General features: G+C 42.8%; 110 protein-coding genes, 3 tRNA genes and 1 other RNA gene (1 of these 114 running past the window's edge). 71 read left to right on the top strand and 43 right to left on the bottom strand.

Translation table 11 applies throughout. From position 1 onward, the window contains the following. Window positions 1-1,847, bottom strand: partial view of a PAS domain S-box protein gene (locus tag QW087_03980; GenBank protein MEM2943879.1) — the 5' portion only. The gene continues 1,237 nt to the left of window position 1, outside the view; only the first 1,847 of its 3,084 coding nucleotides appear in the window; the start codon lies at window positions 1,845-1,847; its stop codon lies off the left edge, out of view. 1,447 nt (window positions 1,848-3,294) lie between these two features. Next, window positions 3,295-4,893 (bottom strand): FAD-binding protein, encoded by a 1,599-nt coding sequence (locus QW087_03975; protein ID MEM2943878.1) that lies wholly within the window; start codon window positions 4,891-4,893, stop codon window positions 3,295-3,297. Window positions 4,894-5,090: 197 nt separating this feature from the next. On the opposite strand from QW087_03975, the gene QW087_03970 reads away from it, so the two are divergent. After that, window positions 5,091-5,768: a metal-dependent hydrolase gene (locus QW087_03970; protein MEM2943877.1), complete on the top strand. Its 678-nt coding sequence runs from the start codon at window positions 5,091-5,093 to the stop codon at window positions 5,766-5,768. Window positions 5,769-5,779: 11 nt separating this feature from the next. Here the strand turns inward: QW087_03970 and QW087_03965 are convergent, their stop codons facing one another. Both QW087_03965 and QW087_03960 read right to left on the bottom strand, forming a co-directional pair. Further along, on the bottom strand, window positions 5,780-7,417 hold the full coding sequence (locus QW087_03965; GenBank protein ID MEM2943876.1) for a hydrogenase iron-sulfur subunit: 1,638 nt from the start codon (window positions 7,415-7,417) through the stop codon (window positions 5,780-5,782). Next, on the bottom strand, window positions 7,414-9,162 hold the full coding sequence (locus tag QW087_03960; GenBank protein ID MEM2943875.1) for an FAD-dependent oxidoreductase: 1,749 nt from the start codon (window positions 9,160-9,162) through the stop codon (window positions 7,414-7,416). Before QW087_03960 ends, QW087_03965 begins: the two co-directional genes overlap by 4 nt. Before the next feature lie 171 nt (window positions 9,163-9,333). On the opposite strand from QW087_03960, the gene QW087_03955 reads away from it, so the two are divergent. Then, complete coding sequence (locus tag QW087_03955) at window positions 9,334-9,954, top strand: hypothetical protein (protein ID MEM2943874.1); 621 nt, start codon at window positions 9,334-9,336, stop codon at window positions 9,952-9,954. A gap of 98 nt (window positions 9,955-10,052) precedes the next feature. Then, a complete protein-coding gene (locus QW087_03950; protein MEM2943873.1) occupies window positions 10,053-11,177 on the top strand; it encodes a GTP-binding protein in 1,125 nt (374 codons plus the stop codon). A 126-nt stretch (window positions 11,178-11,303) separates the two neighbouring features. On the opposite strand, the gene QW087_03945 is transcribed toward QW087_03950, so the two are convergent. Then, window positions 11,304-11,720, bottom strand: a complete 417-nt coding sequence (locus QW087_03945) for a DUF134 domain-containing protein (GenBank protein ID MEM2943872.1) — start codon at window positions 11,718-11,720, stop codon at window positions 11,304-11,306. Window positions 11,721-11,923: 203 nt separating this feature from the next. Between QW087_03945 and QW087_03940 the strand changes: the two genes are divergently transcribed. Next, window positions 11,924-12,211 carry a hypothetical protein gene (locus tag QW087_03940; GenBank protein MEM2943871.1) on the top strand — a complete coding sequence of 96 codons (288 nt, stop codon included), beginning with the start codon at window positions 11,924-11,926 and terminating at the stop codon, window positions 12,209-12,211. 93 nt (window positions 12,212-12,304) lie between these two features. Then, window positions 12,305-12,481, top strand: coding sequence for a hypothetical protein (locus tag QW087_03935; GenBank protein MEM2943870.1), 177 nt, complete (start codon window positions 12,305-12,307; stop codon window positions 12,479-12,481). Between the two features lie 74 nt (window positions 12,482-12,555). Here QW087_03935 and QW087_03930 read toward each other — a convergent pair whose 3' ends face one another. Continuing rightward, complete coding sequence (locus tag QW087_03930; protein ID MEM2943869.1) at window positions 12,556-12,903, bottom strand: cupin domain-containing protein; 348 nt, start codon at window positions 12,901-12,903, stop codon at window positions 12,556-12,558. Between the two features lie 858 nt (window positions 12,904-13,761). Here QW087_03930 and QW087_03925 point away from each other — a divergent pair. The 8 genes from QW087_03925 to QW087_03890 all read left to right on the top strand — a co-directional run bounded on the left by QW087_03925 (window position 13,762) and on the right by QW087_03890 (window position 22,624). Next, window positions 13,762-16,068 carry a CARDB domain-containing protein gene (locus tag QW087_03925; protein ID MEM2943868.1) on the top strand — a complete coding sequence of 769 codons (2,307 nt, stop codon included), beginning with the start codon at window positions 13,762-13,764 and terminating at the stop codon, window positions 16,066-16,068. A 163-nt stretch (window positions 16,069-16,231) separates the two neighbouring features. Continuing rightward, window positions 16,232-16,918 carry a PRC-barrel domain-containing protein gene (locus QW087_03920; GenBank protein MEM2943867.1) on the top strand — a complete coding sequence of 229 codons (687 nt, stop codon included), beginning with the start codon at window positions 16,232-16,234 and terminating at the stop codon, window positions 16,916-16,918. Between the two features lie 54 nt (window positions 16,919-16,972). Continuing rightward, window positions 16,973-17,905: an ABC transporter ATP-binding protein gene (locus QW087_03915; GenBank protein ID MEM2943866.1), complete on the top strand. Its 933-nt coding sequence runs from the start codon at window positions 16,973-16,975 to the stop codon at window positions 17,903-17,905. Further along, window positions 17,902-18,930, top strand: a complete 1,029-nt coding sequence (locus QW087_03910) for an ABC transporter permease subunit (protein MEM2943865.1) — start codon at window positions 17,902-17,904, stop codon at window positions 18,928-18,930. Before QW087_03915 ends, QW087_03910 begins: the two co-directional genes overlap by 4 nt. 278 nt (window positions 18,931-19,208) lie before the next feature. After that, window positions 19,209-20,921 (top strand): aldehyde ferredoxin oxidoreductase C-terminal domain-containing protein, encoded by a 1,713-nt coding sequence (locus QW087_03905; protein ID MEM2943864.1) that lies wholly within the window; start codon window positions 19,209-19,211, stop codon window positions 20,919-20,921. After that, window positions 20,918-21,256 (top strand): ubiquitin-like small modifier protein 1, encoded by a 339-nt coding sequence (locus QW087_03900; protein MEM2943863.1) that lies wholly within the window; start codon window positions 20,918-20,920, stop codon window positions 21,254-21,256. The genes QW087_03905 and QW087_03900 overlap by 4 nt, the downstream gene beginning before the upstream one ends. Before the next feature lie 20 nt (window positions 21,257-21,276). Continuing rightward, complete coding sequence (locus QW087_03895; protein ID MEM2943862.1) at window positions 21,277-21,555, top strand: hypothetical protein; 279 nt, start codon at window positions 21,277-21,279, stop codon at window positions 21,553-21,555. 316 nt (window positions 21,556-21,871) lie between these two features. Beyond that, window positions 21,872-22,624 carry a ThiF family adenylyltransferase gene (locus QW087_03890; protein ID MEM2943861.1) on the top strand — a complete coding sequence of 251 codons (753 nt, stop codon included), beginning with the start codon at window positions 21,872-21,874 and terminating at the stop codon, window positions 22,622-22,624. Between the two features lie 27 nt (window positions 22,625-22,651). Here QW087_03890 and QW087_03885 read toward each other — a convergent pair whose 3' ends face one another. Next, window positions 22,652-23,371: a hypothetical protein gene (locus tag QW087_03885; GenBank protein MEM2943860.1), complete on the bottom strand. Its 720-nt coding sequence runs from the start codon at window positions 23,369-23,371 to the stop codon at window positions 22,652-22,654. Between the two features lie 306 nt (window positions 23,372-23,677). On the opposite strand from QW087_03885, the gene QW087_03880 reads away from it, so the two are divergent. Then, window positions 23,678-24,367 (top strand): ATPase domain-containing protein, encoded by a 690-nt coding sequence (locus QW087_03880; GenBank protein MEM2943859.1) that lies wholly within the window; start codon window positions 23,678-23,680, stop codon window positions 24,365-24,367. Between the two features lie 78 nt (window positions 24,368-24,445). Here QW087_03880 and QW087_03875 read toward each other — a convergent pair whose 3' ends face one another. Both QW087_03875 and QW087_03870 read right to left on the bottom strand, forming a co-directional pair. Then, entirely contained in the window at window positions 24,446-25,030 is a 585-nt protein-coding gene (locus QW087_03875; GenBank protein ID MEM2943858.1) for a hypothetical protein, read from the bottom strand. Beyond that, on the bottom strand, window positions 25,027-25,833 hold the full coding sequence (locus tag QW087_03870) for a hypothetical protein (protein MEM2943857.1): 807 nt from the start codon (window positions 25,831-25,833) through the stop codon (window positions 25,027-25,029). Before QW087_03870 ends, QW087_03875 begins: the two co-directional genes overlap by 4 nt. Window positions 25,834-26,228: 395 nt before the next feature. Here QW087_03870 and QW087_03865 point away from each other — a divergent pair, with 395 nt between their 5' ends. Then, window positions 26,229-26,606 carry a zinc ribbon domain-containing protein gene (locus QW087_03865; GenBank protein ID MEM2943856.1) on the top strand — a complete coding sequence of 126 codons (378 nt, stop codon included), beginning with the start codon at window positions 26,229-26,231 and terminating at the stop codon, window positions 26,604-26,606. 43 nt (window positions 26,607-26,649) lie between these two features. After that, window positions 26,650-27,150: an RNA-binding protein gene (locus QW087_03860; protein MEM2943855.1), complete on the top strand. Its 501-nt coding sequence runs from the start codon at window positions 26,650-26,652 to the stop codon at window positions 27,148-27,150. A 188-nt stretch (window positions 27,151-27,338) separates the two neighbouring features. Here the strand turns inward: QW087_03860 and QW087_03855 are convergent, their stop codons facing one another. After that, window positions 27,339-27,503, bottom strand: a complete 165-nt coding sequence (locus tag QW087_03855) for a hypothetical protein (GenBank protein ID MEM2943854.1) — start codon at window positions 27,501-27,503, stop codon at window positions 27,339-27,341. 66 nt (window positions 27,504-27,569) lie between these two features. Between QW087_03855 and sepF the strand changes: the two genes are divergently transcribed. Then, window positions 27,570-27,950, top strand: coding sequence for a cell division protein SepF (sepF, locus tag QW087_03850; GenBank protein ID MEM2943853.1), 381 nt, complete (start codon window positions 27,570-27,572; stop codon window positions 27,948-27,950). A 147-nt stretch (window positions 27,951-28,097) separates the two neighbouring features. Next, window positions 28,098-29,411 carry an HD domain-containing protein gene (locus tag QW087_03845; protein ID MEM2943852.1) on the top strand — a complete coding sequence of 438 codons (1,314 nt, stop codon included), beginning with the start codon at window positions 28,098-28,100 and terminating at the stop codon, window positions 29,409-29,411. A 34-nt stretch (window positions 29,412-29,445) separates the two neighbouring features. Here QW087_03845 and QW087_03840 read toward each other — a convergent pair whose 3' ends face one another. After that, window positions 29,446-29,967, bottom strand: a complete 522-nt coding sequence (locus tag QW087_03840) for an archaemetzincin family Zn-dependent metalloprotease (protein MEM2943851.1) — start codon at window positions 29,965-29,967, stop codon at window positions 29,446-29,448. Window positions 29,968-30,051: 84 nt separating this feature from the next. Continuing rightward, window positions 30,052-31,506: an RtcB family protein gene (locus tag QW087_03835; GenBank protein MEM2943850.1), complete on the bottom strand. Its 1,455-nt coding sequence runs from the start codon at window positions 31,504-31,506 to the stop codon at window positions 30,052-30,054. Between the two features lie 314 nt (window positions 31,507-31,820). On the opposite strand from QW087_03835, the gene QW087_03830 reads away from it, so the two are divergent. Beyond that, entirely contained in the window at window positions 31,821-33,044 is a 1,224-nt protein-coding gene (locus QW087_03830) for a DUF835 domain-containing protein (GenBank protein MEM2943849.1), read from the top strand. On the opposite strand, the gene QW087_03825 is transcribed toward QW087_03830, so the two are convergent. Next, window positions 33,023-33,098: transfer RNA gene (locus QW087_03825), tRNA-His, on the bottom strand. The two genes, QW087_03830 and QW087_03825, sit on opposite strands and share 22 nt — an antisense overlap. A gap of 365 nt (window positions 33,099-33,463) precedes the next feature. On the opposite strand from QW087_03825, the gene argF reads away from it, so the two are divergent. Further along, entirely contained in the window at window positions 33,464-34,378 is a 915-nt protein-coding gene (argF, locus tag QW087_03820) for an ornithine carbamoyltransferase (GenBank protein MEM2943848.1), read from the top strand. On the opposite strand, the gene QW087_03815 is transcribed toward argF, so the two are convergent. Together QW087_03815 and QW087_03810 are read right to left on the bottom strand one after the other, a co-directional pair. Beyond that, window positions 34,368-35,819, bottom strand: coding sequence for a DHH family phosphoesterase (locus QW087_03815; GenBank protein MEM2943847.1), 1,452 nt, complete (start codon window positions 35,817-35,819; stop codon window positions 34,368-34,370). The two genes, argF and QW087_03815, sit on opposite strands and share 11 nt — an antisense overlap. Next, on the bottom strand, window positions 35,797-36,606 hold the full coding sequence (locus tag QW087_03810; GenBank protein ID MEM2943846.1) for a ribonuclease H-like domain-containing protein: 810 nt from the start codon (window positions 36,604-36,606) through the stop codon (window positions 35,797-35,799). Before QW087_03810 ends, QW087_03815 begins: the two co-directional genes overlap by 23 nt. 173 nt (window positions 36,607-36,779) lie before the next feature. On the opposite strand from QW087_03810, the gene QW087_03805 reads away from it, so the two are divergent. The 7 genes from QW087_03805 (at window position 36,780) to QW087_03775 (ending at window position 45,916) form a co-directional block, all read left to right on the top strand. After that, window positions 36,780-37,505 carry a metallophosphoesterase gene (locus tag QW087_03805; protein ID MEM2943845.1) on the top strand — a complete coding sequence of 242 codons (726 nt, stop codon included), beginning with the start codon at window positions 36,780-36,782 and terminating at the stop codon, window positions 37,503-37,505. Window positions 37,506-37,898: 393 nt separating this feature from the next. Further along, the gene (gene amrS, locus QW087_03800; GenBank protein ID MEM2943844.1) at window positions 37,899-38,969 is read left to right on the top strand and encodes an AmmeMemoRadiSam system radical SAM enzyme; all 1,071 of its coding nucleotides are present in this window, start codon (window positions 37,899-37,901) and stop codon (window positions 38,967-38,969) included. 117 nt (window positions 38,970-39,086) lie between these two features. After that, window positions 39,087-39,731, top strand: coding sequence for a corrinoid protein (locus tag QW087_03795; GenBank protein ID MEM2943843.1), 645 nt, complete (start codon window positions 39,087-39,089; stop codon window positions 39,729-39,731). Between the two features lie 104 nt (window positions 39,732-39,835). Then, entirely contained in the window at window positions 39,836-41,806 is a 1,971-nt protein-coding gene (locus QW087_03790; protein MEM2943842.1) for a hydantoinase/oxoprolinase family protein, read from the top strand. 142 nt (window positions 41,807-41,948) lie between these two features. Beyond that, complete coding sequence (locus tag QW087_03785) at window positions 41,949-42,956, top strand: MtaA/CmuA family methyltransferase (protein ID MEM2943841.1); 1,008 nt, start codon at window positions 41,949-41,951, stop codon at window positions 42,954-42,956. A gap of 450 nt (window positions 42,957-43,406) precedes the next feature. Further along, complete coding sequence (locus QW087_03780) at window positions 43,407-45,068, top strand: methylamine methyltransferase corrinoid protein reductive activase (protein MEM2943840.1); 1,662 nt, start codon at window positions 43,407-43,409, stop codon at window positions 45,066-45,068. Then, the gene (locus QW087_03775; protein MEM2943839.1) at window positions 45,059-45,916 is read left to right on the top strand and encodes an MBL fold metallo-hydrolase; all 858 of its coding nucleotides are present in this window, start codon (window positions 45,059-45,061) and stop codon (window positions 45,914-45,916) included. The genes QW087_03780 and QW087_03775 overlap by 10 nt, the downstream gene beginning before the upstream one ends. A gap of 75 nt (window positions 45,917-45,991) precedes the next feature. On the opposite strand, the gene QW087_03770 is transcribed toward QW087_03775, so the two are convergent. Together QW087_03770 and QW087_03765 are read right to left on the bottom strand one after the other, a co-directional pair. Continuing rightward, complete coding sequence (locus tag QW087_03770; GenBank protein MEM2943838.1) at window positions 45,992-46,882, bottom strand: hypothetical protein; 891 nt, start codon at window positions 46,880-46,882, stop codon at window positions 45,992-45,994. 1 nt (window position 46,883) lies between these two features. Continuing rightward, on the bottom strand, window positions 46,884-47,666 hold the full coding sequence (locus QW087_03765; GenBank protein ID MEM2943837.1) for a tetrahydromethanopterin S-methyltransferase subunit A: 783 nt from the start codon (window positions 47,664-47,666) through the stop codon (window positions 46,884-46,886). A 292-nt stretch (window positions 47,667-47,958) separates the two neighbouring features. Here QW087_03765 and QW087_03760 point away from each other — a divergent pair, with 292 nt between their 5' ends. From QW087_03760 to QW087_03720, 9 genes are all read left to right on the top strand, one after another. Then, complete coding sequence (locus tag QW087_03760; protein ID MEM2943836.1) at window positions 47,959-48,663, top strand: DUF169 domain-containing protein; 705 nt, start codon at window positions 47,959-47,961, stop codon at window positions 48,661-48,663. A gap of 401 nt (window positions 48,664-49,064) precedes the next feature. Continuing rightward, a complete protein-coding gene (locus QW087_03755) occupies window positions 49,065-49,538 on the top strand; it encodes an Lrp/AsnC family transcriptional regulator (protein MEM2943835.1) in 474 nt (157 codons plus the stop codon). A 300-nt stretch (window positions 49,539-49,838) separates the two neighbouring features. Next, on the top strand, window positions 49,839-51,056 hold the full coding sequence (locus QW087_03750) for a YcaO-related McrA-glycine thioamidation protein (protein ID MEM2943834.1): 1,218 nt from the start codon (window positions 49,839-49,841) through the stop codon (window positions 51,054-51,056). Further along, window positions 51,053-51,700 (top strand): TfuA-related McrA-glycine thioamidation protein, encoded by a 648-nt coding sequence (locus QW087_03745; GenBank protein MEM2943833.1) that lies wholly within the window; start codon window positions 51,053-51,055, stop codon window positions 51,698-51,700. The genes QW087_03750 and QW087_03745 overlap by 4 nt, the downstream gene beginning before the upstream one ends. Before the next feature lie 205 nt (window positions 51,701-51,905). After that, window positions 51,906-53,234 (top strand): coenzyme-B sulfoethylthiotransferase subunit beta, encoded by a 1,329-nt coding sequence (gene mcrB, locus QW087_03740; protein MEM2943832.1) that lies wholly within the window; start codon window positions 51,906-51,908, stop codon window positions 53,232-53,234. 2 nt (window positions 53,235-53,236) lie between these two features. Further along, window positions 53,237-53,659, top strand: a complete 423-nt coding sequence (gene mcrD, locus QW087_03735; GenBank protein MEM2943831.1) for a methyl-coenzyme M reductase operon protein D — start codon at window positions 53,237-53,239, stop codon at window positions 53,657-53,659. 5 nt (window positions 53,660-53,664) lie between these two features. Further along, window positions 53,665-54,438 (top strand): coenzyme-B sulfoethylthiotransferase subunit gamma, encoded by a 774-nt coding sequence (gene mcrG / locus QW087_03730; protein MEM2943830.1) that lies wholly within the window; start codon window positions 53,665-53,667, stop codon window positions 54,436-54,438. 3 nt (window positions 54,439-54,441) lie between these two features. Beyond that, window positions 54,442-56,100 carry a coenzyme-B sulfoethylthiotransferase subunit alpha gene (gene mcrA / locus QW087_03725; protein MEM2943829.1) on the top strand — a complete coding sequence of 553 codons (1,659 nt, stop codon included), beginning with the start codon at window positions 54,442-54,444 and terminating at the stop codon, window positions 56,098-56,100. A 4-nt stretch (window positions 56,101-56,104) separates the two neighbouring features. Next, entirely contained in the window at window positions 56,105-56,380 is a 276-nt protein-coding gene (locus tag QW087_03720; protein MEM2943828.1) for a DUF2098 family protein, read from the top strand. A gap of 106 nt (window positions 56,381-56,486) precedes the next feature. Here the strand turns inward: QW087_03720 and QW087_03715 are convergent, their stop codons facing one another. Then, window positions 56,487-57,062: a hypothetical protein gene (locus QW087_03715; GenBank protein ID MEM2943827.1), complete on the bottom strand. Its 576-nt coding sequence runs from the start codon at window positions 57,060-57,062 to the stop codon at window positions 56,487-56,489. 51 nt (window positions 57,063-57,113) lie between these two features. On the opposite strand from QW087_03715, the gene QW087_03710 reads away from it, so the two are divergent. Next, window positions 57,114-57,416 (top strand): carboxymuconolactone decarboxylase family protein, encoded by a 303-nt coding sequence (locus tag QW087_03710; protein ID MEM2943826.1) that lies wholly within the window; start codon window positions 57,114-57,116, stop codon window positions 57,414-57,416. 2 nt (window positions 57,417-57,418) lie between these two features. Here QW087_03710 and QW087_03705 read toward each other — a convergent pair whose 3' ends face one another. After that, window positions 57,419-57,757 (bottom strand): hypothetical protein, encoded by a 339-nt coding sequence (locus tag QW087_03705; protein ID MEM2943825.1) that lies wholly within the window; start codon window positions 57,755-57,757, stop codon window positions 57,419-57,421. A 135-nt stretch (window positions 57,758-57,892) separates the two neighbouring features. After that, window positions 57,893-58,852 (bottom strand): DUF2111 domain-containing protein, encoded by a 960-nt coding sequence (locus tag QW087_03700; protein MEM2943824.1) that lies wholly within the window; start codon window positions 58,850-58,852, stop codon window positions 57,893-57,895. Window positions 58,853-58,984: 132 nt separating this feature from the next. Between QW087_03700 and atwA the strand changes: the two genes are divergently transcribed. After that, on the top strand, window positions 58,985-60,610 hold the full coding sequence (gene atwA / locus QW087_03695; protein ID MEM2943823.1) for a methyl coenzyme M reductase system, component A2: 1,626 nt from the start codon (window positions 58,985-58,987) through the stop codon (window positions 60,608-60,610). Then, window positions 60,607-61,284 (top strand): methyl-coenzyme M reductase I operon protein C, encoded by a 678-nt coding sequence (mcrC, locus tag QW087_03690; GenBank protein MEM2943822.1) that lies wholly within the window; start codon window positions 60,607-60,609, stop codon window positions 61,282-61,284. Before atwA ends, mcrC begins: the two co-directional genes overlap by 4 nt. Here the strand turns inward: mcrC and QW087_03685 are convergent. Next, a complete protein-coding gene (locus QW087_03685) occupies window positions 61,276-61,872 on the bottom strand; it encodes a hypothetical protein (protein ID MEM2943821.1) in 597 nt (198 codons plus the stop codon). The genes mcrC and QW087_03685 overlap by 9 nt on opposite strands. Window positions 61,873-62,014: 142 nt before the next feature. On the opposite strand from QW087_03685, the gene QW087_03680 reads away from it, so the two are divergent. From QW087_03680 to QW087_03620, 13 genes are all read left to right on the top strand, one after another. Continuing rightward, window positions 62,015-63,595 carry a methanogenesis marker 3 protein gene (locus QW087_03680; GenBank protein ID MEM2943820.1) on the top strand — a complete coding sequence of 527 codons (1,581 nt, stop codon included), beginning with the start codon at window positions 62,015-62,017 and terminating at the stop codon, window positions 63,593-63,595. Continuing rightward, window positions 63,592-64,020, top strand: a complete 429-nt coding sequence (locus QW087_03675) for a methanogenesis marker 6 protein (GenBank protein ID MEM2943819.1) — start codon at window positions 63,592-63,594, stop codon at window positions 64,018-64,020. The genes QW087_03680 and QW087_03675 overlap by 4 nt, the downstream gene beginning before the upstream one ends. Next, window positions 64,017-64,451, top strand: a complete 435-nt coding sequence (locus QW087_03670) for a methanogenesis marker 5 protein (protein ID MEM2943818.1) — start codon at window positions 64,017-64,019, stop codon at window positions 64,449-64,451. Before QW087_03675 ends, QW087_03670 begins: the two co-directional genes overlap by 4 nt. After that, window positions 64,448-65,674 carry a methanogenesis marker 15 protein gene (locus QW087_03665; protein MEM2943817.1) on the top strand — a complete coding sequence of 409 codons (1,227 nt, stop codon included), beginning with the start codon at window positions 64,448-64,450 and terminating at the stop codon, window positions 65,672-65,674. Before QW087_03670 ends, QW087_03665 begins: the two co-directional genes overlap by 4 nt. 3 nt (window positions 65,675-65,677) lie before the next feature. Next, entirely contained in the window at window positions 65,678-66,256 is a 579-nt protein-coding gene (locus QW087_03660; GenBank protein ID MEM2943816.1) for a methanogenesis marker 17 protein, read from the top strand. Then, window positions 66,234-67,202 (top strand): methyl-coenzyme M reductase family protein, encoded by a 969-nt coding sequence (locus tag QW087_03655; protein ID MEM2943815.1) that lies wholly within the window; start codon window positions 66,234-66,236, stop codon window positions 67,200-67,202. Before QW087_03660 ends, QW087_03655 begins: the two co-directional genes overlap by 23 nt. A 60-nt stretch (window positions 67,203-67,262) precedes the next feature. After that, a complete protein-coding gene (locus QW087_03650; protein MEM2943814.1) occupies window positions 67,263-67,631 on the top strand; it encodes a metalloregulator ArsR/SmtB family transcription factor in 369 nt (122 codons plus the stop codon). Window positions 67,632-67,665: 34 nt separating this feature from the next. Further along, window positions 67,666-68,124, top strand: a complete 459-nt coding sequence (locus QW087_03645; GenBank protein ID MEM2943813.1) for a GIY-YIG nuclease family protein — start codon at window positions 67,666-67,668, stop codon at window positions 68,122-68,124. 82 nt (window positions 68,125-68,206) lie between these two features. Further along, window positions 68,207-68,434, top strand: a complete 228-nt coding sequence (locus QW087_03640) for a hypothetical protein (protein MEM2943812.1) — start codon at window positions 68,207-68,209, stop codon at window positions 68,432-68,434. A gap of 155 nt (window positions 68,435-68,589) precedes the next feature. Beyond that, window positions 68,590-69,498, top strand: coding sequence for a GTP 3',8-cyclase MoaA (moaA, locus tag QW087_03635; protein MEM2943811.1), 909 nt, complete (start codon window positions 68,590-68,592; stop codon window positions 69,496-69,498). A gap of 4 nt (window positions 69,499-69,502) precedes the next feature. Further along, entirely contained in the window at window positions 69,503-70,240 is a 738-nt protein-coding gene (mobB, locus tag QW087_03630; GenBank protein MEM2943810.1) for a molybdopterin-guanine dinucleotide biosynthesis protein B, read from the top strand. A gap of 362 nt (window positions 70,241-70,602) precedes the next feature. After that, window positions 70,603-70,827, top strand: coding sequence for a hypothetical protein (locus QW087_03625; protein ID MEM2943809.1), 225 nt, complete (start codon window positions 70,603-70,605; stop codon window positions 70,825-70,827). A 209-nt stretch (window positions 70,828-71,036) separates the two neighbouring features. After that, window positions 71,037-72,608: an FAD-binding oxidoreductase gene (locus QW087_03620; GenBank protein ID MEM2943808.1), complete on the top strand. Its 1,572-nt coding sequence runs from the start codon at window positions 71,037-71,039 to the stop codon at window positions 72,606-72,608. 10 nt (window positions 72,609-72,618) lie between these two features. On the opposite strand, the gene QW087_03615 is transcribed toward QW087_03620, so the two are convergent. The 6 genes from QW087_03615 to QW087_03590 all read right to left on the bottom strand — a co-directional run bounded on the left by QW087_03615 (window position 72,619) and on the right by QW087_03590 (window position 77,945). Then, complete coding sequence (locus QW087_03615; protein MEM2943807.1) at window positions 72,619-72,762, bottom strand: YHS domain-containing protein; 144 nt, start codon at window positions 72,760-72,762, stop codon at window positions 72,619-72,621. A gap of 8 nt (window positions 72,763-72,770) precedes the next feature. Further along, window positions 72,771-75,275, bottom strand: coding sequence for a heavy metal translocating P-type ATPase (locus QW087_03610; protein MEM2943806.1), 2,505 nt, complete (start codon window positions 75,273-75,275; stop codon window positions 72,771-72,773). A gap of 55 nt (window positions 75,276-75,330) precedes the next feature. Further along, window positions 75,331-75,729 (bottom strand): RidA family protein, encoded by a 399-nt coding sequence (locus QW087_03605; protein ID MEM2943805.1) that lies wholly within the window; start codon window positions 75,727-75,729, stop codon window positions 75,331-75,333. Window positions 75,730-75,750: 21 nt separating this feature from the next. Further along, window positions 75,751-76,461: an HAD family hydrolase gene (locus QW087_03600; GenBank protein ID MEM2943804.1), complete on the bottom strand. Its 711-nt coding sequence runs from the start codon at window positions 76,459-76,461 to the stop codon at window positions 75,751-75,753. 142 nt (window positions 76,462-76,603) lie between these two features. Then, the gene (locus QW087_03595) at window positions 76,604-76,840 is read right to left on the bottom strand and encodes an Lrp/AsnC ligand binding domain-containing protein (protein ID MEM2943803.1); all 237 of its coding nucleotides are present in this window, start codon (window positions 76,838-76,840) and stop codon (window positions 76,604-76,606) included. An 85-nt stretch (window positions 76,841-76,925) separates the two neighbouring features. Further along, window positions 76,926-77,945, bottom strand: coding sequence for an NAD-dependent epimerase/dehydratase family protein (locus tag QW087_03590; protein MEM2943802.1), 1,020 nt, complete (start codon window positions 77,943-77,945; stop codon window positions 76,926-76,928). A 190-nt stretch (window positions 77,946-78,135) separates the two neighbouring features. Here QW087_03590 and QW087_03585 point away from each other — a divergent pair, with 190 nt between their 5' ends. Further along, on the top strand, window positions 78,136-78,429 hold the full coding sequence (locus QW087_03585) for a hypothetical protein (protein ID MEM2943801.1): 294 nt from the start codon (window positions 78,136-78,138) through the stop codon (window positions 78,427-78,429). A gap of 82 nt (window positions 78,430-78,511) precedes the next feature. Here QW087_03585 and QW087_03580 read toward each other — a convergent pair whose 3' ends face one another. Continuing rightward, window positions 78,512-81,259 carry a tetratricopeptide repeat protein gene (locus QW087_03580; GenBank protein MEM2943800.1) on the bottom strand — a complete coding sequence of 916 codons (2,748 nt, stop codon included), beginning with the start codon at window positions 81,257-81,259 and terminating at the stop codon, window positions 78,512-78,514. Between the two features lie 134 nt (window positions 81,260-81,393). On the opposite strand from QW087_03580, the gene QW087_03575 reads away from it, so the two are divergent. Further along, window positions 81,394-81,978 carry a DUF835 domain-containing protein gene (locus QW087_03575; GenBank protein ID MEM2943799.1) on the top strand — a complete coding sequence of 195 codons (585 nt, stop codon included), beginning with the start codon at window positions 81,394-81,396 and terminating at the stop codon, window positions 81,976-81,978. A 966-nt stretch (window positions 81,979-82,944) separates the two neighbouring features. Here the strand turns inward: QW087_03575 and QW087_03570 are convergent. Continuing rightward, on the bottom strand, window positions 82,945-84,264 hold the full coding sequence (locus QW087_03570) for a TrpB-like pyridoxal phosphate-dependent enzyme (protein ID MEM2943798.1): 1,320 nt from the start codon (window positions 84,262-84,264) through the stop codon (window positions 82,945-82,947). 389 nt (window positions 84,265-84,653) lie between these two features. Then, a complete protein-coding gene (locus tag QW087_03565; GenBank protein MEM2943797.1) occupies window positions 84,654-86,459 on the bottom strand; it encodes an adenosylcobalamin-dependent ribonucleoside-diphosphate reductase in 1,806 nt (601 codons plus the stop codon). Window positions 86,460-86,841: 382 nt separating this feature from the next. Here QW087_03565 and QW087_03560 point away from each other — a divergent pair, with 382 nt between their 5' ends. Then, the gene (locus QW087_03560) at window positions 86,842-88,020 is read left to right on the top strand and encodes a UxaA family hydrolase (GenBank protein ID MEM2943796.1); all 1,179 of its coding nucleotides are present in this window, start codon (window positions 86,842-86,844) and stop codon (window positions 88,018-88,020) included. Window positions 88,021-88,635: 615 nt separating this feature from the next. Here the strand turns inward: QW087_03560 and QW087_03555 are convergent. From QW087_03555 to QW087_03530, 6 genes are all read right to left on the bottom strand, one after another. Continuing rightward, complete coding sequence (locus QW087_03555; protein MEM2943795.1) at window positions 88,636-89,682, bottom strand: hypothetical protein; 1,047 nt, start codon at window positions 89,680-89,682, stop codon at window positions 88,636-88,638. Between the two features lie 58 nt (window positions 89,683-89,740). Continuing rightward, window positions 89,741-90,211 carry a DUF835 domain-containing protein gene (locus tag QW087_03550; protein ID MEM2943794.1) on the bottom strand — a complete coding sequence of 157 codons (471 nt, stop codon included), beginning with the start codon at window positions 90,209-90,211 and terminating at the stop codon, window positions 89,741-89,743. A gap of 367 nt (window positions 90,212-90,578) precedes the next feature. Continuing rightward, window positions 90,579-90,908: a cupin domain-containing protein gene (locus tag QW087_03545; GenBank protein MEM2943793.1), complete on the bottom strand. Its 330-nt coding sequence runs from the start codon at window positions 90,906-90,908 to the stop codon at window positions 90,579-90,581. Window positions 90,909-90,987: 79 nt separating this feature from the next. Further along, window positions 90,988-91,281, bottom strand: an RNA gene (gene rnpB, locus QW087_03540) — RNase P RNA component. A gap of 299 nt (window positions 91,282-91,580) precedes the next feature. Continuing rightward, window positions 91,581-92,681, bottom strand: a complete 1,101-nt coding sequence (locus QW087_03535) for a hypothetical protein (GenBank protein MEM2943792.1) — start codon at window positions 92,679-92,681, stop codon at window positions 91,581-91,583. Continuing rightward, complete coding sequence (locus QW087_03530; GenBank protein ID MEM2943791.1) at window positions 92,678-93,802, bottom strand: hypothetical protein; 1,125 nt, start codon at window positions 93,800-93,802, stop codon at window positions 92,678-92,680. The genes QW087_03535 and QW087_03530 overlap by 4 nt, the downstream gene beginning before the upstream one ends. Window positions 93,803-93,983: 181 nt before the next feature. Between QW087_03530 and QW087_03525 the strand changes: the two genes are divergently transcribed. After that, window positions 93,984-94,071: transfer RNA gene (locus QW087_03525), tRNA-Leu, on the top strand. Between the two features lie 132 nt (window positions 94,072-94,203). Beyond that, window positions 94,204-94,659: a (2Fe-2S)-binding protein gene (locus tag QW087_03520; GenBank protein MEM2943790.1), complete on the top strand. Its 456-nt coding sequence runs from the start codon at window positions 94,204-94,206 to the stop codon at window positions 94,657-94,659. Window positions 94,660-94,741: 82 nt separating this feature from the next. Here the strand turns inward: QW087_03520 and QW087_03515 are convergent, their stop codons facing one another. Beyond that, a complete protein-coding gene (locus QW087_03515; GenBank protein ID MEM2943789.1) occupies window positions 94,742-95,824 on the bottom strand; it encodes a DUF2117 domain-containing protein in 1,083 nt (360 codons plus the stop codon). 799 nt (window positions 95,825-96,623) lie between these two features. On the opposite strand from QW087_03515, the gene QW087_03510 reads away from it, so the two are divergent. Continuing rightward, complete coding sequence (locus tag QW087_03510; GenBank protein MEM2943788.1) at window positions 96,624-97,154, top strand: hypothetical protein; 531 nt, start codon at window positions 96,624-96,626, stop codon at window positions 97,152-97,154. Here the strand turns inward: QW087_03510 and QW087_03505 are convergent. Beyond that, the gene (locus QW087_03505; protein MEM2943787.1) at window positions 97,151-98,158 is read right to left on the bottom strand and encodes an isocitrate/isopropylmalate dehydrogenase family protein; all 1,008 of its coding nucleotides are present in this window, start codon (window positions 98,156-98,158) and stop codon (window positions 97,151-97,153) included. The two genes, QW087_03510 and QW087_03505, sit on opposite strands and share 4 nt — an antisense overlap. Window positions 98,159-98,160: 2 nt before the next feature. Beyond that, on the bottom strand, window positions 98,161-99,099 hold the full coding sequence (locus QW087_03500; GenBank protein ID MEM2943786.1) for a deoxyhypusine synthase: 939 nt from the start codon (window positions 99,097-99,099) through the stop codon (window positions 98,161-98,163). Between the two features lie 194 nt (window positions 99,100-99,293). Between QW087_03500 and QW087_03495 the strand changes: the two genes are divergently transcribed. Further along, entirely contained in the window at window positions 99,294-100,172 is an 879-nt protein-coding gene (locus QW087_03495) for a cation diffusion facilitator family transporter (GenBank protein MEM2943785.1), read from the top strand. Between the two features lie 150 nt (window positions 100,173-100,322). After that, complete coding sequence (locus QW087_03490) at window positions 100,323-101,498, top strand: MFS transporter (protein MEM2943784.1); 1,176 nt, start codon at window positions 100,323-100,325, stop codon at window positions 101,496-101,498. On the opposite strand, the gene QW087_03485 is transcribed toward QW087_03490, so the two are convergent. Both QW087_03485 and QW087_03480 read right to left on the bottom strand, forming a co-directional pair. Continuing rightward, entirely contained in the window at window positions 101,470-102,042 is a 573-nt protein-coding gene (locus tag QW087_03485) for a thymidylate kinase (GenBank protein ID MEM2943783.1), read from the bottom strand. The genes QW087_03490 and QW087_03485 overlap by 29 nt on opposite strands. A 3-nt stretch (window positions 102,043-102,045) precedes the next feature. Next, window positions 102,046-102,750 carry an SEC59/DGK1/VTE5 family protein gene (locus QW087_03480; protein MEM2943782.1) on the bottom strand — a complete coding sequence of 235 codons (705 nt, stop codon included), beginning with the start codon at window positions 102,748-102,750 and terminating at the stop codon, window positions 102,046-102,048. 267 nt (window positions 102,751-103,017) lie between these two features. Here QW087_03480 and QW087_03475 point away from each other — a divergent pair, with 267 nt between their 5' ends. The 8 genes from QW087_03475 to QW087_03440 all read left to right on the top strand — a co-directional run bounded on the left by QW087_03475 (window position 103,018) and on the right by QW087_03440 (window position 108,704). Further along, window positions 103,018-103,710 (top strand): hypothetical protein, encoded by a 693-nt coding sequence (locus QW087_03475; GenBank protein MEM2943781.1) that lies wholly within the window; start codon window positions 103,018-103,020, stop codon window positions 103,708-103,710. Beyond that, the gene (locus tag QW087_03470) at window positions 103,707-104,417 is read left to right on the top strand and encodes an ATPase domain-containing protein (GenBank protein ID MEM2943780.1); all 711 of its coding nucleotides are present in this window, start codon (window positions 103,707-103,709) and stop codon (window positions 104,415-104,417) included. Before QW087_03475 ends, QW087_03470 begins: the two co-directional genes overlap by 4 nt. A 257-nt stretch (window positions 104,418-104,674) precedes the next feature. Further along, window positions 104,675-106,798, top strand: coding sequence for a sodium-translocating pyrophosphatase (locus QW087_03465; GenBank protein ID MEM2943779.1), 2,124 nt, complete (start codon window positions 104,675-104,677; stop codon window positions 106,796-106,798). A gap of 138 nt (window positions 106,799-106,936) precedes the next feature. After that, window positions 106,937-107,500: a DNA-directed RNA polymerase gene (locus QW087_03460; GenBank protein ID MEM2943778.1), complete on the top strand. Its 564-nt coding sequence runs from the start codon at window positions 106,937-106,939 to the stop codon at window positions 107,498-107,500. Beyond that, window positions 107,497-107,682 (top strand): transcription elongation factor subunit Spt4, encoded by a 186-nt coding sequence (gene spt4, locus QW087_03455; protein MEM2943777.1) that lies wholly within the window; start codon window positions 107,497-107,499, stop codon window positions 107,680-107,682. Before QW087_03460 ends, spt4 begins: the two co-directional genes overlap by 4 nt. A 40-nt stretch (window positions 107,683-107,722) precedes the next feature. Next, a complete protein-coding gene (locus QW087_03450) occupies window positions 107,723-108,205 on the top strand; it encodes a GTP-dependent dephospho-CoA kinase family protein (protein MEM2943776.1) in 483 nt (160 codons plus the stop codon). After that, a complete protein-coding gene (rps24e, locus tag QW087_03445) occupies window positions 108,202-108,540 on the top strand; it encodes a 30S ribosomal protein S24e (protein MEM2943775.1) in 339 nt (112 codons plus the stop codon). The genes QW087_03450 and rps24e overlap by 4 nt, the downstream gene beginning before the upstream one ends. Window positions 108,541-108,551: 11 nt before the next feature. Continuing rightward, window positions 108,552-108,704 carry a 30S ribosomal protein S27ae gene (locus QW087_03440; GenBank protein ID MEM2943774.1) on the top strand — a complete coding sequence of 51 codons (153 nt, stop codon included), beginning with the start codon at window positions 108,552-108,554 and terminating at the stop codon, window positions 108,702-108,704. Window positions 108,705-108,825: 121 nt separating this feature from the next. Here QW087_03440 and QW087_03435 read toward each other — a convergent pair whose 3' ends face one another. Continuing rightward, window positions 108,826-110,481, bottom strand: coding sequence for a hypothetical protein (locus QW087_03435; GenBank protein MEM2943773.1), 1,656 nt, complete (start codon window positions 110,479-110,481; stop codon window positions 108,826-108,828). Between the two features lie 145 nt (window positions 110,482-110,626). On the opposite strand from QW087_03435, the gene QW087_03430 reads away from it, so the two are divergent. The 3 genes from QW087_03430 to QW087_03420 all read left to right on the top strand — a co-directional run bounded on the left by QW087_03430 (window position 110,627) and on the right by QW087_03420 (window position 112,776). Continuing rightward, a tRNA-Arg gene (locus QW087_03430) sits at window positions 110,627-110,741 on the top strand. Window positions 110,742-110,812: 71 nt separating this feature from the next. Continuing rightward, entirely contained in the window at window positions 110,813-111,982 is a 1,170-nt protein-coding gene (locus QW087_03425; GenBank protein MEM2943772.1) for an aconitase X catalytic domain-containing protein, read from the top strand. Then, window positions 111,979-112,776 (top strand): DUF126 domain-containing protein, encoded by a 798-nt coding sequence (locus QW087_03420; protein ID MEM2943771.1) that lies wholly within the window; start codon window positions 111,979-111,981, stop codon window positions 112,774-112,776. Before QW087_03425 ends, QW087_03420 begins: the two co-directional genes overlap by 4 nt. Window positions 112,777-112,780: 4 nt before the next feature. Here QW087_03420 and QW087_03415 read toward each other — a convergent pair. Continuing rightward, on the bottom strand, window positions 112,781-115,343 hold a 2,563-nt coding region (locus tag QW087_03415; GenBank protein ID MEM2943770.1), incomplete at its 5' end, for a class I tRNA ligase family protein.

Genomic DNA, 115,343 nt, shown 5'->3' with positions numbered 1-115,343 from the left:
AGTTGATATGTTTTCATTTTTCCCTCAATTTCCTCGCGGGAATAACCTGTGAGTCTCGTGAATTCGCCATTTACAAGCGATACTGTCATATCCTCCTCAATGATGAGCATAGCTGTACCCGATGTTTCGAATAGCATGCGATATTTCCATTCAGATTCCTCAAGGAGTTCTCTCATTCTCACTTTTTCGGTGATGTCTCTAATAATTACGTATGTGGCCAGACCAGCCTCGTTTTCTGCCACGGCGGCATTGAGCTCGGCCCAAATGAGGTTTCCGTCTTTTTTCTTCAACTTTACTTCATATATCGACGGTACGTTTTCACCAGCAACCCTCTTCCTGTAGTATTCCAAAGTTCTCATCTTGTCTTCATCGGCGATAAACTCCGAAAAATGCTTCCCTATGACATCTTTTTCTTGATAACCTCCCATCGAAAGTAGCCGGTTATTTGCGTACTTTACAATGCCTTCCTGAAGTATCGCGAAACCATCGTTTGCTCTTTCAAAGAAATGGCGATATCTCCGCTCGCTTCGCATGAGAGTCTCTTCCACAGCCTTTTTGGCTTCTTCGAGCTTGAATCTATACAGTGCGAATCCAAGATCACCTGCAAGATCGGAAATGAATTCGATTTCTTCGTCGAGATACGCATGGTTTCGCATGTGGATTGATATGGATCCAAATACTTCTCCATCATGCTCTATTTTTTTGGAAAGACATACAAAGTCATTCCGAGGCGAATATGGGCAACCTATGCACCGTGGATCGCCGTCATTTACAATGACAAGATCGCATGCCGCTAGCGCTTCGCGTACGCAAGCTGGCTCCTGCTCGTATATTGCCTCGGTAGGCAATTCCGCATGTTTGTCGCCTGCCAAACAGGAGGAATAAAGACTTCTTCCTTTGGTCCCTTTGAGAATACTGATAATAACACTTTCAAAGAGGCACGTTTTCACAAGGTCATTACACACGGTGCTCAGAAGCGCGTTCTCTTCCTTTTCCCTTGCAATCAGCTGGTTGATCCTTCTCATTGCAAAAAACATTGTATTGAGCTTTTCAAGTCTAGAGACTAATCCAGCCTCCTCGGTAACATCCCTAATGACGCCTATGACCTTAACAGGTTCACCTATTTCGTTCATTATTGTTGCTGTCCGATGCTGAACGATTCTTTCTTCGCCTTTCAAAACAACTCTGTATCTGATTTCACACTCTTCGCTGCTCAGTGCAGATTCAGAGAGCCGCCTGATGACAAGTCCCCTGTCTTCTGGATGGACGTGCTTTACAAGTGTTTCATACTTTCCGTCAAATAGTCCCTCGTCTATCCCAAGGAGCCTCAATAGGTTGTCTGATACACTCAACTCGTCCTTTGAGACATCATAAACAAAATTGCCAATCCTACCCAATCGCTGCGCCTCGGCGAGCATTCTCTCGCTCACTTCAAGCGCTTCCATTGCTCTGCTCTTCTCCACGAGCGTCTTGATCATCCTGGAGAGCTCGGCAAATTGTGATCGAGGATCTCCGCCTTTCTGGAGGTATCCGTTGGCGCCGCAGTTTATAGCCTCAATAACAACTTCCTCTCTTCCTCTGCCGGTGAATATGATAAATGGTATTTTAGCACTGAAGGAACGAATCTTTCTGAGGAGTTCTAGCCCGTTCATCTCAGGCATGATATAATCCGAAATTACGACATCAAAATCATCCTTCTCAATCATCTGGAGGGCCTGGACTGGAGAAGTTTCGCAAATAACCTCAATTTTCCCCTCGCTTTCGAGTAATACCTTCATGATCTCTAGCAGTTCTTCCTCGTCATCCACGCAAAGCGCCTTGATCTTTTCACGCACCTTTCTTTTCATCGCTATTTTCTCACCTACCAATTCCACATCCCTCTTTCATCAGAATTCATCAACGAATCTGATGGTGAAGAATTGTGATCCAGGTCCAGCTTTTGAGATATCTGCGATTAGAAGTAGCTAATGTTGTCCGTATTTAAATAATATCTTTACGGCCCACTCAAATGAAAAATCCTAAGTTGGGACCGGCGAACGTATGCCCGTTGGATGGCGGATTTCCATGCTATATAGTGCTGCGTACTAACGGAAGAGGCATGCGAGTCGTTATTATCTCAATAAAAATAGGAAAGTTATCTTGGTTGAATCAAATGTAATTCAGTCTCCTTCCTAGTAATAGCTAGCATAAGTGGCCGACTTCGTATTCAATTTTGGCAAACGAATTCACTGATCGAGTGTTCTTCAACTCATATCGTAGATATACTGAGAAAACAATTTGCATACAATGATCCAGCCTTGATGGAAGCTTCACTTGCCGACTTCACATCTGAGGCTCTTGATAATTGGTGCAGTGGAGGTTTCATCAGATGGACATAGGAATTCAGATCTTTCATGACTAGATATTTATTTATCTATATGAATAGAAATATTTCAAAGGACAAATCATTGAGAATATCGGGCAGGTAATAGAATTTGATTTGATTGCATCAACATTGATTCGATATTCTCTCTTCCGTTTTAAACAATTAATCCTCTTTGGAGTGATCTTGAGACAACCGTCTCTATGGGTGTTCATTGCGATTCCGCCTGCTATCTGATGCTACTTCCCTACACCTCTCTGGCCTCGAGATTTCGCGTGACATATCGCTCTTTCGATAAATCCTTTCTTGTCGTGACTCGTCGCCATCCGTAGAGGTACCAAGAATGAGGCAAAGCAATGAATCAAACCTCCGATCTTCTACGCTTTCACAATTGTAAGATTGACACTATCTCGAGTTTTTCAAGTGATTCCTCGAAAAATACGGCGGACCGTATGAACGCAAAGCTTCATCGGCACGGAACCTCGACTGTTGGGAATGATTGATAACAAGTAATGGTGAACTTCATTTCCGTATTACTCTTGGCGAAATGCCAAAAAGAGGAATTTTCGATTTTTTCTCTCGCGAACAAGAAATGAGTCTCACACAATTCGCAAGAAAGCACTACCAGCTGAGGATAAGTATTAAGGTGGTCAAAAATACCAGCGATAGTGGCATGGGGTTTCGACAGATATTTTGATGATGCGCTTGCTTGATTTTGTTAGGAAAGAGAAGCATGTATGTATTGTCTCAGAGAAGATCCTTGCCCACAGCAGCTGTGCGACAGGGTAAATCGCCTCATTGGCATCGGCGAAAATCAACGAAGTTTCTGCCTCAGTAGATCCACCAAGGAACGCAACATATCACCAAGCATCCCGGATGATACCCTTTGTTGAGGTGATATTGTTTATGCCTCACGATCTATGGCTCTGTCTTTACTTCGGCTTTCCAATTCCAGGCACGAAGGAATATGCTGGGTTTTGATCGACCATTGTTACCTTGATGTGCCCAAGCCACCGATCATCTTCTACTGGGAAATCTTTTCTAAAATGCGATCCTCTGCTTTCCTGCCGGAGAAGTGCAGCATGTGCGATCATTTCCATCAAGAGGGCCATCGATTTTGTTTCAACGAATTGAATTTTGTTCTTTTTCCCTCCCTTTGCTTCATTTAATTCCCGGACGATTTCGCTGGCTTTTGCTGCACATTCATTAAGCGAATCTCTTGACCTGAGTATCCCAAGAGATTTTGAACACATTCTTCTGATGACCTCTCTCATTTCATACAATCGGTCAGTTGCTATCTCATGTCCCTTCTCGTATCGCTCCTCAGTTGAAGCGTATGCGTCCTCGACTCGACTTTTTTCAATCCCATCTGTCCCGTATCGCACTGCTGACGAGCCAGCAATTCTTCCGAAAATGAGTGCGTCGGCGAGGGCGTTCCCTCCCTTTCTGTTCGCTCCGTGTACGCCTCCGACAAATTCTCCAGCAGCGTAAAGACCCGCTACCCCTGTCCAACAATGCTCATCGATGATTACACCACCCATTGAGTGATGTGCAGTGCAGGTAATTCTAATCATTTGCTCGCCGCGATCTGGAAATCGATACTTGCAAAGCTGAAACATTGAATTCATCGTTGTCATGTCCGTATCATCCCATTTCTTGACTGCTGAGAGATCAAGATAGCATTTGCGCATCTTTTCCTCTTCAAACGCGATCGCTTGGCACACCTTGTCTCTGTAGACTATGACTGCTTTTGTTAGGTCGGTTTCCTCAGGCACCCTTTTCTTGAGAATGTCTTCCCCCTTGTCGTTGACGATCTTCGCATCTGAAGGATACGGCGGGAAAAGGATGAAAGGTGGAAGACCTTTGTGAATCATCGATATGGGGAAAAATTGGACAAATTCAAGATCTCTCAAAGAAGCGCCAGATTCCATGGCCATGACCATGCACTCGCCCGTTGTGGCAAAAGGGTTGTCGTTGTTCTCAAACATTGCGCAAAACCCACCAGCCGCAAGTACCGTCGATCTCGAGGCGATGGGAAATGAAGCATTATTACGATCAATGGCCTTAACGCCAATGCACTTCTCTCCATCTTTGATGAGCGATTCCACAGCGCAATGTTCGAAAAAAGTGACGCCTAATCCATCCAGGGTATCAATAAGTTTTGAAGTGAGTTCGATCATTGGAAATGTAAGCCTTTCGCGGACTAAATGCATGCCTGATGGTTTAGGCTCAAATTTGATGCCTAGGCCGTCGAGATACTGCGGAATTTCCCTGCTTTGTGATACGAGAATTCTCACGAGTTTTTCATCATTAATCCACCGGCCAATTTCCATGGTAGCTTTGAAGAGTTCTTCTTCTTTCACTTGTGCTGTCACGTGGGAAAAGATGCCGGCGGACATTGAAGTGGCAGACGCCTTTCCTGCGCAGCCTTTTGTAACAACGCAAACGCTTGCATTGCGTTTCGCCGCCTCGTGGGCGGCGCAAAGTCCTGCCAGACCGCCTCCGACCACGCATACGTCGAATTCTTCCATCACAATTCCTCCTCTTTATGATAGTGCTTCATCTTTGTTATTATATTATCGTCTTGGCGAAATTCAGTGAAATAAGGTAGGTGCATTGGCTAGATACCTGCGATATCTCAATCCGATTCTTTTTTTGATCTGGACGCGCATCAATGCAAAGAATTAAAATATGATTTCAGTGATAATTTAGCAAGGGGATTTTCGTGGTGAGCATCAATTATCTTGGCCATTCGGCCTTTATCATTGAGGGTTTCAGAGGTAACATTCTCATCGATCCCTTTATTAAAGGAAATCCGATGGCTGTGGCTCCGAAGGATTTGAAGGTCGACTTGATTTTAGTTACGCATGCACATGGCGACCATTTGGGAGATGCGATTGAGATCTCAAAAAGAACTGGCGCACCAATTCATTCAACATACGAAATTGCAAATTATGCACTGCAAAAAGGGGCAAGGGCGATTGACGGACACATTGGCTGTGTCCTCAAACTGCCTTTCACAACAGTGAAAACGTTCCAGGCCATTCATGGTTCTTCGATCGAAGGTGCAGTTTCTCTCGGCATAGCTTGTTCCTTTGCTATAGCTGCAGATGACAGAGTCGTTTATCACGCTGGGGATACCGCTTTATTTGGTGATATGAAGCTCATCGGTGAAGAATTCAGAATCGATGTAGCGCTCCTCCCTATCGGAGGACACTATACAATGGGCATAGATGATGCGGTAAGAGCCGCTTCACTGCTCAATGCCGATACGGTCATTCCTATGCATTACAACACGTTCGACGCAATAAGAACAGACCCTGAAGAATTTAAGAAGAAGCTTGTAGAAAAGACGAAGGCGAAGTGCGTCATACTTCGTCCTGGTGAGAGGTATAGCATTCCTTGAATTGTATCGTCCTAGTCTCCTTCATTCTCATGTTTGCTTGACTGAGCACTTTCCCATAATCCCAAACGCTTTGCCACGTAGGTAACATAGTCTTCCATTGGTATATCAATAAGCGCCCTGTCTATGTCCACTTCTTTTGATACAGCACAATCAAGATGAATCCTGCATTTCGGGCACATTGTAAGGAGTCGATGTGCACCGGTTCGCTTCGCCTCGGCGATTCTATCAAGTTGCATCTGCTTAGCCGCCTTACCACACGTAATCCATGCAGAAACACCACAGCACTGCGCCTTGTCTTTCGTATTTGCCATTTCTTTTACAGCGACACCCACTTCCTTCAAAATGTCTCGCGGTTCTTCATATACGCCCAAGTGCCTTCCAAGACGGCAGGGATCGTGATAAGTGACCGTATCTTCCTCTGTTCCCGCAGCTTTCAATTCTATTTTCCCCTGATCGAGAAGATCGGCAAGATATTCTGTAATGTGCATCATTTCAAAATCGAGATCGCCAAGGATGTCCTGGTAGTCTATGTTGAATGTCCTGTAACACTCGGGACATGCAAACACGACCTTCTTTGCCCCGCTTTTCTTAATCATTTCAACGTTCCTTTCCATGAGTTTCTCGAAATGCTCATTATCTCCTGCCCAATTAAGGTCATGCCCACAGCATACCTCTTCATTGCTCACGACCGGTGTAACGCCCGCATAATTGAGGATTTTGATCGCTGAGATTGCCGTGCTCGTCAGATTCAGATTTCTATCATAGAAAACGGCGTCGAGATGCGGTGCGCATCCAACAAAGTAGAGCACTTCGCCCTTATCCGCGATCTTGACATCTCCAGGAACCCAATCAAGCCGATTCTGTTCCTTTGTATGGGCCATAACACGCATCATGCTCTGCAGAAGACCTCCTTGTGAACATTCTGGTTCGTTACCCAGCAGAATCGCTTCTGATCGCATTCCCTGGATAAATCCTGAATAGTCTACTTTGTAGGGACACATGGAGTTGCACATCTCGCATGTGATGCACGACCAGATGTCTCGATCTTTGCTCAGGCTGTCCGAGACGCCTTCAAGCGCTCTCAGAACAATGACACGCGGTGCAAAATCGGGATCGAAACGAGCAACGGGGCACACTGATGTGCACTTTCCGCACTCAACGCAGTCATGAGCACCTGTGTCTGCAATGAGATCATCGACAGCTTTCTTGTCAAATGTCATAATCTCCTTCTTTTCGGTTTTTGGTATCGGACTGGGACCTATTTTCTTCAAATCAGCGTACATATTATTGACGAGGTTGAGGAACTTTGCTTTCTCGGAAGCCGAGAGCCATTCATATCTAAGTCTATCTTCACCTAGACCCGTGTATTTCAGTAATTTCTTCACAGCCTCTATGCGCTTGAGTGCATGCTTGTTACCATCTGTGTAATGGCAATTGTCAATTCTGCATCCAACAACGGCGACACCATCAGCCCCACATTCGAAAGCCTTCATCATAAAAGAAGGCTCGATGCGACCTGTGCACATCACCCTAATGATCTTCACGCTGGCAGGATAGCTGATTCTGTTAACGCCTGTAAGTGTAGCAGCTGGGTAGCCACACCAATTGCATGCAAAGACGAGAATCGTTGGCTCAAAGTTTTCAGTCATTCTCTTACCTCCTGGACAAGCGCACAGATAATGGATTCAATAGAATCGTGTTCGTAATAATTGACGCTCATTGCCTTGTTACAGCACGCTGCGGCGCACGCTCCACACCCCTCGCAAAGGAATTCGTCAACGACGGCAACTTTCTTACCTTCTTTTGGAACGAGAGAGATAGCTTTGAATACACAAACCTCAGCGCAGCGACCACAACCGCGACACCGTTCCTCGTTGACCTGGGCTGTGATTCTTTCAACGTTGATCTTGCCTGAGTTTAGTAGCTCCACGATTTCTTGCGCAATTGTTTTTGCATCGTCAATCGAGTATCTTATCCCCTTTGGACCCTGCGCGCAGCCTGCAATATATATGCCACGCCGGATTTGTGGGGGCATCATTGGATTGACGTCCTTCATAAATTTGTCAACATCCGTCTGAATGTGGAGCATCTTGCTCAGCTTCTCGGTACCCTCGCTCGGTTCCTGACCCACAGCTAGTACAACCAAGTCGCTTTCAATATTAAGTAGCGCTCCGGTGTCGGTATCCTCAGCGCGGACGATGAGCTTATCGTTTTCTGGGACAATTTCGGCAACTTTTCCTCTGACGAATCTTATGCCCATCTCTCTAGCCTCAGCACAGAATTCTTCGAACCCTCGATATGGACCTCTAAGATCGATATAATGGATGTATACATCGGTCCCTGGGTGAAGTTTTTTCACTTCCTTTGCGATGCCGATGGTGTATGTACAGCAGACGAGTGAACAGTGGGGGTTGCCCTTTGCTGCGTCTCTCGAGCCAACACAAAGCACAAAGTTTACGACTTTTGGTATCGTACCATCAGATGGCCTCTTAAGCCCTGTAATATCGGCTTGTTTCATGATGTCAATAAATTCCATTGATGTGAGAATGTCCTTACTTTTTCCATAGGAATACGATGGAATCCGCACCGGATCAAAAGTCTTTGACCCAGTTGCCACGACGATTACGCCCACATCAAGTTCTCGCTCTCTGCCGTTTTGGAGCAACTTTACATGTCTATTCCCAAATCCTCCTGTGATTTCTACTATTTGCGTGTTGAGCATGATTTCAATGAAAGGATTCCGCTCAACATCCTCGATCTTTGGAGTGAAAATACATTCTTTACAGTACTGCATGCAACAGATACCGCAGTTATGTGTGGGGAATGTTGTTGCGAGTTTGAAAGCCCTTCCACCCAGTTCCTTTTCCCTTTCAACGAGGTAGACTTGGTGTCCAGCCTTTGCAATTTCGAGCGCAGCGGCCATTCCAGCCACTCCACCGCCAATGACGAGCACCGCATCTTTTATGGGAATTATGATATCTTCTAGAGGCCTCAACCGTCTTACGCGTTCAAGACCACCAAGCATCAATGACTTCGCCTTTTTCGTCGCTTCATGTTTATTAGGATGAACCCAAGCACACTGCTCTCTGAGATTCACCATTTCAAAAAGATATCTATTCATTCCTGCGGTAGCCAGGGCATTTCTTATGGTCTCTCCTTGAATATTCGGTATTGCGCCACCGATGAGAATCCGATCGAATTTCTTTTCTAAATATCTGCTTATGAGATAATCGATGCCTTCCTTTGATGCCAATTCATCAAATATGCCGACGTCAATAACATCGTCAAATTGTTTTAGGAATGCCGCAACCTCTTCAAGATCGATCCGATCGCTAATCTCGCCCTTTTCCCTACATAAATATGCACCGATTTTTGCTTGATTCTTCCTTTCCATATTGATCAGCCCAGATCTCCTTTCTATTGTAATGAGGGTGATTGCGTAACGATGGCAGAAGACATTACACTTGTAATATTATTTTATAATTTTTGTGAAACCAACCGCTCCTTTGAAAATTCGAAAATATTTGAGATAAAACTTTAATAATAAACATACATTTGATAATCAATGGAGAGGGCTTGTGTTATTGAAGTTATGTATATAGACCCCGATGCATATGTGAACGTCGTCAATCACAATCTCAGAAAAGAGATCGTCAAAGCTTTGTACAGGAAAACTTTACATTCGCCAATCTCAAAAAAAGAACTCGCTGATGCAATAGGAATCGACTATCACCAACTTGTATATCAACTTAACAATCAACTCAATGAATTCTGGAAGGTTGCTCACGAAAGGAAAGTTAGAGGCACGCGAATAGAGTTTATTGAGCCATTATCCAAGAATGCAATCTTCATAACATTGGGAAAGGAAAACACGATTCATCTGATAGATCCTCTTGCTGGTCTTTTTGGATCATTGAAGAAAGTTGGCGTTCGATGTGATTCCTGCAGCGAAGAGGAAGTTGGCAATTGTCTCGAGCATTTAAAAAAAGCATCTCTTACTTTCCAAATTACTCAACCCGAAAAAAGCGTTCTGGCAACGAATCAACGACTCCCCCCGCTTAAACCCTTAGATTATGCAATAATCCGTTCGTTGCGAGGTATTTCAAAAGGAGAAAAAAGTGTCATAACAATTCCCTGCGAAAGGTGCTCATTTATCAAAAGAATAGTAAAGATCAATGGGGTTTGAAATCTGATCGCTATTTCAGAAAATGAGCATTCAGAGCAGAAGCTCCAATATCTTACTTTATGGTAATTTATTTAGCGCATCGATCGATTGCACCGAATGTGAATAAAGGCTTTGAGAAGCAAGGAAATGCACCTGTCAGAATCGCAATTATCAGTGGATTCTTGGGTGCGGGCAAGTCTAGCATGGCGTTTGCCGTCGCGTCATATTTGAGAAAAGAGAAAAATGCCATCGTAGGGATCATTACAAACGACCAGGGAAATGCACTTGTCGACACAGAATTTATGCGTAGCGGCGGCTTTGACGTCGAGGAAGTACGAGGCGGTTGTTTTTGTGTGAGGTTTGATGAATTTGTCAATAATGCTTATCGTTTCGTATCGTCAAGGAAACCAGATCTCATAATTGCAGAGTCGATAGGCACAGCAACTAACCTTTTGTCCGCTGTAATCTCCCCGATGAGGGAATTTTATGCCAACGACTTTTCTCTTTCTCCATTGATCACCGTAGTCGATGCATATTCTTTATCGAAATGTTTAAAGGAGGGCGTAGAACCCTTTCACGTTGCAAATACGATACCCGTCCATCAGATCAGAGAAGCTGAAGTCATCGTTTTGTCGAAATGCGATCTTGTTGATGAAGCAGATCTGGGTAGAATCATCGAATACGTCAAAAATTTTAACCAGGAGGCTGTGGTAATTCCCTATTCTTTCATTTCAAAGAGAAGCGTTGATGTAATCGCAGACTTGATGATTTCAAATGTCCTCAGCACAAAAAAGCCATTCCCGGTTGATCAGAGGATCTTCGCAAGAGAAAAGGCCATCCTAGGATGGTGTAATTACTATGCAACTATCCGATCGGATATGTCGACAGATGCTCGAGCGTTTCTCGTCGAAGTAATGAAAGAAATCTCGAAGGATTTTGACGATACTTCAGTCGCTCATCTAAAGGCGATGCTCATATCGAGTGAAAGCGCACTGAAACTCAGTGTGGTCGGCGATACGCTTCGAATCGATGATATTCGAGGAGGTCGTACTTTTGTTGGTGAGGGAAGAATTGTGATTAATGCGAGAATATGTTCCTCGCCTGAAAAAATGAAGCAAACAATTAGCAACGCAATGAGAAAAGTCGCAGAATCAGCGAAAATTAAATTAGTAAATGAAGGAGAACTAGCTTTCACACCAAAGCCTGAACTCATGTTTCCTCACATCAAGAAAGGATCAAATTAGCTCGATCTCTAGCGCTTAACAAAAAGTGTGAAGCACATTTAAAAATGGTAGAATTATCATTCTTTAAAAATCAGACTATATACTAGCTCAGAAATCGCTCGGCAGATGAAGCCCTTGATTGCTCCATCAGGAATAATCCTTCTTTTGCTCTCTTGTCTTTGTATCAGACCCAGAGAAATCAGCCGGTCTTAGAAGAAAGTTTCCACCTTCGATATGAATTGTGGCCCCCTCAATCAGTGCCTTTGCGAGTTTATACCGTGCGGAGTGTAGGTCCAGCCATAGTGATTTTCTTGAGATTCCCATCATCATCGCGGCGGTCTCCTGATCAAAGCCCCGATAGTCAACGAGGCGGATCGCTTCAAGTTCTTCGAAGCTCATTCTAACGACGCTTATGTGGGGCCTGTCAATTGGCCCAAATGTCCTGAAGATTGGGATTTCTGAGATCCATCGAGGTCCTCGTCTTCTCCCTCGTCGAGGCGGAAACATTTGATCTGTCTGGTTATTCCTTATAATGTATATTACGCTTCCTTTTGAACTTATCATGGTCGTGCATTCATAAGATTTTTTTCGTGGCACTTGGCAATATATTCCTTTCCTATTCTTTTGAGTGCATCGTTATTTATGCGCATAAGTGCAAATTAATTATATATTATATCTCCATATTCCTTAATTGTAGAATTTGATATCGGATTCCGTTTTAAGTGGATCCCTATCCAGAAGTGAAAAACGTTCAGGAGGTGATAAAAATGCCTAGAGGATTTGGAAGAGGTTACCTGTGGATGTATTGGGTGACTGGTCTGCCTGAATGGATGAGAGCAAGGCATTGCCCTCCGTATCCTGCGGATTTACTTTATCCGATCGCGCCCCCAATGTGGCCAGTGAGACCATACAGCTCTCAAGAGCTATCAAGAGAAGAGGAAGCCCGAATGCTAGAAGAAGAACTCCAATACTTAGAAGCTGAAAGGGACGAAATTGAACGAGACATCGCTGCTTTGAAGAAAGAAATCGAAAATATGAAAAAAGGAGCTGATTAGGAAGGCCTGGTGGCGACGGAACAGGCCCGCTTGGTCTTGGTGCAATGACTGGACGAAGGGCAGGATATTGCGCTGGATTTCAAGTTGCAGGCTATGCAAACCCATTCACATTGCCGTTTTGTTACTGCAGAGGACTCTGGCCGTATAGATTCTGGGGAATCGGCCGCGGAACCCCACCTGGCTTCATCTGGAGAGGGCTGGATCGGTTGCGGAGGCGAGGCTGGTGGTATTGAGTACCTGAGATTAGGCAGGAGATCAGCACAGGCTTGATCCGGAAAGGCTTATATCCATAGGCCTTCCAAAATGTTCATGGATTTTCATTTTTTCATCGAATCTAAATATTATTAGTCGGTGTATGGAATCATGCATATAAACTCGAGTGGCTCGAATCCTACATTTCGAAATTGATGCATAGCATTTGGAGGAATGAGAATAACTCCCCCTGGACCTATAGTTGCGGTTTCGCCATCGCAATACACCTGGCATTTACCTTTTAGCACGAAAACTTCGTGTTCGTATGGATGTTTATGCATCGGGGAACTGCCAGATGGCTCAACTTCGAATTGTCTCATAGCGAAATTGGAAACACCATCAGACTTTGTAATAAGCCATCGAACCTTCGCGCCCCTCGCACCCTCGTCTTTAACTTGTTCCTGTTTTACCTCCGAATAAAGAATGCATTTCAGTGGCATTGAAGAAACTAGTATATTCTCAAGATATTTCAAATTGCCCTTGCAGTCTACGGATCAATCTTTCTTACCAGAAAGTCTTGCTATCATGGCAAGTTCATGCGAGAAACGGATCCTCGACTAACGGATGCAATCATACTCTTTTTATTAACAACCTTATTTAGAGGAGTCATTACCCAATTCTAGCTACATGGAACACGATTCCGTGATGAATCGCCCAATCAAGAGAAGTCAATAGCGTACTATCATTAAGATTCTTGACATCCTCGACCACAAGTTCCCAGGGTTATCTCGAGAAGATTCCATATGTGTATTCTATTTTAGTCATGCCAACGATCATCGCTTTGGTCGCCTCAACTGTCGGCCGAGCTATGTAAAATTCTACCAAGTAACTTCAACTTTTTATTCTAAACAAATGCACTCGAAGAATTCGACTTTCGTGTCATGTTTTTTCAAGATATCGATGACCCAGCCCCCACATATCTGCACGGAAAAAGTGTTTCGATAATGTTATAGTGTTTCTTTATTTACTATGTACATTTTCATCGAAAATATGGAACAAGGACATTTGGTAGAACAAATCAAAAAACCAATTCTTTCATACGATGAAGCTTTTGCCTCTTCCATTTCGAGTAAATATCAAGAAGATTGGGAAATACCTAAGAGGGATTGATAGTTTCTTGAAAATGAAGAATTAGCAATATCATAAGTGCAGGAAATTTCGTATCCAGTAAGAATTTTCAATAATTCTCTATCCTGCGTCTAAAAGATTTTTATCATAAGTCAGGCATCAAGAATTTATTTTTATCCAACACAAAATCATTTTAACTTAACGGGCGCATTCACTCGATGGAGAAAATGATGAAGCGGAAGGTAGCCACATGTGGTATGATATTTGTGCTCCTTTTCTCATCCATTTCATTTGCAATTGTTCTCAATAAGAGCTTGGCATTCTCTTTTTCGACAAATATCCCCGTTGACAGTGGCGAATCTCATGGAACTCAAGGTTTTCCAAGAATCGCTGTTGACTCTGGCGGTAACATATCAGTTGTTTGGGCTGAGGGCGCCATTCAACCAACAGCGATTTTCTATGCAAAATCGGAAGATTCAGGCTCGAGCTTCCTCGAAAAGATCAGGGTAGATGATGTCAACGATTATATGGGCATAAGATCATCCCCATCAATCGCCATCAATGACAATGGATCGATTTTCGTTGTGTGGGAAGATTCCAGGGAAGATGGGATTTCATCCATTTTCTTCTCAAGATCCGATGATGGTGGCAAAAGTTTTTCTGCAAACGTGCGGATAAGCTCCGTTGACGTTGCGGCGTATGAACCAGACATTGCCATTTCAAATGGCACGATAGTCGTTGTATGGTCGCAAAATGTGACAATCGATTCTCACAATGTTACAAGAATCTATTGTACAAGATCTTTTGATTGGGGTTCATCATTTGAAGTGCCACACCAGATTGATAGTTACAACATTGCAACTTGCATTCAAAATTCGCCGAGAATCGCAGCATTGGGAGATCATCTCATCGTTGTATGGGAAGACAGCAGGTCAGATCCGTATTTTGATATCTACGGCGCCGTTTCCAATAATTCAGGAGAAAATTTTTCGAAAGCATTGCGCATTAGCGACGGACCGTCCAATAAGCGCCAAACATCGCCGGATGTTTGCTTCGCGAATGACGGAAATATTGCAGTCGTTTGGGAAGATTATAGAAGTGGAACTCCGGAAATCAGAATAGCAACATCATCGAATGGCGTAGCTGCTTTTTCTTTTTCCAGTGTCGTGAGTGACGGAGGTTACTGCGTGGATCCATCGGTAGACGCCGGTAAAAATGGAATTGTGGCCGTAGTCTACAAATTGCAAACTCTTGAAGAATACGAAATTAGACTTGCAATTTCTCGAAATGATGGAACTACCTTTTCGCCGAGCATTAGGGTCGATGATGCAACATCACCAAGCAAGAGACAGAATCCAGATATCGCCGTGGGAACAGACGGCTGGCCGCTGGTAGTGTTTGAAGATAGAAGGACTTCTCCTCAATGCATTATGTTTGCGCGAATGTTAAATATGCCACCATCTTGTACGATTCTTCAACCTCTGACTGGTTCGGTACTTCAAGGAACCATTCATATTTCTGGACTTGCAAGCGATTCCGATGGTAATGATACCCTCGTATCCGTGCAAGTTCGCCTCACGCGCCTTGAATCGGGAGAGGCGACACAATGGATCAATGCTACCGGATTGACCGAATGGAGTGTCCAAATCAACACGACAGAGTTCTTTAACGGTGATTACCTTATTGAGGCTAGGGCTTACGATGGTGATGCATATTCTGAATATGCATTCGCGAGTGTGACGATCGATAATCCAATCGAGCTCTTTCCAGATCTAGTAATCACATCTTCAAACATTACTTTTTCACCAGCACAACTCGAAGAAGGAGATTTGGTAAGAATTCTCGTCAATGTTACTAATATCGGCAATGCAAATGCTTCAGACGTGGAAATTAAGGCGATGCGTGGCGCATTTCAGATCGGAACGCTTAAAAAAGCGAATTTCATCCCGATAAATTCAACTATCCAGATTGATTTTCAGTGGCAAGCGCTGCAAGGGTTGCACACGATTATCATTTCTGTAGATCCAGATGACAAGATTAAAGAGTTAAACGAATCAAATAACATTGCATCCACTCAAATCTTAGTTCCTCCATCTACTTATTTCATGCCTGATTTGGTCATAGAGGATGCGAACATCTCATTCTCATCAAGCGATATTAAGGATGGCGATGAAATTGTGATCACTGCCTCGATAAGAAATTTAGGCACAGAGGATGCAATGAATGTGATGGTTACGTTTGCCATCGATGGCACGCCCTTGCCAACTCAGAAAATTATTCCGTATTTGCCAATCAACGGCACTGCCACAGCAAAGGTCACGTGGATTGCAATTAAAGGGAGTCACACCGTGACGGTGATCATCGACCCCTCTAATCAAATTCCCGAGCTGAATGAATCAAACAACATGGCATTGGCTACCATTAATGTGAGTTCTGTCGAGGATTTTCCATTATGGATACTTGTCATTCCTCTTGTTCTCGTTTTCGTTGGGATCGCAATGGTCATATATGTTATGAAATGGAGGCGACCTGAATAAGAATAAAGGTTTGGAATTTTTTTGGGAAATCACAGCATCTAGGGCTGGCAGTAGATGAAGATACAAAAATTAACATTATTATTATCAATTAATTATATATTATTTAACGCTGTATTGAGAAAATTGTTTAACCTATGAAGTGCGTAATAGATATGGGATATTCATGTTGAAAATGGAGGACATAATTGGCCTTGAGATCGTAACTTCGGACGCGAGAATTGTGGGAACTGTCGAGGGCGTTGCCCTCGATATCGAGAATTGGTACATTCCGGCGTTAAGAATTTCCGTAAAAAAAGGTTTAGAAGATGCGGTTGGCGTAAAAAAACCATTGTTCTCATCGGCTAAGATTCTATTGAAGACCGACAAAGTTGAATCAGTGTCGGATACGATAACGCTATCTGTACCCATAAATGGGATTAAGGATGCATTATTGGATGAAGAAATGACCGTTACAACTGCAGCAGACATCGTTGGGAAGAGAGTCATCTGCAGGAAGGCAAGGCAAATCGGCTTTGCAAACAATATTATCTTCTCCCCAGAAAGGAAATGGTCAATCCCCTTCGTCGAGGTAAAGCTTGACAAGGAAGCAATTGATTATTTGAAAGTCAAGAAATCATTGCTATCAACTCCCCTCATTAAGATTCAAACCAGCGACATCAAAACGATTGGAGATATGATCATACTGAAAATCGATGCCGAAGAGCTTAAGGACTATCTCGAGATGAAGCCGCGTAAAGCTGAAGCAGCTGCATCAAAAGACACTTCTGCTGAAGGGTTATCAAAGTCGCGAGAAGACTCAGGTGCGGGACTGAAACAAGGAGAGTCACCGGATTACAAGCCAAGGCTTTAATTCATAAACAACGTTTGACTCCTGCCTAACTTTAAAAAAATTATCCTGGAAACGGTGAAGTATCTGATCGAGACGCTTAATCTTACAAGGAACTTTGGAAACATAATCGCTGTTGAGGATCTTAATCTGACAATCCGCGATGGAGAGGTCTTCGGTTTCATCGGTCCAAATGGGGCTGGAAAAACAACAACGATCAGGATGCTCTGTTGTCTCATAGCCCCCACCTCTGGTACAGCTTTTCTCAATGGCCTTGATATAACAGATCCCGATGATGCACTCAAGATAAGAGGAATGATTGGTCTCCTTCCTGAAAGTCCAGGACTTTACGAATCTTTGAGCGCATATCGAAATCTAGATTTCTTCGCTCATTTGTATGGCGTTCCGAAGAGCGATAGAGAGAAAAAAATTAGGGAGCTGCTGATGAAGCTAGACGTATGGGATCGACGAGATGATCCCGTTGCTAAGTTTTCGAAGGGAATGAAGCAGAAGATCGCGATAGCAAGGGCGCTTGTTCATGAACCAGATTTTCTTTTCCTTGATGAACCTACCTCGGGACTCGACCCGCTCGCTGCGGTTACGGTTCGAAATTACCTCGTCGAATTGAAGAAGGAAGGTCGTACAATCTTCATCAATACACACAACTTGGACGATGCAGAAAAAATATGCGATCGAGTCGGTATAATTCAGCGGAAGCTGCTTGCGACAGGTTCTGCAGAGGACTTGGCGAGTAGGCTTTGGGGTAAGACAACGCGAATCCAGTTGAAAACAATCACCCCCCAGCTCATTGAAGCAGTGAAGAGACTCCGCAGTGTGCGATCTGTCCGCTGGGACGATAAAACCCTGATGATCGATGTCGAGAACCCAGAAGAAGACAACCCCATTATTGTTCGCTCACTCATTGAGGCCGGAGGAGAGATTGAATTTGTTGAGGAGATGAGGCGGGGGCTCGAGGATATTTATTTGAAGCTGATTGGGGGATCGAGATGAGGCTAGAAAAGATCCTGACTGTTGCAAGAAAAGATCTTGCTGAGTTTAGAACAAATAAGTACATCTTGTTCAGCCTCATAGCGATGCCTCTTGTCATGGCTGTGGTCATGCCAGTTGTCTATCTAGTTCCCGTAACGATGTTCGCTGGACCTAACGAACAAGAGCCTCTCAATTTGAAATTCAATATTTCTATAACTGTCATCGGTGGCAATATATCTGAGCTATCGTTGAAAGATCTCCGACTGGTCGGCGCAAACCTCACGAATTCTGTGCTCATTTCATGCGTATTGGAGGAATGTAATATATCGGGTTCGGTGATACGCGATTCATGGATTATCAATTCGACTACAAGTGAGTCGCTAGTGTTTCACTCCAATCTTAAGAATACCCTCAGAATAAATTCAGTACTCGATCGGTGTGTGGTTATCGGAGAAGTGAGCGAAGCTGAATCTTTTCTTAGGGTTTTCATTGATTCTTTGCTCATGTTCTTCATCTTGATTCCCTCAGTGATCCCGACAGTGATCGCTTCTTACAGTTTTGTTGGAGAGAAAATCAATAAGAGTTTAGAACCCCTGTTGGCAACGCCTACAACCGATACTGAACTGCTTGCCGGCAAGTGTGTTTCAATATTCATTCCGACTATGGTAGTGACTTGGATAAGCCTCGTACCATTCATTGTTCTCGTTGATACTATCGTATTCCCAGTAATTGGTTACTATCCATTGCCTAATCTTGTGTGGATTATCGGGGTATTTGTACTTGCGCCACTTTTCTGCATACTCAGCATCCTCGTAAACATGTTGATATCCTCTAAGGTTAGTGATGTAAGGGCATCGCAGCAAATAGGCGGGCTCGTGGTGCTGCCCGTGGTCGCTTTTTTCATTATAGCGATAACTGGTCTCGTAACGCTTGATCTTCTTTTCATGCTCTCCTTTGTTTTGCTTACAGCCGTAATCGATGCTGTCGTCTTTTATATCAGCCTCAAAGTCTTTCGTCGGGAAGAGATTCTAGTGAGCTGGAAATAAAATCGATTGCGTATAATATGTAAAACATTTTCTTGGGTCACATCTTCCATGCATTCCCCTTTAATTATTTTGAGAAAGAGATGGCAAGTGTGCTATTCTTCAGTGCAGCTAAAGAACGAAGATCAATTGTTTCAAGATAGCACGTCGAAATGTTGATTAGAGCATATCCATAACATCTGATAACTGATATGAAAATTCAACATTTTTCGAAATTTATTTAAGTCGGAATGTGATATTAAAATTTTAGGGGGTGATTAATTACGTCAAAAATTCTGAGAGTGGACATGACCGAGCTCAAAGCCAAGTACGAGGACGTGCCAGAGAAGTGGAAGAATCTTGGCGGTCGTGGTCTTACGTCAACAATTGTTGCTGATGAAGTACCTCCAACTTGCCATCCACTTGGACCCAACAACAAAGTCGTCCTGGCGCCAGGTATCGTAACGGGAACAAGCGCGCCGACTTCGGGTAGAATATCTGTGGGAGGTAAATCGCCATTGACAGGCGGGATAAAAGAAGCGAACGCAGGTACTAATTTTGCCCAGAAAATTGCTAAGCTAGGAATAAAAGCAATTATTGTACAAGGGCAGCGAAAAGGCTCATTTTATGGTGTCAAGATCACAAAGGACAAAGTCGAATTTTTCGATGCGAAGCCGTGGGTTGGAAAAGGTCTCTATGAGGTTTATCCACAGCTGAGGGAAATATTCGGAAAGAACATCGCTATTTGTTCTACGGGTATTGCTGGAGAAATCGGCGGTGCTGGTGCTGGGGTATGCTTCAACGACGTTGACGGTTTGCCCAGCAGATACGCGGGGAGAGGCGGTCTGGGAGCAGTAATGGGAACGCGCGGACTGAAATTCATAATCGCGGATGATGAGGGCGCTCCGGGCGTCGAGATTAAGGACAAGGAGCGGTTCAAAGAGGGAACAAGGAAGCTCACTGCAGCGTTGCAGAAACACGACATAACGAAACCTGGAGGAACTTTGAACAGTTATGGAACAGACGCGCTTATTAACGTCATCAATGAAGCAGGAGCCCTTCCGCACAGGAACTTTTCTGCCGGTTACGATGAGCTGGCGCCTCTTGTATCTGGTGAGAAGAAGGCAGAAATTATCAAGAAGAGAGGCGGCGAAAGACCGCATGTCTGCAGCCCTGGGTGTATTATTCAGTGTTCGGAGGTCTGGGTAAAAGAAGGGGGTAAGGATCCGGTTGGAGTTTTGGAATACGAATCAGTGTGGGCTCTGGGACCAAACTGCGGTATTTATAACTTGGATGATGTTGGAGAGCTAAACCGTGCCTGCAATGATCTTGGTCTGGATACGATAGAGATGGGAGGCACGATCGGTGTTGCGATGGAAGGAGGGATCATTAAATTCGGCGATGGAAAGGGTGCGCTGTGCCTGCTTGAGGAAGTTCGTCGAAAATCGCCTTTGGGTCGCATCATTGCAAATGGGACGGAATTCACCGGTAAGGCATTTGGTGTGACGAGGATCCCAACCGTAAAAGGACAGAGCATTCCAGCGTATGATCCAAGACCCATCAAAGGCATTGGAGTTACGTACGCAACAACGCCGATGGGAGCAGATCATACAGCAGGTTATGCGATTGCACCAGAGATTCTTGGAGTTGGCGGAAAAGTCGATCCACTTGACAAAAAGAAGGCGGATTTATCAAGGGCCCTACAGCAGAGCACCGCATTTATCGATAGCTCTGGATATTGCTTGTTCACTGCATTTGCAATCATGGACATACCTGAAGGCTTTGAAGGTATGGTCGAGTCCTGCAATGGTGTTCTCGGCACCAATTGGAGTGTAGATGATGCAGTGAAGCTCGGTGCAAAGATTCTTGAGGTTGAGAGGAAGTTCAATAAGGCAGCTGGATTCACAAAAGCACAGGACAGGCTTCCGGAGTTCATGACATTAGAGCCCTTGCCACCGAAGAATGTTGTATACGACGTGCCTAACGATGAGCTCGATCGAGTATTTCCAGAATGAATAGAAGGGAATTAGGCGAAACCCTTTTCTCTTTCCTTTCTCTTATTTTTATTGCCATGGCCGTTCGAGTGAAGCTATTTGCCACGCTTCAGGATCTCGCAAAAACAAGCGAGTTGTATTTGGAAGCGTCTAATGTGATGTCTGTTTTAGAACAACTGGTGTCGAAATTCGAGAACTTACGAGATGAGATTTTTGATGATTTTGACAAAAAAAAGGTCAAGATGAGGGTAAAGGTTATGGTAAACGGGTACAATATCGAACATCTCAAAGGATTCGAAACTCCATTGTCAGATGGGGACAGAGTTGCCGTTTTCCCTGTGCTTGCTGGAGGATAAAGAGGAATCTGGTGATATTGATGGCAATTAAAGTTAAGCTGTATGGAAAATTGAAAAAGTATGCATCTATCGTAGATTTCAGTGGGCAGGTTGGAATTGTTGAATTAGACGGTTCTGCAATCAAGAGTATCTCGGATATATTAAAGAAATTAGGTATCAATCTCGAAGAAACAAGTCATTTATTCTTAAACAATGATTACTCTGCACCGGAGCGCGAAGTCAGAGACGGCGATATCGTCGCAATATTTCCACGTGATATGGCACTGCTGTATAGGTGGTATTTCAGCAAGCGCGCATAGGTCTCGTACAGATATTAAACAAAAAACCAGCCCGGTTCAGGTATACGATGCTAAAGAATAACAGGCAACGCCCCAAATTCATCAAAATTCTCTATCGGCGTACCGGGAGAAACACAATGTTAATTCAAATTATTTCAGCATTGGTGCAATAGAAATCCTTAATTGAAAAATCGTCCATTAGATCAATACCGCGTCTAAATAAAATTGATGCGGATTGCGATATGTAGGTGTGGTTGCATCTCTACAATGAATTGGAGGCGATGAATTTCGCTGATAAAATTGTGTTGTATGGGAATCAATTAAAGGGGCCAATGGAATGAATGATAGCAGGTTTTCAAATCGGGAACTTGAGAGATATTCAAGGCAAATAATGATCGAGGGGTTTGGAGAAGACGGGCAGAGAAAATTAGCAGAAGCTACTATTGGAATCATGGGTCAAGGTGGGCTTGGATCTCCAGTTTCTACATATCTTGCCGCGGCGGGCGTTGGGAGACTGATTCTCGTCGACTATCAAATTCCAGATATTTCCAATCTGAATAGGCAGGTTCTTCACTGGGAGGAAGATGTAGAAAAGAGAACACCAAAAGTGCAATCTGCTGCCTGGAAATTAACTAGGTTAAATTCTAGCATTGAGGTCATACCAAAGATGGTTAAGGTTACTGATGAAAATATTGATAGTGTATTTGAAGGGGCGGATTTAATAATAGACTGCCTCGATGATTTTACCCCCCGTTACATGCTTAATGATTATTGCATCAGGAAGAAAATGCCATTGATTCATGGTGCTGTCGAAGGGTTTCATGGCCAAATTACCACCATAATTCCCGGAGAAACACCGTGTCTCAGGTGTTTATTTCCCAAACCCCCTCCGAAGAAAGGGATTTTTCCGATTATTGGAGTCACGGCTGGCATTTTTGGAATTCTTGAAGCTGCTGAGGCCATCAAATTGATAACCCACTTGGGAGAGCCGCTAAAATCCAAGTTGCTAATCGGCGATCTCTTGTACCAATACTGGGAAGCTATTGAAGTTTGTCGCACTGATAAGTGCCCTGTTTGTAGCCATCTGTAACCAATATTGTCAAACGGCTTACTATTGCTAAACAAAGTACATCCTTGTGTTGTATCTGAGAGCGGTCTTTCCTGCGGCTTCAAGTCTATCCAACACACCTGCATATCTTCTTACGGCCATCTTACCTTCTGCAACTAATTTCTCTCTCAGAATGGAAATTTCGTCAAGTAGCCTAATGATTTCTTCCTTCCCTAGCTTTCGCCCCTCCTTCGCATATTTTGGAACATCAGCGATTATGGAGCAGTTGTACTTTCTTGCGATATCTGGTAATGCGCTGTTGTCTGGACCGAATGTTCCAATGCACCCTCGTCCACTGTCCCACGACAAGGGACATTTTGAGCAAGTCTCATTTAGTTCATCGAATCCCAACATATCCCATTCGGTTATTTTGTTGTCAGGGGATGCCTGAGCAAGCACACTCTCTCTCATATTCTCTGGAATTTTAGCAACCTCAATCCAGCCAGTATACCTTTTGACAACTGATTGGTGCAGTCTCGAGGAATCATCAGCATTTCGTATCTTTGACAGGTAAATCTCTCCCGTTTCTTCCGCAATTCTATTCCTCTTAGCGAAAGCATTCCAATCGTTGCCGAATATGCGCTTTGCCGTCTCGACATCAACAACCTCATCGTAATCTGCGTAGTTTTCGAACCCTTTAATTGATGGCAGGTAGACTTTTATGATGGTGTTTTTCATTTTCCTACATAAAGCCTCATTGCTGTCGAGTTCGCTAATCGCAATGCTCATACCCATACTTTCAGCCTCTCCTCTTCTATCGACTTCCGGCCCGCAAGCGCAATTGATGTATTTATCGCTTCCCTGTCTTATTTATTCCTGTAAGACCATTCTTTCTCATGATTTAGTCATAATGCAAAAGTGATTTGAACGGCGAAGCGTGCATCAGAAATATTTCTTTTTTTTGTCACTATGAGAGAGATTTTATCATTTCCAAAATGAACTTCGTTTTCTTCAAAAAAACATCAATAAATACAGGCAAGTATCTATCTGGGAAATAAGCATGAGGTACAATGCTGGTAATTAAACGGGATTTTCATGGTGATTGAAAGGATATCGACTGGGATCGAAGGACTGGATCGATTAATCGTTGGTTTTCCCAAAGGAAAAAGTATCTTGATTACTGGAAAACCAGGTGATGGGAAGACAGTAATGGCCCTGCATTTTATTAAGGAGCGTTGCGAGAAAAAGGAAAAAACGGCATATATAGGCATTGAAGAGATTAAGGAAAATATATTCGAACAAGCGACAGCCTTTGGGTGGAACTTAGAGAAGTATGAATCTGCAGGCTATCTTAGATTTTACTCAGTGCTCCAGGAGAGATCTGCCGAATCCAATCATTCATTTGAATGTTTAATAGACAGCGGATTCGTCGGATTGCTGAATTTTCTAGAATCTGATGTCAAGAATGTTATCATCGATAATCTAGGTCTGCTTGCCCCTGATATGGAACGCTCGCAATTTCTGCGGCAAATCAATTATTTGATTTACTCTCTCGAAAAGCGGCGTTGCACCGCATTGATTATTCTTGACGAATCAACGACTCAAAACTTTGGGGAATGCGTTTTCCATCCTTTTTATGGTATCATTCGATTGTTCAGGAGAGACAATCCTTATACAGACTCAAGAGAAAGAGCCATTGAAATAGTAAAGATGAGAGGAGTCCGGACGCCTATCGATTACATTTTATTCGATATAACAAACCAAGGAATCAAGATGCCTCAGTAAAACTGTTCACCCTTAAATGCGCCTTTTCAAACAATCCTTAGCGCCTTTTTATAGCTAAGCGGTATCCAGTTGTCTAGATCATTTGTTTGTTGTTTCGCTCGACTCAGATGGCCTTTCGTTCGTTGATGTTTCTTCAACTTCATCACACACATGCTTCGTCTCGTTTAGTTCACTAGATTTAGATTTTTCTTCTGATTTCATCTCTTCTTTTCTCTGTACGTGGTCCAAAAATTCCTTTCTAAATGAGACAAATTCTGCAACATAGAGTGCCCCACCGAGTGCTGCTATAACGATTAAGACAACAACAAACATGGAGAAGTCAAACGTGATTTCCACTTCCTCTGCATGAATGTTAATAATTCCTCCCTGCAATACAAACCAGATCCACGCACATACGAGGGCAGCAGTCATCATTCCGAAAATGAGTCTCGATATTGATCCCTTCGGATAAAAGCCCTTCAAGAAACTCATTATGATTATTGGAATTCCAATAGTTAATATCGCACTTCTCGTCACCGCAAAATAGTCACCGAGGATCTCTTCTCCAAATTTCGAAATGACAGATATTATGATAATCGGCACAATCAAGAAGTTCAATGCGCTGATGATCGCCGACAATGCACCTTTCCATAATACTCCGTGTTTAAATGAGAACTCGCTCAAGGCTGACCCCCTTGCCATTGGTACTGAAATGATTTCTTGTCGCTAATACCTTTGAATTCAACCTCAAATGATATAGTAAGCAAATCTGACGAGGTCAATAAATACTGCGCAGCTTCGCCGACTATCAATACCTCCATTGATTGTTCATTATGCACTGAAAAAACGATTGCCGTCTCTTTTTCTGCTATTTCAGAGGTGCTGTTGAATATTGCACAGCGTAAAATCAAGCTCTGTCCTTCCAGCATCGGCGATCCGTATATATAATATGGAATGAAGAATGTCATCGCCTCCGCGCTGGAGTCATAACTATGAGTGATCCCCTCGGTGTGGATCCCGTAATCGTTAATCATCGGTTCGAAATCGATCGTCTCGTTTAGTGCTAAATTAAATCTGAAAAATCTCATCGTGTAGTAACTGTTGACTTCGATCAGCATATTGAACTGGCCACCTTCAAATACGAGACTTCTAAGGTGCGAAGGGCTAAAATCATTAAGATTCATTTCCAATTCGACATTAATTCTCTTGTCCTCTCCTGCTTCGACAGTTACTGGCTCTGAACTATCTTCAGCAACGGTTTCCCCCTGGAGATCGGTTACTACATAATGAAACAAGAGGTCTTCGATGCTGAAGTATCCCCCGTTGCTGATTTCAATGGGAAGGGACATCTTCAGAATATCCCCCTCGAGCTTAACTCCCCCCTCCTCGTCTTGAGGTGTGTCTACTCTCAATCCCCCCATTGCCAGCGGCAAAATGCTCAATATAACTAGCGCTGCAATAAAGAGGCTAAGAGTAATTCGGACCAATCGTACGAAAAAAATTCCCCATCGCATGCAAAGGTATAGCTGAATTCCTGTATAAAAGGCCAACGTATTATTGCGAAGTTTGCCGCTGTCGGCATCTACGTTGGGATTTCTGGAACTCAAAGCTTAACTGCTAATTGGAAAAATCTTGACACATCACTTATTCCATTCTCGATCATTCCTAAGATCTTCTTCGGGAGGGAATTAACCAGAACTGGCCAGTCTAATCATTTAAATTCATCATGCTAAGTATTATCATTCTTGGTAAATGCATCCTTAAATTCTTATAAAGGGGCACACAATTAGTAGATACTTAGAAACTCTGAAACCTCCATTCCTGATATGTTTGGCTCAGGAGCAATCTTCAATATCATGGGATTTGCTGAGGGTGTGTAGCTATGAAAGACAAGTCGGATCAAATAGAATGTCCAATCTGTAGCAGGCAGATCGCTGCAGACGCGAGAACGTGTCCTTACTGCGGGGCTGAGTTCGAAAGTCATGATCTGGTGGAATTGGAGCAGGTTGCAGAAGAACTTGTACGGGAAGGATCTGTGGTTGCTATGGATCAACAGACCTTTTCTTCGACGGAACAGGTATCGCCTCTTTCTGTCGAGGCCCCATCGGGCTCCCATGTAGGAGTATCGGGTACAAAGATTGAAAACAGAAGACCACAGTTCTCCAATGCGAATCAAGGTGGATCGGTTCAGAGTTCAGAAGAACAAACTAGAAAGGAAAGAAAAGGCATTTTTGGAAGATTCAAATTTAGAAAAAATTGACGTATTAAAAGGATTTTTATGGCCGTGCCTTATTTTAGACTCAATGTCCGATCTTAGAGTTAGAAAGCGTCACAGACTTAGAAGGAAAGAAATTGATGCAATAGCAAATGAAATTTCCTCGAAGCTTGGTGTAGAGGTTTTCAATGCAAGTGACACGGTCGATAGAGCTGAGAGTAGCGATTTTGATTTAATCTTCGTGAACAATGAAATTGTAGCAGTAGTATATGAGGGCAAGCCTTTTCTCACTATGAAGGGTTTGTTGAAATATAGACCCCAGCGAATGTTTGTTACGGTTGATATGGGAGCAGTACCCTATATTTCCAATGGTGCGGATGTCATGTGTCCTGGTATCGTTGAGATCGACGAAATCATCAGGGAAGGCGATTTAGTTTGGATCAGAGATGTAAGAAACAGGGTGCCAATTGCAATTGGAAAGGCTTTGATATCAGCAGAAGATATCAAGAAAAGTAAAAGCGGAAAGGCGGTAAAAACACTGCATTGGGTTGGAGATAAGCTGTGGAAATTTAGCGAAGAATTGGGCTGATCAGTCATATGGATTTTTCACATCGAATATGCTTTAACATTTTTTAATCTTGAATGTTAATTTCCTAGAGATGGGAAATGCAAAAATCATTCTGCGATCTGATTCAAGAAATTTCGGATTTTCTTGATCTGGAACATAGCAAGTCATGCACCTGAAATAGAAATTTTCTGAAGGTAACACAGATTTTATTAGATGTGTTTATTTGCAGATTCAACAGCGTACCTGAACCAGAAGTGCCTGAGCACATCAGGATACTGTGGACTAGACACATCGATTATGCACAAAATAAGTTGATGGATTAATGTAACATCGCTAATTGCTTTCAGAACAACGATTTTTCTTTCAAGAAACATCCAATGCAATGGGTGCCTTTCAGAAAAGATTAATAATGCCTCGGGCCATTACATTGAGGGGATGCGATGCCATTGATTAGAAAGCCGTTCGGAAAACCTAAGGAGGAAGTCGAAACCGTTGAGAGCGATCAGTATATAGATCTTGGGGAGCTGAGTTTTGACGAGGGAAGCCCTCTTTCAGGTAAAGGAATGATTAAGGTTGCTGAGATTTACAGGTACGAGGATTTGAGAACGATTACACAACCTGTCTACAACGGAAACATACTCATCATTGATTATTCTGCCATTGCAAACGACTCTCTTACCCTTAAGCGAATCACAAGTGAGCTCAAATCCGTTGCTCGTGACACGAATGGCGATGTTGCCGCTATCGGTAGGAATTTCCTTGTAGTGGCCCCAAATGGAATAAAAATTGATAGGCAAAAGATCAAAGGCGGTTTTACTTAGACTTTTGTCCCTATCCATGTCCCGTTTCTCTCTATTTCTATTTCTGCTCTTATCTAGGAATACTAATGTAACCTCATTGCGTTCTATTTTTTTGAATTTCTCATCAATTCAATAACAATAAATATTCACAACGCTTTTGACGTTTAGGTGCCAGATTACAAGATTGTTCACGATAGTGTTCACGGTAGCGTGAGACTCAATGGGATATTTCTCAAACTTCTTGAGCGCCCGGAAATGCAGCGTCTGCACGGTATTCATCAATTGGGGTTAGCGCATCTTGTTTTTCCTGGTGCAAACCATACGAGACTCGAGCACTCACTAGGAACCTATTTCATAGCAGAGAAAATGGCAAATGCTTTGCAGTTATCTGAAGAGGAAAAACTCTGCGTAATGGCAGCTGCACTCCTGCACGACATAGGTCATCCTCCCTATTCTCATACGCTTGAGGCAGTATTGAACGATCGCCTTGGTCTCACCCATGTAGAACTCACAAAATCTATTATATTGGGAGAAAAAATGTCTGTGAATCGCCGAACAATGAAATTTCTTGGCGTATCTGGTACGATACGCGATCTTCTGGAGGAAGCAGACATATCGCCAAATGATGTGGCAGAACTGGTTTCATCATCTTCTCCTAATTTTTCGTTACAAAGTCGTCTTGAGGTGGAGGGAGGACAGGGCTTCTTTGGTGGAAGAAATTACTTACGGCAAATGATACACGGTCCGATTGATGTGGATCAAATGGACTATCTGTTGAGGGACGCCCATTATACCGGTGTAGCTCACGGGACGATAGACCTTGACAGACTTCTCCAAACTGTTGCAATCTTTCATGGAGATCTTGTCGTTGATAAGAGCGGTCTGGTTGCCGCCGAAGGACTTCTCGTGGCCAGGGCGTTAATGTACACTTCAGTATATTTCCACAAGACCGTTCGAATTGCTGAAATGATGCTCTGCAAGGCTGCTGAATCAGCGCCTAAAGACGTCTTTAATGATATCCAAATGGAAACTGATTGTACGTTTGCATCAAAGCTATTGAGATCTGGGGGAGAAGCGAGGTGTATAATGACGGCACTACAATACCGCCACCTTTACAAGAAAGCATTTTCGATAAACATCGCCGATCTCGATGAGAACACTCTTTCATGTCTTTTAGAACTTACAAACTATTACAAAAGAAAAGAGGCTGAAGCGAAAATTGCTAAACGCGCCAAAATCAAGGAATCTGATGTAATCGTGGACGTCCCTGAGAAGGAACTATTAATCTCCGAACCGCGCATCGGCAAAACCGACGTTCCAATACTCGATGGGAATAAAGTAAAGAGCCTTGCAAGGCACAGTCCCCTGGCAAAGGCGCTGCAGAATAGAAGCGTTCACTCATGGGCTGTAATGGTGTCGGCACCTGAAAAATATAAGGATATTGTCGGTGACGTTGCAAAAAAGGTTATCCTCGCTCAGTAATTTTCATCATCAAACTTCATGTCCAGAAGGAAGGCTAATGGAAAGACTTGATGGCAAATTTCCTTGGATCTATTGCAATGAAACAACGTTCGCAAAACCAGGCCTCCTTCGCATCAGTGTCAAAAATCGAATTGGAGAAAAACATAACACACTTTCTGTTGCTACAATGACGAAGACCTAGTACATGTCCGATCTCATGGATCGCCTCTTTTTCAATTCTGTTGTAGAAAATCTTTGTGTCGTGATGTAAAAGCCTTGCAGTTGAAATTAAACAGCATCTCCCTCCGACTTCCGCCCGTCCGAAGACAAAATTGAGCCCTTCAGCATACAAGTCAACGTGTGTAATCCCAAGAAGGATGTTGCCAGGAAGATTCTTCAAGATTTTCAGAAGATGCCAACTGTCATATTGATTTCTGCAAGGGTTATATGCTGCTTGAGGGACTGGCATTTTCGATGAGATTTGGGGAACCCCAAACTTCGATTCAAGGCGACCTGCAAGGTCTTTGATAATCTCATCATCTAGATCTCCAATTGGGATTATCAATAATTCGATCAAATCCTCGGCTCACCTCGATGGAATTTTGTAGCCCCTTAGATGTATATTTGGACGACCTCCCAGCTGGATTGTAATTTTTTTATATCAGCCTTTCATAACACCGATTGGCCAAAGGCGGGCCACTTTCTTTGACAACCCCGCACCTTCTACGATAGATACAACATGATCAACGTCTTTGTAGGCGCCTGGAGCCTCTTCTATGATCCCATCCCTTGTGCTGGACTTAATATATATTCCCCTGCGTTCAAGCTCCGCGCACACCTCATTTGCTCTGTATCGCCGAATAGCAGCTTCTCTTGACATCAGTCGGCCTGCTCCATGACACGTTGATCCGAAGGCCTCTTTCATAGTTCTATCCGTACCAACCAATACGTATCCGCCAGAACCCATATCTCCAGGGATAATGACGGGCTGCCCGATATCTCTATATTTGGCGGGTACTTCGTTCATACCTTTAGGAAATGCTCTGGTTGCCCCTTTGCGATGGACGCATACCTTCACTTTCTTTCCATTCACGATGTGTTCCTCAATTTTCGCTATATTATGTGCCACATCGTAAACGCAGTGCATATCCATATCCTCTGCACTGCGCTTGAAGACTTCCTCAAACGATTGCCGGACCCAGTGGAGTATCATTTGTCTGTTTGCCCACGCATAGTTAGCGCCACAAGCCATGGCCTTGAAGTAATTTTCACCTTCTTTTGAAGTCAACGGCGCACATGCAAGCTGACGATCGGGAAGTTCAAGTTTTCTATCTCTCGTAGACTTCTCCATAACAGCGAGGTAATCAGTTGCTATTTGGTGTCCACACCCTCGCGATCCGCAATGAATAGTGACTGCGATCTGGCCCTCGCTAACAAGTCCAAAGGCTTTAGCCGCTTCGTGATCATAAATCTTCTCCACGACGTCAACCTCTAAAAAATGATTTCCTGAGCCCAATGATCCTACTTGAGGGATGCCCCTATCCTTAGCTTTCTTGCTTACCGCATCGGCATCTGCTACCTTCATTCTCCCCTCTTCTTCCGTAACTTTAAGATCCTCTTCCCAGCCGTAGCCCTTTTTAACGGCCCATTCTGCCCCTAACTCAAGAATGTCGTCTATTTGATTTGCGGCAACGCTTGTGACACCTTCTGAACCAACGCCAGCTGGAACGTTTCTGAATAAAACGGATATGAGCTCTTTGATCTTGGGTTTAATATCCTGAACCGCAAGGTTAGTTCGCACGAGGCGGACTCCGCAGTTGATGTCGAAACCTATGCCACCAGGAGAAATTATGCCATTTTCAGCATCAAATGCGGCGACACCTCCTATCGGAAAACCGTATCCCCAATGAATATCAGGCATAGCAAGAGCCTTTCCAACAATGCCAGGCAAACATGCCACATTCGCCGCCTGCTCCGGGGCGTTATCAGCTCTCACAGTATCCAGCATCTTGCTGTCAATGTATAGGATACTGCTGGTTCTCATGCATTTCTTATAGTTCTGAGGGATTTCGTAGCGAAAATCGTCGATTCTATTGAGCGGGCCGTTCCATACCATGGGCGTGCACCTCCGGCATTTATACACCAATTTCTTTATTAATTCTTTGAATGAAATCTGAGGGGAACGTAGGAGTTATCATTTTTCAACATTTACTTCTTTGTTTTCATCGCAGGTCGAATTGTTCGATCTATTTATCCGTCCTGAGCAACTCTTTATTTCACTCATTCAATCTCGTCCAAATAAATTCTAAGTGTCTCATTATTTGGATATTTTTTGCTTACTGACTCGATCTTTTCATCAAAATATTTTTGAAATGATCAACCGTCCGCAAAGAAAAGCATTTTAGTACGATCGATAATCAATGCAATTTAATGCTAGAAGGCCAACACATCTACTCCCTCATTTCGCCCATCACGGGCTCATTTGCGTTTATGATTGGTGTGTATGTCATGACAAAAAATCCCTTTCTTCCAGCCTCAAGGTTCTTTGCTTTTTTGATGTCCCTTTTTCTCGTAGCTGGATTTCTCGATTTCCTATTTATGAACGTGGAAGATGAGGCAACAGCTAAGATCCTTGCAAGGCTCGTCATTTTCATTCTCGTCATCATCTACGGCGGCTTCCTATACATCTCCTCGTTTCTCATATCTGGATCTAGATGGCGGAGAATTTTCTATCCTTCGTACCGATTTATCATACCTCTATTGATATTTGCATCAATCCCAGCGATGCTTGTCTCGGAACTTTTAATGACGGACATGGGTTGGAGTATTCCCGATTCACCTGCTGAGTATTCGCTCATCATTATCCTCGCTGGATATGCAAGTGCAGCTCTTATTATACTTGCGGATGTATACAAACATTCAAAAGATAGCAAGTTGAGAACCCAGGTAATACTATTAGCGACTGGCATAGCATCTCCGCTATTGTGGGCTTTGTGCCTCGCCGTCATGGAGTTGTTCGATTCAGACTTACCTTCTATTTTATCCCCTGGTTTTCTAATTGCATCACTCTTTTTCATGATTTGTGTGGTTAGACAAAAACTATTTGTTATTTCTCCTGAAAGAGAAAGGGGTGCGCTGATTCAAATTGCCAATGAACCCGCTCAATCAATTTACGAAAAACTCAGCCCCCCTGTTTGTCTGGTTATCGAGAGCAAGAATTCTAGTATCGCCTACGGCGCCTTTATTGATCAAATTTCGAAAGGAAGGAAAGGTATTCTGGTGACCAGATACCATCCTGAACTCATTTCACAGAAATACGGGATTCACAATACGCCCATTATCTGGTTGGCAGCACAACCAGGTGCCGATCGAATCGATCCCAGCAATCTTTCAGTCTTACAGCATACAATTGTCGAGTTTTTAAGAAAGGGTGAGAACGCCGTTGTAATGATCGACGGAGTGGAGTATCTTGTATCAAACAATACGCCAGAAAAGGTTCTGAGAGTTCTTTTGTCTATCAAGGACGAAGTAATCACTGCAAAGTCTATATTGATCATTCCAATTGACCCCGAAACCATCGAAACGCGCTATCTTTCGATTCTGGAAAAGGAATTCGAGTGCACAAGATTATATGGGGCCGGGACCGAGATTTGAACTCGGGTCTAGGGATCCACAGTCCCACAGGATACCAGGCTACCCCATCCCGGCCATGCGGCGGATGTGAAGATTTGTTTCATAATAAATGTTTTTCTTTGTCGGAATAACAAGAAAATTTTTATGAATTCTTTGGTACTCAATGTTGCAAACCGATGGCTAAATCTTCACCAGGATAGAAAGCAAAAACTATTAGACTTTCTGAAAATAGATAGTCTGGTATAGATAAAAACAGTTATTTATTTGACTTTTATATTAAATTCAACCGTTTAGTTGGTTCGCTTCGTCCAGTTGAGTAAGGTCATTTCATATTCTTCTCATGTGTATTCGCAGTTCATACAAATCCGACAATGAAGGCATTCTGTAGCTCGCTGCTATTCGCAACAATTAAATGCATTGTTTAGGTTCATCATCAGATAATGATGAAGCGAGACTTACTTTCTGTCAAGGACTTGCTATCAGATATGAATGAAGTTCTGACTCTAGCCCAAAATCTTAAAGAGGGAAAGATCAGAAAAGACGGCATGCTCAAGGGGAAAACGCTCGCCATGATATTTGAAAAGCCTAGCACCCGAACAAGAGTTTCCTTTGAGGTTGGGATGGCTCAGCTTGGCGGACATGCGCTTTATTTGAGCCCGAAAGACCTTCAACTAGGACGGGGGGAAACAATTGCTGATACGGCAAGGGTCCTCAGTAAATACGTGAATGCCATAATGTACCGTGCTTTCAGTCATGACGCCCTGCTCGAACTAGCCAAACACGCGAGCGTCCCAGTTATCAACGGGCTTGACGACGTTGAACACCCATGCCAAATTGTCGCCGATCTTCTTACCATACTAGAAAAGAAGGGGGGTTTCAAGGGAATCAAAATGGCGTATGTTGGAGATGGCAATAACGTGTGCAATTCTCTGCTACTTGGTGCCGCGATCGTTGGACTCAATTTTGTAGTTGCGTGTCCATCTGGCTATGAGCCAAATAAAGACATCGCTGCCGAAGCAAGATCGATTGCCCATCGAAATGGGTGTGAATCGTTGATTGTAAGAGATCCTGTCGATGCAGTCAGAGGTGCCGATGTCATTTACACAGACGTTTGGACCTCAATGGGACAGGAAGAAGAAGCAAAAGTGCGCGAGAGTGCATTCATTCCCTACCAAGTAAATTCACGGCTTGTTTCGAATGCAAAAGAGGACTGTATAATCATGCACTGCCTGCCCGCTCATAGAGGGCAGGAAATTACGGATGAAGTGATTGAGGGCAAGAACAGCGTTGTTTTCGATCAAGCCGAAAATAGATTACATGCGCAGCAAGCTATCTTGCTGAAGCTCATTCAGTAGCTCTTGATGAAAGTTGGAATTCGATGATTTTATCAATTTCTTCGATGAACTCGATTTCTTTCCCTGCGTCGATTGTAGCACCAGCGGCAATATTATGTCCTCCACCGATGCCGCCGACCTTCTTCGATGCGAGTTTCACAGCCTCGGCAAGATCGAGCCCTTTCTTAACCATATCTCTGGTGCCCCTTGCAGAGACCTTGATTTTGTTGTTTTCGGATTGAGCAAAGGCAACGATCGGCAAATCAGAGGGGATTTCGCCCGACCCAAGAACCATTCCAGCTACGATGCCGACAATGCTGTCAAGAATTTCATCCTTTCCATGAAAGTATTGCACATTGCGTCCCCTTACTACCCCTAGTCCCTTCACCAGGCAAATCGCGTCGGCTAGATTTCCTCTGTGATTTTGGAGCAATCTCAAACCAGCTTCGAGGGCCTCTTCTCTATCTCCCTTGCAGATCTTCATTCCGATTTCGCCTTCCCCATATCTCCCGCAGGCATTGAGAAGAGTGGCAAATTCTTTTGCATCGTGGAGTGCCGTTCTTGGTTTTTCCTTTTTGAGAATGAATACTTCCCCAATGAGGCGCCTGACAGCCCAATGGCCACTTCCTGAGTCAATGAGATGATGACAAAGCGCAGAGGCAACTCTCCTTTTTTCTTCGAATGGCAGGTCAACCCAATGACGCCATTCAGACCCTTCAATCAATTGAATATCGAGTTGAGAAAGAAATTTGTTACATGCATCAGCGTTATTTGTTAATTGAGGTAGAATCGGATCCGTGGAATATTGGAGCATTTTGCTCACCGGTCTAGTTTCTCTTCCGAATGCACGTAAGTCTCTAATCGTCTCCATTTTGGAATATTTCTCAGCATCTTCTAGTATCTCTCTGTTCATACCCTGCAGTCTGCACTCCGTTGAATCCTGTAAATCTCCAATCGCCCCCACAATAGCTAAAGATGCAAGATCCATGTTTTTTTCTGTCATCTCTTTTGCGACCATATATGCGGTCCCAGCTCCACTCAATTCCGTGGACCCATCGATTCCAAAGAGGTGAGGGTTAAGATGCGTTTGAAGGAAGCTCATCAAGTTTACTTGGCCTTCATGCCGCCTTTTCAATGAGTTTTGTTCTGGAATGTGATGGTCGGTAACGCAGACGCAAGGATGCTTTATTTGGGAACGCACTCCGCTGCCCAGATCAACAAGCCATACGACATCTGCCGGATCTCCATTTATGCGGGCGATTTCGATCTCGTCCAGCCTTTTGACAAACCTGACTATATGCTCAATACCAGCGCGCTCCAAGGCCATCGAGGCGATAGAGGCGCCGCATATACCGTCAGCATCTATATGCGTAACTATGGAAACTCTAGAAGATCCTTGAAGAATTTCGGCAATATCTTTTGCAGCATTCCTAAAACCCTCAAGATTTTGTACCCGATGCAATCCTCCGATCCCCCATCTTCTGTGATTCGGTGATAATGTTGAGTAATTCCCTTTTAAGCTGTTCGTACAGATATGTTGCCAAGGTGATCAGGCTTTGCGTATCTTCCCTATTGTAGCTAACGAGAAGTTTCAATGCATTCTTATTTCCTTTTTTCTCCCAGAGTTTCCAGAGATAAGAAGCATGTTCGCTTGTGAGATACTCTAGATTTCTTTCCCTCTTGATTCCGACCGCCTGCTCCACCTTTTTCAATCCTCCTGTGATCCCGATTCGACGGCAAGCATAATGCAGATCAAAATGAGGAATGCGTGATGCTATAAATGGAAACTCTTTTTCTAAGAGTGGAATATCGCAGGAGCTGCCATTGAATGTAACGAGAATCGTGCTGTCTTTAAGAATCTCACGCACTATGTTCCTAGTAAGGTTGATCCCCCTGATTAGAGAATGGGTTTGCCCGTTCCTGTGGATTCCTATCAAAGTAATTTTCTTAGACGGGCCCTCGCCGTCTATCTCAATATCCAAATAAGTAGCTCTATCTCGGAATCGAGAATAAATTCTCCATTGTTCAGATGAAGGAAGCATTGCTTTGAAGTATGAAGAGTTTCCTGCGTCAATAAAACGGAAAGCTAAAGAGAGTATCTTGTCGCATTTTTCTTTTCGAATCTTGCTGAAGCCGCTCACTTTACTGGAATTTATGAAATCTTCCCAAGTTGTAATTCCCATTCTCCAGAGTTTCATCTCAGTAGCATAGCTTATTCGGGGCAGGATTATGAATGAATTCTCGATCATCGATGATTGGCAAATGTTAAAGACTCTCTGTATCATTTGTGTAGGGGTTAGTGAAAGTGCACTGCTTGGATCATCATAAAGCACACATGCTGGTGGTCGTCATTTACTTTTTTTTGTCGATCATGGTCAAAGATAAAAAATAGGAGAAAAATAAGATAATTGCGAGGCGAAAAATGGAAATTTTCGAAGTTTTTCCTGGAATCCAAATCACGAACGATCTTTGTATCCTCGTCAAATCTCATATGATTTTGGCGCTTGCCGATCTGCACATAGGAATTGAGTCTGCAATGGAACAGAATGGCTTTTTTGTACCGAGAATGCAAATGAAGACGATGAAAAATTCGCTTCAGAGGATTATTGATAAATACTCTCCTGAACAGATTATTGTAGTTGGCGATTTGAAACACGAATTCAGTCGTAATCTTGAGCAGGAATGGGACGAAGTTCGTCTTGTACTCTCATTCCTCAAAGACAGATCAAGAGTTATTCTCATTCGTGGAAATCATGATAATTATCTCAAAACGATCGCATCTAAATTGAAAATAGATATGGTAAATAAACTTGAGATAGGTGGTATTACTTTTTCCCATGGTCATCTATATGCTGAGCAAAGACCACTAATCATAGGTCACGAACATCCATCAGTAAAACTCCTTGACAGGGTGGGAGCAGCAATTAAGTTACCATGCTTTGTCCATCTAAAAGATGAAAGGATTTTAGTAATGCCAGCGTTTAGCCCGCTTGCTACTGGTGTTGATATAGTGAGAGCTGATCCGAGCGAGTGCCTCTCTCCCATTCTCCAAAAGGCAAATCTTTCGAGTGCAGAAATCTACGCATGTAGCGATGTCGGATTGCTGAAACTTGGGACTGTTGAAACGATACGATCTTTAACTGTTTGATTTTCTGCATATTTTCGTATTGAAAATTGAATTGCAGTATTCGATCAGACAAAGGTTGAAGCAGATCTAGGAATGCGGGTTTCGATTCCAAAAAATCGTAATTGCTAGGTTTCATACTGGAATATATGTGGTTTCCTCATCTGCACTTTAACTTAGATTTTTCATTGTTTGATGGTCACCCAGTACGATCAAAAATCTTTACCCGTGCGGATGATCAGGACTGAATGGAGAACTATTTAGGTGCCCACTTCCATTACATTAATTGAGGGGTAGAATGGCAATGCGCGAATGCATTGTCTGTGGGTTTCCACTTCAAAAAAATCAAATGAAATGTCCTGTCTGTGGTGCTTCTCAGAATGAAGAGGACGATTACTAAGAAAGGAATGGAAATAGATGAAGATGAAATTGGCGAGATATTGGGTCGCCGTGGGCGAGGATGAAGTTAGATGTCTGCTTTGCCCTCATCGCTGTCTAATAAAGCAAGGACAAAAAGGATTTTGTCATGCTAGGATGAATCTAGGGGGATCGCTTTATTCGCTTACGTACGGTAACATCTGCGTAAGTAACATTGACTCTATTGAAAAGAAACCTGTTTATCATTATAAACCAGGTTCAAAACTCTTGTCCCTGGGTACTTTCGGATGCAATATGGACTGCAAGAATTGCCAGAATTACTTTTTAGCAAGATCCTCTGGTGAGGATCTTGAATATAGAAATTCAGATCCAGATGATGTTGTCATAGAGGCCCTGGAAAAGGATGTTGATGGGATTGCGTGGACATTTAATGAACCGATCGTCTGGTGCGAGTTCTTGCTCGATGTTGCTCTTGGAGCAAGAAATGCTGGTCTTTTTTCGCTCATCAACACGAATGGGTTTATCGATAAAGAGGCTAGAGCAGATTTATTCAATCTCATCGATGTAGCGAATATCGATGTCAAAGGATTTAGCGAGAAGTTTTACAGAGAAATATGCAATGCGAGTTTAAATGATGTCCTAGAAACATGTTTGGCCGCAAAAGATTCGAGCGTCCATTTGGAATTGACATACCTTTTGATACCAGGATTGAATGACAGTGAAGAGGAAATAGTGGAATTTTCAAAATGGGTCTTCAGCAATCTTGGCTCTACCACACCAATTCATTTTTTCAGATTTCAACCATCCTACAAGCTGTCGCATTTGCCCGCGCAGAAATTCGAAAAATTGTTGGAAGCATGCAACATCGCTAGGGAATGTGGAATTGAATACACTTATATTGGTGGAGCAGTTGGGAGTAAACACCAGAACACATACTGTCCGGTATGCGGTGCCTTGCTTATACGAAGAGAAAGTGTGAATCCATCAAAAGTTTGCGTTAGGAATTCTGAAATCAGTCGGTTTTGTCCTGATTTTGCGAAAATTGAGATGCACCTTGAAGATGGATGCTGTCCGTCTTGCAATCATCCAATTCCTATAATTTTGATTTAATTAAATCACTATCGTTAATATATGGATAGAGGTGGATGGTGTATCCATCCATAAAAGGGTTTATAATAAGGAACCCCAATCCAAAAAACAAGTCTTAATTTGTGGAGGGAGCGCTGAATGAGTAATGAGATTCTGGATAAGCTAGCCGAAGTCGTGGTGAAGGGAAAAATCAAAGAGGCCAAGCCGCTAGCAGAGCAGGCACTCAATGCTGGAATTCTACCACAAACGATTATCTTTGATGGTCTAAGCAAGGGAATGGCCGTTGTTGGTGAAAAATACGAAAAGAAAGAATACTTCCTGCCTCAAGTTCTTTTGTCTGCCCAGGCAATGTATGCGGCATTAGACGTTGTTTTGCCAAAGCTCAAAGTAGAAGCAACTGGTGCGGCTGGTAAGATCGTTATCGGCGTCGTCGAGGGAGATGTTCATGATATAGGAAAGAACATCGTGAAGGCCATGCTGACTGGAGCGGGAAACACGATGTTTGATATGGGAAGAGACGTTCCTTTGAAGAAGTACATTGAAAAAGTACAAGAGGTAAAGGCCGATATACTCGCAACATCGACCCTTATGACCCCGACGCTAGCGGGAATGAGAGAACTAGAAAGAATGCTGAAAGAGGCTGGTTTAAAGGGTCCTGTAAAAACAATGATAGGAGGGGGAGCTACTTCCAAGGAATTTGCAGCGCAAATCGGCGCTGATGCGTGGGGATACGACGCCGTTGAAGCTGTAAAGATAGCAGCTGAGCTTCTGAAAAAGAAGTAAACTTCATCTTGATGAGAGGGCACATGCCCTCTGTAATTTTTTAATAATTTGAATCGGTTATTCGTCAGCATCAGTTTAAAGTGTCAATGTTGGTGATAATTTCGATGGCATCAGAATCAGTTCCAGCAACGAAAAAAATTGGAATGGGCATCGATACTGGGGGCACATTTACTGATTGCGTAATTGTCGATATGAATACCCGAGAAGTTCTCGCGAAAGCAAAATCTCCTACGACCTATGAAGACCTTTCAATTGGCATCAAAAACTCCGTATTAATGGCTCTTAATGCATTTCGTATGAACCCAGAGGATATACGATTAGTTGGCATATCTACAACCATTGCCACAAATTCTATCCTTCAAGGAAGGGGGGGAAAAGTTGGTCTCATAGGCATCGGTTGGAAGCCCAGTGATGATTGGAATCTTGGATGCGACGTGTATGAATTTATTAGGGGTGGCCACGATTCCCTTGGGAATCAAAATGAGCCACTTGATGTTGTAGCTGTTGATAAGATTGCCCAAGACATGGCTGGACAGGTGGATGCCATTGCAATTGCAGGTCTCTTTAGCGTGTGCAATCCCTCTCACGAAATTCGAGCGAAAGACATCGTCAGGAAATGGACAGATGTTCCTGTTGTTTTAAGTCACGTGCTGACTGGAGATCTTGGAATTTATGAAAGAGCTGTGACAGCTGTACTGAATGCGAAATTGATTCCAGTTATGCACGAATTCATGGCTTCGGTTGAGAAATCTCTTCATGAATTGGGTCTGAAGTCAAGGATCATGGTTTTCAAGGGTGATGGCGGTTTGATGTCGCTCGAAATGGCTAAGGAGCGACCTATAGAAACGATTCTATCCGGTCCAGCAGCAAGCCTGATGGGGGCAAAGGTTTTGGGTAAAGTTGACAACTGTGTTGTAGTTGATATCGGCGGGACGTCAACAGACATTGCATTTCTCGAAGACGGATTTCCGAGATTGGTCTCGGAAGGGGCAGTTGTCGGTGGATGGCGAACGAGGGTTAAGGCCGTGGATATGTGGACATGCGGCCTCGGTGGGGACTCTTGCATTTGGATCGATGATGACGGTGAATTGCAAATAGGACCTGAGCGAGTAGTACCACTGGCCGTAGCCTCTGCCTCATGCACTACTTTCAGGGAACGTCTGAGAAGATATTCTGATCTCAATTTTTATCTTGCGTCCTCTCACAATACTAAAGGTTTAAGAGAGCCAGAATCGAAGATTCTGCAATTCCTTATAGCTAATGGTCCTTCAACGCTGTTCGAGGTTATGGACGGAGTTACTGAGGTTGTATTGACAAGAGAAGTTCTCAATAGCTTGAAAAGGCGCGGTCGTGTGCTGCAGACGGGTTTGACGCCTACAGATATCATGCACGTAGCGAATCTCTACATGAGTGGGGACATCGAAGCCTCTGAATTCGGTGTTAGATATATGGCTGAAAAAGCTGGGTATTCGCGAGACGATTTTATCGAAAAAGTGCTTTTGCGAATGTCAACGCGGGTGGGGGAAGAGATCATCAGGAAAATCATTTACGACGAAACTGGCATCTCAGAAAATTCGAAAATATTGAGGAGGGTCTTACAAGCAAGTACTGGTGAAAAGCGCTTTGATTCCATGAACATCACGACGAGCTTCGACCGTCCTATAGTTGCAATAGGGGCGCCGGCCGAGATCTTCGTTGCGCCACTCGAAAAAAGAATGAGGACAAGGGTTATTATTCCGGATAATTACGATGTTGGAAATGCGATCGGTGCAGTATGCAGTCAGATTATGGAATCTATAACTGTCAGGGTCTATCCCAAGGAGGCGAAATTCCTGGTATTTGCACCAGGTACGACGCCAATTGAATATGGACACGTTGAAGAGGCTGTTGCTTCGGCGAAGTCCTACGCGAGCAGATTCGTTGCCGATAGAGTGTCAGCTGCTGGTATTGAAGGCAATGTAAGCATTAAGATTGACATTATTGAGCGCAGATTCTCAGATGGCTACGGTAAGGAAATGAAATTCATTAACTGGGTCGATGTAAGAGCAACAGCAATGGGCATACCGAAAGTATGAATGGGATTTGTTGCAACAATGTTGCATTCGAAGTTCAAATTTTGTACATATTATCACCCTTTTTCGAAACATTGAAGTAGAAAAGTTTCAATAAGATATTTTAAAAAAGGAGTAAATAACTACTACGTAAGGAGGGAATTTTGTGAACGATGGAATGAATCCAAGGGATCGGGTAATAGCAGCTTTGAATCGCAAGCCACTAGACAGACCTCCTGTTGTCTGCTTCACACAGAGTGCGACTGTGGATCAAATGGAAGCTGTAGGTGTCTACTGGCCAGACGCGCATACAGATCCTGAGAAAATGGCAACACTGGCGATGGCGGCTAACAAGGTCTTTGGACTTGAATCAGCTCGATTGCCTTTTTGTCTCACGGTTGAAGCGGAGATCATGGGAGCAACTGTAGATCTTGGTAAAATAGACAGGACGCCAATGGTTAAGAAACACCCATACGAAGCCTCAAGCGAGGTTGAGATTCCAAAGGATTTCGCTGGCCGCGGCCGTGCGAAGATTGTTGTCGAGGCCACGAAGATTCTAAAGAAAAAGGTTGAAGGAAAATTGCCTGTGGTTGTTGGTACAACGGGCCCATTTACCATTGCCGGTCACCTCGTTGGAACGGAGAACATATTGCTCTGGATTATTACTGATCCTGATGCCGTGCACAAGTTTCTGAAGATTGCTGCCGAAATCGAGCACCAGTATGTGAAGGCGATTGCGGACGCTGGTGCGGATGTCATCGTGATGAGCGACCCATCTGCATCTACAGACATGCTTTCTGGTGAGATGTTCGATGAATTTGCAGCGCCGTACATAAAGCAAGCATTCTCAAATGTTGATGCAAAGAGGGTTCTGCATATCTGTGGAGATACAACGATATTACTCGAGCATATGATGGCCACAGGTGTGGATGGATTGAGCATTGAAGAAAAGGTAGTTCCTGAGAAGGCAGTCGAAATCGTTAACAATAGAGTGGCACTAATTGGAAATGTTGGTGTGGTAAAGCCGCTCTTGCAGGGTACGCCAGATGATGTCATGAAGGATGCAAAGAGAGTCGCAAAATCAGGTTTCCACTTGGTTGCGCCCGGCTGCGGTCTTGCTGCTAGAGTGCCGAAGGAAAATATACAGGCACTTGTCAAGGCGGTAAAAGGATAATTTAAGTATCGGTGGGGTTCTATCGAATCCCACATTTAATTTTTATATGCATTTATTTGAAGGAACTCGAGAATTATTTCGTCGTTTTTTTAAGTTGGCGGCTTAAAAACATTATGTCCCAAAAATGAATTCATTTTTTCCAAGTAAACAAAGAACCGAAGCGGAAATTTAAGATGATTGAGTTATGTCGATGAGGACTGGTGAATCTTTTATTTTAAACCATTATATCACACCTTCATCTTCACTTCTATTCCAAACCAGAGAATTTAAAATGTAAATAACCAGTTGCTCGATTATAGATGGACACGGTCTGCTTTTGTAAGACAAGTCTTTGAGATTCAGAGAAAATGCACAATAGACTGAGTATAATCATCGAATATTTTCAAATTGCCATTGCATTCTTGAGTGCATCTTTAAATATGGAAATCAAAATACCCGGTGGTAACCTCCATGGCATACGGCATAGCACTTGATTTAGGAACGAGCGGCTATAGAACTCACCTGGTCGATCTTTCAAATAGGGGCAAGATAATCTCAACAGCAATCACTATGAGGCATCCGCTTCCGGGCGCAAATATCATGGATCATTTGCATTTCTGGATTGAAAATGGTTCAGAGGTTGGTCATAGAATCATTCTTGAAACCGTTGATAAGCTTATTGCGCTTCATGGTGTTAATTGTAAAGAGATAAAGAGAATTGCAGTTTGTGGAAACCCCGCTCAACTATCTATGTTTGAAGGCATTGAAGTGCGGGATCTCGCCTATGCTGGCGAATCGATCTTGAAGCGTTTAAATGTAACGAGACCCAGCCGAAGAGGGCACGTGACAACAGCTGGGACAATAGGATTGAGCTCAGTCGATCCTGAAACGGAAGTTGCAATACCGCCTGCCATTAGGCATGAAGTTGGTGCGGATGCACTTGCCATGATCATCAAGTCTCAAATGCTTGAGAAAAAGGAAACATGCATGGTTACTGATTATGGAACAAATGCTGAGATGGGACTCTATCACGATGGGGAATTGTTCAGTGGCAGTGCCGCTGCTGGACCAGCAATGGAAGGTCAACATATTTCTCATGGGATGCTTGCTGCCCCCTATGCAATTTCGGATCTCAACATTGAAAACGACGGCTACTGGTCGAATTTTGTTCTTGACGATCGCCTCGGTCCCAGAAAGGCCTCTTTGATCGATCCTAGAACTGGTGAGACTAAGAAGCTAGACGATATTGAGGCAAGAGGAATCACAGGAACTGGTGTTGTGGCAGCAGTCGCGCTCGGTCTTGAAACAGGCCTAATCAAGCTTCCAGGCATCGCAACCGAGGATAAGACACTTCATTTTCAGGACGATATTACGTTTAATGAGAAAGACTTGCGGGAAGCTGGCAAAGCTATGGGAGCTATCCGCGCTGGCCACAAGACTCTGATCGAAGAAGTTGGGATAAGGGATGAAGATATAGAAACGATGTATCTTGCCGGTGCATCGGGTACGTATGTTGATCCGATTAAGGCGCAAACATGTGGTCTAGTCCCTCGAATTGTTAAGAAGACTGTCCAAGTCGGCAATACATCCTTGATGATGGCTTATGATTTGCTGGTTGACCCATCCGTCCTTGATATGATGCAGTCCGTTGCTGATTCGATAGCTTCAAAGCATATCATGTTTGCGACATCAAAGATATTCGAGGACATATACATCAATGAGGTTGCATATTGGCTAGAGGGAATGCCGATGGATTATTACAATAAGATGTTGAAGCTCGCAGGATTGTCACCTTTACCAAACATCGTGAGGCCGGAAAAAACGCTGAGAATTGTTGACAGGGACATACCAAATGTAGGATCGAGAGGTCTGAAGACTCTAGATCACGTAGGCGTGTACTTGCTAGGTTCCTTCCCAGGTTGCAAGGGTTGTAAGAGGTGCGAGATGGAATGTCCTGAGAGGGCTTTGACGGTTGAGAAGATCGGACGGAAGGAATTCAGGATTAGGATAGCTACAGAATATTGCCTGGGGACAGCTTGCAAGAACTGTGAGCAGGTATGCCCAGATAATATTCTCAGATTTAATGAGCTCAAAATTGTCAAAAGAGAGGAGTTGGACGGTAAGTGCGGCTGATTTCTGTTGTTGATAATACATCTGCCCCTCCTTATTCGCCCTCAGGGTTGGTGAGGAGGCTGGATTCCCCGGCAAAGCATTTCCTTTCGGAGCATGGCTTTGCCATGTTGGTAGAGACTGAAAATGGCCGGAGGATTCTCGTAGACGCAGGAGCTTCTGAAGAAGTTCTTCTTCACAATTTGGAATTGCTTGAGTTATCCCCCCAGAAGATCGATGCGGTATTTGTAACGCATGGCCATTACGATCATGTCGGCGGTCTTTTACCATTCATTACAGCGAAAACTCCGATTTTTACGCACCCTAAGTCGCTTTCTCGCCGTCGCTTTTCTCTTGTAAACGAAAAGACAACCGAGCTCTCGCCTCCAAGTAAGATTTTAGAGGCACTCAGTTCTGCAAATATGATCCTAGATTCTGAGCCGAGAGAGATCTTTGAGGGTATACGCACGTCCGGGGAAATACCACGTCTATTCCCGTTTGAGCAACTTGGCAATTATATGGTTGAAGAGAACGGTGTGCTAGTTCCCGATACATTTGTTGATGAGCAAGTTCTTTTGATGAACTCGAAGAAAGGATTGATCCTCATCGTAGGATGCGGGCATATCGGAATAGTCAATATCGTTCATCATTTGAAGAAAATAACCGGTTCGAAGATATTCATGATAGCTGGTGGATTCCATCTATATTCTGGTGACACTGAGAGACTTCTGAAGACCATGGATCATCTCAAGTCGCTCGGCGTTGAACGAGTAGCTCCGATGCACTGCACAGGGTTTGAAGCCATGAAACTCATATCTGATAGGTTCACAGGCTTTGAGCTGGTGTCTGTAGGAAGCGAAATAATCCTGTAATATTGATTCATGTATGTGTTTTCATGGGATTGAAAGTATGGAATTGTAATTTGATTTCTGACAGTGGGACTTTAATCAAATATCCTGAACAGCTTGTCTTATTAATTCGTCGGCAAAGGTGGCAATCGGGAATACGGAGCGGTAATACTCAATGGGACCGTATACCACGAAGTCGGCCCCTGCCATAATTGGAATTATAGGTGAAGCAGTATCGACTTCCCGGTAAACACGCAAATCTCTTTCTTTCAGTTTTGCAAGCAAAGACCATGATTCCACAGCATTATGAACAGCACAACCCGTAGGTAATCCCCACTTTGCCTTTGAAACGACTATTGCTCGAAGAGCAGAACCTGCGTTCTGATCAAATGACATTACAGCGACATCAATTAGCGGTTTTTCGATCCCGTAATTCTTCGCAATATCGATAAGGCCATTTGACAAAATACCTCCGCCATTTTCGAGGAGGTATATCTTCCCTTTAACTCCGAGATTTCGAGGATTAAATGCAAGAAGCATAGCTGATTTAACATTCATTTGTGCGAGTGCTTCTAGTTCCCCTTGAGAACTCCCTAGGCTTAGGGTATTATAAACTACTTTGTCACCGAGACCTGTTTCGATTGCTCTCCTTATGCCGGCCAGTTTAACCTCGGAGCTAGGCGAATCGATGAACAGGGGAAGTTCAGTTAGTTCAGGTAAAAGTTTGATGTAAGAATACATGGAATCTGTGGTTTCAGCATAGATCATTAAAGCCGCATTACATTTCGTGCACGCCATCATCTCATCATGTGCACTAATGATTTCTTCAAGCCTAACCATGTCAATTTCGCCATGCATCCTATTCTTTACAATACTGTGACCAGGATAAAAAAGAGAACCAATAAGGACAGTGCGTCTTTCTCCAGGTTGTCCTCCAAAATTCACCCCGCCGATATTGAAAACTTTTTGCTCGTTTTGAAATTTAAACAAGTCAGACCCCTCCAGTTAGATATGCTCTAATCTTCGTAACCAGCGATATTGATGGAACCACGAAGATCTCATGATCAATCACATCAAATATTACGCCAAATTCCTCGGAGACAATGGCCAATGAAGCTGTTGTGCTGAGTTTTTCACTCGAGAGCCGAAGCATATGTGATGCAAATTTATCGGCAGCAAGATTTAGAGACCTTCCAATAAAACTTCCTTCCAATTTGAGTGCATTATGGCTGATAATAATAGGTTGTCCTTCAAAGGGACCTGGATTGCGCGCTACACATTCCTCAATGACCTTAATCAACGCACTTATTCTTTCATCATCGAAATGATACACGGGGTCGTATGCAATGATTTCCTCAACATCTTTGGGATAGACGAGATCAATCAATTCAACTTGCTTTCTGAACCGTTCAATTGCTTCGGGAGAAACGTTACACAAGTAAGGAACTGCAGCTCTCGTTCCGACAATGCGCATTCGCTCATCGACTCCATTCTTCCACAAACTAATCAATGCATCGCCAGGAAAGTGACCGAATTCTTCCTTCCCGCAGACAATCAAAAATCGTATTGTAGAATTGCTGACGATGTTTCCGATGATTTTCTCGATTCCAATGTTTTCGGTTTTTACAGTGCCCTTAATACAGTATTGTTTTGGTGAAAGCTCAACACGTCCTCTTCCAATAATCGCAATTGCTACCGGCGAATCACCGTCGCCGAGCTCATAGTCTCCGTCCAAAATCGGCCACACGCTTTTCAGGTTTTCAGGGTCTTGCAACAAATGAAAATAAATCTAGCTCTCTAATAATTTTCTGTGTTAGCTAATTGTGAACGGTTTCCTCGTCGCATGTGAATGGATTTGTAAATCGGGATGTATTGAGCCAACATAATTATCGTAACAGAACTACACATGTTTATTCAATTAGAGAAAATTCGAATTTTGGATCATGTATTTGAGTTCTGCGTGTAATTTTCATTGTTTTCATGTAGAATAATCAATATTTTGTGAGGCGAAATCAAATTCGACATTTTTATATATTAATCCCCTGTAATATCAACTGGTGCATTTTATGAATTGTCCTGAAGCATCAAAGAAGATTGTAGAAATTCTTGGCCTCAAGTACGAACCGGTTGCGGTGAAACTTGTGAAGAAGGGAGAATCTCCTCCCGAAGGGTATGTGGAGGTTGCATCTAGCTTAAGGCACTGCCAGTCGATAATGAGGGCAAGAAAAGGTGAGGAATTCTGGATACCGGCATCAAAGCATGCTTGCCCTGTTGGTGCGTCTGCTCTTGGGATTCTACCAACTCCCGAGAAAGTTGCTTCCGGCGAATTCCATGCAAATTTGGGAATGTTCGCATGTGCTGAAGCAGCAAAGAAGATGATTGACGCAAGACCGACTTTGCCATTGGGGGATATTATTGGGACTGTAGTTGCTCCGTTGAGTAAGGCAAGATTCAAACCCGATGTGGTGGTTGTAGTTGGCACGCCTGAACAAATTTACTGGATCTTACCTGCAGCCGCGACCTATGAAATTGGCGGTCGCGTGACTATTACTACGGCAACCATGCAAGCAACTTGTGTTGATTCGACGATTATTCCCTACATTACAGAAAACATCAACATCTCGCTTGGATGCTTTGGATGTCGAAGAAGCACTGACATTGCTCCCGAAGAAATGTATGTTGGTATTCCGTTTAGTAAATTAGATGGTATATTAAGAGCACTTGAAAAGCTTGGAGCAGGTCCAATTCCAAAATCACGATCGAAGTCCTAATTGTCCACCGCACGATTAGTTGATCGATTTTTTCGTTCACTTATTCTTTCGAATACATAATTTTTTTTCGTGATTGATATATTTTGAATTTCTTGAATTTCACGAAATTTGGCAAGTAACTTTGTTTGGTGAAATGATTTTTGCTTTAGTTTTCGGTCAAAAGGCACTATAGATAATAATGAATTTGTTTCATGTTAAGTAAAGACTGAGCGAATTCGTTTCATTTCTCGCGATAATTATATCTATTATGGTCATTAATTTGTAACAATGATGCAATCACACAGGGTTTGTTCGCCGAATGTCGCTTCATTAAAATTCCTTGATTGTTTATTGAAAAAAGAGCGCTCGATTGAATCTAGCTTTCTATGATTTCGCATAAATGATGCTCAGGAGGTGCTGAGGTGGACAAGTTAGATGTTGAGATCCTTAGAATATTAAGAGCGAATTCGAGAGAAAGCTTAGGAAATATTGCAGAGAGACTTGGCGTATCGAAGGCAACCGTCAGCAGGAGAATTTCAAGAATGGAAAGGGAGGGCTATATTTCTGGTTATACTACGATAATGAATCTTTCCAGAATGGGCGTTATGAGAGCCCTCATTTTTCTTGAGGTGGTAGGATCAGCCATCAATTCTGTGATAGAAGAGTTAAAGAAATTTGACGAGATCGAATATATCCACAAGGTGTTCGGGGACCATTCACTTATATGCGAAGTATATACTAGAAGTGTAGACAACCTCTATCAATTGATCCAGGGGAAGATTCTTACAATACCACAGATCCACAATGTGGAAGTTGATATTTTGATTGAAAGAATTTCACTTAATCCAGATGCGGACTTCAATACGGCTGCGGGCAAATCAACAAGTTCCACATGAAAATTAACGCAAATATATCGAAATCTTTTTGATGAATAACTTTAAGAAAGGTAATTTTAGATTTTAATTAATTTCAGTATCTTAGGTATTGTGCTCATGAATTCTTTGGCGCAATTTATTTGTTTCAGTAGACTTGCTGAATTAATAATCACAATGGATATGAATATTGGTTTTTCCAACTCTTTCGTCGAGGTTTATATTTCTCCATATGGTTTGCGAGATATTTCCGCAAAGAAACGAACGATTACTATTGATGTGAAAAACAATTATTTAATAATCTTTCAGTGCATGCGATATCAAATGCGACGACCCCTTCAATTGCGGTCAACCCCGAAGAAATACTTATATGATGGACATCGAGCGGTTGATCCTTCAATTACACTGAAACGCATTGAACCGCTCTGCAAGGTTGCTGGCATAACGCGCGTTGCTGATATTACTCATCTCGACAGAGTTGGAATTCCCGTATATTCGAGCGTCCGACCATCGGCTGAAACTGGAGCGATTAGTATTTATAATGGAAAGGGAGCCACAAAAGACCAGGCTAAAGTTTCCGCGATAATGGAAGGCTTGGAAAGATATAGCGCTGAATTAGGAAATCGAGAGATAATTCGAGCCACACTTGATGATATGCAATCCTCTAAACATGTTATTAATCCTAGAGAATTGATTCTTCCCCATAGAGCGATGCACTATCTCGAATTTGAGAAAATCGCTTGGATTGAAGGAATTGACCTTGGGGAAATGGAATCTATATGGGTTCCGGCCGCTGCCGTTTTTCACCCATATGCACCCAAGCTCGATATCCCCCTTTTTAGATCGAATACTAATGGACTCGCATCAGGAAACTCAATTGAAGAAGCAATATTGCACGGTCTCTGTGAGGTTGTAGAAAGAGATGCATGGTCCATTTGCGAAGCACACAGATGTGTGAAAGCAGATCTAGTACTCGATACTGAAACAGGACTTGTTCATGATCTTGTACAGAAATTTGAATCTCAAGGAATATCAATTCACATGAAAGACCTTACCAGCGATATCGGCATACCGACGATAGGCGTTGCCGCAGATGATTGGAAAACGAGAGATGCTACTCTTTTGGTTATGGGAATTGGAACTCATTTGAATCCTAATATAGCGGCAATTCGTGCTCTGACAGAAGCGGCGCAAAGCCGCGTGACACAAATACACGGAGCAAGAGAGGACACTGTGCGGGCAAAGTTCAGACAACGTTTAGGCTACGAAAGAACCAAAGCAATCAACAGTATGTGGTTTTCAGATTCTGGCAAAAGAATCGCATTGTCTGAAATGCCGCCTCTCGACACACTGGATATTTATGAAGATATTATGATTGTATTGGAGAAGATAAAGCAAAGGGGATTTAAGAAAATTATAGTAGTCGATCTTACTCGACAAGAGCTCAATATCCCCGTCGTTAGGGTTATCATACCTGGATTGGAGGTTTTTGCACTCGACGAAGAGCGATATGGACCCAGATTAAGGAGTAATGTCTCATGAGAGCTGTGATTTACGTTGGACCTAGTCTACCACACGAACTAGCGCGTAAGATACTATCTGCAGACTACAGACCTCCGATCAAGAGAGGAGATCTTGTTCATTTGTACGACGAAGAAGATATTGTTGTTGGGATAATTGACGGCGTCTTCTTCAGCGAATCTGCGGTTGGTCATAGGGAGATCTTAGAACTCATCAATCGAGGCATCAAGGTAATTGGGGGAGGCAGTATGGGAGCGTTAAGAGCATCAGAACTCTGCGATTTCGGGATGATGGGAGTTGGAGAAATTTTTCGATTGTATCGTTCAGGAGTGATCGAAGGTGACGACGAAGTCGCCTTGGCCTTTGATCCTTTGACTTTTTGCCCGCTATCTGAGCCTTTGATTAACATAAGACATAATCTTGAAAACGCTGTCGCCCACGGAATAATCTCATCGCGGGATTATGAGGAGCTGATTAAAGAAATCAAGAAAATTTACTTTCCTATGCGATCGTATGATTTACTCAAAAGTATCGCCGCAACGAAATTAAAACAACAAGACTATTCTCGATTTTTATCGTATTTGGAAGAAAATAAAAAAGACTTGAAGCGGCAAGATGCCGAATTGGTTGTCATGACCATCAAAGATTTAATAGGATCTCTCTAATAATAAATAGTCGTTAAGATGCGTTTGTTCGATGTCTGGCTAAATTCCGCTGGGTAATCAATTGTTTAGCATGGATGGAGTATCCATCCATAATCAAAAATATAAGGTAGCTCGCTTTAATGAAATATCGCAAGGGGATCGATTTTCACTGTCTTCGAAATTCTTCGGAGACTCTGAAGATCGGAAAAAAAGAGGGAGGTATTGAATGGCGAAGTACAAGGACAAAGTGGACTTGTATGACGATAGGGGCAAGCTGATCGAAAGTAATGTGCCGCTTGAAGCCATCAGTCCTCTTTACAACCCTGCAATCAAGAGAACGGTAGCTTTGGCCAAGCGAGTGGTCGCTGTTGATCTGGCCGGAATTGAAAAGGGACTTAAGACCGGTAAGGTTGGCGGTGGCCACATTAAAGGAAAGGAAATCGATGTGGCGATTGTTGCGAACGCGGAAAAAATTGCAAAGGCAGTTCGCGACATATTGAAAGTGGCCAAGAATGACGACACTGAGGTTGCCGTACTTGCAGATGGGAAGAAGATGATCGTGAAAGTTCCCTCAGCAAGGCTAGAGGCAGGCGTGGAGTATACAACGGGCTTCACGGCTGCCGCCGCCGCGGTAACTCAGGCGATCATCGAGCTTTTCAACATCGATATGTTCCGTGCAAACATGGTGAAGGCTGCCGTTTGGGGTAGGTATCCCCAGACATTGACATTTCTAGGAGCAAATGTTAAATCGATCCTAGAAGTGCCTCAGAACAATGAGGGTGCAGGGTATGCATTGAGGAATATCATGGCAAATCACATAGTGGCACTGACTGGCAGAAATGCCATGAATGCGGCAGCCCTTGCGTCGATATTTGAGCAGACTGCGATGTTTGAGATGGGAGACGCAATAGGACCATTTGAGCGATTGCACCTGCTGGGTCTTGCATACCAGGGTCTCAACGCAAACAACATGGTATACGATATTGTGAAAGAGAACGGCAAGACTGGAACTGTCGGTACTGTTGTAGGCTCAATCGTCGGCAGAGCGATTGAAGACAGGGTCATTAAGGTGAAAGAAAAACTACCGTCGGGATACAAGGTATATACGACTAACGATTTCGCTCTATGGAACGCATATGCAGCTGTAGGTATGCTTGCTGCAATAATGGTGAACTGCGGTGCAGCTAGAGCTGCGCAGGGTGTACCATCGACGATTTTGTACTACAACGATTTACTCGAGCACGAGACCGGACTGCCTGGTGTTGACTTTGGTCGAGCAATGGGTACATCGGTTGGGATGTCCTTCTTCTCGCACTCGATTTACGGCGGTGGAGGACCTGGACTATTCCATGGAAATCACATCGTGACTCGACACTCAAAGGGATTTGTCATACCTGCGATTGCAGCAGGTTGTGCACTCGATGCCGGTACGCAGATGTTCTCTCCCGAAGCGACATCAGGGCTTGTGAAAGAGGTATTCGGTGACATACCTGAGTTTAAGTCACCCATCAAAGTGGTCGGAAAAGAGGCTAAGAAGCTAAAGGATGTGATGTAGGAATGCCCGCTGAATCCATGCCGGAGCCGGTGCCGCTACCCGAAGTCATGATATTTCCTTTCAGATTGCTCTCTGCTGAAACAACGGAGAAATTGTTAAACAAATTACACTCAATCAATCACGTGAGACAGATCAATGTGCAAGGTGAGTCTCTTCCCGAAAAGGTATCGATGGGTCCTGGCGCAGGACTGCCAGTAGAGCACAGCGAAAGAAAGGTTATTGAGGTAGCGGGTAAGAAGATAGAACTCAAGGTCCAAGTGGGTCGCATATTCGTCGAGATCGATGACATCGATCACGTCGAAGCGGCTCTAAGGGATATTGAGAATGTATGTAAGGAAATACTTCCATTCGGCTTCGACTTGGAAGTTGGAAGGTATTCAAAATATAAGCCTACTGTTTCCGATTATATGAAAGGAGCGAGGTGATTTAAATGGTATATAAGAGGCAGTTGTATCCCGGAACAACGATTCCGGCTAAGAACAGGCGGAAATACATCGATCCAGAAGTCAAGTTGGAAAAGCTCCGCGAGCTCTCCATGGAAGATGTTGTGAAGATCCTCGGTCACCGACAGCCCGGTGAGGAGTACAAGAGCGTGCACCCGCCACTTGAAGAAGGAACCGAACCTGATTGCCCAATCAGACAGTTAGTTGAACCGATACCAGGTGCGAAGGCGGGGGACAGAATTAGATATGTCCAGTTTACAGATTCTGTCTATTTTGCCCCGATTGTTCCATACGTGCGAGCATGGATGAACGTCAGCAGGTTCAGGGGAGTTGACACAGGTACGCTATCTGGAAGGCAGATTATCGAAATGCGGGAGCGTGACCTAGAAAAGGTAGCCAAAGAACTCATCGAAAGTGAGACATTTGATCCTGCCAGGACTGGTATTAGAGGAGCAACGGTGCATGGGCATGCATGCCGTCTTGATGAAAACGGCTTGATGTTTGATGCATGGCAAAGGTACCGGTGGAATGCGAAGAAGGGCGAAGTCGAGTATGTGAAGGATCAAGTTGCAATCCCACTAGATAAGCCGATATCCGTTGGAAAGCCGCTGCCGGAGTCGGAGCTGAAGAAGCGCACGACGATGTTCAGGGTCGATGGAGTTGATATGAGAGAAGACAAAGAAGTTATGATGGTCAACCTGAGAATACACAGGTTGAGAACTTTGGCTGGATTTCAGCCCTACGCTCTTAAGGGGGTGTAAATAATGGCCCAGGAAAAGTTATTTATTCAGGCGATGAAGAAGAAATTCAAAGAAGACCCCACAGAAGTTCACACAACATATTATTCCTTTGGCGGCTGGAGGCAGTCAAAGAGGAAGAGGGAGTGGGTCGAGCAGGCTAACAAGATTGCTAAGGAAAGGGGCATACCGATGATGAACCAGGACATCGGTGTTCCCCTGGGTCAGAGAGTTCTCATGCCCTATCAGCTCTCGCACACTGATATCTTCGTAGAGCCTGATGATCTGCACTTCATCAATAACGCAGCGATGCAACAGGCATGGGATGATATTAGAAGAACTGTGATAGTTGGTCTGGATACCGCACACCAGGTTATTGAAAAGAGGTTGGGTAAAGAAGTTACTCCGGAGACAATCAACGCTTACCTTGAAGCGGTAAACCACACGATGCCTGGTGGGGCTGTCGTACAGGAGCACATGGCAGAGTGCAGTCCCGCATTGACAGCAGACTGTTATGTAAAGGTATTCAGCGGGAACGACGAATTGATTGACGAGATCGACAAGCCCTTTGTTATTGACATCAATAAAGAGTTCCCAGCTGATCAGGCAAAGCAGCTTAAAGAAGCGATTGGCAACACTCTTTGGCAGGTTGTAAGGTGCCCGACGATTGTTGGTCGTACATGTGATGGAGCAACAATGTCTAGATGGAGTGCAATGCAAATCAGCATGGCCTTCATTACATCGTATAAATTAGCAGCAGGAGAGGCGGCAATTGCCGACTTTGCATTCGCTGCAAAACACGCCGCCGTCGTGGAAATGGCAACGATGATGCCAGCAAGAAGAGCAAGAGGTCCCAACGAGCCAGGAGGATTGCCCTTTGGATACCTTGCTGACATAACTCAATCTTTCAGGAAGTATCCTGATGATCCAGCGAGGGCCGCGCTAGAAGCTGTTGCTCTTGGCGCTGTGATCTATGACCAGATTTACCTCGGGTCGTATATGTCTGGTGGTGTTGGCTTCACGCAGTACGCAACGGCTGCTTATACAGATAACATACTGGAGGACTACACTTATTATGCTGTCGATTTGATCAAGAAGAAATACGGCGGACTAGCGAAAGCTAAACCGTCGATGGAGTTGATAGAAGAACTGGTTACTGAGGTCAATGGATACGCTCTCGAGATGTACGAAAGATACCCAGCTGCAATGGAAGCTCACTTTGGCGGATCCCAGAGAGCTACTGTTGCTGCTGCTGCAAGCGGAATCGCATCTGCAATGGCAACTGGCATTGCCGATGTTGGTGTGAATGGATGGTACCTCTCGATGTTGCAGCACAAGGAACGCCTCGGTAGACTGGGATTCTATGGTTACGATCTGCAGGATCAGTGTGGTTCGGCAAACAGCTTTGCCTATAGGAGCGATGAGGGTTTACCATTCGAACTGAGAGGCCCCAACTATCCGAACTACGCGATGAACGTCGGGCACATGAGTGGTTATGGTGGTATTGCCTGTGCAGCCCACGTTGCAAGGGGCGATGCATTCTGCTGCCATCCATTGATCAAAGTGGCCTTTGCAGACAAGAACCTACCATTTGACTTCGCGAATATCACAAGGGAGTTCGGCCGTGGCGGTCTGAGGGAGTTCAGGCCTGCTGGTGAAAGAACTGTAATCATTCCTCCAGCGTGATCTCATGAATGTTGGCGACTACGCGAGGTACAAAAATACTGGAACAGTGGGCAGAATCGTGGAAATCAAGGTCGAGGGTAATGTCACCTGGGCACTGCTCGATACCTACAATTTATACTATGATCTATCAACGCTAGAAGAAGCAGGACCTGAGGAACATCGCGTAGCCGCTGAAAAAGAAAAGGGACTGGAGGAAAAGATCGAGGAAATCAAGAAAACTCGAGAATCCCTTGAGGAGGCTGAAAAGGTATTTAGCCGGATCACTCCTTCAGGGACTTAATTTTTTTCTTTTATTTTTGTAAAATAAAGTAAAAATCTAACTACGATTGATGTCCTGCGGTTGATATGAATCGTTTCATAAGTTATCAATATTAATTTTTTTGCAATCACTCTTTCGATTCTTCTTCTCCTTCAATATCAAATCCTATCAATACGCTTGCTAGTTTGGGATCATCATCGACGCCGTGCGATTTCCGTATCAGCATGTCTCCGATTGGAGAAGGACTACATGACACCACATTCTTTGTATATTTGAAAGCCTCGACTTCGGGAAATCTAACAGGAGGCATAAGGAAGAATTCCTTTGAACCAGGTTTTGGTTTTCTATGTGGAAACACAATGAAGTCATCGGATAAGTAAATGATGTCATCAATGTCCCTTAATTTTCCTTTATCTTTTTCGAGCACTTCCTGCCCTAGAATTGTCCCATCCTCAGCAACCAGATAGATCGTAGGCTCAGGAGGCGGTCTGAACATTTTATTCTTAATGATACACACGACATGCTTTCTTCTGAGGCACTCTTCGATTCCCGTATTCCTCACTTCAATATCTAAAGTTGCCTTGATATGCTTCTCAATTTCTGCTAATTTATCTCGAACAGCTGGAGAGACCTCAAAAGCATAAACAACGCCTTCCAAGTGCTTCAAGCCCTCAACGATTTCCTGCACAACTCGCCTCGACACGAATACTCGAAATGGTATTTGATATAATATAGATGGCGCATATCTTCATGTATGAGTCTGGAATTACTTTCGAAGCAAAAGCCCGAGGTCATTCGAGCGCTTTATAGACTGAAGGTTGAAGTGTTCAAGAATGGCGCGTTGCCTACAAAGGTCAAGGAATTGATCGCCGTTGCTATAGCATGCCTTCTGCGATCTGAGATTTGTCTGGAAACTCACATTGAAGCAGCGGTCGCGAACGGAGCGACAAGGGAGGAGGTGCAAGAAGCGATGCTAGTAGCGATGTATCTTGCGGGCCCAAGTGCAGTTGTCTGGACTGATAAAATTGATGAGCATATTGATATCTCAGGAGCTTAAATTCAGCAGCCTTCGAATCTGATGATGACGTCTCTCTTAAGGGCGAGTCCGCTGACAATTTCAATAGATTTCAATATCGCTACCGGGACAGGACACGCACTATGCTTCAAAAAATTTCCGGATATTAGGTAAACGGGATTTCTGGAATAAGGCATGGATAGAGCTTCAAAAGGCTCTATTGTGTTAAGATGTCTTCCAAGTTCCTGTACAGATGGACACTCGCTTCGCAACACGATACGAACCACCCCTTTTTCAATGCGAGCGGTGACAAACGTATTAAATCTGCAAATACCAGGATCTACAGCTGCTACTACTTCTCTGCAATTATTGTTATTATCCATTCTATCCTCTTGATTTTTCTTATATTCCATTTAATTGTCCTATAGACTTTTAACCCTATTCCTTCTTCATACATCCCATTACAAGAACCAGCCAGTAAACATCCAAAAGAAGAAGGTCATTGAATTGGAACTCACTTAAAGCTGCTCTTTTCTCATCCTATTCAAAATTTCGAAAACCGCACCCTTTGTAATATCAACAACACCTATCACCGCCACTGCCTCCCTCTTTTTCAATATTGGAACTGCAACAATCGGGACTCCGCGATAAGGCCCACTGGGAGAGATCTTCCTGACGATCTGATTCTTCTTGAGTGCCTCTTCAAGGACTGGTCCAGTATAGTTAGTATCGATTACTTCTCCTTCCTCGCATCTCACACCGTAATGATTCCTGCTTCGCATCGTCAGTGGAAGGCGTCCTACGAGTTCATGGATGGCAAGTGCCAAACACTTGAGATCCTCGGCTTCTGAATCTTGCGAAATGAAGGTTGCACTGTCCTGCCAGCAGGGCTGTCGCTGTTCGTCGAGGGCAAGCGCGGCGCTAACGGCACCCCTTTCGGCCGTTTCATAGGTATAAGCAGTCCCAATGATTATTGCATCGCCAGTTTCAATGTGAAATAGGCCACGTAGCGCATCTTCGATTTCCTTTGTTGGGTATTTGTCATTATCGGGAAATATGACTTTCCCATCTCGGCACACGAGTGTGGTTGCACCCAGTGCCCCAGCTCTTACGGCTTCATCTCTCTGTTCACAACCCATTCTTATCAAATGCGCCCTGCCCTTTGCAAGAACCCCGCAGTGATGTTTACCTATTGCGATACCATCTATGTCTACTTTTCTTGCTATTATACCGCAATTGTCAAATTTCTTCTTTCCCTTCTCTGTGAGTATCGCACCGCGATTTGTGTTTTCCGCACAACCCTCCTTAACCATTTTTTCGAGTATGGTCCTGGTACTACCTTCTCCCAACATGAGAGCACGAGAGAGGGCCTTCCGGCCTAGTGGTCCATGATTCCTCAATAATGAATAAGCCTTCCATACATGATACGGAGAAAATTTCGGTGTCGGGCCGCCTAGATTGTAATTGTATAGTACCATGGTCAATAGGATGGATAGTACATCCATCCTATTAACTTTTCTTGACTAAACAGGGTTAAGAACCTTTCTAGTATAACAATCGTGATACATCTGGCAAAGCATTTATATGCATATGTATGTAACCCTTTCGGTATGTCCTCGGAACCCATTCCGCTCGTTATCGTCGACAATGTATCCAAGGTTTTTAACGGCAATACTGTACTGCGGGACATAAGTGCAGTGATTAATGTCGGAGAAGTTCTTGGGCTAATAGGTAGAAGTGGATCAGGCAAATCAGTATTCATTAATATGTTAAGGGGAAACCCTGATTATAAACCGGATTCCGGAAGGATTATTTTTAGGGTTTCCGTATGTTCTAATTGCGGCAGGATTGATAATCCAATACCTCATTCTGCATGCAAATACTGCAAGGCGGAGATGCGTATTAAGGAAGTTGATTTTTGGAGCCTTCATGAAAGAGATCCACTTAGACTTGCGATAAGGGATCGTGTTGCTATTATGCTGCAGAGGACATTTGCGCTCTACGGCGATCTGACTGTTATCGAAAACATATTTGAAGCGCTCGGCAATCGATATAGCGAAAGGGAAAAGGTGGAAAAAGCCATCGAATTACTAAGGTTGGTCAATCTTTCTCACCGAGTGACGCACATTGCGCGGGATTTGTCAGGCGGCGAAAAGCAAAGAGTCGTTTTGGCGAGACAGTTAGCTAGAGATCCAATATTGCTCCTTGCAGATGAGCCAACCGGTACGTTAGATCCTCAAACTGCTGATTTGGTCCACAACACACTAATTAATGCGGTTAGAAAGAACGGGATGTCTATGGTTGTTACATCCCACTGGCCAAAGGCGATCAACAGACTGTCAGATAAGGCCATATGGCTTGAATCTGGCGAGATGGTGAAGCGCGGTTCTCCCGAAGAAGTAACAAGAGATTTTATGATCGGTTTTGGTCCCAGGGAAACAGAACCAGTTGCAATAGGACAACCGATCATCAGGATTGAGAATGCAAAGAAATATTATTACTCGATCGTAAGGGGTGTCGTCAAGGCCGTTGACGGCGTCAGCTTCGAGGTCGGAGAGAAAGAAATTTTCGGTTTGGTGGGTTTGAGTGGAGCTGGTAAAACAACGCTCTCTAGGATGATATCTGGCATAACTCCTCCCACAGACGGAAAAGTGCTGATCCGCATCGGAGATGATTGGGTTGATATGTCTGAAACTGGTCCGATGGGAAAAGGACGGGCAACGCCGTATATTGGAGTACTCCATCAAGAATATTCGCTTTATCCCTTCAATACGGTTCTTCAGAATTTAACAGTGTGTATAGGAATGAAAATGCCTGCAGAGCTGGCTAAAATGAAGGCAATCCAAGTACTGTCAGGGGTTGGTTTCAACCTGAAGGAAATTGAACGTCTACTGCGTACGTATCCTGATGCTCTCAGTGTTGGAGAAAAGCAGAGGATCGCTCTCGCCCAGGTGCTTATTCGTGAACCTAGAATAGTAGTACTAGATGAACCAACAGGGACAATGGATCCCATAACAAAAATCTCTGTGGCTAAGTCTGTGCTGACGGCGAGGAAGGAACTTGGAGAAACTTTTCTTGTTGTGAGCCATGATATGGATTTTGTCGTTAATTGCTGCGACCGCGCAGCATTCATGAAGAATGGAAAGATTGTTGCTATTGGCGATCCTAGAACCATTGTTGCTGAGTTCGGAGACTTGAGCGAGGAATTTGTAGCTCACGGCGGGGTCGAAGCGTGAAGGAGAAAATCGGTCGACATACGAAATTTGTAGAATGCCGAGAATCTCGAGGGTTGGGAATCGGTGGCGGCTTAGCACAGCGGGCTACAATCTCTGAGAGTGGAAGAGACGTCGTGGCAATAGCAATGGGACCAGGAAAACGTCATATAACGAAGCCTGTATGCGAGATCACGTACGCTTTGAGAGAAGAAGGAATCGACACTAGTGTGATTGTGCTGAATGCAGGTGCCGGCGTACCCGCAGACGCTCCAGATGTAAGTACGGGGTCGATTTTTGGACTTGATCCTATTGAGGTTGATCGAATACAGCAATTCAAATTAGCATTGATTCATCTTGGTAATGTGCGCAACCACCTCATTTACAAGGCACGCCTAATTTTAAGAAATGTTGATCTTCCTGCGATCATAGTTTGTCAGGCACCAGTTGATTTTGAAGACTTTGCCAGGATTGGTGTGAAAACCCGTCTCGTAATGCCAACGAAAGAAAACATAGGCACGAAAGGAACGGTTGTTGATATAGTCACTGGCGTCATAAGGGGCGTTACATGTCCCCAATCGAAACTCGATGAAATTGTTTCGAAGGTAAAACGAAATCTGCAGGCTGAGAAGCAAAAGGGAAAAATTCCAGGCACTCTAAGAACTGATGTTGCGGAGGCAATCGAAACTTCATCTTGATACGATTTCGTCGATATCAAAACCGATAAGGTGTGTCCAGAGCTTCGGTTCGAGATGACCAGTGAGACACCTAATGAAGTAATCCGATAAAGTTGATATGCTCCCTGAGGTGACTCTTTTGATGTGTTTTATTCCATCTAGTCCATGAAATTCCATTTCAGGGATCAAAAAGTAAGGTTCTCCTTGTATTTCTACATCTGAGTATAGTACGAAGTCGTCGCTCAAAAAGTACACGTCATCTCTTTTCTGAAGTGATGCCTGTTTAGCAGTACTTACGTATTCGCCTATAATTTGGTTTTTTTGATCAATGAGATATATTCTGTGGTCTGATGCGATTTCAGGGATCGCAATTTTGTCTATCACGATTACTATACAAATTTCTCTATTCAATGCCTCCCAAACGCCTTTGTTTGTAAATGGCATGAGTCCGCCAACCGCCCCGTTTTCTTCCGCTTTCTTCTCGAGAGCGATGATTTTGCTCTTCAAAGTTTCATCAAGAAAAAGCACATCTTTTATCCCGGGTATTGATCTGAGCTTTTCTTCAACGTCCCTTATTATCTCCTCTTTTGTGATCATTTCTTTCGCCATTGGCAATTGAGACTATTCAGACTTTATTTTTTTTCAATTTTTGCTCACGTTTGATATCAAGTTCTCCTTCATAGTTTTTTCCAGCCTCAACCTTTTTAGCGAAAAAATATTTATGTATGCTTGTTATGACAACGGCGACCAGATGAAGATTAAACTCAATGGTAAGGAGATTAAAATAAAGAGAGGAGCAAAGCTGCGAGAGGTTTTGAGTAGGGGGATCTATGAAGAGGGATCAACTGTCGCAATCATTCGCCCATCAAGAGTACTTCTAGCGGAAACACGTGAATTTTTGATAAGAACAAACAAAGGCGAAATGATTCTTAGGCTTAATGATTCAGAATCATCTGAGTTGTTTCATAAGATCCATGGCGAAATCGCTGGCAAATCGATCAGATGGAAGACCTCGAAAGTCCTAGCTATAGGGTCTTTTCCAACGAATCTGTCGGTGAACAGATCGAGTTACAGATATTCAAAGTCTGATTGCTACTTTGCGCTTGGGGGATTTGATAGCAGGACAACTTATCTTATGATCGCAAGAGACGATCATGAAGGATGCTACGGAGCTGGTAATGCGTTAGTAGGGAGGATTACAAGGGGTAAGCATCTACTGGACGAACTTGAAGAAGGTGACAGAGTACAATCTGTTGAGCCAGTAATTGAAAAGAGAGTCGAGAGCAATATAGTAATCACTGATAATCTTGACCTTGAAATAGAGGATGAGGCAGAAATTGAAAGTTACGTCGAAGTGCATTTGAATAAGAATTCGCCGGTGAGTGCCGAGCACTTTCTTGTTCTTGCGGAAAGGAAAGTCATTCCGATCACCGAAAGCAATTCTACATACGCGGCCTGTTCTGCACGAATGGATGTATCACTTGTACCTGAAGATATCAGAATCAGAGATGAAGATAACGTCACGGTTAGGAATGACGGTATTGGTGCCGGCCGGATCTATTTTTATAAAGTTCGGAGACAGATTTCACAGGCGCACAATTTTATTGGAACTGTTGTCAAAGGAAAGAATTTGATCAGAGGAGTAAAAGCGGGTTGCAATGTGACTATCGTCACCTATCCAAGGAGAATTCTCACCATAGGATTGACACAGATTGCTGGGGAGGAATTTCTGAGGCAGATGGGATTTGAGCAAATCAGAACCGGTGATACCTCGGATAACGCTGTCATAGTTGAGCAGGAACCAGAGCTAACTATGGAAGTAATTTCTGGGAGAGCGGTTGAAACATTTGGCGTGTCGCCAGAGAAGATTCATGAGATCGAGCTATATGATTCCATCTCTCCAAAAACCACTCAGTATCTGCGGAAAATGACAGGTCTTGATCATAAGTCTATTGGGACGATGAAGGTTCATTTCACATATGAGGGTTTGCCTATGATCACTTTCGAAGGAAATGCAAGGGAAGCTTCGAGCCTAGTCCCAGAAGCGTCTTTCAAAGAGGTATCAGTGAAAGGGGAGCTTGGAGTGACGAATATGTCTCGCCCTTACCGTGGCCTTATTGGCATCAGGCTGGAAGAGAGCGAGGAATTTGGGCCTACTGGCGAGGAAAGGTACGGAACAAACATCGCAGGAAAGCTGGTTAGCGATCTCGATAGGTTAATGCGTGGAATTAAGGAAGGAGATGTTGTTTATATTAAAGAGAGCACTGGAAAGGATAGAAGCCATATTAGACGTAAATCGAATAAAAGAGATAAGAAGGGGAATTTTTCGTGAAGAATGAAATAGAAACGAGAATGATCGTCATCGCACCAACGTCCGAGATCACACCAGATCAAATCGTGAGATTTTTACACACGTTGAATCTGAAAATCACAGTGAAGGAGACTTGCTATGGGGCATTGATAGAGGGAAGCAGAGAAGATATCAAACAGGCGGTGGCTGAAGTCAGAAAATTAGACCCATGCCGGATCTTTGTCAAATTGAGAGGGTTTCCGATCGGTGACCAGAGAAGGTGCAGAGCGCTTCACGGATCAAGGCCGGGTTTTACGCAGCTAGAAGAGGAATGGCGCATGCTGGCAATGATTGAAAAAGGAATTCGCGCAGCGGAAAAAGAGGAGAAGCTGAAAGAGAGAGTGAAGCAAAAGAAGAAGCTTCCTGTTGAGGCGCTGAAGAAGGTGATTGATGAGGTGATTGGTTGAAAGTATTCATTGTACCGCCAAATAGCCTTATCCTATTCGACCTCGTCGAGAGATTCGGGCATGAGCCTCTAAGCGCCATGAAGGCTGTACAGGAGAGGCTTAGGAATTTGGAAGTTGATTCGCCACCTATTAATGTGACGCCAGAGGATGTAAAGAGGGGACTCAAATATGCCGGAATTGAAGTGCCCTCGGGAATAAGAGGACGTCTAGCACTTTGGGGACCATTGATCGACGAAGCAGAAGCTGCTATTATTATGGAAGAAGCACCATATTTTTTTGGTTGCGTCGGATGCCACAGGACAAATGAGATGGTTAAATATCTTCTTCGGAAAAGAAATATTCCCATACTGGAGGTGCGTTATCCCACGGACGAAGAAGAAGCGAAGGCCATGGTTGTAAAAATAAAAGAATTTCTGGAGGGGCTGAGATGATCAAGATAGCTCAGCTGTCATGCGGAACGGAATACAGCGGTGTTCAAGGAGAAATCGAGAATGCAGCAAGTACAGTGGGAGCTAAGATGGTGGCCCCTGATTTGGATTTGAAGGACGTCGATTCCGCTCTCGAGGAATTTGGTTTTATCCCGACGAGTCCCCAACTCAGAATGATGATTGCAAGGGCGGTGCAGTTGGCCCATGGACGATATGATGCTGATGCTGTTTTCATTGCAACCTGCTTCCGTTGCGCTGAGGGAGCCCTCGTTCGCAATGAGGTGCGAAGGTATATTCAGAATCATACAAGGCTTCCTGTGGTCACCTATTCTTTCACAGAGAGAACGAAATCGGGTCAACTGCTCACAAGAATGGAGGCACTGGTTACGATTGTCAGCCGGAAGGATCTACTGGCAAGAGAGAGGCAGGTAGGACTGACAGCAGGTATAGATTCTGGATCTACGACAACTAAAGCTCTGATCATGAAAGACAATGAGATAATAGGAAAATACTGGCTTCCAACCGGTGAGGTCATCGCTTCTGCTGAGGAAGCACTTGAAAAGGCGATTGAAGCGGCGGGAATTGCTAGGAATGATATTGAGGCGATTGGCGTCACGGGGTATGGTCGTTTCACTCTTGGAAAACATTTCAAGGCAAAACTAATCCAGGAGGAATTGACAGTCAACTCTAAGGGAGCGGTCTGGCTTGCTGATAAACAAAGAGGAGAAGCAACGATTATCGACATTGGCGGAATGGATAATAAGGCTATAACCGTAAGGGACGGTATTCCTGATAACTTTACAATGGGTGGAATCTGCGCAGGAGCATCTGGTAGATTTCTGGAAATCGTAGCAAAGAGGTTGAAGGTGGACATCACGGAACTTGGTAAATTGGCCGATGCAGGTGATTATAAGCGGATCAACATGAACTCATATTGCTCAATTTTTGGTATACAGGATTTGGTCACATCTCTTGCTGCAGGTAGCAAGATTGAAGATGTTGCGTCTGCAGCGTGCCATAGTGTTGCTGAGCAGGTTTACGAGCAGCAGTTGCAAGAGATCGATGTAAGGCAACCAGTGATTCAGGTCGGAGGGACTTCTCTCATAAGCGGCATGGTGACGGCAATGAGAAATATTCTCGGAATTGATCCGATCGTTCCGAAAGATTCTCAGTTTATCGGAGCGGTCGGTGCAGCACTTCTGGCATCCGGTTTTATTGAGGGTTAATCGATGAGAATTGAAGTGGAAGGGCCTGAGAAAGCTGGAAACGAAGGTTATGTCGAACTTTTCAATAGTATTCTCCTCGATCTCGGAATTACAAGGCACGTCGAGGCGGCCAAATTCATTATAAAACCCTCTGAACCGCTGTTTCTCGTTTCTGTCAAGACCAGGCTAGCAGCAGGTAAAATAAGAATCAATGATATTGCCGAAGTCACAAAGACTAAGGCAGGAACTTTCATTAACATCACCGACGAGAACTATGCACCTTCTCTTCTATCGCTGCTTTGGCGAATGTACGGAAGGGAGCGAATAGAACAGCTATCCCGTTTAGAAGTTCTCTGCAAGGGCATTGAAGAAGACGAGATTCTGGAACTCGTTATTGACAGGGGGGAGGAAATGAAGAAGAAAATACTCGATGCACTTTGGCGTCTTCTTCCAGAGGGATTCAAAATTCGCTATGAACTTTCATCGGAAAGCGTTATTACTATAGCAGCAACTGAATACGAGATGAAAAAAGAATGGAAAGAACTAGCGAATAAACTCCACAAGGAGATGGAGGAACTCGATGTTCAAAGTACTGCTTTTTGACGGTGGCGTTTACAGAGTAAACGAACTCTACGAGTTGGTGGAGGATCTCGGTGGCTTTATAATACAGAAGACGCAGAGTCATACATCAATACTCGTCACGCTTGTTATTCCCGAAGAAGTTAGGGAAGAAGTCGAAAAGAAATCTATCGAGCTTGGCGCAAAGCTGGTAGATATCCCTCTTGGAGGAACGGAAATAGCTGTTGTAGCGCCGACACTTGGGCGACACCACATGCCTCATCCAGTCTGCGATATAGCAGAACACCTCCGCAGATATGGTGCAATCACTGTTGTCATGGGACTTGCGAGAGGTAAAGGTAGGAGATCAGCGCAAATCAGCGCTGTAGAAAAAGCATTGATTAACGAGTATGACGCTGCTGTATTCGTTTTAGGTAATTTCGAAGACTGTATAAGAAACGAAAAAGTGAGGCTTTTTGAGGATATTGATGTACCAGTCGTCGTAGCCTGTGGACCAGAAATTAAAGATCTTCCAAATTGTAAGGCAGTTGTTTCGGGAGTGAGGAGAAGAGTGGACAGGATGAGGCGGGCTGAAGAAATAGCAAAATTAGAAGAGATCGCAAAGGAGGTCAGCAGGGTTGTCGAAGAGCGACGAAAGATCATTGATGAAGATCCTCTCTTCGTTCATCCCGCAGAAATTAAGCAGAGGATTGACGAATTACCGCCAGTTCAAAAAAGTCTCAGACCAGCGCCAGTGGTCCTTCATCTCGATGGATTGCGGGTGAAGATTCCCTATTGTGAATGGAAGACGGAACTTGAGTCTATGAATGTCTATGGACGGAAGCTTGGTGAGATTGCCCAGCTTACTGATTCGAAGCTGGATGGGAGTACCCTCATCAAGATTTTCACAACTTCAAAAGTTGCATCGCTCTCTCTCAAACGAGGAAGAGAACCTTCGGATCTTCAGACTAATGCATTTGCGAAAGTCTAAATATCGCGCTCTTGCATCAATCAAGATACATAATGATTTCACATTGGAGGTCAAAGCGACATGGCTCAGGAATTCTGCAAGAAAGTTGAGATTCCCGATCCGATAAAGGAATCTCTTAATAAAATTGGAGGTTTGCCGGGAATCGAAGCTCGACTCCCGTCAAATGAAAGAATTAAAAAATTAAGCAAAATTTTTCATGCAATGTCGGATCCGCTGCGCGTTCAAATCCTATTCATTCTTGATAATCAGCCGCTCTGCGTTTGCCTCATCAAAGAACTTACAGCAGCTCAAGATTCCAAGCTCTCTTATCACCTTTCGGTTCTCAAAGACGCGGGACTAATTAGCGGAAAGCAAGAAGCCAACTGGATAATTTACGAAATTTCTGATTTGGGGAAATTAATACTCGCCTCAGTATCAAGTATTCATTAAATATTTCGCAGATGGTCTTGAGAAGTGTTATAAGATGCGTGGTGGAATTCTTAAGGGTACTTATATTCTCATAATCGAGGTACCAAGTGCAGTAGAAATAAAAGTCGGCAAATTAGGCGTGTTTACGTTTGAAGAGGGATATTATGCTTACGTCGGATCTGCGATGAACGGCTTGCATGCGAGGGTTCGTCGCCATTTCTCGTCAAATAAGAAGGACCACTGGCATATTGATTATCTATTGAGATCGGCGAGGATAGTGGAAGCGTTCATTATCCCTTCCGAAACAAAAGAAGAGTGCACGATTAATGAGCAGCTAGGAACGTTTACCGGCACAGCTGCGTTTCCAAGAGGATTTGGCTCCTCTGATTGTTCATGTGACTCACATTTGCATCGAATATCTGCTGAGACACTCGAAGAAATAAGAGATGAGGCAAAAAAGAGAAACTGGCTCGCATATTCCATGCCATGCGATAAGCAATGGGCAAATTCTTAATTCAATGAAGAATGGGTACAAATATCATAAATGATATTATAATATAGCATGTTGTAAAGCTCGAGGCAGGAGATATATTATCATGTTCTCTTCCAAAATCGAGCGCCTTGAAAAGAAGATCAAAGAAATCAACGCGATCAAGAGTGAGTACAGGGCAATTATAGATGATGCAGAAAAAAGGATGAAGGAAAAAAGGATTAACAGAGAAGAATACGAGAAAATTAGGGAAAAAAACGAGGAGAAAATCGAAAAACTTAATGAGAAAATCAAGGAACTCAGATCACTTATTAAAGATTTGAAGGAATCCTAAATCATCGGAATCAATGCGTACAAATGATGCATCGCGTTATTTTACCTTCAGATTTTATCGATTCATAATGGTGATGTATTTTCAATTTTTTGCTGATATTTGATAAATTATTTATCGTTATTCCCTCATAAACACATCGCTTGAGGGAATAAGCTATGCTGGTGGATTCCTATGGTCGCGAGATCACCAACTTGAGAATTTCCGTTACGCAGCGTTGCAATCTTAATTGTTTTTACTGCCACAGGGAAGGTGAGCAAAAAGCAGTCGGTGAAATGTCTGCCGGTGAAATATCAAGAATCTGCTCAATTGCATCGAAGCTTGGCATCAAGAAGCTCAAGATAACTGGTGGCGAGCCATTGATGAGAGACGATATCGTTGACATCATTTCTAAGTGTTCTAATTATTTTGAGGAGATTTCAATGACAACAAACGGCACGCTCCTGGCCTGCTTAGCGCCAAGATTGAAAAGAGCAGGATTGTCTCGCGTTAATGTGAGTTTAGATACGCTCAATCGCTCAGTTTATCGTAAGATTACGGGGCAGGATCTGCTTAGTGAAGTGCTCGATGGCATTGGCAAATCAATCGAGGCTGGATTAACTCCTGTTAAGATCAATACTGTAGTTATGAAGGGAATCAACGAAATGGAAATTGATGAACTAATGAAGTATTCTAAAAGTGTTGGAGCAATTCTTCAGCTTATTGAACTTGAAACACAAAAAGAAAGGGTTAATGAAAGATTCTTCAAGGACTATTACTGTAGCCTTGAGCCTATAGAAAAGAGACTAGAATCCATCGCACTAAAAATTGTAGCACGCGATCTTCATAAACGAAAGAAATATTATTTGCCCGAAGAGGTAGAAATTGTAAGGCCCATGCACAACACAGCTTTTTGCGCTCACTGCCACCGCCTTCGAATAACCTCTGATGGTTATCTAAAACCATGCTTGCTCAGAGAGGATGGAAATGTTGATTTGATATCTGCTTTGAGAAGAAACTCGAGTGATGATGAATTAATTAACCTATTCAAAATTGCAGTCGCGAAGAGGGAACCATATTGGAGATGATGACTTGATTGTTGCTATCGTAGGAGAATCTAACTCAGGCAAGACCCACCTTTTGGAGTATTTAAGCGGTGAGTTGACTTCTAGAGGTATAAAAGTGTCGTCAATCAAACACGTACATACCAGAGATTCTCTTGTTCCTCAAGGAAAAGATACTACACGACACCTCAATGCTGGTAGTTCTCCGGTTTTAGGCATATCCCCAAATGAGACGGTGCTCTATTACAACAAATCACTTGAGCTTGACGATGCTTTTTCTCTATTGCAAAAAATTGCTCAGCCAGACATCATTCTTGTTGAAGGATTTAAGAAATCTAAAATTCCAAAAATAGTCATAGGTAACGCAGATGCAGAGGAGCCAATTCTTTTACGATGCAAAGAAGCAACAGACTGTTGGAAACGCGCGATCGAATTGATTGAAAATGAAATTAAAATTGAGCGTATTCTCCGCACCTTGCCGCAGCTCAATTGCGGTAAATGTGGGCATCAAAACTGTAGTGAGATGGCAAGTGCAATTGCGGCAGGCACGGATCTAATAGAGAACTGCCGCAACCGTGCGGAAGTATTGGTAAGACTTTACGCTGATGGAGAGGAGATTCCGCTCAATAGATTTGTCTCAAACCTGATCTCTAACATCGTTGTTGGAATGGTTCAATCTTTAAAGAGAGTCGATTCGCCGAAATCAATCATAATCTCAATTCAAGACAAAAGTGTCAGGAAAAATGAGAAGATGCAAGAGGATTGATGTATTTGCAGATTCATAATTCGTGAAATACAAGTTCATTCGAAGATCTTGGATTCTGGGTCGAACTCTAAAGTGCTGATTAGAGTCTATATTTCCAACAATTCTTTCTTCGCGGCAATCTGTTTCAGTATAATCTTGTTGCATTCCGGTTGCTTTAATACGCTTCTAGTGAAGTTTCGTTTTTAATTGACTACGTAATTTCTAATCTAATCACTTGGAATCGCGGTCCATTGCATGTGATCCATCAATAGTGATGGTTTCATCAGGATTCTTCGAGCTAATCTATAAATATGGCGTGAGAGGTAGTAAATATTGCCCAAAGGCGGAATGCACAAGGGGAAAACGGATATGAAACATCGTCTTTGGACGGTGCGACATATCTGGAACCCATCTGCGGCGAAAGCCGTAAACCGTTCCTCATCCCTGGTTGCCATGGCCCCAGGTTGAGCAACGGATATGTTGCATGTGATCCGCCTCTCGAGGTGGAACATTGCAGCAAAGATGGGCAATCGGTTGCGCCTCTCACCAGTGGCTTTACGGAGTTGCTGGTGAAAGCGGTAGCCGGTAAGACGCCCGGTGCACCGTAATCTTTGGGCAGGATTTTTCTTTCTCCTACATGCTAATTCTACGTGCTAAGTGTCGATTTAGGCGATCAAGATTCTAGCGGAAATCTGTTGTCTTGATGTCAATTCTTCATTGAGTTCGGAATATCCCATTATTTGCGTGGTAGATTTAAAATAGCACGAAAGGTTATCGCTTCCAAATCCGAAAATCTATCCATGTGGAGGACGGTCAGATGGATTCAGAAAGGAGCGCAAAATCGGAAGCGGTCCTGCGATACGTGAAAAAGCTTGAAGATGCACTGGGAAAGGACAATGTAAAGACGAGTGAATTTGAGAGGCTACTTTACAGTCATGACCTCGCTCCTCTTCCAAAGGAGGCTCAATTGGCTTTTAAGAACATACCTGATGTTGTAGTTAGACCACGCTCGACGGAGGACGTACAGAAAATTGTTAGGATTGCAGCTGAAGAAGGCGTTCCCGTTACACCAAGAGGAAGTTCGACATGGGGCTTAGGAGGCAGTGTTTCCGCTTTTGGTGGGATTTTGATCGACATGAGCGGAGGCATGAATAAAATCTTGAAAATCGACAAGGAGAATCTCTGCGTAACAGCTGAGGCCGGTGCCACGTGGAAACAAGTGTACGACGCTTGTATGAGTAAGGGTCTTCTTCTCGGATCATATCCAAGCAGTTTCCCAAGTGCCACGCTCGCAGGTTGGATTTCTACTGGGGGCATAGGTATAGGCAATTACAAGTACGGTTCTGCTGGCAACAATATAAGAAATATGGAAGTTGTCATGCCAGATGGAAATATAATTAATACTGGCTTTGACGAGCTCTGTGATAACAGCTCTGGATACAACCTCAATTGGTTGATTGTTGGCGCAGAGGGTACCCTTGGAGTTGTTACAAAGGTCACTTTTAAGCTGTATCCGGCCCCAGAACTTATGAAGCCAGTATCATATGCAATGGACGACTTGATTTCAATCGGTCCCGCGCTTATGGAGGTGTGCAGATCTCGAATTGAACCACTTCATATTTCATTCGGTGATAGGAAGCATTATGAGTTGCTCAGGAAGGCAGGGAAGCATGCTCCTGAGGTGGGAAGCATGCTCAGCTTCACGCTTGAGGGCGACAGCGAGGTTGTCAAGCACGAAGAACAAGTTCTCGATAGGATTATGGAAGCTCACGGCGCGAAGAAAATGCCAGATGAAGTCGCCATACATGAGTGGGAAGAGCGTTGCTATGAGTACAGATCTAGAGAAATTGGTGTGGGTGAAATTCCTGGAGAGGTTGTTGTTCCATTGAGGGAATTTTCCTCGATGGCTAAAGCGACATATGATTTGATGGAAGCAATGAAGATGGAAGGTGCTGTCATAGGTATAATGGCTGACAGAAACACTGCGATGTTCATGCCATATTATCTCTTTGATTCTGAGAGTTTGGTAAAAACGATGACGTCACTGGCTTTCAACAAAAAGTATTCAGACCTTGCATTCCAGCGGGGAGGCAGACCCCTTGGGTTTGGCATGTTCTTTGCATCGAATCTTAGTATAATAAGGGGAAATAGCGTTAAATACATGAAGGCAATAAAAGATGCCCTCGATCCCAAGGGAATCATGAACCCTGGCAAGCTTTTTGAAACTGTGACTCGTCAAGGTATTCATGTTCATCCTACTTTATTTGAACTTGGAATGGATGCTTTGGCGATAGCGAAGAAGGCGCTTCCGAAGGATCAGGAAATAAATGCAAAAGCAAAGCAATATGAAATAGAAAGGCTTGAAAAAGAAAAGAAGGGTTCTCACTAATTGAGACAAATCATTTCAGAAATTTTGACGGATCGGCGTCAAATTTCTTCTTACAGCCAGGTGCGCAAAAATAGTATTTCTTTCCTTTATATTCTGACACCCATTTCGCAGTCTTTTCATCGACATCCATTCCACACACGGGATCCTTTGCCATTTTTTCCATCACCTCCCTTTTCTTATTTCAGGAACATACCTCCGAAGCATGAGAGCGTTTGAAACGACTGATACAGAGCTCATTGCCATGGCCGCCGCAGCAACTACGGGCTGTAGCAGTATTCCAAAAAAAGGAAAAAGCACACCCGCAGCGATCGGAATCCCGGCGGTATTGTATGCGAAGGCCCAAAATAAGTTTTGTCGGATCTTGCTCACTGTTTTCTTGCTGAGCTGAATTGCAGCAACGACATCGTTTAGATCATCTCGGATCAGAACGATGTCGCCCGTTTCAATTGCCACATCCGTACCACTTCCAATGGCAATTCCTACATCAGCTTGTGCGAGTGCCGGTGCATCATTTATACCATCGCCGACCATCCCAACTACATTTCCTTCTTTTTGGAGTTTTGCAATTTCTTTTGCTTTGTCGTTCGGAAGCACCTCGGCCAGTACTTTTGTGATTCCAAGCTTCCTTGCAATGGCATTTGCCGTTCTCCAGTTGTCTCCGGTGATCATTGCCACGTCGATTCCCATCTCCTTTAATGCCGACACCGCACCAGCAGAGCTTTCTTTCAATACATCTGAAGAGGCAATCAGCCCCCTAATCTCGCCATCAACGGCAAGAATCATCACAGTTTTTCCATCATTTTCTAGAGCTTCCAGGCGTTCTTCGATCTTGCTCGTTTCCACGCCACTTTCCTTCATATGTTTCCTATTTCCCAGCAAGATTCGGTGACCTTCGAAGGTTGCAATGACACCTTTACCAGGTACCGTTTGAAATCCATCAGCATGAGCTATTGTGATGGACTTCTCGACCGCATACTTAACAATTGCCTCCCCGAGGGGATGTTCTGAAGCCCTCTCGGCAATCGCAGCATATTTGACAATTTCATGCTCTTCCCCAGAGATCGGAATCACATCGGTCACCTGGGGACTTCCGCGAGTTAATGTGCCAGTCTTGTCAAAAACAATGGCATTGATTTTCCCAGCGAGTTCAAGCGCTTCGCCACCCTTGATTAAGATTCCATATTCAGCTCCTTTACCTGTGCCGACCATGATTGCAGTAGGGGTAGCTAAACCAAGTGCACAAGGACAAGCAATGACGAGCACGGTTATGAATATTGAAAGCACCAGTGCGAATCTCGGCATATCGAATTCGAACATGTCGTATCCAATAAAAAACCAGAAAAGTGCGCTTCCAATTGCAATCAAAATAACGACAGGTACAAAGTAAGACGAAACTCTATCAGCAATCCTTTGAACTGGTGCCTTTGAACCCTGAGCTTCTTCAACGAACCTGATGATCTGTGCGAGGACTGTATCCCTTCCAACCCTTGTTGCGCGGACTTTCAAAAATCCATTTTTGTTAATAGAGCCTCCGATGACTTCGTCTCCTATTTTCTTCTCCAAAGGCATGCTTTCACCTGAGATCATCGATTCATCGACAGAGGAGTACCCTTCGATTATTACGCCATCGGATGCGATCGACTCGCCCGGTCTGACAATAAAAACATCTCCCACTTGAAGTTCCTCAACAGGTATTTGAAATTCTTGATCCGCGCGCACTACACTAGCCATTTTCGGCTGGAGATTCATGAGTTTTTTGATCGCCTCGGAAGTCTTCCCTTTCGCCTTTGCTTCGAGATACTTACCAAGGAGAATCAATGAGATGATAAGTGCAGATGTGTCAAAATACACGTGGCCAAATGGCACAATGCTTGGTAAGAATACGGCCGCGACACTGTAAAAGTAAGCGGCAGACGTCCCCATGGCGACAAGGGTATCCATGTTCGCCCTTTTATTGCGCAAAGCTCGATATGTACCTACATAGAATTGATGGCCAGCTATAAATTGGACGGGAGTTGCAAGTCCAAAGAGTATAATTTTGCTGGCATTCATCATACTCTCGTTCATTCCAAGAGCTGAAAAATCCATGACCATTGTAAGAAGAAAAGTCGGGATACTCAAAGTAAGGCTGAAAATGAGAAGCAATTTCTGTCTTCTTGCCTCTTCTTCCCTCACGGATTTCTCTCTTTCGGCTGTTTCGGTTTCTAGTACTTCGTATCCGGCCTCTTGTATTGTCTTCTTAATGTCCGTTATTCTTACGTATCTGGGATCATAAATTACCCGTGCTCTTTCGGTCGCGAGATTCACGGTGGCATCATGAACGCCTTCAAGCCGGAGAAGCGCCTCTTCGATCGTTTGCGCGCATGTCGCACAAGTCATTCCTTTGATTGCCAGAGTAATGTCATTTAATGCGACATCGTATCCTGCCGATCTTATTGTACTTCTAATGTCGTCGAATCTTACTCTTTTTGGATCATATGCGATGTTCGCACTCTCTGTTGCCAAATTCACGCTAGCTGAATCAATGCCTTCGATTTCGGATAATGCTTCCTCGATTGTTTGAGCGCAGGTGGCGCATGTCATTCCAAGGATTGGAAATGTTGCGGTTTTCTTTTCGTTACTAATCGTGTTATTCGAAAGTTTATCTTCGTCGTTTTCATTTTTCATAATAATTGTTAATCTTAGGATAAAATGGGATATTAACCTTTACGTCAATGGCAAATCAAGCGTCCGAATCTGCGGTGTTCGTCCTGGCGATCAAATCAATTTCGACTCTCGCACCTAAGGGGAGCTGCGAAACACACACCGTTGTTCTTGCGGGAAAATCCGTCGAAAAGAATTGTCGGTAGACTTCATTCACATCCCTAAAGTACTCGAGACTGGTCAAGTATATCGTTGTGCGGACTGCTCTATCAATAGACGATCCCGACGCCTCCAATATGGCCTTTAAATTCTTGAGGGTTTGTCTCGTTTCGTCGGAAACACTTGTGTTCACCAGTTTGTTGGTTTTTGGGTCAAGGCCGATTTGACCTGAACAGAAGATAAATCCGTCTACGATAACTGCTTGTGAGTACGGTCCAATTGGTTTGGGTGCTGATTCAGAAGATACGATCCTTTTCATAATACATCAATAATCCATTTTCTATTTAAGAAGTTCAGCATTTTTTCTCATTAGTATATCGAGCAAAGCTGGTAGATCTACTACACTGTTAATAACTGTCATGCAACCCACCCCACTCCACTGTTCGATGTTGAAAGCACCGGTTAAGACTCCCACGAACGATGCACCGGCATCAATTGCACAAAGATAATCTATTTGATGATCCCCGACTAATAAGCACTGGGACGGATGGATACCCAGCTTCATCGCCATTCTCCTCAACGCAATTCCGTTAGGTTTTGCCTCTTCATGAGGAAAATCATCCCTACAGATGACACCGTCAAAGAGCATCAATTGAAGACCTGCGATCTGACATGCCATTTTCAGATATCTCCTAGATCCCCTTGTCAATACTCCGATTCGAAATCCTTTATCCTTAAGGACATTAATGGTCTCCGGCACCCCATGAATAAGTTTCGTTCCGTTTACGCTTTCAAGTTCGGATTCCAATAAAGCTTCTTCCACAACTTGATCGATTTCATCCAATAAGCTAGATTTATTGGCTTGTAGCATCTTTTCTCTTACGTTTTTTAAATTAAACGCAATTGTTTCTTCCCAATTCAAAAAGCGTTCATTTACGCCAATATTGATTAATCTCGAAAATACTTTCTGTTTCATTGAAGTAAAATCAATTGCACTTTTCACAAGAGTGCCATCAAAATCGAAAACAATGGCCAAAATTGGTTCTTGCACCAATTGAATACACCCTCTCACTAAGATTTTCCTATTTTGAGATGCCTGTTTTTTGAATTTTTTAAATCTTTCTGCTTTTTTCCATACTCCACCTCACAATTACGCATATAATTTTCTGATCTAGCCCTTGCCGTCTTATCGTTCAGAATTCCTCGATTACCGTGAGCGTCTCTGTGTGGACAACACCTGGCAATGCGCCAATTTTGTACAGTACTGTTTTTCCAAGAGATTCAACGCTTTCTCCTTCGATCTTGGCAATAAGATCGTAATCGCCAAAAAGCGGATAAACTTCAACAACTTCATTCATTCGTTTTAATTCAGAATATATTTGATGATCCTTTTGAGGTGCCGTAATAATAAGAACATAAGCAATGGCCATCAATTAACCCCCTACTTGTATCGACGTGTCAATACTTATCGCTATCGTTCATGCGCCTGTTTGGACTCTATAGGAAATTGTCAATCTAATTTTCTCGAACTCTCTCAATGTACCACTTAGCTGTTTTCTTTATGCCCTCCTCGAGTGTGGTCTTCGGCTCAAATCCCAATTCTTCTTTCGCCTTTTGAAAATTAATTAATGGATAATCCTTCCCAAAGAGCTTGATCACAAATGGCGATACAATTGTTTCAATGTCTTTTCGCATAATCGCTGCCTTGATTTGAGTCATTTTAGCCACCGTCATTGAGAGTGCGTAACCGTAGTGATGATATTCTACTTCCTTGCCCAATTCTCTAGAAATTAAATCGTAGATTAGCTTAAGGGACGCCTCCTCCGCTCCGTTTATGTTGTACGCGCTTTGCGTGACCATTTCTAGAGTACTTGCGGCGATAAAGGCATCAACAAGATCTTCAATGAATATAAGGGGAAATCTAGTTTTCCCGCTACCTACTAACATGGCAGGCCCCTCATCGATCGCTTTGAACCAATGATACGCTGCCGTATAATCTCTTGGGCCGTAAATGACGCCAGGCCTTAATGCAATACCCTCGACTCCAAGTTCTTGGCATTCCTTAAAGAATATTGTTTCGGCCTCTGCTTTCGAGCGACAGTAGTTCTCTCTCATCGACGGTCTTATCTTTTTGAGTGCGTCTTGATTAATCTGGCCTTCAGGTCCAGTAACAGCGAGCGAGCTAGCATAAACAATTCTTTTCACATCTGCTTTTGATGCGGCGATTGTAACATTCCTCGTCCCCTCAACATTCACTTTGTAAAGATCTCTATACGGCGAGTTATATTTCACAGCACCAGCGCAATGAAAAATTGTATCGACACCCCTCGCTGCTTCAATGATGCTTTCAAGATCTAGAAGATTTCCGTGATATTTCTCAAAATGCAGGTGCTGCAATTCCGAGAAATCGCTCGTTTTTCTCGCCAGAACTCTCACATCTTCATTCATTTTGCACAATCTCTCAAGTACGTGGCCGCCTAAGAAACCTGACGCACCAGTAACAAGGCTCACCATAAGCAGGGTGAAGGCAAACATATTTCAAAAAGCTATCGAAATGGCGAGGATTGATCAATAGATCAGGGTTCAAAACATTTGATTTTTATTATTCAAAGGTATTAAGAAAAAATGCGCCGTATATTAATATTTATACTTTACTGTAGCATGCTCAACGATTTTTTATATATTATTTTCGGCAACCATCTATCAATCGTTGAGGAGGGTTGCGATGAAAAAGCGTCTGATGGCGATCTTTTCGACAGTTGCATTGTTTGTGGCTGCATGTGGGGTAATGCTCTCCATTCTTGTTCCACTGAGCATACCTGGGAATGATCCGCATAAGATTCTCAGCGGGGGATCATTGGGTATACCTGGAAACGATCCCCATAATTGGATTAATGATACAGGCCCCGGTTTGATTTCAGAGGCTAGCTATTGGGCAATACCGGGAGATGACCCACACAACTGGCAACCGCTACTAGAAATCCAAGTACTTGGCATCCCCGGGAATGATCCACATTGAGTTTTTTTTCTTTTCTTATCTTCATTTTATTTATTATTTATGGATACGGAGAGTTGTGCATAAAAGTTTGTGCGATTAAGCATCACGTTGAGGAATTTGTTTCAGATTCTACTTTGGCCAGAAAACTAGATGGCAATAGTCCAAATGTAGCTTCAATTTCTTTTTTCAAATTGTCATATCCATGCATTGATGCAAGCTCATGAGCTTCACTCAGAAAAAGGCGGGCACTATTATAATCTTTATTTTCGATGCATACTTGACTGATTTCGAACAACCAATTGCTGAGTTTCAACGGCACACCAAGAGGTCGCAATATGTCCAAAGCTCGGATGAATTCTTCCTTTGCCCAATTCCATTCACTTTTGTTCACATAGAGATATCCTCGATAAAGACGCATCGTTGCCATCATGATCTTGTCATCGATTTTCTGGAAAATCTCAATTGCCCTTTTCAAGGCCCCTTCGGCCTTCTCAAGATCGCCAATTTCAATGTATAATGCTACAGCATTCGATAATGCATACCCTTGAGTGTTAATATCCCCAGATGAATTTGCAAGATCAATTGCCTTGTTATTAATCTCAAACGATTTCTCATATTGGTTTGTGAATCGATAATCATTTCCGAGGCTTGTGTAGACTTTAGCGAGTTCTTTTGCATCACCCGTTTTCCCAATTATTGCGATTGCCTTTTTCTTAAATTCGATCGCTTTATCATAATCTAAAAGTTGCCCATAGACGCGACCAAGGCCGTATAGAGCCTTCCCAAGTCCAATATCTTCTCCAATTTGCTCAGATATCATTTTTGCCTTGGAAAAAAAGGTTATAGCTTCACTATACTGACCTCTTCTCTCGGCGATTCCTCCCAAATCGTAATATACCGTAGACAGCAAATAATTATCCCCACTTAACAGTCCAATCATCAGGCTTTTCTCGAGCATTACTTGTGCTGATTGGAACTCAGTTTTTCTTAAATAAAGCGAGCCTATCCTTCTATAAATCTCACCTAATTTTCTTTTTCCTAGTTCTGTCTCATCAATTTTCAAGAGACCTTCATAAGTCTTGAGTGCAAGGTCCCATTCACCCTGTAATTCTAGTATCTCTCCGTGTATCAAAAAAAGATCTACCCTATCCTGGATGCTGGTTTCAAGATGTTGTGAAACGATTTTCTCGACGAGGGGGGCCATATTTGATGCGAGTCCCTTAGATATAATCTGCCTACCAGATCCCACGGCTATTTGCAGGGCTGTCCTCCAATCACCCGACATCACACTGTGGTAAAGAGCTTCGACCAAAGAAAGTCCCGAAGATGTATCAGTCAAGTAAAAACGGGCGGCAGCCTTATGGTAGATTGCTTTCTGCCTTGGTGTGAGCCTAGAGTAAAAGAAATCTCTAAGAAGATCGTGCATTGCTACCATTCTTCCCATTGATTCCTGCAATAGAAATCTCGAGAAGAGATCATCCAATGCGTCGTGATCAAATACAAAATCATTATAACGCATAGTAAGTGAATCAATCCCGGATTCTTTTGCAATGAATTCTTCCACCATAAAAAAAGCATCGACTGGTACGGGATATCTGAAAACAGATGCTATTTCCAGTATTCGCCGCTCTGCAAGGTCCAAAGTCGAGTAGACCTCCTGTTCTAAAAACATCCTCATGTCTCTCTCAGAAGTAGCATTCGCTTTCCTTACCAATTCCAAGAAGAAAGGGTGCCCCTTTGTCGCCTCAATCAGTTCATCAAAATTACGTTCGGGTATAGACCTGCTTCTAAGTAGCTGAATGCAGCTCTCTCTATCAAGCCCCTCAAGCGCGATTTCATCTACTAGTCCTGAGATGACGTCCCCTCGCGAATAAAAGGATGGTATTATACGACTTGTGCAGGCAATTTTCACACCTTCCATATGTTCGAGAATTCTTACCATGGCTCGAAGAAGCTCTAAAACTTTTGAATCTGCCTTATGAACGTCATCCAAAAAAATGAAAATATTTGCATTCTTGAAATCACTTTCTAAAATATGGCATACCTGTCCGATTGTAGGATTCTCTGTCTGAGTAATGAGGCGTTCCAGTCCCTTTTTACCAAGCTGTGAGAGAAACTCAGCAAGCGGACTAAGAAACATCCTTGGAGATGTCCATTCGGTCAATCGATACCAAAAAGCATTGGTTCTTGTTCTCACGTCTAAAGCAAACTTTGCGAGAAGTGTCGTCTTTCCAATACCAGGTATCCCATATATCACCGCAATTTTCTTATCATCTGAGTTCAAGAAATCCTCAAGCCTTTTTAGTTCGTTTTTTCTTCCAACAAAAAATCTTACTGTAGGCTTCTTGTCTGTAAAGTCTACGAATTTTCTTTCTTCTTTCACTTTCATTTCGTGGAAGGATAAACAGTTAAACGTGCCTCTGGTAATGCAGAGTGCGAGCTCGAGAAGGGAATAACTTTTGGGCAGGAGGGAATTAAGGTTTCCGACAGTGTTAGAAATTTCATTGCCATTGAAATCAATAACGGTGATGCGAGTGTTTTCAATTTCTTCCTTTAGTGATAACGCCTTCTTGAATCCATTTGGAGTTAGTGAATAAACATTACGAATACTTGGCAATCCCTTAACATGCTTTTTTTTGATTTCTATATCTCCATCCGCTGCAAGCGCAGCGACAATCTTTGATACGTTGTTCCTTCCAATACCAGTCGCAACCGCAATCCCCTCCTGGGTTACGGAGGGAGGGGCAGTATCGTCTTGTTGATATCGATAGTATGTGAATAAATGAAGAAGTATCTTCTCCTCATTGCTGAGAAACCACTTTCGATTGCAGCGGTGGATGGAACGACTCACATAATTCTATTCTCGTATCGTAAAAAAAAGTTTCGCATCTAGCGATTCAAAAGAAAAATAGCATGCTCAAATTGAGTTTATATATCATCAAATGAAGAGCGTGTATGATGAAAAATGTAACAGGAGGACAGTTCATGCGTGATGTCAAGAAATTATTTAAGATATCGGTTGTTCTCGAAAGTTACCCAAGAAAAGGTTTTCAAATGCTTGGACAACTAAATTGCCTTTACAAGCATGGACTATGCATAACTAGGCTTCATCCAGAATATGTAAGTTCAAAGTACAACCTTAAGAATATGGAGTATTACTGGCTCAGCTGTTGCAAAGGTAAAAAAGTAATTTCTCCAAAATCAATTTCGCATATGATAAGAATAATCAAATTATGGTTGAGAAAAAATGGAAATTCATTGGTATTTATGGATGGCATAGAATATTTGCTCATATGGAACGACCTCGGGAGAGTGATGCACGCGCTTGAAGAGATAAATGCAATCCTTATTAGTGCAAATTCAGAGATGCTGATTTGCCTAGATCCACTGACTCTAGAACAACGAGATGTTGAAAAGATTATCTCTGTTATGGATGTGAAGAGCTTTGACGAAGTTACTAATGTCGTGGCGGAAACAAAACCTCAGCAAATCTCCGAATCTTTGCAAGAGAACACTGGTCAAACAGTCGAGGGTCTACCGAGATCACAAGAATTGCATGCGATTCCATGACAGCATCATTGAGATGCTCTATGAATATTTGTAACTGTGAAAACTGATTGAATAACGAAAGATATTCAAGACCATCAAGAAGTACTGTTGCGGAGGAATTTACTCTCATAAAAGTACTAGCTCTATTGACGATACGACCGAGCTGGTGAGGAGCCATGTTCTTATTGCCGGGTCTTTCGCTGAGCCAAATCGTATCCTCTATCTCTCTTCCTATTTTTTGTTTCAAAATATCCGGGTGTAACCGGGAAATAAACATGATCTTTTTGTCAGTTCTTGAGATTGAACTTGCAATTTCATAGAACTTATCTTGGCCCTCGTCTATTATTAGATAGGTTCTTGATTCTTCAAGTTCAATATATTCATCACTAAAGGGTATTCTCAGATATCTGATCCTTCCTTCAGGGCAATTTTCATGAGCTGTGCTGAGCAGCTACTTCACCAGCCTTTTTATTTTGATACTTTTATTTTGATACTATTTCATAGAATATTATTATCATGTATGCAATATATCCTATTCATAAGTTTTCTTCCATGGTATTTGTATACTGCTTTTGAGATTTAACCAAAAAAGCGAAAAGGTCGATATAAGCGAAGGTTGACAGTTGCTTAAAGAATGAAAAATTATTGTAGATACTACCATAATGAGAGAGGCAATATGCTGCTGCAGTCTTCTCAGCGCTTTCACTGATAACTAAGATTCGTGATGATTGAGACTGCAATGGAAAAACATTGAAAGATAGCGGAGAACGCTAAGATCCTTTGCAGATAATTCTAATTATGTGGGTATATGCTCTTATGTACAATCAATTGCGAAGTCGTCGACTGATTTCAACTCGCTATAGCATGTACCTTTTTTATATGATACCGCCTAATGTAGCGTTTCCAATAGTGTTCTAAGATGATAAAAGAAAGGTTTAGATTCAGCTCATCAATATGAATTAGAAATAAAAAGAGTTATAAGAGTTATTACGAATTATTCATTTTTCCAGACAGATAACTCGCGTAACCAGCAAGGTCGAGCAAACCATGTCCTGAGAGATTGAAAACTATGACCTTCTCCTCGTTTCTCTTCTTCGCTTCCAATGCAAGATCAATTGCCGCTTTAATTGCGTGGTTAGTTTCAGGTGCTGGTATTATGCCTTCAGTTCTCGCAAAGGTTACACCAGCAGCAAATGTATCTCTTTGATCGTAAGCAACAGGTTTAACGATGCCACGCTTGACCAAGAGGCTAACGCTTGGAGCCATTCCATGATAGCGAAGACCGCCAGCGTGAATCGGCGATGGAACGAAGTCATGTCCAAGTGTATACATTTTGATGAGAGGAGTCATTCCCGCAGTGTCGCCATAGTCATATTCATATTTTCCAGCAGTGAGCGATGGGACCGATCTGGGCTCTACCGCAATAAATTCTGTATTGACCTTCCCTTTCAATCTTTCGCCTACGGTGGGAAATGCAAAACCTGCAAAATTGCTACCTCCACCTACACACCCTATCATGTAATCTGGTTCTACGTCGAGCATCTTTAACTGCTGCATAACCTCCTGCCCAATAACAGTCTGGTGCAGCATCACATGATTGAGAACGCTTCCAAGACTGTATTTGGTATTTTTACCCTTAATTGCAGCTTCAATTGCCTCAGAAATTGCTATTCCAAGAGACCCTGGATGATTTGGATTTGTTTTGTTTAAACTTCTGCCATAATCCGTTTCCATGCTTGGGGATGGGAAAACTTTCGCTCCGTAGGTTTCCATGACATGCCGCCTGTATGGTTTCTGTTCATAACTAACGCGAACCATGAAAACAGTGCATGTCAGGTTAAAAATAGAGCAGGCAAGACTAAGAGCCGATCCCCATTGACCGGCGCCAGTTTCTGTCGTGAGGTTTTCTGTGCCATCCTTCATGTTAAAATATGCTTGTGCCACAGCAGTGTTAGGTTTATGACTACCGCAGGGACTCAGATCTTCGCGCTTAAAGTAAATCTTCGCGGGGGTTCCTAGAAACTCTTCCAATCTTCTTGCTCTTTGGAGAGGTGTGGGACGGCCTAGGAGGATGTAAGCATCTCTAACCTCATCTGGAATATCGATATATCTTTCTTGTGAAACCTCCTGTCTTATGAGGCTTATAGGAAAGATTGCCTTAAGATCGTCCTGACTTACAGGCTGCATTGTAGCCGGATGAAGTGGCGGAGGCAGAGGTTCCGGAAGATCTGCCGCTATATTGTACCATTTTCTTGGTATGTCTTCAAGCCCTAATATTACTCTCGAATTATCAGCTTTGCAATTCATGAGAATGCCGTTATAGGTTGTTGAATATATAACAATTTTGTGAATGAATGTACCAATATGTACATTGCGCATTTAAATATTAATCCTAGGAATATTCGAATGTTTTCAAAGTAAAGCAAACATAGAACTACGAGCTAAATACTCTATTGAAAAGATTCTTGATGGAAATGAATTTATTATTGACCTGATGTTATAATAACATCTGGGGTGAAAATCTATGTTAAATGATCAACTCGCAGCATAGGATTCCACGCTGATATCTGATAGCATATCGGGCCGCAATTTATTATTCATCAAAATTCGCAATGTAATTGCATTAAGAATTGCAAAAAAATGCGCGGGTCTGGAATAAAGGAAATCCCATCAATGATAATCTCAGCCACGATGCTTCATAAGTTCGAAATTCCGCAAACACTGCAAACAAAGCCCCCTTCCTCGACCCTCAATATTCCGCCACAATCTGGACATAACAAGCTTGAAGTCGCTGAAGTGAGTACTTGTCCGGGTTTTGACCCCTCTCTGTAAATCGTTATACCTTTGCATTTGAGTTTGTGTGCTAGTTCAAAAATTTCCCTAACCTTCTTGGGTGTGCTATTAGACGACATATTAATGGTTTTTGAAACAGCATTATCAACGTATTTCTGAAAGACGGATTGCATTCTAACGTGTTCTTCTGGTTCAATATCATGCGAAGTAAGAAATAATCTCCTAATATCTTCGGGAATTTCTTCAATATGTTGAATGGAAGTGGTTGATGCAATACGATTGATAAGCTCAGCACTATAGAAACCTCTTTTCTTGGCAATTTCTATGAATTCTGGATGAACTTCGCGAAGATGTTCACCTTCTAGTACATGCCTTATGAAATAGACCGCATAAAGTGGCTCTATTCCACTCGAACACCCTGCAATGATGCTGATTGATCCAGTTGGAGCAATGCTGAGAATCGTTGCATTTCTTCGGGGGCCTTTAAAAATGCTCTTTCCTATATTCGGGAAGCTGCCCCTCTCCTCTCCAATTCTTTTCGTTACCTCTTCACTCTTGTTCCTAATAAAACTGATAAGCTTCTCAGCGAACTCAAAAGATTCTTTCGATCCATATGAAATTCCTAATTTGATGAGCGCGTCTGCAAATCCCATGATACCTAGGCCAATTTTTCTGTTCCCCCTCGCGATCGCGCCAATTTGGGGTAAAGGATACTTGCTTGCATCAATGACATTGTCCAGGAAGCGGATGCCAACATCTACCAACTCATCGAGTCTGTTCCAATCAAATTCAAATCCGCCTAGTTGCTTTTTCGCTAGGCGGGCTAAATTTATGGATCCAAGATTGCATGCTTCGAAGGGCAGGAGTGGAACTTCACCGCATGGATTTGTCGCCTCAATTGGACCAAGAGCAGGAGTCGGATTCGAGGCATTTATCGTATCAAAGAATATTAAACCTGGATCTCCAGTTTTCCATGCGTAATATGAAATTTCATCCAACAATTCTGATGCACTGACTTCCGATACAGTCTTTCCTGTTCTCGGGTTTATCAGATCAAAGGTCTCGCCGGACTCCGCTTTTTTCATGAAATCATCAGTGACACTTACGGAAAGATTGAAATTAGTGAGAGATGTCAGATCTTCCTTCGCCTTAATGAATTTCCTGATGTCTGGATGATCAACCCTTAGTACCCCCATGGAAGCCCCTCTTCGCCGTCCTCCTTGTTTGATTGCCTCCGTCGCAGCATCAAATACTTTCATGAATGAAACGGGTCCAGATGCAACCCCTCCAGTCGACTTCACGATATCTCCCTCAGGTCTCAATTTGGAAAAAGAGAAACCTGTGCCTCCTCCACTTTGGTGTATAAGTGCCGCGAACTTTACCGCATCATAGATACTTTCAATGGAATCTTCGACTGGTATAACAAAACACGCAGCTAGCTGTTGGATTTCCGTGCCAGCATTCATTAGTGCAGGTGAATTGGGTAGGAACTCAAGGTTCCTCATCACTGAGTAAAATTCCTCAGCCTCCTTCTTGGGATCCCTGCCGTCATTATAAAATTTATTGACTGATGCAATGTTATTCGCGACTCTACGGAACATTTCATCAGGGGTTTCTATAACTCTTCCCGCCTCATCCTTTCTTAGGTACCTCTTTTCTAAGACTCTTAATGCGTTTTGAGAAAGAGCAGGAAATTTCTCTGAATTCATTTAATTAAATCCATCTTATACATGTTATATTAAATCTTTCTTCCTCAATAGGAATGAATTGCGCATTAGAGTTAGGCCAGATATCAATAAATTCAGATGAAACTAATCGTTCATCCATGCTTCTTCGATTTCATCTCAATCGAATTTCTATTCGTATTGGAGCTCGCCTCTTAATAAAATTTATTTCCTGGTATCGATTCTTAAACTTTCAGCAGGCAATTTTTCTTTGGCAATGCCCCAATTCTTCATGTGCTCGTCCAAAAGAAAAATGCTAGCAGCCAACGATACCAACTCATTATCTTCATCGGATACTTCTTGCTCGTTGATCTACTCGCGTAACAATTGGTATTAAGATAAATGAATTCCTATTATCACTGAAAATATGAATCATCTCCAAAAGTACACCTTCAAAGGATATGAGAGGCCAGATGGGACTACTGGGATACGTAATTTCATCGGTGTGATTTCAACAGTTGTTTGTGCAAATGAAGTAGCTAAGCGCATTGCCCGAAATAGCAGAGGTATTAAGGCATTCGCTCACGGGCAGGGTTGCGCGCAGACCAGTGTCGATCTCACAAGGGTTGAGAGGACACTTGGTTCGCTTGGACAAAATCCAAACATTGCTGGCGTAGTTCTTGTGAGTCTGGGATGTGAAAGCGTTAATGTTCAGAGAATCGCCGACTACATTGCAGATTCTGGAAAACCTGCGCATACTGTCACGATACAAGAAGTTGGTGGATTGAAGTCGGCGATTGAAATTGGGAGAAGATATGCGATCGAAATGTACAAAGAATTTAGCACGATGAAGAGAACTGAAACTGACGTATCTAATTTGGTTTTTGGAATCAAGTGTGGCGGCTCTGATACCACGTCTGGAATCGTTGCGAATCCTGCCTTGGGGTTGGCTGTTGATAAACTTCTCGAATGTGGTGCCACGTGCATATTTGGCGAATCAACAGAATTCATCGGCGCCGAGCATCAATTAATTGGTAGAGCCCATTCTGAAGAAGTAGGAAATAGAATGCTCGAAATGATTCTGGATGTGGAGAGGAGAGTGAAGGCAATCGGCGTTGATATGCGTGGAGGGCAGCCAACACAAGGTAACATTAAAGGCGGACTTTCAACGATTGAAGAGAAATCTCTGGGAGCAGCGATAAAAACTGGTAGCAGGAAAATTGATGCGGTACTTTCGTATGGAGAAAGGATTTCTCATAAAGGATTGATTTTCGTTGACTCGCCAGGTAGAGAACCCGAACTACTAACAGCTTTGGTCGCAGCGGGTGCTACGCTGATCGCTTTTACTACTGGACGTGGTGCACCCCAAGGATTTCCTTTCGTTCCAACGATTAAGATTACAGGGAATCCCTCAACGGCCCAGCACTTACGAGAGTTCATCGACGTGGATGTAAGTGAAATCATTAGTGGGGATTTGAACTTAGAAAATGCCGCTGCTCGGATAATCAATGAGGTTATTTTTGTATCTTCCGGAAAGCTCACCCAGGCAGAGAAAAATCGATACGAAGATTCGATGAATATTTACACTACGGGTCCAATTCTGTGATATTGGAAGGAATTCTGGGGTACTAAAATATATGAAAAACCGTCTGGTCTCTAATTTGCTCAAGTATTGCGAGTCTGTAACCTTTCTTCTGCTAATTACATTAATCTTTGACTATTAACATTTGCCGTAAGTCTAAAAGTCTCATTAACTGCGAGTCCTTGCGCATCAAGATTTCGTGAACTATGGATTTAAGATCCGCTCAATGCAAGAAGCGAGATCATGCAAGATGTTTGATTGGCTATAGCCTTTCCCGCCCCCGTTGCGCGATACGCTGTCGCAAGGCTATTGGGGTTGAAATCTCTACCCAAGTAACGAAATTTCCACATTCTGGAGCAAGCAATGATTTATGTCAATTAGTTCGAAACAATAATGAAAATTAATGTGCGACAATGTAATCACAATGAGAAAATGCTAATTCCTATGATTGCTTCTAGAAAGCTGCATTTAATCAAATAATCGATACTCATTTAAGTGCACAATCAATCTATTAATTTGACAGATTAATTATTGCGTTGAGAAATGTCAAATTCGAAAGTTATTCCCATATCCCCATTAGTTATCATGGTTCCTGAGATTGCAAAATGCATACTGATAAAATCGTATTACCTCTTTAGATTACTCGTCTTCACCCTTCTTAGCATCAGGAAATCTCTTTGCCGGCGATGGTTTAAGGATTTTGCTTCCTTCAGCAGTGATAAGCATATTTGTTAGCGCACTCAGTGAGCACAAAGTACCTCGACCTTGAATCGCTTCCTTTCCAGGCAAACGCGCAATGATTAACCCGTTTGCCGAAACCTCGATTTCTGTACCAATCTCACTAAGTCTGTGAAGAACAATATTTCCCATTGCACCCATGGATTTTTCCATCCAGCAATGCTTCATTGGACATAGATTGCAGTAAGCTTTAAAACGTTTTGCACCCTCTGGTGGAATAAACCCAGCCGCGATTTCTGCTTTTGTCGTGCTGTATGCAATACAACAACCAAGGACCCTGTCGGCGATTACTTTGTTACCTTCGAGGATGCTCGCCCTAACAGCTCCTCCCTTTGCCTCGTATCGATTCTCGACGCGCCTTTCATATTTCAATTTCCCGGTATTGCGTGCTCCTTCTAATTTCTCTTTTATAAAGGATGAAATTTCTGCACTTCTTGCCGCTGCTTTTACAATAGCGCAAGTCGGACAATAGGAGATTGATGAAGTAACCAACAGATCATTTTCTTTATTGAACATCTTTGCAATGACACCGAGCCCTTCTCTTCTGATAACTGTTCGTCCACCTATCTCATTCACAAACTGAAGAGCAAGGACTGATGGCGTTAGTACACGGCCATATCCAAAAATTTTCGCAACGGCATCGATTTCATCTTTGCGAGTTAATGCATCATGATGAAGGCGTTGCTTCAACGATTCTGGCACAAGACCTGCTTCAATTTCTGCAGCCAACACTGCTGGTGACCATACAATATCAAAACCCTCGCCAATTTTGTTACCCTCGTCGTCTTTTATTACAGCCTCAATTCCGTTCGGCTTCTCGAAGGCACAAACCATTCCACCCTCACTTGTAATCGCTTCAAGCGTGCCGTGGCAAATACCACAAGCTCCCTCAATTTCCCTCAACTTGGGTGTTTGTTTTCGTACTCTCTGTGCAAAATCCGTTGTCATCTGCGGCCTCTATTATTCCAGAACAGGCGGATTAAGTTTTCGGAGATCAATGGATAACTTAGGCATTGCTCGATACAACTTCGTCGGATATCCTTTGAAGCATGATCAAGTGGTTCTCAAATTGAGTCTTCGGGTCGAGGCTGATCATCATTGAAATGCCATGCTGATTCATTTTTCCCTGAAGTTTTTTCAATGTTTTGATCACGGGTATAAATCCGTTCCACATTTGGAGGATTTCTAAACCATTCAGGACAACGATACCGGATCTGTTCTCGGCTATGAATGATTCGACATGCTTTTCAAATGTTTTCAAATTCATTGGTGGAATGCAGTCGCCTCTTGGACGCGGATTAAGCCACCTTACGATCAATTTCTTATCATCGAAGCTAAGTTGGGTCTTTAATAAATGTGGAGCATTCTTTGATATGTAAAAAACTTTCTTGCCGAGCGTCAACTCCCTTCTCAAGATTTGATGGGTCCTGAGCGGTACTCTTTCTACAAACAAATAAGTCTTTCCATTGGAAATCATGCTTCTAAGTCCTCCTCAGATTACGTTAAATTTTCTCCGATATTACATCTTGCTAGCGAAAAAATTGGATTTCGTACGGCTAAATCGTTAAAAAAGCGAAACCGCAGGTCAATGATGCTAGGCGCTGAAAAATTGCGATGCTTTTTGTATTGCAAAGTGGAGAATCTAGTAGCTTAAGAAGCATCCGAATTCTGGTAATATCTGTTTAGAATGTTTGGGACGTCGCAGCTCTGCGTAATTGGAATCATAAATAAATGGATGACATTTAGTCAATTTTATCGTGTGTGGCTTTGTCTTTCCTAAAATTGTAAAATTTAGTTTTATCGGGCGGGACTATGAGAATTCGAGCTTTAGATAGTCTTCCATCTCATCTGTCCTTATATTCTTGTCTGGGCGGTGAAAACACATCGATGTTAATACAATCTTCCAGCGCAACAGTAGAATGCTCAACATTCGGGGCGATGAAATATCCATCACCTTTCGTCAGAACATATTCCTCTCCGCCAATGATCATGCGAAGTATACCCTCCGCTACGAAACCAGTTTGTTCTTGTGGATGCTTATGAAGTGGAAAAATTGCTCCCTTAGGCAGGAAGTATTCTATGATCTGAGAGCTATCCCCACATGCAATCATTCTTCTTTTTACACCTGTAACGGGCTCGGCAACACTTGCTTCGAGATATCTGAAGATTTTCATCGACAAATTCCTCCTTAATTGATTCTTTCACGATCCTGTCGCGCCAAGATTTCGACGATTTCTCCTGAACCAAATTGCCAGGTGAGGGTAGTAGGTCCCCTTCTGTTTCAGGCAGCATTCAACTAAGCGCCCTACCCGCTGGTCCTGAGTAGTCATCCCAGCTGTTTGGGCTTGCTCCGGTGGGGTGTCGCCGTTTCACCAAATCTTCGACCAACGTCATCGCCGAGCGAGTCATCCTCGGTCGAAGCTGTGTCGTTTCTGTGCCCTTGCCTGGGCTCTCGCCCAGCCACTTACGTGGCCCACCTTCTCTAGGAGGGGGAACCTTCCTCAGCGAAGGAATATATCCTTCACCGTCGGCTGCCCTCCCTCTCCTGGCAATTCATCGAGAACCTTACTAATATTTAATCATGTCCATTAATGAGAGAGATCTAGGACTTCGTACGTTGAGAAGCGAAAATTACATTCGTTAATAACATTCCAGATATCCTTTATCAATACAAGACGAATTTCCGAAATCTGCCAACATATTTTTTGATGATCAAAACCCGACCATAACAGGAGTTTTTCTCCTCACTTCCATGTGAATATATTTCACGATATGTACAAGATCTTATATGACATGCGAATTAATGTAGAGAATTAATCTAACTGGATCCAATTGCTTCTATGTTTCTACTTGTATGAGAAATACACAAGCGCAATCCGCTTCGCCATTCCTTCAAGGAGTGAAAGAAGGGTCCAAATGCGCAAGGCAAGTTCGTTGCAGAAAATGAACGACATGCGCTCATGTACTGCCATAGGCTTTATGATCTCAGCCAAATTTTCCCAATATTCGCGCTCTGCTTGACTAATATAACGTGTCAAAGCATCAGCGCATTTTAGAGCTGCTTTGCCATCTTTCGCCAACATGGCATCCCTGATATGGCCTAAAGAAAACTGGAAATGCCTAATATGTTCAAACATCGATTCCTTTAGGTGCTTGACCGACTCGGATAACGCGAAATTTTTTGATTCGATATGTTGTTGAATGTATTCTACTGGGTATCTCAATTCCTCGATTTCGAGTCCAAAGAAATCGCACACCAGTCCGATTATCGAATAAAACGTATCCCCAATCTTTTCCAGGTTATCCGCCAACGCCCAGAGTAGATTAATTTCAGTTGTCGTTTCAAGTTCTATATCAAATTTTGAGGCATTTCTCATGATTTGAAAAGCAATCCTGTCGATATCCTCCTCTTCCAATGAATACAGTAGTCTCAGAATATGAAGACCTTTTTCTGGATTTATATCAAAGTTCCGAAGGAGATCTGATAGGAGTAACCCTGCTTCATTAATCTTTTCAAAAAGAAGGCGCATAAGCACTCCAGTCTCATGCGAAAAAGATGTTCGGGTTGAATATGAATTTCCAGTCTCAGAAGAAAAATGAACGAGATTTTCATCCAATGCTCTAATTATCGATAGTGATTCTCCAATACTAGCATCGGAAAGAAAAGATGATTGAAGTACAAAATCATCTGCCCCATTGATGTAAGATGATAGGATGAACTCTCTTAATTCGCGCGATCCCATGTTATCAACATTTACTTCAATCCTTCTTCTGATCGAATTCGGAGCCAAAATAAGATAGTCACCCACATTAAACATTTTGATTTCTTTAGGCATTTCATGATCATCGTTCCAATTTCTTATCCATTTCTTAGGAAGGTAGACTGAATAGCCACCTGAACCTGCGCGTGTTAGTCTTTTAATTGATTTGATCTTCTTCTGATTCATTGCACTCGACCTTCAGTTATCTCGGATTGCATCGGTACCTGATAAATCGTAACCAGTTTTGCCAATTCCTCAAGCTTTGTGATAATGTCAGCAATTCTATGACCAATTGCTAATAAATCAGCAGTCTTCGGATAAGGTTCTTCTTTTGTTTTCTTTTTAAAAAATGAGTCGAGTTTATTATTCATATCATCAATGATTTTCTCCCGGAGTTTTACGAGATCTTCCTTCAATGCGAATGCCTCTAGTGGATTTTTATTAACGACGCATGAATAAATTTTATTAATATGTGTTTTGCATAAATCCAGATAAGCCATATAAAGCTTCTTTATAGCTTCACAATCACCGGATCGAACAAATTGAGTCGGAACAACATCTCGCATCAACACGTCCGTGGGAAAAGAGAGGCGCCTATAGTCTATTTCGTAGATGCCACAAACGCTTCGCACAATGCCGAAAACGCTATCACTCATGCTTTCTAGATAACTCACAGTGAGAGAGACAAAATGTAAATCTGATATTGTTTCTATAGGCATTTCAAATCGAGAGGCCTGCCGAAGAATTCTAAAAACCAGTTTATCGATATCCTCCTCAAGAAGTCTTAATATTTGCATGATGTGAAGCGATCTCCTCGCATTTCTGTCAAAGTATTCAATGAGTTCTTTCAAAAGCTGAAAGGCATCACCAAGCTTATCAAAGATCAAAGATCGCATGTGAACGAAGCTGGAATTGGTCCCTTCGCGCGGGTTGTCAAACTTAAGCTCTATTCTCTTTTCAGTTGCGTCCAGCGAAATTCGCTCATCTAGAAATCTTACGAAGTCTCTTGAGCCCATTATTTGCTCGTCGGAGAACCTATCCGCAGCAATAAGCTCAGCACCTTCAAAACCCTTGATATACGATGCCAAGATAAATCGCTTTATATCGTCAACAGAATGGCTCGATACGTACAAAGATGCAAAAGAGGACTTATGAACCGGTGTAATCACGAGAAAATCCTCTAGTAGAATCATTCTGACATTTCTCTCTTTTAGCTGAATATCTCTCCACCTATTGATCCATTTCTTTGGGATATAGAGTGAGAACGCACCTTTTCCCTCTGTGATTTTTTTTGTGAATTCTTCCATACTGATTTAGTAGCCCCCTTTTTCAGAATAATTTGGATGATGCAAATCCAAATAGGTCTCATTCTACTTATTTAACTTTTCTAGAAATTACTTAGAATTTCAAATTTTAGCGAATCGGTTCCCATTTTTTCCTCTACTTACAAAAGAATTAATAAGTATCCCAAATATTCGGAAACTATCCGCGGGGGTAGCCAAGCCTGGCCAAAGGCGCAAGATTGAGGGTCTTGTCTCGTAGGGGTCCAAGGGTTCAAATCCCTTCCCCCGCACCATTCAATCTCTGATTTCTTTGTACTGCCTTTCGGGATTATTATAAGATACGATCTGGTTTGTTATTAAAACAAGAGCACTTTGCAACGGTCATGGAGGAAAATTTATTAATTGCTAGATATGATTCAAATGGCATGGCGGTATGTCCAATATGTAGAAATGAAGGTTATGAGGTCGATAAAATAACAGTATTAATCCATGTTTCCGAGAAAAAGTGGCCTCTGGAGGACGCAAAATACTATTTTTGCGAGAATCCCAATTGTGAAGTCGTGTATTTTACAGAGACATCTCACACGATATTGAAGAAGGAAGATGTGAAAACGAAAGTAACATTTAAGGAAAAGACATCGCCTAAACCATTGTGCTACTGTAAACAAGTTACGGAGGAAGATGTACTGCGTGCGATTGAACGAGGAGCAAAAACCGTAGATGAAGTAAAGGGCATGACTGGAATCGGCGGCGGAGGCATGTGCAAGTACACAAATCCTTCTGGGAGGTGCTGCTCTCGTAGTTATACATCCTTTATAGAAAAGGCCCTGAAGAATAAGCTTAGAGATAACAGCCATCCTGTGATCCTTAATATTAAATAGGGCTTAAGGTAAAGTGAGATAAACTGAATAGATAACGAAGATTAAGAATAAGAATTCTATTTATATAAAGAAAGATCCAGGGTCAATTGAATAGCTGTTGGTATTTTTTGATTTCAACAATCAAGCCATCTGACATTTCAATTATTGCTTTTGTCATCTCCTCAATAGAAATTTCCGTGGCAATTTCCTTTGAGCCTTTAAAAAGGATATCCTTTATCCTCTCCCCAATCACATCATCATGCCCTGGTTTAACGCGTATAACAATTGAACCGGGGTAAAACAATTCTTCTCTGCTAATTCCATCTTCGTCTCCGTCCGTTATGGCGATTATTGGTATGCCAAATCGGTAAAGAATACTCCCCGCCGTTTTGCTGGTATCGTCACCAATTGTGACAACAAATCGCGAGTTTCTGCTAGAGTATACCGCTTCCTCAGTTTGGTGGTCCACGATTGAAATATAACCTCGCTTTTCAATACCTATGCATCGCGGTATCGATCGTGTTCTGCGTATCACTCCGCTTCTTACTCTCGCCGTCCAAATGTCATAAATTCCTAACCTTTCTACTCCGCTTTGTTTGAGTTTTATTCCTTCAGCAATCAGTCTTCCATTTTGATCTTTTGAAATTGCAACATGACTCGAAATAGCCTTTCCCACTACAATCCCGTTTATCCAAACGTTTTCGCCTGGAATAACACCACTAATTAATCGCCAAGTTCGATCACAGGATTTCTGCGTCATTTCGGGCATTTCAATCACTATCGCTCCTTCTTTTTCAGCTAAATCCATGAGAAATTTCGGCAAAGGTGAATTCCATCCGATAAAAACGCCATTGTCAACCTGTATTAGAGGCTTTGACAGCTTATCCTTAATCCTTAGAAAAATCAATTCGCCAAATTTCATGATCGATTCTTTGTTTTTTCCGTAATTCATCAAAAAAATAATATCTGATACCTCCTGGAGCGCTAATATTGCTTGAGAGGGAACTAAATGTTGATTGATGTCAATGACATCTTCGAGACCAGCATCAATGACGGCAGCTATCCCAGTGTAACCACTCATCAATATTCTTTTGACAACAAACTGTTTTCCTATTACACTTAAAGCACGATCAAAGAATTGAGTATCGATGGCTTCGGGACCATGAATAACTATTCCTGCGATCATAACTGCCAGCACCTCATCATATTATTGATTCTTCATCTCGACCGATTTGTAAAGTTTGCCAATTCTAATTTAAGTGGGAAAATGCACGACCTTCCTTCGATTTAAATTCTTGGATCATATGCCTTCTGTAATTTTTCACTTACTTGAGAGTACCATGCTGTTTCAATTTGATTGTACGAGATCGCCTAATGATTTTTTTGAGATTGTAAATCTAGTATTAGAATTCAAAGAAAAAACGCTTCACTCCGCCAACAAGATTAACATCTAACAATGGTGGAGATTCCATTACATGAGGTCAGAAAAAAATAAGATATAGCTTTTCCATAAAATATCGTATCATGAAGTGTCCGAAATGTAACGAGGAAATGGAAAGGGGATACATCACTTCAAGTTATCAATCCACAGTTTTTACCTTGTATTCATATCCTTTGGTAGAATGTGGTCTGCAGTGGCGCTTTGTAAGAGCAGGCATTGAAAGTGCCGAAGTTAGTGAAAGAGATCTGAGATTTAGTCTCGAAGGATTTCGTTGTAATAAATGTCGGTTTATTATATTACGATATTGAAAAAATTCGATTTCAAGATCTATAGAGAGTTGGCATTTTTAGTATTTACCGAGTTAAGTCCAAAAAAAGGTTGTAATTCTACATTATAGACCGTCTTTCAACGAGGTCTGGAGATTTTATGAATTCTGTTTTCAGTAATACCAAATTAGATAATCAGATAGATATTATTTATATACGGGTTATCGTTCAGCCCTTTCAAATGTTCCGGAAACCGGATTTGGAAAAATAGGGATTTCATGTTATTAATCACGCATCTCTTATTCATCGCCATTATCATCCATATGCTAAAACTCGATAGAAACGAGATTTTTGTTCTATTGCTCTTCGGAGTTCTTATTGATATTGATCATTTATTCGGGATCCCCACGTTCATCAAAAGCAATGGTATTTCAGGTATCTTTGACATAGATGCGCTTTTATCTTCGCCAGTACAATGGAAATCTATTTTACATTCCCCGATGGCGATTATCATCGTCGCTCCCGCATCTATCTCTTTCAGATATTCGATTCCAATTATAGCGTGGTGCTCGCATCTTGTAATGGATTTTGTCCAGATTGAATTGTTAGGGGTACTTTCATTGGCTGAAATGATTCTGATTCTTGTATTATTCTTCATCTATGTTTTCATGGAAGTAAGGGAATTCCGCATTAAATGCTCGTTAAGGCCATCAGGAGTTAGGCAATTCATATCCTGGGAATTAGGGAAAATCAGGAATCTCATTGTTACTTTTGGTTCCAAAAGATCATGCTGGAAAACAGTACGCTAATCATCCTGGCTTTCAATTTCTTCTATAATACTCAATAGAGCTCGAGTAAAGGATTCTGTGCTGTGGGTGCCTCCCAAATCGGGCGTGCGAATTCCATGCTCAAGAGCAATCCTTACAGCGTTCTGAATTCTCTCTGCTAAGTTGGGCAAATTAAGATATTCAAGCATCAGTGCGGAAGAGAGTATTGCAGCAACAGGATTTGCTATTCCCTTTCCTGCAATATCGGGCGCCGAGCCATGACAAGGTTCGAAAAGGCCAAATCCATCACCGATGTTAGCGGAGGGTGCGATCCCGAGGCCGCCAACGAGCGCCGCGGCTTCATCGGAGAGAATGTCACCGTACAAATTGAGAGTGACGATACAATCATATGCCGTTGGATTGCTGATGAGAGCTGCCGCCATTGCATCTACATGTATATCGTTCGCCATGAGTTTTGTTTTTTTCGTTTCCTCAAAAAAAATCTTTCTAAAAAGCCCGTCAGATTTTCGCATTACATTGGCTTTATGGACACATGTGATTTTCTTTCTTCCTTTTTTTTCGCAGAGGTTTATTGCAAATCTGACAATCCTCTTGCATGCCTTCTCGGTAATCTTTCGCTCAAGAATAACTCCCTCTTCAGTTTCCCTTTCTATACCTGTATAAACGTCTTCTGTATTTTCGCGAACAATGACTATGTCCATGTCTACTAGTCCGATCGATGGAATGAGGCGCCTGAAAGGCCGCACGTTAGCGTAGAGATTAAAGTACTTGCGAATATATAACAAAGGTGAATCGTACTGTGGATCTTCTGGTGTAGTAATTGCACCGAAGAGGCATGCATCGGATTCAGCTAGGAAATCAAGTGTTGATTTGGGTAGATAGGTACCAGTTTTCTTGTATGCAGAAAGCCCTATTTCGGCATCGACAAATTCGACTGGCGTCCCCAAATATTCTATAACGGATCTCGCTGATTTCACTACTTCAGGTCCTATCCCATCGCCACCGATTATCACGACCTTCTTCAACACTAATCACCAAGTCTTTCTAAGACACTTGCTATAATTAATGGGAGAGTAATTGTGGCATCTCCCTCCACAGTGATTTCTTCTGCAGTTTCCTTTACTTTTCCCCATGATTTCGCTTCTCTTGTTCTTGCACCGGAAAGGCTGCCATCATATTCCTGTGCCGTAGTGAGATAGACAACGTAGTCCAATCCTCCACGGAACTGATTCCACCAAATTGTATGATGCTTTGAGATCCCACCTCCAATGATAATTGCCCCTGTCTCTTCTGCGTCAAAGACTATGTCTGCAAGCTCTTGCTCATCTCGAAATGTATCAATAGAAATATTTTTATGAGTCTGCCAGTACATCCAAAGCTGAGATCCAAACGCGCCGTCCATAATGCCAGGTACATAAATAGGTATTTTATTATGGTAACACCAATATAAAAGTGAATCGCTATTCTTCAATTTTGCTCCTATCAATTCTATGATTTCCCTCGTTGACAAGGAGGATTTATTTTCGAATATCTGGGAAAACATTGGAATTAATTTTTCTTCAAGAACCAAACCGTAACTTTCGTCAGGTACAAGCACGTTGCCAAGTCGGTTAATACCTTTCTTTCTCAACTCAACATCATCCATATAGAAATCGCCATGATAGTAATCTTTCCAGGAACGGGCGAGATCATGGTCTAGCGTTCCACAGGTAGTGATGATGACATCGATCAATTTTCTTCTTGCAAGTTCTACGATAACGCCTCTTGTTCCCGTAGCTATGATACAGGCTGGGAAAGAAAAAAAGACTGTACACTTCTTGCTTCTAAACATTTTTTCCACGATATCGGCTGCATCCGAAACTTTTCTGCCAGTAAATCCTCCAGAATTCTTCATTTGGGAAACTAATTCATTTACAGTCAGCTTCGTTTTTAGCTTGATATCCTTAACTGGTCTCTCTTCATGCATGAGCATTCCTCTCTTTGTCCGCTTACAATCGTATCAGTATATAAAGGAACTACTATCGCTCAATGAATGTAAATTCTCAAGTAATTTTTTGCCGACGCAAATGAGAATGCATGAATATGTGTGTCAATTATATCGCGAAAACCCCCCCCACCAAAAATCCCAAGTAAGAAAAATGTTCTTTTCTCTTGATCGATTTGAAGAGAATTAAGGCAGCAAGGATTTCGGTAATCAGCAATTCCATCCTTGTTTGTTTGAAATTAATAGCAGGATTCTTGATGTTTTCAGTTAGCATGATCTCCGAGGCTCTTCATTCTGCGATGGATCTCATTGCAGCGATTATTGCAAATTACTCTGTAAACAAAGCAGCCCAGCCACCTGATTATGATCATGCTTATGGCCATGGAAAATATGAAAACATGGCAGGTACAATAGAAGCATTGCTCATCTTTTTTGTCTCAATCATTATTGTTTACGAGGCTTTGATGAAAATACTGAATAATGTTGGCGTTGAATTGGTTGAAGTCGGAATTTCAATCATGGCGTTTTCCATAGTTGTAAATTTTCTTGTTTCCCGTTACTTGTCTAAGATCGCCGAAGAAGAGGATTCTATCGCCTTGAAAGCTGATTCACTCCATCTTAAGACTGATGTTTGGACATCTGCAGGTGTTCTCTTCGGTCTTGTTGGGATCCGTCTAACAGGACTAACAGTATTGGATCCATTGATAGCTATTGGTGTCGCATGCGTCATCTTGAGGGCGGCTTATAACCTATTCATTGAGTCAACAAGAGGACTCGTTGATGAGAAACTACCTCCCGAAGAGGAAATGGTCATCAAGAACGTTCTACTAGATCATATGCCTAGCGTTGTCAATTTTCATTCATTAAGAACGAGAAAATCGGGAAATCAGAGATTCATAGATCTGCACTTGGTAGTTGACTCAGGGATGAGCGTTGAGAATTCCCATAGAATTGCGGATCATCTTGAATCAGAGATATCGAAAAGGCTACCAAATACAAGTGTTCTCATCCATATTGAGCCCAGCGACTCTCAAAGGGACGATAAAGATATGTGAATTTAAGAGTTGCGGATTCGCTTGGCGAATATGAGCCTCTCCAGTTTATTGTTGTAGCGGATATTACTACAACAATTTTCACACTCTCCATGAAATATAGGCTTTCCTCGTCTCAATTGATTGATATAATAGCAAGAAGATTCGCCGTCAGTGACAGATCTAAAAAGGATCTCGATTTATTTAGGATCGTTCATCGGTCCCCTTTCGGGTAATGCCGTATTGGCACTTGTTCCGACGCTGAAAGCAGAATTTGATGCTTCTGCGCCATCGGTCTTACTTTCAATAACTTTCTTCATGATTCCATTTGCTTTCTTCACTCTATTTTCGGGTGCGATTTCAGACGTTTACGACAGAAAGAAAACAGTCTTACTTGGCTTCCTCTTTTACATCGTTGGAAGCATCTTTTGCGCGGTGAGTCCGAATTTATCCTTTTTTTATCTTGCTAGAATTATTCAAGGCTTCGGTTATGGATTTGTGAATCCCGTTCTAGTGGCGATACTCGGGGATATTGTACCGTATGAAGAACGGGGTAAGGCAATGGGTAATCTCGGGGCGGCAACGACAGCAGGGATCGCTTTGGGTCCATTCATAGCTGGTTTCATCTCGATTGTGAATTGGCGCGCGGTATTCCTTGTTATAGCCTCAATGATCGCAGTAATTGCGCTCTTCTTCAGGATCCAATTTATGAACATGATTTTTGCGAGAGGCACTCAAAGTGCATTGCAAGTAATCAAAAATTTATGGCAAGGAATACGTGATAAGAAGATTTTTGCTTTATCTCTCACAGGTTTTCTCACCTTCATTGGCTATGTTTCTACAATATCATTCGTTTCCGATTTTCTATCTTTACCTCCATTAAGTCTAAAGGAAAGCGATATTGGAGCAATTATGGCCACCACGGGAATCGCCGGAGTACTTGCGGCACCAGTTGGGGGAAGACTAACGGACAAGCTCGGAAGATTCATTACGCCCATAATAGGCTATATTTTAATCATAGTATCAATGGTATTAATGGGATCTACGGATACCCTTTTCATGATTGTCGTATCGCTTGCAGTTCTTGGTTCGGGGACTGCGATTGTATGGGCTCCTTTGTTGACATTATCTGTGGAAATCAAACCAGGCAGTCGAGGCACGGTGTCATCGCTCTTTAACGGATCGAGATTTTTTGGATATTCTCTCGCACCGATAATCGCCGCACCGATTTATGTATCAAGCGGAATCGAAGCAGTATACTTATTTACAATACTTCTAGCAGTCTGCGCAAGTGGGGCTGTTTGGATAGTCAGTATTATCGCTAATCCCAGTGCGTCAATATCTCGATGAGCTTTATGTGGGATTCCGAGTCGTTATTACTATTGTCAAGAATGCTCCACTTGCCATTTGACAATCGCAGCATGCGATCGCGAACCCTATGCAGATGATCAAGTTCTTCAAACATTTCTTTTTCTTCATTACGCGCCATAATTCTCTTATATGCAATGTGAGGATCAACATCAATGAGTATTAGCTTATCAGGCACAGGAAGCAATTTCTCAAAAAACTTGTACCCAAATTCTGATAATTTCTCAGGCAGGTATGCAGTGGCTAAAATATACCTCACGAAAACGATGTTGCGCCAACCTTCCTTCCTTGACTTCATTATGTACAATGATTGAAATACGTCTATTATGAAGAAAAGTGCTGCCAAAAGCTCCATGATTTTCCCGGCTTTTCGAAGAGCCCAGCGAGAGATTCTACCGCACAATCTCTCCGACGGATGAATGAAAACCTTCGTTGTCTCTCCCCTCTTTTCGTAGTAATCTTTGATCCACATAGCACACGTTGTTTTTCCAGAGCCATCTATTCCATCAATCACGATCCACCGCATTGTCTAAATCCCCGTAAAGTAAACGACACACGAGGTGAGTATGGGAATGACAATGTTATCAATATCACCTGGGGTAATCAGCTCAACCAAGGCCACGAAAGCTCCTATGCCTAGTGAGATCCCGATGCTCGGGATTACACTGGGCATCGCAACTGTAAACATTGAATTAGTGAACAAGTAGTCGTAATATGAGAGAACAGCAAGAGTTGCCACTGAGGTTGCAATAAACACAGAAATCGAGCCTTCAAGACTCTTTCCATATAATAACTTTCTGCGCCCATAACGTCTTCCAACAAATCCGCCGAATCCGTCTCCATATGCCATCGCAACTATTCCTATAGATGCGATTGCCCGGTTATCAAAGAAAATGAAGGCAAGTATTGTCCAGGAAATTGCATACATCACGAGACCTAGTCCATGCCCAGCTCCTGTAGTTCTACCTAGAACAGAATTGCGCAATTTCGGAATGGGTGAATAGGGCGACACCAATAATAGAATTGGCACAAAAGGCGCAGCAGCGAGAAACGCCATAACCCATGCTTGGTCAAATACCCACCAAAATAGAACAATGTTTCCCGTAGCCATATGTATGAATTTTCTTTGCGCATCGCCACCATAGCGTTTTCTAATATGTTGAGAAATTGCGACTATTGATGCCACGTAACAATAGACGAGTAGAAGCCCTATTACGTCGCCTCTCCCCAGCATTTGATGGTAAAAAGGGTTATAAGTATATAGAGGTTTAACAAGCAGTCGAATAGTATGGAGCTTGGTCTGATGGATTTTTGAAATTGAGATCGATCATAATATTTTGCATTTTTTCATTTCGAAGAGAATCCATTCCTTTTTTTTCAAAATTCTAGGGATAGCTACTAGAGGCGATAAAAAGTAGATCTATTGTTAAAATTACAAAAGGGTGCACTCTTGAGGACAGCAAAAGGATATATGCATTGAATAGCTTCGTTTCAAATGAGCATGAACGAACGAGATGTGTCCTTAGCCAAGTCCTTTGCGGACGAGCTAGTCAAGTCAAAGGATTTGACACCATTAATACTTAATGCTAGAACAACTCAATTTATGAGAATTAATCTTATTTTACTAAAGGCAATGTCCAGTCTTATGGGAATGCGCGGTCTCGTAATCACCATTGATAGGCCGAGCCATTACATTGCCTATCTGTTGAAACTTCATAATATCAGTATCAACAATCTTACGTTTGTAGATATCATTGCGAAATTTTCTTCAGATAGAAGGTCCACTTCAGTGGGACTCGAATTGTTAGGTGAGCCTTTCAAAATTGATAATTTGCCAGAATTACTAACGCATATTTCATCTGCATCAAATTCACGGCCTGTTGATTTGAACTCTTTTGATTTTGCGATTATAGATAACTTGGCCACATTGATGATATACAATGGATACCCAGCAACCGAAAGATTTCTGCGGGACTTTGTGCATTCAACTGCAATCGCTAGAGGCGTTATTCTGCCTATACTCGTCGACAGAGAAAAACATCCATTCTTGTATGAGATTGCCCGCTCTATCAGCAAAAAAGAAGTCAAAATAGAAGATCATAGAATCTCATCATCCCTGTTATCTCATGATTTAACTCATTCCCCTAGCAGAAGTGAATTTGGGAAAATGAACGACAAGGAGGCAGGGATTTGAATTTTGAACAAGACTCGACCAAGTGGACCAACAAAATCGTACGAATTCCATCTGGAATTTCTGGTCTCGATGAAATGATAGAAGGAGGTTTTCCATTTCCTTCAGTAATATTGGTGTCAGGAGCAGCTGGCACTGGCAAGACAACATTTGCCCTGAAGTTTTTGTGTAAAGGGGCTGAAATTGGAGAAAGAGGGTTGTTTATTACCACGCTGAGCGAGCCAACTCAATGGATGCTGAGGTTCGCATCTCAATTTGATTTTATAAAGCCCGAATATTTCGGAGGTGACATATCATACCTCGATCTTGGATCCATTATGCGAAGAATGGACCCCGACAAAATACTCGATACAATAGAACGGCAAGTTGCCGAGATTATTCCTCAAAGGATCGTAATCGATCCAATCACCGTCGTAGGAAATATGATAAAGAGTCAATACAGACTCTTTCTTTTTGATCTTGTTAATATGCTCAAGAATTGGAATTCTACAACGGTTGTCACTGGTGAAGTCAATCCTTCGGACCTCTATCCCCCTGAAATTGCTTACGCAGTTGATGGAATAATACTGCTTATGTTTTCAGAAGAAGCCGGTGCACGCCGAAAGTATCTTGAGGTGCTAAAAATGCGCGGGACGAATCATCTTACAGGACGTCAATCGATTGATATTACTAAATCAGATGGCATAGTAGTGTTGAAGGCGAGATTCTAGTTTTCATGATCATTTGATGAAAGACTAGGAAATTTGAACGCTTCTATGTTTGCTGCGACACACTTTTAAATGCCCTGATCTTGGAATTGAAATCCATAGCACAGGCGAAAGCATTAATGGAAGACATGAAAATGCAAAACTCATACAAAACTGCCGATACATTCGATGCTTATTTCGATCCATGTAGCGATCACGAGAATAAACGATTTATATAAGTACAAAAATAACCGGGCCAAAACACCGGGGACGGATTGTTTATGGACACTTTGTTATACATAATACCATTGGCAGGCGTTGTTGGACTATTGTTCGCAGGATACCTGACGTGGAGCATCTTCAGAAAAGACACTGGCACACCAGAAATGCGGGAGATTAGCGATGCGATACGAGTCGGAGCGATGGCATATTTAGCAAGACAGTACAAGACAATTGGGATAATCAGCATTATACTTGCAATAATTATTTCGGCAGGAATCAGACTCGAGGTCGGCGTGGCGTTTCTCATGGGTGCGTTCTTCTCTGCATTATCGGGATACATAGGAATGTACGTTTCAGTCAATTCAAACATCAGGACTGCAAGCGCTGCAAGAAGGACTTTAGATGAAGCTCTCAAGATCTCATTTCGAGGAGGAGCTGTTTCGGGCCTTGCCGTTGTGTCATTGAGCCTTTTGGGAGTTGCAGGTGTAATCTTTCTCTATGAAATGTTCTTCGGATTGAAAGATGCCTTGTTTTACGCAGTTGGCTATGCATTCGGTGCAAGTTTTGCAGCACTTTTTGCCCAGCTGGGAGGAGGGATTTACACTAAAGCAGCAGATGTAGGAGCAGATCTAGTGGGAAAGGTTGAGGCAGGCATTCCTGAAGACGATCCAAGAAATCCAGCGGTTATTGCAGATCTTGTTGGCGATAATGTTGGAGATTGCGCTGGTCGTGGAGCCGACCTCTTTGAATCGACAGCCGCAGAGAACATTGGCGCAATGATCATTGGTCTGTCAATTTTCTTATTTGTTAAGAATACTACAGGGCAAGAACAATATGGGTGGATTTTCTTTCCATTAGTGGTCAGAGCTCTGGGAGTATTTGCGGCAATCATCGGTATTATGGCTGTACGAATGAGAAATGAAGAGGAGCATCCGATGAGGGCTCTCAACAGAGGTTACTACCTTTCCTGCGTTCTAGCTGCGATATTTTTCTACATAGCAGTAGATAGCATGCTTGGCAGTATAGAATACTTCTATTGCGGTCTTGTCGGCATTGCCTTGAGCATTATTATCGTTTACATAACACAGTATTACACTTCTGGAGAATGGAGACCTGTGAGAGAAATCGCTAAATCCTCTGAAACCGGTCCCGCGACTAACATCATCACAGGATTTTCAGTTGCGCTAGAGACAACAGCGATGCCCGTAATTGCCATAGGTATTGCGCTATTAGCGGCTTACCAATTGGGAGTGATGGCTGCACCCGAAGGCTCGGGAACATTCATTTACGGAATTTACGGAACTGCAGTAGCAACCATGGGCATGCTCGCAACATGCGCTTTCATTCTGGCTGAAGATACTTTTGGACCGATAACAGATAATGCTGGTGGCATTGTCGAGATGTCGGATCAACCCGAGGACATAAGAAAGAGAACAGACAGGCTCGACGCTGTTGGAAACACTACTAAGGCTCTCACAAAGGGATACGCAATGGGCTCAGCTGCGCTTGCGGCTTTTCTGCTTTTCGCAGCATACTTTGAAGAAGTGGCTAAATTGATGAATGATAAGCTAGGCAGTGGAACGTTGACGTTGGCTGATGTATTCCATGTCGACATTGCTAGTCCTCCTGTATTCGTCGGTGCTTTCATAGGAGCAATGCTCGTGTTCTTGTTTGCCTCGCTGGCAATCAGAGCCGTAGGCAAGGCAGCATACAACATGATAAGTGAAGTTCGCAGACAGTTCAGAGAAATACCTGGATTGCTTGAGGGAAAAGCTAAGCCAGATTATGCGAAGTGTGTCGATATAAGCACCAAAGGTGCATTGAAAGCTATGGTTTTGCCAGGAATACTACCAGTAGTTGTCCCGGTTACTTTTGGCTTGATATTAAGGGCATTAGGATATTCTGAGGCCGTCCAAGCAGTAGGAGCGCTTTTGATGGTGGGAACGATCTCGGGCGTACTTATGGCCACTTTGATGAACAACGGCGGAGGAGCCTGGGATAACGCCAAGAAGTATATAGAAGCTGGACATCACGGTGGAAAAGGTACCCCAGCTCACGCTGCAGCAGTTGTTGGAGACACTGTGGGAGATCCGTTCAAAGACACAGCAGGACCTTCTCTCCACGTCTTAGTGAAATTGCTTTCAACTATCACCTTGGTGTTTGCCGCTTTGTTTGTGGTCTGATTACAAACCTTTTTTTATTTTCAATTTTTGATTCTAATCTTAAAGTATTCTTTATGGTGATTATTCTGGAGCTTTTGCGAGAGGCTCAAGTTTTAAATAAGGGTTGAGTCATGCCCAAATGTCCAAGAGGGGCTTGCAATGTACTTGCTAACAACTCAGGAAAAAGTAGTTAGAATTCCTCCGCACAGGCTCGGAGAAGATCTAGACAAGGTTGTTAAGGAATTGACAAGGGAATCATTCGAAGGAAAAATCGAAGGCAATGATTCATACACAGTCTTAGTTAGAAATATTGAACCAGTGGGATTGGGGCGAGTTGTTCATGGTGATGGTGCTGTTTATCAAAAAGTGAAATTTGAAGCGCTTGTATTTCGACCACAGTTGCATGAGGTTATTGAAGGATTTATTTGTGAAGTAATGAAATTCGGTGCATTTGTGAGATTCGGTCCCCTGGACGGTCTCCTTCATATAAGTCAGGTACTTGATGATAGAATCGATGTTGACGTTGAAAATCAACGACTTATTGGGAAGGACACAAAAAGAGATTTGAAGCTGAACGATAAGGTGCGGGCGAGGATAGTTGCGTTGAGTCTTAATGAGCGATCGCCTAGGGAGAGCAAAATAGGGCTCACGATGAGGCAGCCAGGGCTTGGAAAATTTGAGTGGATTGAAGAGGATCGGAAAAAGAAGGGTGGTGCCTCGTGAAGGTGCAACGTGCGTGCAAACATTGTAGTTATATCGCTGAGGAGGAAACTTGCCCTCTGTGTGGAAATCCTACTTCTGAGGATTGGCAGGGATACGTGATCATTATAGACCATACGAAGTCTGAAATAGCAAAGAGGATGGGCATTAATGTCAATGGGAAATTCGCACTCAGGGTCAGATAATCTAGAAGTTCCTAAGAAAGGATGGATTTTACAAGACTCCATGCGTGAGCAATTGCACATGCCCTTTGGAGTTCTTGTTAACATGGAAGATATTCAAAGCGAAATTCGGAATTGTCAGAAGTTAATCACAGTTGGGGATGTAGTGACTTCGAACCTGTTGCAAAACGGATTATTGCCTGACATATTGATTTTTGACTTCAGAACAAAGAGAGAACATGCGGATATTCTAAAAGATCTAATTGAGAAAGTTGACGGCACAATGATTTCTGTAAAAAATCCAGCATCCCATATAAGTCCCGACCTTGTTGAAACAATCAGAGGTGCACTTAATGAAGAGGGCAGGATCAAAATCTTCGTTGATGGAGAGGAGGATTTGGCTGCTCTGGTTTGTGTTGCTCTTGCCCCTGTAGGGACTTGCCTAATCTACGGGTTACCCGATAAGGGAATGGTTTTTGTAAGGGTCAATGACAATATTTCCAAGAAGGCAAAAGCCATTATTTGCAAAATGGAGGAATGTGAATGAAGATCGAAATAATTGAAAAGAAAGAGAACGTTCTTCAACAAAGACTGGAGGTGCGCTTCAAGATTGATCATACTGGTGAGCCAACACCTTCACGAGATGCGATCAGATCGAAACTCTCTGAAATTCTAAATGCTCCAAAGGAGCGCGTAATTCTTACAAGTGCAAAGACTGAGTTTGGCCGATCGCATACAGTCGGATATGCCAAAGTCTATGATTCGATAGAAACGGCAAAACTCAAAGAGAGTAAATTTGTTCTCGTTAGAAACAAGCTAGCTGAAAAGGAACAGAAAAAGCAAGAAAAGAGCACAAAACCTGCGCCTGCAGCTAAGAAATAGGAGGGCTAGTCATGGCGAAAAAGGATTATTATCAGATCAATAGCGGGAAATTGGAAAGAAAGAAGAAGCACTGCCCGAAATGCGGACCTGGGGTATTCCTGGCAGAACACGCGGACCGAATATCATGTGGCAAATGCGGATATACTGAGTTCAAAAAGAAGTAGCTCAGGTTCTTTGCGAACTGCAACCAATTGGCTTTTGTAGAGATGCTTAGGTCTGCATTTTTTGCCAATCTTCGAATCAGGACCTCCAGATGAAAATAGAAAATGAAAAGATATTATGGAATCAAACGGACGTCAACACTTTATTATAAATAGCCCCGATCACTGCCCCAACAGGTGCAATTTTCACACTCATGAGAAAGCCGTAAATGATTGTTGCGAAACTAGAATCGAAACTTGGAATGTCCATTTCGAAACTCCAGGTAATGAATTGCGCACAGAGTGAAACTGGAATTGAAAGCAAGAGTCCCGCAACCGATCCATAGATGATTCCACCTAGTCCCCCTTCGGATTTCCATGACACAAGCGAAGAAGAAGCGGCAATAAATGCTGCAAGAATTGTCAGGAGAATGCTGGTGGCAGAGTGCTCACCCGCTGTTAAACCCTCCATCACAGAATAAGCGATTGCACCTCCGAGCGCTCCTAAAAAGAGCACGAATGCGTGGTGTCTGTTAAAATTAACAATCTTCCTGCGCCAGTGGTAAACAGGTATCAAAACAATTTCGGCAATAATGAGAAATCCTATTGCCCGAGTAAGCGCGCTGTTACCATAGGTTGCTTCTGAATCATCTATGAGTGCGTAATGATTTCTTGACCAAATGACTAAGGAAGATCCAGTCGTATCTACAGCAAGTCTTGTTGAATTCAAAAGTGTCGTGTCAGCTCGCCATATAGGAGTAGCTCTTCCTAATTGAAATTTTTCGATTTTGTCTGAAGTAACGACAAAAAATTCATCGGACACCGATGGGACGGCAACTTCTTCGATATTTGGAATCGATATTATAGGGGTTATGATTGTTTCGTTTACAAAAATCAAAGAATCGTCGGATCTTAAAATGTATGACTCCGCTTCTCCATGCATGAATAAAGATGTAGAATTTAGCGGAAGATCAGCTGTCCACACAATATAATCCCTATAGAGATCAATATGGGCGAGATGCACAGATTCATCACCGTAAAGTACAGCAAGATATACACATGAGGGTGAGACCTCAAGCTTTTTAATTCTTTCTGAGAATTGAAGTATTGCCCTAGGTTTGCTATCTGTGGCCCTAAAATAGTAAACAGTGTTATTTTCTAAGGCAATTGCAATTCCATTTGCGTTTTTAGCAGTGGAGACTTCTACAATTTCCTCATGGAATTCGTACTTCCAGAGGATTGCTCCTCCCGATGATACCGAAATCTGCATCAAACATGTACTGGTATCGTTTCTGATAATGCAACCAATTTGAGTTGGGCGATACAAACCCATTGCATATTTCTCAGAAATCCCAAGTAAATCTATTGAGCCATTCAATTCAATTGAAAATAGAGCACTGTTATTATTAGGCTCATAATAAGAAATCATATTGCTGCCAATCAGAATTGCCACCGCACCAGTCATGCTCCCTACGATGTAATCAGTAGGGTGGCCGGAAATAAAATATTCCAATGTATTGCCATCTTCAAGAGCCAATATACTGTCATTTGTCCTGACAAGCACACGATCTGGCACAGCGAATTTTACTTCTAAGACATCAGATGGTAGGGTAGCTATTTCTACTTTCTTTTCATCTGTTGCTATTGTAAGATTGTAATAAATTAGCGCAAGATCTATGCATATAATGATGACGAGTACGATGGAAATAGTAAAGCGCTTACGTTGCTTGGCGGATTTCGGAATCAGCCACTTCAGAGTTCTTAGCATCACAGCACCTATCAATTCGTTGAGAACATTCAACAATCTTAATCATTGTGTATTCACAGTCTATATAGATTGAATCAAAATCCAAAATTCAAGCTTAGAATTTGAATCTAAGAATTTTCTGCTCATCGAGATCAATTCAAAAGCTTTATTGCATACACATTCTATCGGGCCATTTAAAGGGCCTGTAGTGTAGCTTGGATATCACAGAGGCCTCCGGTGGCAGATGTCCGAAGAGAGCCTCAAACTCGGGTTCAAAATCTCTGAACTCAGAGATGAAAATCCCGGCAGGCCCGCCTTGATTTCCTTCGATTTTTAGTTTTGCTATCATAAGGTTTTTCTATTTACATGCCTACTCGGATTCAGAATGTACCTGACAAAAGCCGAGGAGAGGATATTAAGCGGAGAAGAAGGCTATGGCAGGCAAAAAGCTATGGAATTGCTGGTAGCACTCGGTACAATTTACGATGCTGATCACTTGATACCCATCACATCTGCTCATCTATCGGGCGTTTCCTACAAAACAATCGGCGATGGTGGAATTAGTTTTTTGGCCGAAATTTCGAGAGATACAAGGGTTGAGGTGCCAACAACGTTAAATCCTGCAGGCATGGATCTCAGACGATGGAAGGAAATGGGCGTGGATGAAGAATTTGCAGAAAGACAGCTCGAAATAATATCTTATTACGAAAGAATGGGAGTAACCGTGAGTTGCACTTGCACACCATACCTTACCGTAAATAAACCTCATCAAGGCGATACAATTTCCTGGGCGGAATCATCTGCTCTGTCTTATGCAAATTCAGTGATAGGGGCGAGGACGAATAGGGAGGGTGGACCTGGAGCTCTTGCCGCTGCCATAATCGGAAAGACGCCAAATTACGGTTTGCATATAACCGAAAACAGAAAGCCGACGATTATAATCAAGGCAAAAATCAAAGCTGGTGTGTTTAGTCACTCATTGCTTGGTTATGCAGTAGGAAAAATCGTTTCAGGCGGTATACCTTATTTTACCGGAATCCATCCAAATGCAGATGAACTCAAAACGATGGCTGCAGCAATGGCGTCATCAGGATCCGTGGCGATGTTTCACGTGGAAGGATTGACGCCTGAGTCAAATCATTTCGATTTATCGCATTTAGAAAAGGTTGAGGTAACTGATGAAGAACTTAAGGAAGTCTGTGAATCACTGACCTCAGGAACTGATCCTGAGCTAATCGCACTTGGTTGTCCGCACCTCTCGATTGAGGAAATGAGGTGGCTTGCTGCGGAGCTTGCTCAGGCTAAAAAGAATAAGGATGTAGATGTTTGGTTTTGCACTTCAAGATATATGACAGAAAAGTGCCCCAGAGAAACAGAAATCCTAGAACGCTTTGGCAAAGTTGTATGCGATACATGCATGGTTGTAGCGCCTATTGAAAAACGTTACAGATTCACTGGAACAAACTCAGCTAAGGCGTGTTGCTATTTGCCTACCCTCTGCTCGCAAAAAGTGACCTGTGCGGATGCAATTCGACTATTGGAGATGGTCATTTGATTTTGAAAGGTAGAGGTATTTCTAAAGGTAAAGTGGAAGGAAGAATACTGCTCATAAATTCACCCTTTAGCTTTCTTGGTGGTGTTAATGTCACCAATGGTACTTTACTTGCACCTGAGAATTTGAAGGGGACGAGCATAGACGGAAGAATCATGGCGTTCCCTGTAGGAAAAGGAAGCACGGTTGGCTCTTATGCGATTCTTCAGCTCAAGAAGATGAAAAAATCTCCTGCCGCTATCATTAATCATAGAGCAGAACCCATTATAGCAACAGGTGCGGTAATGGCCGGAATTCCAATGATTGATTGCATAGACATATCTCTCTTGAGAAATGACGATCGCGCAATTGTAAATGGTACTACTGGTGAATTGGAACTGCCTGATATAGACGAGGTTAACGTTGTATCGTGTATTCTTAAAAGAGATAATGAAATCCTGATACTGAAACGGAGCGAAAAAGTCGGGACTTTCAAAGGGTATTGGGCCGGCATAAGTGGATTTGTGGAAAAGAACGAAGTGCCATTGGAAACAGCATACAAAGAAGTCCTCGAAGAGGTCGGAGTTTCTAATGCAAAACTCCTAAAAGTTGGACCTAAAATATGGGCGCGATCGGGGAATAGAATTTGGGCAATTCACTCCTACTTATTCGAAGTTGGCGATTTTGATGTTACATTGGACTGGGAGCATACTGAGTACCAATGGGTAAAACCGCACGAACTGGAAAAATATAAAACTGTTCCGGGGTTTGACATGGTGATTTCGGCACTATTGAATCGAAGCGATCGCAACTCCTGATGCATTAAATTGTTGTATCAACTTCTTTCTCCAAGAGATTAAGTTCGTGCTGTGCGAGCGTCGAAGGATTCAATGCAAGCAGTAGTATCGCTTCCCTAATTGCCACCTGATCGCGGAGGGACTGGACGAATCGAAGAACTGTAATGAAATTGTTATTAGTAATGAGGTATTCAAGACCATCCAGCAGTATAATGGCGTTTTCCGTGGATGAAAGGAATTGCTCAAGCGAGACACTGAGCTTCTCCAAGTCTTTAGGACGAAGACTGTTTTCCTTTCCCACATTTGAAAGCCATATTATGGGCACATCGCCAATATCATACCTCGATCTTATCTTTAGAGGATAGTTTCTCGTTACGCAGAATCCCTTAAAACCCTTTGAAAGGGCCTGCTTAAAAAGATAGTAAGATCGCTCTGATTTTTCCTCCTTGATCAGATAAGTGAATGATTTTTCGAGTTGAATATCTTCCATGACTGGGCTTTCTAATGCTTCGACTTCTTCAACTTCTTGTGAACCAATGGAAACACTCGCACCACATGAGGAACATGAAATTTCATTTGGCCTGATGATCGCACCACACGTAGCGCACTTTAAATTCTTTTCAAAACCACCATAAAGTGCATAATTGAAAATCGCTTCTGCCGTCTTTGATCCTATGCCGCCAAGCGCGCGGAGCTCCTCAAGTTTCGCATTCTTAATTTTCTCCAAATTATTGAACCCAGAATCGTAAAGAAGCTCTGCTTTGACTCTATTCATTCGCGGTATTCGCAATAAGTACATAATAAATTCTTCCTTTGGCATGGCCTTGTCTTCCTTCAGTACTTTGCCGCAGGATGAGCAAACAAGCGAATCCATCTTTACAGGAACCCCACAATTTGGGCATGTTTCAATTACTTGAGGTTCACTTTTTTCGAAGTAATGCAGTATCTTTCTTAGGTCGTTCTTGTCTAGGCCACTGACTTTCGATAGGGCTTCAGTTCCTGCTTTTCTTAGACCTTCAATGTTTCTGTATCCTGCTTCTGCAAGTGCAATAGAGGCTTCTTTTGATAGGCCAGGTATCATCGAGAATTCCTTGATTGCATCTTTTGTGTGAAGCGAGGTAATACCTATTACCACCTTTTCTCCTTCAATATCCCATTCAACGACCATTTCTCCATCTGGCTCATCAACAAAAACAATGTCACGAGCCCTTGTCTCATTCATTACATAGCTCTTATGGCTTTCAATGAATTCTTGAATTTTCTCGGAAGCACTCAATTGTACCTTTATATATTCTTCAATATCCAATTTCGCATCCTTCCTCATTTGCTGAATTCTTCTGATAATTTCTCGTGCGTATCCTTCGGCTTCGATTTCCGGTGTGATTTTGAAGTCCATATATAATTCGCCGGCTGAGAATTTCGTGCCGATGATATCTGGTGGAAGGGAGACTGTAAATGAGACCATATTGGGCTCGATTTTGAGCAACTGCCCCTCGACCCCGAGATAATATTCTCCCTTTTCGACGCTTTGCTTCACTTGTTTTGCCGGTCTTGTCTTAAGCAGAACCGCTATTTTACTCGACCACTGTCTGTATACTTTTCCAATGGCATGTGGATTTGGAACTACGTTCAGAATGAGCTCTTCCCACTCCTCACCTGGATCGACATATTCAATTGTTTTGACATTTGCTTGCGACAATAATATTGATTCAAGCGACTTGATCGAATTCATTACTTCGTTGCTATTCGCCTTTATAATTATACGACGAAGTGGCCACCGAAGCTTGACTCCCTGAGCCTGACGTTCCTTTGTGACAATTTCAACAATTTCTTGAATGGTCTTCATTGCTGATTCTAATTTATCATTCGTACGCGTAAGGTCTGCTGCTGGCCAATCTAGCATGTGGATGGATTCCATAGAGCCATCCAAGTGTTGGTAAATCTCTTCGGCAATATGAGGACAAAATGGTGCCAGGAGCTTGGTGACATTCATCAGAACATCGTGTAGAGTCTTGTACGCTGCTAATTTATCCGAATCTCCTTCTTCTTTCCACATCCGATCTCTAACAAGTCTCACGTACCATCTGCTCAAATCTTCGAGTATGAATTCTTCAAGCGCTCTAGTCGCTTTATGCAACTCATATGAATTGAGATGACGTGTGACATCGTTTTTCAGTTTCTCACATCTCGAAATAAGCCAGAGATCCTCCTTTCTGAACGCATTTTTTATTATTTCATCGTTTACTAATGCAGGATCAAACTTATCGAGTGCCATGTAAGAAGTGGCAAAATTGCAGACATTCCATAAAATGTTGAGGGTCTTTCTTGCATTTTTCACGCCCTCAAATTGAAATGCTATGTCCTCCCATGGCGCATTCGTTCGCATCATGTAGAATCTCAGCGCATCGGCCCCGTATTCCTTTATGACGCTAGCCGGCTCAATTACATTTCCGCGGCTTTTCGACATCGGTTGCCCTTTGGGATCAAGAACCCAACCGTGCATCAGTACCGATTCATAGGGTGCCCTCTGGAAGCAAATGCAACTAGCAGCAAGTTGCGAATAAAACCATCCTCGTGTTTGATCATGC

It is taken from the genome of Methanomassiliicoccales archaeon, from assembly GCA_038850735.1.
Classification (GTDB): Archaea; Thermoplasmatota; Thermoplasmata; order Methanomassiliicoccales; family JACIVX01; genus JACIVX01.
This window is presented reverse-complemented; position numbering and strand designations above follow the sequence as displayed.

Excerpts from the sequence above, each read along its gene's own strand:
- QW087_03685 (MEM2943821.1), bottom strand. The coding sequence starts at position 61,872 with ATGGCGAAAGAAATGATCACAAAAGAGGAGATAATAAGGGACGTTGAA.
- QW087_03640 (MEM2943812.1), top strand. The coding sequence starts at position 68,207 with ATGTTCTCTTCCAAAATCGAGCGCCTTGAAAAGAAGATCAAAGAAATC.
- QW087_03975 (MEM2943878.1), bottom strand. The coding sequence starts at position 4,893 with ATGGAAGAATTCGACGTATGCGTGGTCGGAGGCGGTCTGGCAGGACTT.
- QW087_03745 (MEM2943833.1), top strand. The coding sequence starts at position 51,053 with ATGAGAGCTGTGATTTACGTTGGACCTAGTCTACCACACGAACTAGCG.
- QW087_03595 (MEM2943803.1), bottom strand. The coding sequence starts at position 76,840 with ATGGCCATTGCTTATGTTCTTATTATTACGGCACCTCAAAAGGATCAT.
- QW087_03890 (MEM2943861.1), top strand. The coding sequence starts at position 21,872 with ATGAATGATAGCAGGTTTTCAAATCGGGAACTTGAGAGATATTCAAGG.
- QW087_03510 (MEM2943788.1), top strand. The coding sequence starts at position 96,624 with ATGTTATTAATCACGCATCTCTTATTCATCGCCATTATCATCCATATG.
- QW087_03575 (MEM2943799.1), top strand. The coding sequence starts at position 81,394 with ATGCGTGATGTCAAGAAATTATTTAAGATATCGGTTGTTCTCGAAAGT.
- QW087_03835 (MEM2943850.1), bottom strand. The coding sequence starts at position 31,506 with ATGGTATGGAACGGCCCGCTCAATAGAATCGACGATTTTCGCTACGAA.
- QW087_03570 (MEM2943798.1), bottom strand. The coding sequence starts at position 84,264 with ATGAATTGCAAAGCTGATAATTCGAGAGTAATATTAGGGCTTGAAGAC.
- QW087_03705 (MEM2943825.1), bottom strand. The coding sequence starts at position 57,757 with ATGGATAATAACAATAATTGCAGAGAAGTAGTAGCAGCTGTAGATCCT.
- QW087_03535 (MEM2943792.1), bottom strand. The coding sequence starts at position 92,681 with ATGAATCAGAAGAAGATCAAATCAATTAAAAGACTAACACGCGCAGGT.
- QW087_03480 (MEM2943782.1), bottom strand. The coding sequence starts at position 102,750 with ATGCTGGGGAGAGGCGACGTAATAGGGCTTCTACTCGTCTATTGTTAC.
- QW087_03925 (MEM2943868.1), top strand. The coding sequence starts at position 13,762 with ATGAAGCGGAAGGTAGCCACATGTGGTATGATATTTGTGCTCCTTTTC.
- QW087_03760 (MEM2943836.1), top strand. The coding sequence starts at position 47,959 with ATGAATTGTCCTGAAGCATCAAAGAAGATTGTAGAAATTCTTGGCCTC.
- QW087_03700 (MEM2943824.1), bottom strand. The coding sequence starts at position 58,852 with ATGGTACTATACAATTACAATCTAGGCGGCCCGACACCGAAATTTTCT.
- QW087_03935 (MEM2943870.1), top strand. The coding sequence starts at position 12,305 with ATGCAAACCCATTCACATTGCCGTTTTGTTACTGCAGAGGACTCTGGC.
- QW087_03855 (MEM2943854.1), bottom strand. The coding sequence starts at position 27,503 with ATGTTTCTTGAAAGAAAAATCGTTGTTCTGAAAGCAATTAGCGATGTT.
- QW087_03425 (MEM2943772.1), top strand. The coding sequence starts at position 110,813 with ATGTACCTGACAAAAGCCGAGGAGAGGATATTAAGCGGAGAAGAAGGC.
- QW087_03550 (MEM2943794.1), bottom strand. The coding sequence starts at position 90,211 with ATGATTTCCAATGGAAAGACTTATTTGTTTGTAGAAAGAGTACCGCTC.
- QW087_03810 (MEM2943846.1), bottom strand. The coding sequence starts at position 36,606 with ATGATCGAGAATTCATTCATAATCCTGCCCCGAATAAGCTATGCTACT.
- QW087_03805 (MEM2943845.1), top strand. The coding sequence starts at position 36,780 with ATGGAAATTTTCGAAGTTTTTCCTGGAATCCAAATCACGAACGATCTT.
- QW087_03530 (MEM2943791.1), bottom strand. The coding sequence starts at position 93,802 with ATGGAAGAATTCACAAAAAAAATCACAGAGGGAAAAGGTGCGTTCTCA.
- QW087_03960 (MEM2943875.1), bottom strand. The coding sequence starts at position 9,162 with ATGGAAAGGAAGAATCAAGCAAAAATCGGTGCATATTTATGTAGGGAA.
- QW087_03710 (MEM2943826.1), top strand. The coding sequence starts at position 57,114 with ATGAGTCTGGAATTACTTTCGAAGCAAAAGCCCGAGGTCATTCGAGCG.
- moaA (MEM2943811.1), top strand. The coding sequence starts at position 68,590 with ATGCTGGTGGATTCCTATGGTCGCGAGATCACCAACTTGAGAATTTCC.
- QW087_03965 (MEM2943876.1), bottom strand. The coding sequence starts at position 7,417 with ATGACTGAAAACTTTGAGCCAACGATTCTCGTCTTTGCATGCAATTGG.
- QW087_03650 (MEM2943814.1), top strand. The coding sequence starts at position 67,263 with ATGGCTCAGGAATTCTGCAAGAAAGTTGAGATTCCCGATCCGATAAAG.
- atwA (MEM2943823.1), top strand. The coding sequence starts at position 58,985 with ATGTCCTCGGAACCCATTCCGCTCGTTATCGTCGACAATGTATCCAAG.
- QW087_03615 (MEM2943807.1), bottom strand. The coding sequence starts at position 72,762 with ATGGCAAAGGATCCCGTGTGTGGAATGGATGTCGATGAAAAGACTGCG.
- QW087_03555 (MEM2943795.1), bottom strand. The coding sequence starts at position 89,682 with ATGACAACGGATTTTGCACAGAGAGTACGAAAACAAACACCCAAGTTG.
- QW087_03910 (MEM2943865.1), top strand. The coding sequence starts at position 17,902 with ATGAGGCTAGAAAAGATCCTGACTGTTGCAAGAAAAGATCTTGCTGAG.
- QW087_03475 (MEM2943781.1), top strand. The coding sequence starts at position 103,018 with ATGAACGAACGAGATGTGTCCTTAGCCAAGTCCTTTGCGGACGAGCTA.
- QW087_03590 (MEM2943802.1), bottom strand. The coding sequence starts at position 77,945 with ATGTTTGCCTTCACCCTGCTTATGGTGAGCCTTGTTACTGGTGCGTCA.
- QW087_03515 (MEM2943789.1), bottom strand. The coding sequence starts at position 95,824 with ATGATCGCAGGAATAGTTATTCATGGTCCCGAAGCCATCGATACTCAA.
- QW087_03520 (MEM2943790.1), top strand. The coding sequence starts at position 94,204 with ATGGCGGTATGTCCAATATGTAGAAATGAAGGTTATGAGGTCGATAAA.
- QW087_03860 (MEM2943855.1), top strand. The coding sequence starts at position 26,650 with ATGTCCGATCTTAGAGTTAGAAAGCGTCACAGACTTAGAAGGAAAGAA.
- QW087_03895 (MEM2943862.1), top strand. The coding sequence starts at position 21,277 with ATGGCAATTAAAGTTAAGCTGTATGGAAAATTGAAAAAGTATGCATCT.
- sepF (MEM2943853.1), top strand. The coding sequence starts at position 27,570 with ATGCCATTGATTAGAAAGCCGTTCGGAAAACCTAAGGAGGAAGTCGAA.
- mcrG (MEM2943830.1), top strand. The coding sequence starts at position 53,665 with ATGGTATATAAGAGGCAGTTGTATCCCGGAACAACGATTCCGGCTAAG.
- QW087_03930 (MEM2943869.1), bottom strand. The coding sequence starts at position 12,903 with ATGCCACTGAAATGCATTCTTTATTCGGAGGTAAAACAGGAACAAGTT.
- QW087_03450 (MEM2943776.1), top strand. The coding sequence starts at position 107,723 with ATGCGTGAGCAATTGCACATGCCCTTTGGAGTTCTTGTTAACATGGAA.
- QW087_03780 (MEM2943840.1), top strand. The coding sequence starts at position 43,407 with ATGGCATACGGCATAGCACTTGATTTAGGAACGAGCGGCTATAGAACT.
- QW087_03945 (MEM2943872.1), bottom strand. The coding sequence starts at position 11,720 with ATGATAAGTTCAAAAGGAAGCGTAATATACATTATAAGGAATAACCAG.
- QW087_03585 (MEM2943801.1), top strand. The coding sequence starts at position 78,136 with ATGAAAAAGCGTCTGATGGCGATCTTTTCGACAGTTGCATTGTTTGTG.
- QW087_03955 (MEM2943874.1), top strand. The coding sequence starts at position 9,334 with ATGGAGAGGGCTTGTGTTATTGAAGTTATGTATATAGACCCCGATGCA.
- QW087_03605 (MEM2943805.1), bottom strand. The coding sequence starts at position 75,729 with ATGAAAAGGATCGTATCTTCTGAATCAGCACCCAAACCAATTGGACCG.
- QW087_03655 (MEM2943815.1), top strand. The coding sequence starts at position 66,234 with ATGTTCAAAGTACTGCTTTTTGACGGTGGCGTTTACAGAGTAAACGAA.
- QW087_03680 (MEM2943820.1), top strand. The coding sequence starts at position 62,015 with ATGAAGATTAAACTCAATGGTAAGGAGATTAAAATAAAGAGAGGAGCA.
- QW087_03645 (MEM2943813.1), top strand. The coding sequence starts at position 67,666 with ATGCGTGGTGGAATTCTTAAGGGTACTTATATTCTCATAATCGAGGTA.
- QW087_03865 (MEM2943856.1), top strand. The coding sequence starts at position 26,229 with ATGAAAGACAAGTCGGATCAAATAGAATGTCCAATCTGTAGCAGGCAG.
- QW087_03940 (MEM2943871.1), top strand. The coding sequence starts at position 11,924 with ATGCCTAGAGGATTTGGAAGAGGTTACCTGTGGATGTATTGGGTGACT.
- QW087_03720 (MEM2943828.1), top strand. The coding sequence starts at position 56,105 with ATGAATGTTGGCGACTACGCGAGGTACAAAAATACTGGAACAGTGGGC.
- mcrA (MEM2943829.1), top strand. The coding sequence starts at position 54,442 with ATGGCCCAGGAAAAGTTATTTATTCAGGCGATGAAGAAGAAATTCAAA.
- QW087_03880 (MEM2943859.1), top strand. The coding sequence starts at position 23,678 with ATGGTGATTGAAAGGATATCGACTGGGATCGAAGGACTGGATCGATTA.
- rps24e (MEM2943775.1), top strand. The coding sequence starts at position 108,202 with ATGAAGATCGAAATAATTGAAAAGAAAGAGAACGTTCTTCAACAAAGA.
- mcrD (MEM2943831.1), top strand. The coding sequence starts at position 53,237 with ATGCCCGCTGAATCCATGCCGGAGCCGGTGCCGCTACCCGAAGTCATG.
- QW087_03795 (MEM2943843.1), top strand. The coding sequence starts at position 39,087 with ATGAGTAATGAGATTCTGGATAAGCTAGCCGAAGTCGTGGTGAAGGGA.
- mcrB (MEM2943832.1), top strand. The coding sequence starts at position 51,906 with ATGGCGAAGTACAAGGACAAAGTGGACTTGTATGACGATAGGGGCAAG.
- QW087_03440 (MEM2943774.1), top strand. The coding sequence starts at position 108,552 with ATGGCGAAAAAGGATTATTATCAGATCAATAGCGGGAAATTGGAAAGA.
- QW087_03545 (MEM2943793.1), bottom strand. The coding sequence starts at position 90,908 with ATGAAAATCTTCAGATATCTCGAAGCAAGTGTTGCCGAGCCCGTTACA.
- QW087_03660 (MEM2943816.1), top strand. The coding sequence starts at position 65,678 with ATGAGAATTGAAGTGGAAGGGCCTGAGAAAGCTGGAAACGAAGGTTAT.
- QW087_03565 (MEM2943797.1), bottom strand. The coding sequence starts at position 86,459 with ATGAATTCAGAGAAATTTCCTGCTCTTTCTCAAAACGCATTAAGAGTC.
- argF (MEM2943848.1), top strand. The coding sequence starts at position 33,464 with ATGATGAAGCGAGACTTACTTTCTGTCAAGGACTTGCTATCAGATATG.
- QW087_03665 (MEM2943817.1), top strand. The coding sequence starts at position 64,448 with ATGATCAAGATAGCTCAGCTGTCATGCGGAACGGAATACAGCGGTGTT.
- QW087_03620 (MEM2943808.1), top strand. The coding sequence starts at position 71,037 with ATGGATTCAGAAAGGAGCGCAAAATCGGAAGCGGTCCTGCGATACGTG.
- QW087_03750 (MEM2943834.1), top strand. The coding sequence starts at position 49,839 with ATGCGACGACCCCTTCAATTGCGGTCAACCCCGAAGAAATACTTATAT.
- QW087_03500 (MEM2943786.1), bottom strand. The coding sequence starts at position 99,099 with ATGCATGAAGAGAGACCAGTTAAGGATATCAAGCTAAAAACGAAGCTG.
- QW087_03790 (MEM2943842.1), top strand. The coding sequence starts at position 39,836 with ATGGCATCAGAATCAGTTCCAGCAACGAAAAAAATTGGAATGGGCATC.
- QW087_03885 (MEM2943860.1), bottom strand. The coding sequence starts at position 23,371 with ATGAGCATTGCGATTAGCGAACTCGACAGCAATGAGGCTTTATGTAGG.
- QW087_03485 (MEM2943783.1), bottom strand. The coding sequence starts at position 102,042 with ATGCGGTGGATCGTGATTGATGGAATAGATGGCTCTGGAAAAACAACG.
- QW087_03920 (MEM2943867.1), top strand. The coding sequence starts at position 16,232 with ATGTTGAAAATGGAGGACATAATTGGCCTTGAGATCGTAACTTCGGAC.
- amrS (MEM2943844.1), top strand. The coding sequence starts at position 37,899 with ATGAAGATGAAATTGGCGAGATATTGGGTCGCCGTGGGCGAGGATGAA.
- QW087_03465 (MEM2943779.1), top strand. The coding sequence starts at position 104,675 with ATGGACACTTTGTTATACATAATACCATTGGCAGGCGTTGTTGGACTA.
- QW087_03830 (MEM2943849.1), top strand. The coding sequence starts at position 31,821 with ATGCTAGAAGGCCAACACATCTACTCCCTCATTTCGCCCATCACGGGC.
- QW087_03900 (MEM2943863.1), top strand. The coding sequence starts at position 20,918 with ATGAATAGAAGGGAATTAGGCGAAACCCTTTTCTCTTTCCTTTCTCTT.
- QW087_03610 (MEM2943806.1), bottom strand. The coding sequence starts at position 75,275 with ATGAAAAATGAAAACGACGAAGATAAACTTTCGAATAACACGATTAGT.
- QW087_03560 (MEM2943796.1), top strand. The coding sequence starts at position 86,842 with ATGAATCATCTCCAAAAGTACACCTTCAAAGGATATGAGAGGCCAGAT.
- QW087_03460 (MEM2943778.1), top strand. The coding sequence starts at position 106,937 with ATGTACTTGCTAACAACTCAGGAAAAAGTAGTTAGAATTCCTCCGCAC.